The following is a 115,343-nucleotide window of genomic DNA, read 5'->3' as shown; positions in this document are numbered from 1 at the left end:
ATTCGGGTTGGTTAAGCTTGGTTTTTAATGCCTTTTCAACCGCTTGATGGTAAATCGGTAAAAACAGTTCATTGGAGCTTGCGGTCGGGAACGACAGCGTGCCCATCACTATCCCTGTGCGTTCAAGCAATGGCGCCGTTAAATCCACACCCGCATCCAGCAGGGCTTTTTTACTGCAATCTAATGCCCATAAAAAGCTTTCATCGAGTCCCTCAAAGGCCGTCGGCGGCAACTGATAACCCTGTGGGTCAAAATGAAAGTTGCGGATATAGCCGCCCTTATCGCAATAAAAACGGTCGGCTTGGCCTTGAACACCTTGGTAATCTGCTGGATTGGCATTGAGTTTGGCCGCATCGATTTGGCTGCGGGAATCTTTTTTATCCAGCAGATTTTGCCAAAACTGCTCCGGTGTGTCGGCATCGGGATACTGAACGGCAAGGCCGACGATGGCAATCTTTGGCATCGCCTTTGAGCTTTGGCGCTGGTCGTTTGGCACAGCGGTGCTGTCTTGCTGAGTAGGGTGAGCATGCATTTGAGAACTCAAAGGGGTTCTCCTTCTTGGAATACGTTTGAAAAATGGCCTAATGCGCTGGCGCTGGCAGAATGTGGCGCTATCGTTTTCGCTCTAGCCTTATCTGCCGATTGAGGCATAAGCGGCGCAAGGGAGAGTGGCACTCTATGGCTGATAAGTTGAGCTAAGCATTTGAGTAAGCAAGTGATCGTATCGCTGCCCTTGGCATTACATGCCATTGCTAATATCGGTTGCCCCTGTGTTTGAGTGCCATCGGCACCCAACTCAAGTTGGCGGCCGATTTTATCGATAAGTGTGCTGGTTTGCCGATCGGCGCCCACCTCAACAAATAAGCGCGCACCTTGGTTATAGGCGGTGTTAATCAGCGCGGTAAAATTAAGCGGCGCACAAAAGGTATCGGCAATACTCTTGGCAATGCTTTGGCTGTCGATACTGACGGCGCTTTGCTGCGCCGCGCTAATAAAACGCACCTGAGTCTCGCAGGCATTCGCCTTTAAGCCCAAGGTATAAAACCTTTGGATAGCACTGTGCTGTGACTGCGAGGGCGGGGTATGCATGGCGGTGACTTTATTGCTGGCAATGCCACGCTTATTCAGCCTTTTAAGGAGTTGTAAGCAGCTTGTTTCGCAGCCCGCGATAATACAGGTATCACCCTGTTCAATCGCCAGATAAACCCGTGGAAAATCAGGGAGCAGGGCATTAATTTCGGCGCGAGAGGCGCGCACTAAAAAGCTATTCCACACCAGCGGAGCATCTTCACTCAACTGCCAATCGCGGCGCACCGCAAGCAGTGGGCCTGAAATCTCCTGATTGAAGATGGCGCTGTTTTGGGTGGCGTTAATCAGGGCATGTGGCGTTTGCCAGATATCCAAACTTGCCCACATGGCCGCTTCACCCATGGAATAGCCCAGAGCGAGTTGCGGTTGGATATTAAAGATTCGAGTTAACAGCCGACTAAATAGGTAACTGGCGCCAACACCGCTAATCGCAAGCTGGCTTAAGCTCATCTCTGCCGCGTCTTTTGCATCAACAGTACTTTTGGCATAAGCAGCGCTGTGGTAAATCGCCTCGGCCTGCAGCATGGCGGCTAAATCCCCTTCACGTTCAAGCTCGCGATAAAGTTCAGGGAAATAGCCATGTAAGTCACTGAACATATTCGGGTAAACCGTGCCGACGCCGGGGTAGACAAAGGTTAAGCCCGTATCGCCGAGGGGCGTTGGCGTATAATAGCTGCCCGAAGGAGTTTTAAAGGCTAGATTGGCCGATGGCGTTGTCATTGGCGCTGGAGTCTGTTGCGTCTTTTCAATATAAGCGCGCATCGCCTTGGCTTCTTGCATTAACTCCTCAAGGGAGCCTGCCATAAGTACTAATGCCAATGTATCCTTTGCTTGATAGCGCTTAAACCAATCACTGCCTTGGCTGCTGAGCCAATCTGTATCGGGAAGGCTTGCCGATAAATCTAATGAATCAATGAGTTGCGATAGCTTTGCCGTTAACGACTCAAGCGTATTACCGCTAATGGGAATAAAAAGCCTATTGGCATTGAGCAATGGCTGAGGGATAAGCCGAGTGCCTTGGGTCAAGATAAGGCTTTGGGCAGTGCTCGCTTGAGGGGGCTTACCCAAGATATTACCCAAGAGATTTAGGCTTAACACCCTTGCCTGATGGGGCTTGGTAAACCAATAGCCGTTCTGCGCGGTTTTTACGGGCTTTTCAGCGCCCAGTTCAGCGTATTGTTCAGCAAGTTGTGCTGCATCAGTCGCGTCAAGCATTGGTGTCATACCTGCTAGCGTTCGATGACTAAATGCCTCAACCGCTTGAGCTAATACATTCAACTGACTGGCAAGATTGCCTGCCTGCGCGTAGCTATTAACCGCCTGAGCACAATCGCGTTTCGCCAAGGTAAAAGCGCTGTTTAAGCAGCGCTCGACTGTATTTGTATTGATAGTATTTGTATTTGTTTCTTCGGCGGTTTCAGCTTGGATTTGCGCTAATGCTGAAATATAAGCCTCGGCATGCAGATGTAATTGTGCGGCAAGCAGCCCATTGAGCAGATACAGGCAACGGACTTGCTGCTGATATTCAAAGCGAATTTCAACAAGTTGTTTTTGCGCAATATGGGCGAGCTGCTCGCTGAGTAAGCCAACTAAGGTTGGATCATCTGTCGACTCATTGGTTAATGGCTTATCTTCGACATTAAGTCGCACCCGAGAGGCCAGCAAGCGTTGCAGCGCAGTGGCATCAGTTTGAGTATGGCTAAGCACACTCTGCATCCACCCATCACCAAGCCATACGGCAATTCGCAGTGGCTTGGCATTGGGAGGCGGACTGTTTAATGTCGCATTGCTTAATGCGGCATGTGCGCTTGGGTCGAGTGTCACTTAACACTTACCTCGGCCGTGCTTTGGGCGACTGCCTGCACTTGCATTGGTTGCTGAGGTTTATTGGCCAAAAACGCTTGGTTGAGCGTCTTACTGACAGTAACCTTGGCCCGTTTCATCTCGCAGCTTAGTCGGCCATCTTGATGATAGAGGGCAATATTGGCTTCAAGTGTTCGGGACGAATGCTTGATAACATCCAGCACTAATACCGCCTTCTCGCCAAAACCTAAGGGCGAATAGGACACGAACTCGCCAATGGCACTGGGTAAGCTTGCCGCTTGATATTTAAGGCGCGCCCACACGAGCATGGCCTGCAATAACAGATCTTCGGCAAAGGGTTGTGTGCCTTTATCCTCAAGATCTGGCGCAAACTCGCCGCAGTCGTCCAAGGCCAACGCTGGCAGTGCAACCTTAGCGATAAGCTGCTGGTCATCAAAGGCGAGCACTTCGCTTATGCCTTGCAGTCTTGGGCCATGGAACAGCGTGCCATCGCTGTAGAGCGACTCGCGATTCGCGATAGCGGGTTGCTGCGTTATCTCCTCCATCAGAGAATGCAACTCGCCAACCTCGAAACGCTGCGCGTCTGGCATATCATCCGTCTGCGCCACTAATACCGCCTGGTATTGCGGGCGACCTTCAAAGCTGATCAGCGCGGCTAACGCCTCAGTCGATTGTTGTGTAGCGTCAGCAAGCGGCGTGAGCATCAATTCGAGCTCAATAGGCGCATCGCGTGCAAGCAGCGCCTCATCGAAGATGATCCCCTTGAGCAGTCGATAATCGCTGACACTCACCGCCTTACCTAAATGGGCCTTGGCAGCCTCACGCATCCAATCGATGGCGCACACCGTCGGCAATACCGCATGACCATTGATGCAATGATCCTCAATAAAGCTCATGCGTTTAGGGTCGAGGCTGCGCATGACGCGAATACTCTGTGGCACAGTTTGGGCCATAGGCTGCGGATCTAACGCCGTGGTTAGATCCGCTTCAGGCTTTTTTGCTGATGCAGCTTCAACAGCATTGGCGGTATTGCCCTGCATATCGGTTCCGACCAACAGCTGCGCCCCTGTATCACTCAATAATTGGCTGGCAAATAACTCGGCACCGGCTTTGAGTGGAATGACATAAACCCCGCGGTCGATAAACATTTTTTTCAGCGCAGGATTGACCATGCCGCCATCCCAAGGACCCCAGTCAAAGCTCATCACCTTGGCCTGTGGCAATTGCTGCGCAAGTTGTAGCGCAGCCTTATTGAGAATGTCGTTAGACATGGCATAGTCGCTCTGGCCAGTATTGCCGTAAAAACCCGCCGCCGAAGAGAACAGGGCGATGAGCGTTAACTGGCTAAGATCCAGTGCCGACAGCAGATTGTTAAGTCCGGTCACCTTAGTGCCATAAACACGTTCAAGTTCGCTTAAGGTTTTGTCTTGAATATGTTTATCGGCAAGTACACCCGCGCCGTGGATAATCCCCGTGATGGGCGATAGGGCGCTGATTGGCGCAATAGTGCTGGCAATAGCTGCCGGGTCATTCACATCCAAGCTTAAGTATTCGGCGCTGGCGCCAACTGCTTCAAAGGCCTGCAAGGCATGGCTGATTTCAAGGCTGCTTTGTACTGGCCAAACTAAGGCATCCACTTGTTTTGGTGTGGGTTTATCACCCAGGCTTTGCAGATGTGCAATGGCCGCGGCTTTCAGCTCGTTGCGATTTTTACCCTGAGCCCAAGCGGGAATTGCTTGATGGGCGCTGCGACCCGCGAGGATAAAATGGGCCTTGCAGCGTTTCGCTAAACTTAAGGCGCACTCGAAGGTAACGCCCTTAGCGCCGCCTGTGACGAGGATTTTGTCCGCAGACGAGAGAGACGCGCCACTGCGGCGAAGTACGGCATTGCCCGCGACTAAGGTTGCTCGCTCAAGCTCGCTATCAATACCGACTTCGACCGGCGCATCTTGGAGGTAGTATTCCTGCACTACCGCATTGGCGACCGTTTTGGCATCTAAGTTTGGCGCGATATCCAGTGCGCGGCAGACCACTCCCGGCCACTCGTGATTTAAGGTTTTAGTGAGTCCAGAGAGCGCCGCTTGGTTGAGTTCACTCTGGCTAATAAGAGCGCCTGCCGACTCGTCCATACCGATATAGCCAAAGCCGCCGTCGATACGGCTGACGGTGACAAAGCGGCAGTGGTCGCGCTCCGTTAAAAGCGGTTGTAAGTGCTTGGCAAACAAGAAGGCTTGCTCGACCGAAGCTTTGGCTTCGTCTGCCAGCACTAAGCCAGCACCTTTATCGGCAACGGACTTATGCTGTGGCTGCAGATGAATAAAACCGGCGATTTGGCCAAGCGCTTCAATCTGATTGATGACCTCACAAATGCTTTCATCATCAATCGCCTCCAGCGTGAAGCTGGCAATATGGCTATCGAGTGGCGATGCGCTGGTCACAACTGTTTTCGGTGAGCGTACAACCGCGACCTTAACGCCTTGGGCGTGAAGCTTTTCGGCAATCACCCCCGCGTTGTGGCCATCGTCGCCGATAACGACGTAACTGTTTGCCGTCAGTTGAACATCGCTAGTTGCTATGATGCGCGCTAACTCAGCCGCCGCTGGCAACTTTTTTAGCATCACCTCACTATGGGGCGGCAGGTCGATGGTGTCCTCAACTGTTTCTGCAATTGCCTCTTGAATTGGCGCAGCATGGTTTTGCTGTTGCGACTCACTTGACGATTGCGAACCAGCATACAGGGCGACAATTTCACCCAAGGTTCGACACTCGGCTAAATCCTCAGGGCTCAGTTCTGGCATGTTCGGCAGTTGATCTTGTACTGTGCCTAAAATTTCCACGCGCTTGATGGAGTCGATACCAAGGTCGGCTTCCATATCCATGCTCAGTTCGAGCATTTCCACGGGATAGCCAGTCTTATCAGCAACGACCGCCATCATAGTGCGTTCAATCTCGTCATTAGAAACTGCCGCGCTTGAGGCTACGGCACTTTGTGTCGCATAGCTAACTGAGGCAGCAGCTGTTACAGGAGTCGCTTGGCTAAAGAGCGCCACAATTTCGCCTAGGGTGCGGCACTCGGCAAGATCTTCTGGGCTCAGTTCTGGCAGCTTGGGTAATTCGTCTTGTACCGTGCCTAGAATTTCCACGCGCTTAATGGAATCGATCCCAAGGTCGGCTTCCATATCCATGCCAAGTTCCAGCATTTCCACGGGATAGCCCGTTTTGTCGGCCACGACCGCCATCATAGTGCGTTCAATCGCGTCATTCGAAACCGCCGCGCTTGCAGCTACTGCACTTGCGAGTAGTGCATTTTGTGTTGCATGGCTAACTGTGGTCGCAGCTGTTACAGGAGTCGCTTGGCTAAATAGCGCCACAATTTCGCCGAGGGTGCGACACTCGGCGAGATCTTCCGGGCTGAGTTCTGGTAGCTTGGGTAATTCGTCTTGTACTGTGCCTAGAATTTCCACGCGCTTAATAGAATCGATACCAAGGTCGGCCTCCATATCCATGCTCAGTTCCAGCATTTCCACGGGATAACCAGTCTTGTCGGCGACGACCGCCATCATAGTGCGCTCAATTTCATCATTAGAAACCGCCGCATTGGTGGCTACTGCGGTTTGTGTTATTGACTGCGGGCTTGCTGTAATGGCTGTTACAGGAGTCGCTTGGCTAAACAGCGCCACAATTTCCCCTAAGGTGCGGCACTCGGCAAGATCTTCTGGGCTCAGTTCTGGCAGCTTGGGTAATTCGTCCTGCACTGTGCCTAGAATTTCCACGCGTTTAATCGAATCGATCCCAAGGTCGGCTTCCATATCCATGCTCAGTTCCAGCATTTCCACGGGATAGCCGGTCTTATCGGCGACGACCGCCATCATAGTGCGCTCAATTTCATCATTAGAAACCGCCGCACTTGCGGCTACTGCACTTTGTGTAATTGACTGCGGGCTTGCTGTAACGGCTGTTACAGGTAGCGCTTGGCTAAATAGCGCCACAATTTCCCCTAGGGTGCGGCACTCGGCGAGATCTTCTGGACTCAGTTCTGGCAGGTTGGGTAACTCGTCCTGTACCGTGCCTAGAATTTCCACGCGTTTAATAGAATCGATACCAAGGTCGGCTTCCATATCCATGCCAAGTTCTAACATTTCAACGGGATAACCCGTTTTATCGGCAACCACTGCCATCATGGCGGTCTCGATTTGCTGCACGACTGGCTTCTCGGAAAGCGCGCGAGTTGCTGCTGCCACAGTTTGCACTTGTGGTTGTGCTACTTGTTGTGTTACTTGAGGTTGCTGAACTTTGGGCTCACTCACGGGCACAACAGTCGCTTTTGGCTCTGCGGCTAACGCTTGAACCACGGGAGCCTGTGCTGGAGCGACTGGCGTTGCCACCGCTACCGCCACTGGTGCTGCGGTTTGAATGGGGGCTTGAACCTGAGGCGCTGGCTTTTGGCCGAGCAGGGCTAATGCCGCTTGGCTGCTGCTGGTCTGCAATTGCATAAATTCAGCATGGCTCTTTAGGGTTTGTGCCTGATGCTGGTGGAACAGCTCCATAGAGCGTTGCAGGCTCTCCGGAATGGCGATGCCAAGGCTTGCCATTTTGGCTTGCTCTGCCATCAGTGCACTGACGGTATCGCCGTATTGCTGCGGGATCGCTAAAAATTGTTGATGTAATTGTGCGGCCTGGGTTTGGGCTGCAAAAAAGGCGCTCAGGGCATCTTGATTCGCCTGTCCAGCGGTAAAGCTGGCTGGTTGTGCAGGCGTTTGTTGTTGAATAGTATTGCTATTTTGTGCCACTGGCTTTTCCACTTCGACAACCTTTTCTAGAATTTTTTCGACAATCACGGGTTTTTCAACGACTTTCTCAACCACTTTTTCAACGATGCGATCCACATACTGCACTCGGCTGGTAATTTTGCCCGATTGCAGCGAGTCGACCATTTTGTTGCGGGTCGCTGGGCTGATGTAGTTGGTCGCGTTGAGCTTGATATTCATGGCCGAAGGCGTTGCTGGCGCAATCAGCTCGGCTTGATAAGGGTCAATCTCACCCAGTTTTACCCCTGCGACCGCCAGTTGCACCGCCGCGCTGCGCAGTTGGCTGTCGGAGTCGGCTTTAGGATTCGGGTTAATGCTGATAAGGCAAAGCTCGTTTAACTGCGCGGCTAGGGTATTTTCTGCCAACTTTTGCAGAATGTTTTTCGGGCCGAACTCGACAAACACCCGTGCGCCAGCGGCATACATGGCCTCTAGCTGCTTGCTAAAGTGCACCGATTGCAACATATGATCTTTAAAGGCCGCTTTGATGGCGTTGGCATCGGTGGGATGCAGCTCGCCTGTGCCATTGGCATACAGGGCAATCTTTGGCGTGTTGAACTGAGCCTTATCAATAGCTTCGCTAAAGGGCTTTTGCGCATGGGCAACCAATGGCGTGTGGAAGGCGCCAGAAACGGGCAGGGCAATTGCTTTAAAGCCTAACTCGCCGATGGCCTTAGCGGCCTGTTGTGTCGCTGTGGTAGCGCCTGCAATTACCAACTGAGTGGGTGAGTTGTAGTTAGCAATCTTGACGCCGTCAAACTGAGCCAGGGATTCTTTAATAGCCTCAATATCCTGTTTTTGCTTAAGAATAACGGCATACATGACGCCAGCATCACTACTGGAGTCGGCATCCTGAGGTGACTGCGCCATTGCCAGTCCACGTTCGAAGGCAAGCTTGATGTAGTCGTCTACTGAAATCACGCCAGCGGCGCACAGGGCCGAGAGTTCACCAAAACTATGGCCTGCGAGCATATCCGGGGCGAATCCCGCCTGAGTCAACAGGGCATACTGCGCCATAGAGAGCGCGCCGATGGCGCTTTGAGCATAAAGGGTATTGGTTAACGCACTTTCCTGCGCTTTTCTCGACTCATCATCGAAGGCGGGGATTGGGTACAGCACGCTTGAAAGCGTTGCCTCACCACGGTCGCTAAACACTTTATCGCTGGTGTGGATATGGCGGCGAAGCTCGGGGAAGTTGTTGGCAATTTCCAGTCCCATATTCAGGTACTGTGAGCCTTGGCCTGCAAATAAGGCCGCGACCTTGTGGTTATCCTTGACCAGTGCCTGGGCGCGAAAACTTATCCCTGTGGGTAGTTGCCAGCTCTCGGCGCTATTGGATTCTAGCTGCGCTATTGCTTGGGTTAACAGAGCCTGTAATTGGACATAGTCCTTGGCGATAAAGCCAAGACGGGCCGATTGCGGGGGGAGTTCACGCAGGGCGTAGGATTTTGCAAAGGCAACAAAATGCGCCTGAGAAAGCTCAGCCTTGGCGGCGGTTGCTTGCTGCAGCGCGGTTTTTAACTCGCCCAGCAGCGCGGTTTTGTCGGCGGCGGTAAACAGCCAGCTTTGTGCCACGCTGCGTTGGCGATAGGCGTCATCGCGCGCGTGTTCTGGGCGGTATTCTTCGAGCACTAAATGGAAGTTAGTGCCCCCAAAACCGAAGGAGCTGATCCCTGCGCGGCGTGGCGTATCGTCACTGCGTTGGATCCAAGGGCGCGCCTCGGTATTGAGATAAAAAGGCGAGTGGGCAATGTTTAATTTAGGGTTAGGCTGACTCACGTTGATCGTAGGCGGCAAGACTTTATGGTGCAGCGCCAATGCGGCTTTAATCACCCCCGCCGTGCCCGCGGTGGACTTAGTGTGACCGACCTGAGATTTAACTGAGCCTAAGGCGATATGCTGTAACTGCTCATTATCCTTAGAGAATACTGAGGTTAAGCCATTGAATTCGGCCACATCGCCTGCGGCTGTGCCTGTGCCGTGGGCTTCAATCAAGCCAACGGTGTGCGGCGCAAAGCCAGCGTCATCATAGGCGCGCTCTAATGCCTTGGCTTGGCCTTCGGGACGCGGCGCATAAATGCTCTTAAATTTACCGTCCGATGAGGCGCCAACGCCTTTGATTACCGCATAGATACGGTCGCCATCGCGCTCGGCATCGTCGAGGCGTTTTAAGGCGACCATGCCGATCCCTTCGCCAATCATCATGCCCTTAGAGTCGATATCGAAGGGTTGAATCTGCTCGTTGGTGGTAAAAGCCGGCGTCTTTGAGAAACTCATATACATATAGGGCGAGTTGTCGGTACAGACACCGCCGGTGATCATCATGTCGCTGCGACCTTCGGTCAGTTCGGTCAGCGCCATACGCATGGCGGCAAGCGAGCCGGCGCAGGCGGCATCGACGACGCAGTTCATCCCGCCTAAATCGAAACGGTTGGCGATGCGTCCGGCAATCACGTTGCCAAGGGAGCCGGGGAAAGAGTTTTCTTCCCAGTGGACATATTGATCTTGGAATTTTTTGATCAGCAGCTCGCTATCTTCATCGCTCAGGCCACTGCTTTTAAATACTTTTTTCAGCACCGGATATTGCAGGCGCGCGTTGAGGCTATGGCTTAGCTTTTGACCACCGCCAATGCCGAGGGTGATGCCGATACGGTCGCGGTCGTAATCGTCTGGCAGGTTTGCATCCTGTAGGACTTCCTTGGCGACGACCAGTGAGAGTAACTGTGAACTGTCGGTGAGTTCTAAAATATTGGGCGGCAGACCAAACTCCATCGGATTGAAATCGACCTCTGGCATAAATCCGCCGCGCTTGCAGTAGCTCTTATCGGCCTTGGATTTATCCGCATCGTAATAGTCATCAATCGACCAGTGGGACTCGGGCACGTCGGTAATGGCATCAATCTTGTCGCAAATTAAATCCCAAAACTTATTCAAATAGCGGGAGTTAGCAAAGATACTCGCCATGCCTACGATGGCAATCGGCATATCTTTTAAGCGTTTATTCAGTCTCTTATCGGCTTTTTCATCGGTTGATAATTGAGGCTGTGAAGGGGTATGGCTCATAACGAGTCTCCACTGGCAAAGCGTTTGGCCGTTGCCTTATTAAGGGATTTAGCGATGGCTTTTGGGGTTTGTACGCCAGGAAAGCGGGCTAAAAAAGTGTGGTAGTTGCGTACCAGCAATTTACGCAGATGAAACGGCCCATCTTTCAGCACGTAGGCGATGTAGCGATTGGCCGCTTGGGTGTTACTGTCTTGATAAATATCGATATAAATCCAATCTGCCTTGCTATCTATGCCAAGGAGTACCGATTTAGGTTCGGCCTCGGTCAATTGCGGCGGCAGGGTGAGGGACACCACTTGCACTACGGTATCGCCATCGGTACTTGGCAGGGCAAGCGCCTTGGCCAAGGTTTCGGAGTTAACCGTGTAGGTCTGAACATCGCTGCCTTGGCTGATAGGTAATTGATTAAAATATTGTTTTGGCACGAGCTCTTGATCAAACTCATCGAGGCGCGAAACTCCATAACGCTTAAGGCAGCGGGCTAATCCCGAGCGGGACACATTGGGGTTGATAAAGGTTTGAGTGGCCTTGAGCAGCCTATCTAATGGCAGTTTAAGCTGATATCTCAGTCCCACTACCACGTATTCTTCCATCGGCGTGAGGGTGGTATTGAGGTGATGCGGGGTATTCGGGCTGTCGTTTACCGACTCGCGCTTGCGCCATTTACGCACGGTCGCTTCAGTAATATTTAAAATTTTGGCAAGCTGACTCACACTTAATTCAGATTGCTGAATAAAGTGTCGCATCTCCGGCGTGGTTGTGGCATTGCGGTGCCTAGCCGTTTTGGGGGCGGATTTGTGCTCCGAGTTTGGCTTATCAGCCTGAGCATGATCCGCGGCTTGAGTACCCACTTTTCGAGAACTCATCTTGTTAGTGCTGTCCCATCTTTATTATTTTCATCCAACATAATCTATCGGGACTGCTTAAACTTGCCAGCAAAAGCGGAGTGTGGACTCATGCTTAATCTAGGCTTAAAACCCGTGAGCTATGTGTTTTATTACGCACAATGGTGATGCAGATTACCTGAGGTTTCGGCTCGATACAATCATATGGGACTTGAAATGGTTTTTTAATGATCAAATGATCGTGTTCAAGGAAGTAAAACTCTGGTTTAGCACAGGGTTTAAGTTTAAAGAGCCATTTAAATTCATAAGATTAGAAACAAAATTAAGATACTGCTCGTCAGGCGAGCAGAACTGAGTAGAATAGGGCTGCCGTTAAACTCAAGTGTTGTTGGAATAAATTAATGAATATTGAGCTTTTTTTTATTCCATTAACCGAAATGGATGTAGCCAGCACGAATGCGTGTATGGCGCTCTTGACTGAGGACGAGCGCGCTAAAGTAGCGCGTTACCGGGCGCCCAAGGCGCAAATGAACGGTTTATTGGTGCGAGCGGCACTGCGCTGCGTCTTATCTCAAGGACTGCCATCTCGCGGTGGATCTTCACCTTACTCCCCCCAACGACACATAGCGCCCCAAGATTGGTGTTTTGAGTATGGGACAAAGGGCAAGCCGAGCCTCAGCCATGAGCAGTTTCTAAGCACTGGCATTGAGTTTAACTTAAGCCACAGTGGCGACTGGTTGTTGATTGCCTTGGCGCAAGACGATGACTCGGACGCAACCGCTAACACCACGTTGCCCCGTTTAGGCTTGGGTGTGGATATCGAGCGCTCCCGCGCCAGCACTCATATTTACCCGATCCTGAATCATTATTTTTCCCCTATCGAGGCCGAAGGCTTATTAGCCCTTGAAGGTGAAGATGCGCAGCGGCAGCGCTTTTTTGACCTTTGGGCACTTAAGGAATCCTACATCAAGGCAACGGGCTTGGGCCTAGCACAGTCCCTGAAATCCTTTGCCTTTGATTTAGCGTCAAACAGTTTGCTGATGCTTGATGATGGCGTGCAGCAAACTGTCGAAACCCTTAACTGGGTTGAACTTAAGCAGCGAGATAACTTTGTTTCAACGAGCCAAGCTATGTCCTGTTCTTATCTTCAACTCCCATCGCGTATTCCACTTTATTCCAATATTAGGCTGCTGATTGAACCTGAAACTGCACAGAAAGTCACAAGCTCCCATGCCCAACATTGGCAGAGTTATTTTGGCCGACTTGATGAGGAATATCGTTTTGGACTCAGTTTAGTGTTTGGTGACAGCTTAGTGCATAGTGACAGGTTGGCTAAAGCGACTATTTCGATGCAGCTGACCAGTATCACGGCACTACTGGCGGCATGCTCGGTTATCTAGTACGGCCTTCGCACTAAGGCTTGGACAGCCTTCGTTCTTGAATAACTGCTTTGCGCAAACCTTTTAAAAGTACTTTTAATGAGTGCTTTAAATGAGCACTTTTAATAAGTGCTTAGAATTTAGTGCTTTGAATTACTGCTTTTAATTCAGTTTCTTGCCCCTTCACTGACTTTGTTATTCCTCCGTTCATATTTCATTTTGGATTAAACCTAGCTCGCTATAGTCACGCCAGAGAACTCACTGACAAGGTTGTTAATCATGAAATTCAAATGCCTTTTATCGACCACCACTTTGCTACTGCTCGGTGGCTGTGGTTACTTTGGTGGCGATGAAAAACAGCAATTAGAGCAGGCATGGCTTGCTCAAGATCCCCAACTACAACAAGTGGTTGAGCAAATCCGCAGCCGCGGGCTCGATGTGGTCGCCCAAAGTGCGGCGGCGGGCACTGTGTCTGCCTGTGTGGCCGAAAAGCTCAGCCAAGATCCCCTAGGTAAATTAGTGAGTGTCGAAGGCGCCTTAGTGGAGTCAGCCAAGGTGGCGGAATTGCTTGGCGATTTACAGAAGGTGATGGAACAAGAGGTGAGTTTCGATCAAGTCGCAAGCCTGTTACAAAAGGGCGCGGATGCGGCGGCCTATGCCAAAAGCTTGATCGAACAGCAGGGCGTCGAGCAAGCCATGCAAAGCCTTAAGCAAATGGCACTCGCCAGTGAACAATTTGCTCAGCAGGATTTAGGCGCGCATTTCCAGCAATTATTGCTCGAGTGCAAATCTGCGAATTAACTGAATAAACGCTGTATTAGGGCTGCTTATCGGTGCAGCATTAGCAACATAAGGAAATACCATGTTTAAAAAACTGCTGGCCTCCGTCGGTATCGGTGGTGCGACGGTCGATACCCAATTAATTGATAATCGACTGCTGCCAGGTCAAATCTTTCATGCCACTATCGTCGTTAAAGGCGGTAATGTGCCGCAGCAGATCTCCGGCCTCGACTTAGCCCTAATGACTAAGGTGAAAGTGAGCAGCGATAACGGCGACTATTTTAAGAACCATCGCTTGGCGAGCTGGCGCTTAACTGAGTCCTTTGAAATTCAAGCGGGTGAAATTCGCGAGATCCCGTTTTCAGGTAAATTGCACCCCGAAACCCCTTTTACTCAGCTCCCAGTGCGCAATAATCAATCCCAAGTATGGCTACAAACGGGAGTGGACATAGATACCGCGCTCGACCCTAGCGATATCGATGCGCTGGTCATTATGCCAACGGCGATTGCCGAGCATGTGTTAAAGGCGATGGATGCCCTTGGTTTTGTGTTGGTGAAAGCCGATGTGGAGCAAGGTTTCCTCAATACGCGCGCCTTTCGTTCCACTTCGGGTTGTTACCAAGAGCTAGAGTTTAAGCCGCGCAATATGGGCTTTAATCGTTTGCGTGAGATAGAGGTTTCTCTGGTGTGCGATGCCGAGCAAACCCATGTGTTGCTTGAGCTTGACCGCGCATTCCGTGGCGATGGTTACTTGTATTTCAGCCTGCCAAACAATGCCACGTTGAGCCAAGTACAAGAGATTTTTAGGGCGAATTTGGCTTAAGTGCGGGGACAGTTTGTGTTGTGAGCTTGGTAGAATAGCTTACAACAGACAATAAAAAAGCCCTGATTACTCAGGGCTTTTTGCTACAAGTTGATTACTGTCTTGCTAAGCGGTGGCTCTCGCCTGGGTGCTCAAAATCACTGCGGTAAGGGTTAATGTCTAAGCCGCCGCGACGGGTATAGCGGGCGTAAACGGTTAACTTAGTGCAGTGGCAGTAATGTTTTAAATCGACAAAAATCCGCTCTACACACTGCTCATGGAACTCGTTGTGCTGACGGAACGAAATCAAATAGCGCAGTAACTTTTCGCGATCGATTTTAGGCCCTTGATAACGGATCATCACACTGCCCCAGTCCGGCTGAGAGGTGATTAAGCAGTTTGATTTCAACAGATTAGAATTGAGTGTTTCGGCAACAATCTGTTTGTCATCTGTGCTGTTTTCAAGATAATCGGGATTAAAGTCATAGTCGCTGACTTCGATATCCAGATCGTCAATGCAAGTGCCTGGCAGCTCGACGACGCGTTGAATACCAAAACTCTTAGGCTCAATAATCTTCACTGTGACTTGGCCTTGGGCGCATTCACTCAGATCCTGCACTAAGGTTTTTTGCACGGCGTCGATATTGTCGAACTTGGTTTGGTTAAAACTGTTTAAATACAGTTTGAAGGATTTTGACTCGATCAGATTTTGGCTTTCATGGCTTAGCTGAATGTCGGCAATAGCCACCATAGGTTTACCCTTGGCGTTTAGCCATGACAACTCATAGGCCGTCCAGATATCGGCTCCGTGGAAAGGCAAACTTTCCGCCGTGAGGTTGATAGCGTTACGGTTAAGTGAGCGAGGAACCCCTTGCAGCAGCGACGCATCATACTCGGCTTGGTAATCCGTGGCTTTACCTAAGGTTAGGCCGGCAAGCTCTTTTGCATCACTATAGGGATCGTGATTGTGTGTCATCAATACTGTTTCCATGTCAAAATAGGCGCACATTATACCCGAAATTGGATTGTGCTTAAGTGTCTTGTCTGCCTGCTCTCGATAAATTTTTAGATAATTACCATCGATCCTACCTATCAACTTTAGGCGAATTACCACGATATTACCCGCAGGGCGAGCCATCTTTGTGTATTCAAGGTGAGTTTGATGAAGCGTCCGATGAGGCGGTGTCTTGGCTCCCCGTTAAGCGTGAACACCTTGGCAGTTTTGCGAATGTTGAACATGCGCTTGAGCTAACATTATGGCCTGATATCAATCACTTTTATGGTGAATATTTTGCGGCGCCCGTGTTATTTGATTCACCATGGGGCACGGGCGAATTACTGCAGGTATGGAACGAGGCGGATTTTGATGCCCTGCAACAAAATATCATCGGCCACTTAATGATGAAGCAAAAGCTCAAGCAACCAGCAACTTGGTTTATTGGTTTGCTGGATGAGGGCGATAAGATGCTAACTGTCGATAATGCCGATGGCAGTGTCTGGGGTGAAATTCCCGGCGAGCTTCCTTCTGCCCAATTGGCGCCGAGTTTAGCTGAATTTATTGAGGCGTTATCGCCACGTATCGCGCCGCCCGTCAAACATGAAGAATTGCCTATGCCAGCGCTTGAACATCCGGGGATTGTTGCCAGCTTTAAACGTATGTGGCACAACCTGATAGGTAAGCGTTAAGCGCGGGGAAATGTGCAAAGGTCTCTTGAAAAGCCTCTTGCAAACCTGTTTCGCAAACTCGGCTCGGCAATTTTGCCTGCCGAGTTTGCCATTCATCAATGGGTCAGTTATTGATGATCCCAAGACAAGTTAGACACTATGCGGCAAGGTTCGCAGCGAAAGTGGAACATATCTAATAGCGGCTCATTGAGTTTCCAGTCGTGACTGCCACAGCGTGGGCAGGGGCGAGCTAACTCGGATTGCAGATCCTGCCCCCCGACGCGATACAAATAATAGTAAGTGGGGATTTTGGTTAGGTATTCGATTCGGCCGCGTAAGTCCCAACCTCTTCTAAATAAATCACTGTTTGGGCTGGATAATTCTTCCAGCGCGGCAAATTCTGCCTTAGTGGCTGCCGCCATTTGTAACTCATCACAGGCTTGCCACTCGGTTTGCCAGCGGATCACCCGTTTATGATCGCCATTAAAGGTGGCGGGGATTTGGTATAGCGGAATGGGCAGCAAGTTATCGCCACTTCGCAGGGGCGAGCACATATGTACATAGCTAGTGTAGAGCAGTTGCCAACTGGGTGACTCAGTGTTACTCACCTCAGAATTAATATCTTGACCGATAAATTTTTCGCGTGGCGCCAGTAGCTTAGCCTCGGTTAATTCTGCCAGTGCTTTTTTCACCCAAGGGCTGTGATAACGATGAGCCAAACTGTTTTTTTCAGGCGTGAGTAGGCGTACTCGGAATTCGCCCTCATTGAAGGCCACGGCAAATTCGCGGCCAAGGATTTGGCCATTAGCGCGGTAGGCTTCGAGTAATTGATTGATGGCACGTTCTGCCGCACTGATGGTGGTATCGGCAAAGCATTCAAAGCGCAATTCGGTGACAAACATTAAGCGGATTTTCCTTGGGATTCGAGTTGAGTGACACGTTGTTTCAGCTCGATAAGTTCATTTTTGAGTTGCATGATCTCGTTGTTTTTTAACGCGAGTGCCTGTTCAATGCCCTGTTGTAACTGGGCTAACTGTTGCGCCAGTGTGGTGACTGTGAGTGGCGAAGCTTCGGCGGTGCGTGTCTCTTCAACCACGGGCTGTGATTGGGTCGCTAAACGCTCACGCTCGGCTTTGGGTATCGATTTAAACTGCTGTAATCCTTGGATTAACAGCGGCATAGGGATTTTGTTACCGACGCGGCTTTTTATCAGGGCAAGGCTTGGGGTTTTACCACTGGCTTCGAGTGCGCATGCTGCTGCTAACACTTGGTCAATCGGACTCATAATAAGTGAAATTCCTTAATGAATATCGTATTTTTCACTAACTTACTGTGGTGTGGTTATTTTAGTTCTTATAAATCAATGCATTGCTGTTTGGCATTGATTTTGCTTTTTAAGCATTTTTATAACAAGTACACAGGAAGTCATAATATGAACGCAAATATTAATCGCAAACTCATCGCGGTCACGTTTTTAGGGTTAGCAAGCTTAGGTCTTAGCGGTTGTGTGGTCAATGTCGGCGACAGTGAATCTAAGTGGGATAGCAACGAATCTTGGGAAAAAACACAGGACAAAAACCGCAATAATCTGACTAAGCTCAGCCTTGGCATGAGCAAAGACCAAGTGATGACCCTGATGGGCGCCTCGGATTTTAGCGAATCTTATCTGCAGCAGAAAGACGGCCAAGCCGATAAAGAAGTGTTGGTACTCTTCTATCGCACCCAGCATACCCACAGTGACGGTAAAACCACTAAGGATGAATGCACACCAATCGTCTTAAGTAACAGTGTGTTGGTCGGGTGGGGCGACACTGCTTACAGCAAAATTTAACGACTCAACGCAACTCGCTATTAAGTGGTTCAGTGTCAGCCCTAAACTATTAGGGCTTTCTTAATTGCACATCTAGCTGCTCGATAAGTTCGGTCCACTGGGCATCGGCCTCTAATGCCTCGGTCAGAAAACTCTTTTGCGCCTGCGTCCAAAATGGCGCTTCGGTTAAGTGTGTCTCAGGGGGAAGTTGATGGGTCGCAATAAACTGGCTGATGGCTTGAGCTTGATTGGCTAATCCCAACTGTTCAAATAGATGACTCAAATCGACTGGCGTGGTATCCATGCTCGCATCCTCTCTGTGTGCCTTTATCTAGGGTATGCAACTCACTGAAAAATGCAATCTATGATTAAAATTTGCACTTTTTTGTTTCCTTGATACAGTGATTATTACTCCTAAGAGTGTGATCTAAATCAAGGAATTCTAATAATGGACAATAATACCTTGGATGAGTGCCGTGCAGTTTATCTCACCGCCGAAGATTTACGCCTCGCCGCTTCGATTCTCTACAACGCCTATCATGACGACCCTTTCTTTGTGGATGCCTTATCCACTTCAGACAAATTCGCCTACGAACAAAAATTACGCGCCGCAATCCGTGAAGAGTTGAATGCGCTATGGCAGGAAAAGCAAGCCTTAATCGGGCTGTTTGATCAAACGCGCTTAGTCGGTGTTGCCTGTGTGGTTACTCAGGAAGTGCCCCTCGGGGAGGGCCGCTATTGGCACTGGCGACTCAAGATGTTGCTCGGTACGGGCTGGCAATCGACCCAGGCGATGATGAAGAAAGAATCGAGTATCGTCGAGCTGCTACCGAGCGAGCACTGCGGGATCCTACAATTTATTGCCCTTGCGCCCAATGCGCAGGGAAAGGGATTAGGCCATCAACTTGTGCAAGCCGTAGTAAGTTGGTGTGATGAGCAGCCCGAACTTGAGGGGATTGGGGTCTTTACTACTCAAGAAGCCCATAGCCAGTTATTTATGCAACATGATTTTGTCTCCCTCGGAGAATTGAGCATAGGCAATGTGGCCGGACAATTACTCTTTTACACGGTCCAACAAGATGAATGAACCCTACCGCTCCTTCGCTGAGTTTTATCCTTTTTACCTCTCACAGCACCAGGACTTGAGCTGTAGGCGATTGCACTTTATTGGCAGTATTCTGGTGCTCCTGTTATTCGTCGCTGCGCTGCTTACCGCAAATGGTTGGCTTTTACTGCTTATTCCCCTTGTGGGATATGGTTTTGCTTGGGTGGGACACTTTGTGTTTGAGCATAATCGCCCCGCGACATTCCAATATCCCTTGTACAGTTTGATGGGAGATTGGGTGATGTTTGCACAAATTATCACCGGTAAGTTGAAGTGCTAAATGTCCCTCACCAGTGAGAAGCTGGCACCCGTGTGAGAGATCGCTTACAAAGCCTGTAGGATAAAATGTTTTCTTACTGACTGTTTTGTAATCACAGCTTTTAAAGTGTATTTAAAATCATGGTGTTATGTTTGAATAAAGCTTGGCTGTATGAAAAGTGCGCTAGTGTGTGTTCTTTAAGCGAAACAAAAATAGTGAGAACCACGTAGAATTAACTCATCGCCAAAGCAAATGGATAGCAGGGATAGCAATACAGGCGAGAGGGACGCAAGAAGCGACGAATTCAGGTTCTTGGATTTGAACCACTGACGGTAGGAAAACTGTCATCTGCCTAGGATAGGCTAAGGAAAAGCAAGGCTGCTTTCTCATGGATGATAGAGGACGTTGTATCTGCTGGGATAGCAGGTTTCAGGATGAAAAAGGACCAAGCTTAAGGATTAAGCGTTACTGGATGCAGGAAGTATCGAGTAAAAAGATAAGTATAAGGGTGAACAGCTTGTACTAAGGTTAGGAAGGGATTCAGCTGGACGCGATTGGGATGAGTCACTGGATGTGACAGGAGCCGAAATAGGATATTCGGGTCAAAGGATTGAGTGTGTACTACACAGGGAAATAAAGGGATAGAAGGACGCTTGCAGGGAGCAAACGATCGCAAGGAAGGTGCAGGGAGCACAATCAAGCAGGATGGCTTGCAGAGGATAAATGGGGTGCACATAGTGCGCCCCTTTCTTTTTGCTATTCTCCAACGTCATTTTTTACGATACGTCATAATGTCCACTTTTGTGTGCGCTCTGTTTGAAAAACAAATTTAACGGACGATTTTTACTCTTTTATACAGTCGCAATTTCCTTTGCTGTGCTTGAACGTCTCGGGATTAATCAATGTTTGTGCATTCAAATGGCATAACTTGCCCGATTTCTTGTGAGATATATCTCACAAGGCTGTAAGCGATGTGTAAGTTTTTTGACTGACAATGACTACCTAGTTTTAGGTAAGTCGCATCTAATCAATATGTTAAGAATTTTTTTCCATTATGAACTTAATATGGCGGCTTACATTTTTATCTTTTGCGAAAGCCACCCTGCTATGGCTGTCGTAGAATTCATTTGTAGACGGAACTACAGCGAACAGGAAGTTAGCAGTCAGGATGACTGGACAGTGTTTAAGGAATAAACACTTATGGAGTGGTAAGGAGAGACTTTCAGGATGAAAGCGATGCGAACCACGGAAGGAAAGACTATCAGGGATAGATAGCCTAATTGCACAGGATTGCAATGGCACATGGAGTGCAATAGAAAGGATGCTACTGAACCTATTTCACGGATGATGCTGGAACCGCTCAGGAAAGAGCAAGCTTGGTAAAAGGAACGCCAAGAGATAGGGAAGTACGTTGAGTACAGGGAAATATCACGGATTGAACAGGGATGATGCAGGACGCAAGTTGACGCATGGATGGTGCAGGGAGCACGAAAATAGCGGGATAGCTTAACAGAGAACAGAAGGGCGTGGTCTTATGACCACGCCCTTTCTTTTTTATTTTCACACAGATAAAGCTAATTGGATGCGGATGTTTAGCCGAGCTATGGCTGAGTGTTATCTATACGGCTCGGCGTTATCGATTCCGCTTAGCTTTATCAAAAGGTCAACGGCAATAGCTTAATGGCACTTGCCCGAGCTACAGCTACTTTGGCTGCCGCAACCACCAAATTTGCCTTTGGCCATCGGTGCTTCTTGCCATTCTGGCTCAGGGAAAATAGGCCATTCAATCTTTTGCACTTTTTTCCCTAGCATCCAAATATGACCGCGGTATTGGTTGATGCCATCGGTGCTGAATTCGAATAGATACTTTGCCTTCCAACAGATCCCTGTCGTGCCGCCAAGGCTGGGGCGAGCCGTTTCCATTGCGATGGCTAAGAGCTGTACTTTTTGTCGGCAACATTCTTTTTCAGCAAAAATACGGCTCAATTCAGCCATTTGACGTAATTGCCAAAAAAAGGCCGCAACCACAACGAGCGCAATAATTAACAGCAGATCTGACATCATTTACTTGTAGCCTTAAACAAGCCGCCAATGGCCTGTGATAGTTGAACACTCCGATTGGGGTTTCTTAACTCACCCAATAAGTGGTTACGCAAACTGGGAATCGCCACAATATCAGCAAAGATCTGATTAAAAAAGGCTTGGGGTTGTCGCGCCAGTGCTTCGAGGTAAATACTGCGACTCAGCTCTTGCTTTAATACCGTCCAGTTTCGGCCCGCGATGCTGATGAGTTCATTGGCCTCTAAGCGCTCGGTTTGTTGAAGATGGGCGAGGGCTTGCTGACTCAATTCGGTATGAGAGGCGAGTGCGCGCAAGTAATAGGCTTGGTACTCGGGAGAAGCCGTCACAAACTTATCGTAAAGCTTATTCGCAAGCGCTTCAGTTAAATGCAGATGTTCGAGGCATTGGCACAGGGCAATTTGTACTTCAATCGCACTATTGTCAAAACTGGCGAGGATATGCTGCTCGTGATCTAACTCACCAAGGCGAACACACACGTCGCTCAAACCTTGCAGGCCAATATGCTGCCATTCACTCGGTGCAATTTGTCCCGAGAGATATTGCACCGCAAACTCATATTGAATTGAAGCACTTAACCCTAATTGTTTACGTACTAAGGCGTTAAATACCGCCAGTTTTTCTTGGCTGGGCTTAAAGCTAAACGGATTGTTAGCGAGGCGGTCCTGCTGTTCATCGGTTAATGGCTGAGTCGGATCTTGCCCCAGTGCCGTTAATACCATTTCAATAAACTGTGAGCGCGGCGCCGGCGAGAGCAGTCCTTGTTCGTCTAATGGTAGCTTTAGGAACCAAATAAAATGCTGTTGGCTCTCGTTCCAAAACACAATGGCAAATTGGGCATGCCCTTGAATAGGGTAAGGGTAGGGCGTGACTAATGATTCGATTTGATGGAAGGCCAGCATATCGATGTGCTGTACTCTTCGTCCTAATTCATAGACTTGGAATTGGGTTTTGGCTGTCGTTAAAAATTGGCTAAGCGTGGTAATTTCAGTCATTTGGCTGTCATATCAATCAAAAAGGCTCAATAAATTGGCGACATTATAGGGGGAAGTTGTGCGCGATGGTATGATTGCCACACTTTTATCGCCTCAGTCGCAGCGCTTAATTGTCGAATGACTGTGGCTTAATGGACCTTATATCGATGCTTTACAGCCAAACTCAAACCAAACTAGCCCAAATTGCCCACGAGCTACAAAGTGCAGGGCTTTGGTCTACTCGTGCGCCCAGTGATGAAGCTATGGCCAGTACGGCGCCTTTTGCCTGCGATCTGATGTCGTTAGCGCAATGGTTGCAGTTTATCTTTATTCCGCGCATGCAAGCCCTTATCGATGCGGGGCAACCTTTGCCAAGTAAAATTGCGATAGCCCCGATGGCGGAACATGTGTGGTCCGAACAAGCGGCGTTAACACCTTTAATCGGTGTCTTAAATGAATTGGATATGTTGTTAAATGAACCTAGATGATGATTGGCTGGATATGCCAGAGGATAAATTCAACCCAACCGAGAGCGACGAACAGTCAGAGCCTGCGCCTGAACTGCGTGTTTTGTATCAAGACGAGCACTTGGTGGCTATCCATAAACCCGCGGGATTATTGGTTCATCGCAGCTACTTAGCACGGCGTGAACGCTTTTTTGCGATGCAACTGACTCGTGACTTGGTCGGTTGCCATGTGTTTCCGGTACACCGTTTAGATAGACCGACCTCGGGCGTGTTGTTATTTGCCAAAAGCAGTGAGGTGGCCAATGCCCTATGTGAGCAATTTGCCAACCACAGTATTGAAAAACAATATTTGGCACTGGTGCGTGGCAATATGCACGAGAGTGGTGTGTTGGATTATGCGCTCAAAGTCGAATTGGATGAGGTGGCTGACAAGTTTGCCAATCAAGATAAGGCCGCGCAGGACGCTGTGACTCAATATGAGCCGCTATTAAATACCGAAATTCCTTATCCGTCGGGGCGTTACGCTACCAGCCGTTTCGCGTTAGTGAAACTGAGTCCAAAAACGGGGCGTAAGCATCAACTCAGACGCCATATGGCGCATTTACGTCACCCGATTATTGGCGATACCACGCACGGAGATGGTAAGCAAAATGCGTTTTTCCGTACGCATTTCGATATCAATCGATTGTGGCTGATTGCGAAGAAGTTAACCTTCACTCACCCAGTTACCCAAGCGCGACTGAGTATCGAAACCGAGCTTGAGCCAGAATGGGAAACCGTGTTTTCAGGACTGGGCTGGGATGATGCCGCCCTTTGTTGCGAGCCAAGTGTGTTGATTGCAGAGCAAACGACGACCGTTTAAGGCAATGCTTGTTTGGGCATTTAGGGCCTGTGGTCGCTTAAGAGGCGACTACTAACTTAAAGATACTCCTAACCAAAGGAGAGTGCTCACTTAAGCTTGCATCTTGGCTATCTGCCTAATTACATGCAATTCACTGCAACAATCGGCGGTCTTAACTACTGGTTGGTTTGAGGCTGGATATCAAGCTAGCTAAGGTCGAGTATTCCGCCGGAACGGTTAGCGGGAATTGCAGATTTTGCTGGGCGGCGTGAAAGTAATGTTTGCGTCTAATTTGAGTGGTTTTATGTTGGTGCTTGAGGTGTTTTTGCCTATTGCTCTGTCGCATCAGTGTGCTTCCTCATGCTCAATAACTTGATTTATAAAATTTTTACCTTGTTGCTTGCCCTAAAGCCTCACAATAAAGTAACTTCAGCTAAGTTGCGTTTACGCATGTGGCACGGAGTATATCATGAAAAAAGTTAATCTGGTGTTTGGCACTGTGTATGGTAGCGCACAATTTACCGCCGAAACCTTAGAAAAAGCGCTGACAGAACTCGGTTATGACGCCAGATTGTGGCAACCGAATGAAATTAGCCAATTTACGCCGCCACAGGATGAGTTGTTAGTGGTAGTGACTTCGACCACTGGACAAGGGGATTTACCCGACGATATTCAGCCTTGGTATTATCATCTTAAGGAGACTGCGCCTTATCTGCCCGAGCTGAAATACAGCGTAATCGCACTTGGTGATTCGAGTTACGATACCTTTTGCGGTGCGGGTAAATCGGTAGATGAATTGCTCAGCGAGTTAGGCGCTAAACCCGTTGTGGCGCGTCTAGAAATTGATGCCTGTGAAACCATGGAACCCGAGGTCGAAGCGATAAAATGGCTGGAAAGCTGGAATCAAATCGTCAAATCCGAACGCGCCGCTTAGGTCATTTCGTTACTCAGCAGTGGTTTAAATTTGCCCAGCGCTTAAGTCAGGCGCTGTTAATTCCGATTGCGATTTTGCCCGCAGCGGGTGTGATGCTGGGCCTAACCGTGAGTCCAATCCCTTTTATGCCCGAGGTGCTAACCGTATTAATGCTGGCGGTTGGCAAACTGATTTTCGCCATCATGCCCATTTTGTTCGCGGTAGCTGTGGCGATAGGGTTTTGCCGCGATCAAGGCATCGCCGCTTTTACTGCCGTATTTGGTTATGGGGTGATGACGGCCACCTTAGCCGCATTAGCGGATCTCTACCAACTGCCGACCCAATTACTACTCGGCATGGAAACCTTAGACACTGGGATTGCCGGTGGCATGTTGATTGGTGGCGTGACTTGCTTTGCCGTGCGCTGGAGCCAATATATTCGCCTGCCAGCGATTTTCTCCTTTTTCGAAGGGCGACGTAGCGCCTCTTTATTGATCATTCCGTTGGCGATGGGCTTAGGTTATATCCTTGCCCATGTGTGGCCGCCGTTATCTCTGCTCATCGAGCGGGTTTCCGACTGGGCGGTTTACCAAAAGCCGGCCATCGCCTTTGGGGTCTATGGCGCGCTCGAACGTTTACTCATACCCCTCGGTTTACATCATATCTGGAATGCACCTTTCTATTTAGAAGTCGGCCAATACCAGTTACAGAATTCGGAAGTGGTTCGGGGGGAAGTTGCGCGTTATTTAGCTGGCGATCCGCAGGCGGGGAATTTAGCGGGCGGTTATTTGATAAAAATGTGGGGACTCCCCGCAGCGGCGCTAGCCATATGGCGCTGCGCCGAACCCTCGGAGCGTAATCGGGTCGCGGGTATTATGCTTTCCGCGGCGGCGGCCAGTTGGCTGACCGGAGTCACAGAGCCTATCGAGTTCGCCTTTATGTTTGTGGCGCCATTTTTGTTTCTTATCCATGTGCTGCTGTCGGGGCTGGCATATTTTGTCTGCATCATGCTCGATATTCACCACAGTATTGTGTTCTCCCATGGGCTGGTGGATTTCACGCTGCTGTTTTCGCTGTCGCGCAATACGGGTTGGTTCGTATTCTTAGGGCCGCTGACGGCGGTGATTTATTATCTGCTGTTTAGGGGCAGTATTCTGGCATTTAATTTAAAGACGCCAGGACGACTCGAACCCGATGAACCCCATGGTGCCAAAGAGAGCTTAAGGGCCATCATTGCGGCATTGGGCGGTCGTGAGAATATTGTCGAGCTCAATGCTTGTCTCACCCGTTTACGCTTGAGTGTGCACAGCCCAGAACTCGTCAATAAAGTGCGGCTCAGCCAGCTCGGTGCTAAGGGCGTGATTGTGATGGGCAAAGGTGTGCAAGTGGTATATGGCACTAAGGCCGAAACCCTACGCAAAGTCTTGCAGCGTTATTTAGATACTCGGCGCTGATATTGCATCTTGTTGAAATTAATCGCTGCTTTATTGTGTTTAATAAAGTTAACTCACAATAAATTCACTTTTTATCACAAAAAATAAGCTTTTCATGCTGTATGAGTGGATTGGCTATGGCACACTCGAATGAGGGACCATAGAGGAGATCAGATTTTGCAGTCACAGCATGAAGTAGTATCGAACGCGCAACCCGCCTTAGCACGTAAAATCCTGATGACAGATTGCGCCGATGCCCAAGGGCTTATCGCCAAAATCACCAGTGTTTGCTTCAATCATCAGCTTAACATCATTAAAAACAGTGAGTTTGTGGATAATGCTCAGGGGCGATTTTTTATGCGTACTGAGCTCGAAGGGCACTTTAATAGCGAGCAATTACTGCAGGATCTGCGGGAGGTGTTACCCGCGCAAAATCATATGACCTTGGTCAGCGCGGGCAAGAAGCGCATCGTCGTGTTAGTCACCAAAGAGGCCCATTGTTTGGGCGATTTGCTGATGAAGGCCTACTATGGCGGCTTGAATGTTGAGATAGCAGCCGTGGTGGGCAACCATGATGTGTTAAGGGAATTGGTTGAAAAATTTGATATTCCTTTTCACCTCGTGAGTCACGAAGGGCTCGACAGAATTCAGCATGAGCAGGCGTTATTGGCCGCTGTGTCGCAATACGCGCCCGATTATCTGGTGCTCGCCAAGTATATGCGAGTGCTGACGCCGGATTTTGTCGCCGAATATCCAAACCGTATCATCAATATCCATCATTCGTTCTTACCTGCCTTTATCGGTGCCGCACCTTATCGCCAAGCTTGGGAGCGAGGAGTGAAAATCATCGGTGCGACGGCACATTTTGTGAATAATTGCCTCGATGAAGGGCCGATCATTAAGCAGGACGTGATCCCCGTCGATCACAGTTACAGCGCGCTTGAAATGGCCAAAGCGGGGCGTGATGTCGAAAAAAGCGTCCTCAGTAAAGCCTTACAGCTAGTGCTAAATGAGCAAGTAGTGGTTTACGGCAATAAAACCATAGTGTTTTAACGTCAGTTAAAAGTGACAGGCAAGTAGGCTTTAACTGCTTGTCTGTTAAGACTTTAGAATTAAGCCTAGGCACTGCGCTTGCTATCAGTATGTTTAATTGCGATATTTAAGGCATGATCATCTAGTCACATGACACTTTGAATTGTATGCCATTCAAAGTGTATTACTCATGGAAGGGGTGTTTGATGTCTATGAGCCGTAGTCTCATTATTGGAATTAAAGACCTGCCTGAGGATTTACCTCTTTCTTGGGCCCGGCTTGACCGGCAGTTTCGAGTGCAGTGCATGAGCCGGGCATTTTACGAAAGGTGCCAACGTTCGGCTGCGCAAATCATCAATCAACCCATCTGCCAGTTATTCGATGAATTTAATGCCAAACTTTGCGGCGATATTCTTCAACGTACCGATAACTACATCGGGTTGGTGCTGAGGGATAATCAGGGCAGGCGAGTGCATTTTGCCCTATATGTTATTCCTGAGCAGGGGTGGCAACTTATCCTTGCCGATATTAACTATGAAGAATTGCCGATTAAGGGCCTGCATTCCGATTATCGCCGGGCTATCCAAGCGAGTGATGCCTGGTTACAACATATTGACGATGTGATCCAATCGCCGCAGGAAGAGGTGTTTAAAGTGGCGGTCGCCAAGGCGATTGCGTTGATGGACAGTCAGTATGGTTTTATCCTGCTGCATAATGATAAATCCAAGTCCCTCACCTTAGCAGCCCGTTCGGACTATCCTACGCCTAAGGTTAACCAAGCCGAGTTTGTGGAGGAAAACACCCAAGCCTCTGAGCTTGAAAGTCAGCTCTGGCAAGAATGCGTTAAAGACTACAAACCCATTATTCAGAATAAGTTAGAGAGCAATCGCTCCGATAATCTCCTGTTTGACCGCTTACTGCTGGGCGAGCGCTATCTCGCTGTGCCTATGATTTTCCATAATCGCTTAGTGGGGATGGTGTGTGTGGTGGGGCGCGATGAGCCCTATAGCCGTAACGATGCTCGCTCCTTACTGACCTTTGCCAGTATTTTGTGGCACTCGATTGAACTTCCACGAAGTTTAAGGGCGGTGTCTCGCCAGTCCAAAATCATCAAGGCGCAAAAAGAGCAGTTATCCCAATCCTTAACTCAGCTTATCAGCGCGATTTCTGAGGCGTTAGAACTTAAGGATGCCTATACAGCAGGGCACCAAAAGTCGGTGGCACAATTAAGCTACCTGATTGGTGAGAAACTCGGACTTGAGCCGCAGCGTTTAGAGGGGCTAAAAATCGGCGCACTGGTGCATGATATTGGTAAACTGGCGATACCATCACAGATTTTGACTAAGCCTTCAAAACTATCCAAAGAAGAGTACGCATTAATCCAAACCCATCCGTTGCATGGGGCAGAGATTGTTGAGGATGTCGAGTTCCCATGGCCGATTAAACAGATGATTTTGCAGCATCATGAGCGACTCGATGGCTCGGGTTATCCCTTAGGTTTGAAGGATAAAGCGATTCTTTATGAGGCTAAGATCATTGCCGTTGCCGATGTGGCCGACTCAATCCTATCTCACCGTCCTTATCGTCCCTCCTTGGGACTCGCTAAAATGACCGAGGTCTTAAAGGCGGGAAGAGGCACTTTATTCGACTCTGAAATCGTCGATACTTGCCTCGAGATTTTAATCAATCGTGAACTGAGTATTAGTGACCATATTGGTTCAGCGGTATTGGATCCTGTGGTGTCTGTGACCCTAGATCATGAACTTGCCGATATAAAACGCTTATTAACCGCGGCCCATGCCAAAGTGGCCGTGGTGCTCGATGAGCATCATAAGATCATCGGGGTGATCACTCAGCGTTTACTCGATTATTGGCTTAGCCCTCTGATTGGTACGGCGGCGGAGCGGGATCACGACAGGGCATTCCTGCGTAAAAAAGCCCATCAAATTATGGAGCACTCGGTGCCTTTGATTAGCGATGTCGCCACTTCAGAAGATGCATTGCAGCTGCTGAATCAAATGGATACTGAGTTTTTGGTCGTGGTGAATAAAGCGCAGCATGCGATAGGGATTATTGGCTGGCGAACCATTGCTATGGCCAACAAGGAGCGCCAAGAGGTTGAGCGTTTAATTTAACATGCTTAATCTTAAGTACTTATGGTAATAAAAAGGCGTCAGTTAGACGCCCTAATATTGGCAATCGTATTGAGTTAAAAATTAACGGCATAAACCTCATCCACTGGATTTTGTGCAATATCTTTAATCGTCACGGTACCTTGTACATAACGGCCTATGCGTTTGGCGGTTTTGTCGGCGCCTTGGCTAAGGGCGAACTGATGGAAGCTTTCGCCGTTACAGACTAAGCGGGGGAATATTCGGCCTTGGTTGATGCGATATTCCTTCATTGTGTTGCCAAACGAGATCAGGTTGTTACTGGCTCCAGCCTTACAAACCGCCACTAGGGTATTTTCTAACTGAGGGTCCATGGCGGCCAAAGCGTTTGAGCCCATTCCTAAGGTGCAGAGCAAGGCGGCTCCGCCCAATTTTACTAATGTTGATTTCATCTTTAGCTCCTTGTCGGGTGAGTAGACACTTTGAGTAAAGTCTGTTTTTGCGGGCCTTGCAGAGGGATTTGGCCACAGAAGTGTATCTAAATGTGGGGTTGGGAACAGAGTGTTTCTCTGTGTAACTTGATGTGTCTTTGAGCCCCATAGGGCGTGCATTTTCCATAAAAAATGCCAAGCATTTTCCATAAAAAATGCCAAGCATTTTCCATAAAAAATGCCAAGCATTTGCCTGGCATTTTAGGATTGCGTGTAGCGCGAATTTCGCTTAATCGACGATACGTAACAGTTCGTTGATACCCACTTTACCACGGGTTTTCGCATCTACTTTCTTGACGATAATCGCAGCGTATAGGCTGTATTTACCGCAAGCCGATGGCAGGTTACCCGATACTACGACTGAGCCAGCTGGTACACGACCGTAGTGAATTTCGCCAGTTTCACGGTCATAGATACGGGTACTTTGGCCGATATAAACGCCCATGGAAATCACCGAGCCTTCTTCAACCACGACGCCTTCAACGATTTCTGAGCGTGCGCCGATAAAGCAGTTGTCTTCGATAATGGTAGGGCCCGCTTGCAGCGGTTCGAGTACGCCACCGATACCCACACCGCCAGATAAGTGCACGTTCTTACCGATTTGCGCACATGAGCCAACGGTTGCCCAAGTGTCAACCATAGTGCCTTCGTCAACGTAAGCACCAAGGTTTACATAAGATGGCATTAATACGGTGTTTTTACCGATGAATGAACCTTTACGTACGGTTGCCGATGGCACCACACGGATGGCTTCGGCTTTAAAGCGGGCTTCGTCATATTCGGCGAACTTTAACGGTACTTTATCGAAATATTTGGTTTCGGCACCATCGATAACGGCGTTATCGAAAATACGGAATGACAGTAATACCGCCTTCTTCAACCATTGATGTACATGCCATTGGCCATCGATTTTCTCGGCGACGCGTAGTTCACCTTTATCGAGCATATTGATGACATTTTGCACATCGTTACGCACGCTTGCGTCAACAGTGCTTGGTGTGATGTCGGCACGCGCTTCAAATGCGGCCTCAATACGTTGGCGTAAAGCCTCCATTTACTTCTCCCGTTTTGGTTAATTGGTTGACTCTGTGTTGATGGCGCTCAGCGCGCTAATCAAGGCTTCCTTGAGCGTATTCTCTTGGGTTTCATTGAGTTGCAAGCCATCATTGGTTTGCAAAATAAAAAAGTCTTCTGCTCGCTCACCAATGGTGGTGATCTTGGCGGCTAGCAAGGTGGTGTTGCAGCGATAAAAAATATCGCCCACTTTAGCTAATAATCCCGGCGTATCCAAGGCGATGAGTTCCATCATACTTGTACCATGACGGTTACTCTCAAGGAAACTCACCTGAGTGGGAACATTAAAAGGTTTCATCTTACGTGACAGTTTTCTAAAACGCGGCAGTTTAGGATTATCGCTCGCAAGCGCCTTTTCAAGGGCTTTACGGATACTCTGAATGCGTGAGAGCTGGCTCACGGGCGCGCCGTCTTGCTCGAGGATAACGAAGGTGTCGAGGGCGTAATTATCCTTCGATGTCATAATGTTAGCGTCGTGGACGTTGATGTTTTTATTATCGAGCACCGCCATCACGGTGGCAAACAGCTTAGGCCTGTCCTGACAGTAGACAAAGAGTTCGGTGCCGCCGCGCGTCGTGTGTTTAGACACCAGCACTAGCGGCTCGTCCAACTGTTTATGCTTAAGGATGGCTTCGGCATGCCAAGCAACCTGATTCGGCTGGTGGCGTAAAAAGTAGTCGGCCTTAAAGCGTTGCCAGAGAGTATCTAACTCTTTTTCTTTTACGCCACGGCGCAGTAACTCTTTCTTGGCCTTGGCTTGATATTCCCGCACTCGTGCGCGGATATCGACGGGTTTTTCTTTCCCCCGCGCCAGTACCCTTTGGGTGGAAAAATATAAGTCGCGCAGCAGTGAGCCTTTCCAGTTGTTCCAGGTCTTCTCGTTGGTGGCGCAGATATCGGCGACGGTTAAGCAGTATAAATAACTTAAATGCACCGCATCGCGCACCTTGCTGGCAAAGTCGGCCACCACATCGGGATCGGAAATATCGCGGCGCTGGGCAGTTACCGACATCACTAAGTGATTTTCGACCAACCAAGCGACTAAGCGGCCATCGTGGTCGTTCAAGCCATGGAGCTTACAGAAGGCGAGGGCATCGCTTGAGCCAAGCTTGCTGTGGTCGCCGCCGCGGCCCTTAGCGATATCATGGAAAATTGCGCCGAGTACCAACAAACCTTTTTTCGGTAACTGATTGATAAGCACAGAGCCTAAAGGAAACTCTTCTTTCTGCTCTGGCTGAGAGAAACGCTCGATATTGAGCAGCAATCTGTGGGTGTGTTCATCCACCGTATAGGCATGGAACAGGTCAAACTGCATTTGGCCTTCGATATTGCGCCAAGCGGGCAAATAGGCCGACAGCACCCCGTGTTTATGCATCAGCGATAAGGCCGCGATGCCACGAGGATGTTTTAAGATTTCCATAAAAGCTTGGCGGCACTGCGGATTTTCCTGCAAGGGTTGCTGCTGTGCCCGGCGTGCGCGTCTTAGCGATCTCAGTGTCGGCGCATAAATGCCTTTGATATTGGAGTTTTTAGCGACATGGACAAAGAGGCGTACAATTTCTTCGCCGCTATCGAATAAATCGTCCCTTAGGGCCTCGATAAAGGCACCGCGGCGTTGGTAGTTATTGTCAATCGCTTGAATTTCTAAGGCCTTGGTTTGGCCCAGTGTCGCCCGCTTAAACAGCTGCAACAGCATTTCGTTCAGCTCCATCACTCGGCGCACCGTGCGATAGTAGCGTTTCATCATCTGCTCAACGGCAAGTTGGGTGGCGTCCTCATAACCCATGAGCTCAGCCACTTGGCGCTGGACATCGAACAGCAGGCGATTTTCATCGCGCCCGACCGCCATATGCAGGGCAAAGCGCAGCTTCCACAGAAAATGCTGACATTCGAGCAGCTCTTCTAACTCGGCAGGTTCTAAAAATTCGTATTGAACCAATTCTTCTAACCGTGAGGCGCCAAAGTGGCGCATCGCCACCCAGGCGATGGTTTGAATGTCCCGCAGGCCGCCTGGGCAACTTTTGATGTTGGGCTCTAGATCGAAGGCGCTCGCCTTAGCATGGCGGGCCGTTTGTTCATCACGTTTGGCGATAAAGAACTGGCTGGACGTCCAAAAGTCGCTCTGACGGATGGCGTCATAAAGCTGGTCGAACAGGGTTTCTGGGCCTGAGAGCAACCGTGCTTCGAGTAGGTTAGTGGCGATGGTAATGTCTTCTCGACCCAGATTTAAGGTATCGCTGAGGGTGCGAACACTGTGGCCAATCTCAAGGCTGGCGTCCCATAAAAAGGCGATAAATTCGCTTAGCGCGGTTTCAGCCGCCTTTGATAACTCACCTTCGAACAGGAATAATAAATCGACATCCGAGTGTGGATGTAACTCGCCGCGACCATAGCCGCCAACGGCGATCAGGGCGATAGGATATTGGTCCAGACCGTGCTGTTGCCAGGCCTGTTTGACGAGGGAATCGACGAACTGACAGCGCTGCGTCACTAGCTCTTCAATCGGGGTTTTGGCCTTGAATCTTGCTAAAAGCGTTTGATTCTGTTCGATTAATGATTGTTTAGCTAGCAGAGCTGTATTCATCGAGTCCCTTGTTTGGATGAGTTAGGTGTTCAGTAATCCTCTGAATCCTAACGTACTAAGTATGTCGCTTAGTGATTAATGATACGCGGGAAGTCTTCCTCATCACGCAGAGTCAGGACTTCTACACCGGTTTCGGTCACTAATAATGTGTGTTCCCATTGGGCTGAGTTTTTACCATCGGAGGTGGTGACAGTCCACTTATCGTCACGGTCTAACACTGTGGTGTGGCGACCGGCGTTGATCATCGGCTCAATGGTAAAACACATGCCAGGGCGTAAAATGGTGTTATCGCCATTACGGTAGTGCATGACTTGCGGCTCTTCATGGAAACCGGCACCAATACCGTGACCACAATAATCTTGCACGATGGAATATTTCTCAAGGCCTGTTTTGCTGGCTTTGATGAATTTTTCGATAGTATTGCCGATTTCACCCAGTTTTAACCCCGGGCGAACCTTACGAATGGCGAGGTATAAACTCTCCTGCGCGATACGGCACAGGCGCTTGTCCTTAGGGCTGACTTCACCGATTAAGAACATTTTAGAGGTATCACCGTGGTAACCGTCTTTGATGACTGTGATATCGATATTGAGAATATCGCCATCCTCGAGAACGCGGTCGCTCGGAATACCATGGCAAATCACGTTGTTTAGCGAAGTACAAATCGACTTAGGAAAACCATGGTAGTTGAGCGGGGCAGAAATCGCGCCTTGCTCTTCGGTATATTTGGCGCAGATATCGTTGAGTTCATTAGTGCTCACGCCGGCCTTAACATAGGGGGCGATCATTTCTAATACTTGTGCGGCCAGCTTACCTGCTGCGCGCATTTTCTCGATTTCTTCTGCTGTCTTAATGACTATACTCATTGCGTTTTCTCTTGTGTCTTCGATGTCTATTGGCGCCATCCACCCGATGCAAAAATTTGTGCTTTAGGGCTATTTATGGTATAAAGCGCGCCGTTATGTTTAAGTCTTGCAGGTTGTTTAAGGTTAGCTTTTGCTTATCTTAATCCAAGGCAAGACTAAAGATGGCGGCCATTATACATGGCAATTTATCTAAATACTAAATCACACACGTGTCGACACATTCTTCGGGGTGCCCTCAGCTGTTAACTGCGGGGTCGAAGACATGGGATACGTGGAGGTCTAACCCCCTAAATTTTAAGGTAATAGAAATGACTACAGTTTCAATGCGCGATATGCTCCAGGCCGGTGTCCACTTCGGTCACCAAACCCGTTACTGGAACCCAAAAATGAAGCCATTCATTTTCGGTGCTCGCAACGGCGTTCACATCATCAACCTAGAGCATACTGTGCCAATGTTCAATGAAGCACTGGCTTTCATCAGCAACGTTGCTTCAAAGAAAGGTAAAGTATTATTCGTTGGTACTAAACGTGCTGCTGGCGAAGCGATCAAAGAAGCTGCTATTTCTTGCGATCAGTACTACGTTGATCACCGCTGGTTAGGCGGTATGCTGACTAACTGGAAAACCGTTCGTCAGTCAATCAAACGTCTGAAAGAACTGGAAAGCCAATCAGTAGACGGTACTTTCGACAAGCTGACCAAGAAAGAAGCGCTGATGCGTACTCGTGAGCTTGAAAAGCTGGAAAAATCTTTAGGCGGTATTAAGAACATGGGCGGCCTGCCAGACGTATTATTCGTTATCGGCGCTGACCACGAGCATATCGCTATTAAAGAAGCTAACAACCTGGGTATCCCTGTTGTTGCAGTTGTTGATACTAACTCTGCTCCAGACGGTGTTAACTACATCGTTCCTGGTAACGACGACGCAATGCGCGCTATTCGCCTGTACACTACTTCTGTTGCTGCAGCTGCTAACGCTGGCCGTGGTCAAGATTTAGCTGTTCAAGCTGAGCAAGACGGTTTCGTAGAAGCCGAATAATAATAAGGCGGGATGAGTCTCATCACCCTTATTAACCAAGATTTTGATTGGTTAACAGGGGCCATTCGGCCCCTGTTTTATATCTGCAAATTAGTCGAATTTTTAGAGAGGATTTAACAATGGCAATTTCTGCTGCCCAAGTTAAAGAACTGCGCGAGCGTACTGGCGCAGGCATGATGGATTGTAAAAAAGCGTTAGAAGAAACCAACGGCGACATGGAGTTAGCAATTGACAACATGCGTAAGTCTGGTGCTGCTAAAGCTGCTAAGAAAGCAGGTAACATCGCTGCTGACGGTACTATCCTGATCAAAAACGGTGAAGGTTTCGCAGTACTGTTAGAAGTAAACTGCCAAACTGACTTCGTTGCTAAAGATGCGAACTTCTTAGGTTTTGCTAACGCTGTTTTAGACGTTGCTGCAGCGTCTAAAGTGTCTTTAGAAGACTTAAAAGCCCAATTCGAAGAAGCCCGTGTTGCTCTGGTTGCTAAAATCGGTGAAAACATCAACGTTCGTCGCGTTGAGTACATCGACGGCACTCAATTAGCTTCTTACCGTCACGGTGAGCGTATTGGTGTTGTAGTAACTGGTGAAGCGGATGAGGAAACTCTGAAGCACCTAGCAATGCACGTTGCTGCTTCTAAGCCAGAATACGTTAACCCAGAAGACGTTCCAGCTGACGTAGTCGCTCGTGAACAAGCTCTGCAAATCGAAATCTCTATGAATGAAGGCAAGCCTGCTGAAATCGCAGAGAAAATGGTTGTTGGTCGTATGAAGAAGTTCACCGGTGAGATCTCTCTGACTGGTCAAGCTTACATCATGGAACCAAAGAAAACTGTTGGCGAATTCTTGAAAGAGAAAGGCGCTAAAGTCACTAACTTCATTCGTTTAGAAGTGGGTGAAGGTATTGAGAAGAAAGAAGAAGATTTCGCAGCTGAAGTTGCTGCTCAAATCGCCGCTTCTAAAAAGGCTTAATCGCCAACGCTAAATACCCCCAAGACCGCAGCAATGGCTGCGGTCTTGTTATGACCAGGATATAAAAATTATGAGCACCAATCCAAAACCTGCATTTAGACGCATTCTTCTAAAATTAAGTGGCGAGGCACTGATGGGCGACGAAGGCTTCGGCATCGACCCTAAAGTGTTAGATCGCATGGCTCAAGAAGTGAAAGAGCTGGTAGAGTTAGGCATTCAGGTGGGGGTGGTCATTGGTGGTGGTAATCTATTTCGCGGTGAAGGCCTAGCAAAAGCTGGCATGAACCGTGTGGTGGGCGATCACATGGGTATGCTGGCAACGGTTATGAACGGCTTGGCCATGCGTGATGCCCTGCACCGTGCCTATGTTAATGCTCGTCTGATGTCGGCAATCCCGTTAAAAGGGGTGTGTGACGACTACAATTGGGCTGAGGCTATCAGCTTATTAAAATCAGGCCGTGTAGTGATTTTTGCTGCGGGTACTGGTAACCCATTCTGCACTACCGATTCTGCGGCTTGCTTACGCGGCATTGAAATCGAAGCAGAAGTCGTGCTAAAAGGCACTAAAGTTGACGGCGTTTATTCTGACGACCCGATGAAAAATCCAGAAGCAGTGAAGTACGATGAATTATCGTACACTGAAGTACTGGACAAAGAATTAAAAGTAATGGACTTAGCAGCCTTTACGATGGCGCGTGATCATGACATGCCAATCCTAGTATTCAACATGAACAAACCAGGTGCACTGCGCCGCGTGGTCATGGGTGAAGAAGAAGGCACATTGATCAAAGCGAAATAAGTTTTTAATGACCAAGAAGGACATTTAACGTGATTGCAGATATTAAAAAAGATGCTCAAGAGCGCATGGGTAAATGCGTAGAAGCGACTAAGAACCAAATGGCGAAAGTACGTACTGGTCGTGCACACCCAAGCTTACTGGACTCTATCCAAGTGTCTTACTACGGCACTATGACCCCGCTGAACCAAGTGGCTAACGTGGGGATTGAAGATGCGCGCACCCTGTCTGTGACTGTGTTCGACCGTAGTGCAATCCAAGCGGTTGAGAAAGCAATTATGAGCTCTGACCTTGGCTTAAACCCAATGTCAGCGGGCGCAACCTTACGTATTCCATTACCCGCACTGACTGAAGAACGTCGTAAAGACTTCATCAAAGTGGTTCGTGCAGAAGCCGAAGGCGGCCGTGTGGCGATTCGTAACGTACGCCGTGACGCGATTTCTGAAGTGAAGAAGCTCGAAAAAGCCAAAGAATGTACTGAAGACGATGTTCGCCGCTTTGAAGACGAAGTGCAAAAGTTCACCGATGCTCACATTAAGAAGGTCGATGAGATTTTAGCGGCCAAAGAAATTGAGTTGATGGAAGTCTAATCTCAGGCGCTATAAGCTAGAGTTGCTACGCCGTGTAGGGGTATACTACACGGCGTTTGTCTATTTTAAAGGGTTGTAATAGATGTCATCCACAGTGGAATTTGATCCGCAATCTAGGTCGACTGAGCAGGATGCTTGTGCTCAGACAAGCTTACCGGAGGTATTACCCGAACTCGTAAAACAGTCATTACCTAAACATGTTGCGATTATTATGGATGGTAATGGACGTTGGGCCCAAACCCAGGGCAAACCACGAGTGATGGGACATAAAGCCGGCGTAAAGGCGGTGAGACGTGCGGTGAGTGCGGCCAGTCAGTTAGGGATACAATCGCTGACGCTATTTGCGTTTTCCAGCGAGAATTGGCGTAGACCCGATAAAGAAGTCAGCTTGCTGATGGAATTGTTTTTTACCGTGTTACAACGGGAAATTAAGTTACTCGATAAGAACCAAGTCAGATTGAATATCATCGGCGATATCAGCCGTTTTTCTGCACGTTTACAAAAACAAATTCGTGCCGCAGAAGAAAAAACCGCAGGCAACAGTGGATTGATATTGAATGTAGCGGCCAATTACGGTGGCCGTTGGGACATACTGCAAGCTGCGCAAAAGTTAGCTGAAAAGGTGGAAAATGGCGAAATGACCAGCAGTCAGTTCACCGAAGAAGCCTTGAGTGAACATTTGTGCATGCAAAATCAGAGTGAAGTTGATTTAATGATCCGTACGGGTGGGGATTACCGGATCAGCAATTTTGTGCTCTGGCAGGCTGCCTATGCTGAATTGGTGTTTATGGACACCCTTTGGCCTGATTTCGATGAACAGGCTTTTCATGAAGCGATTGCCACTTTTGCCAGTCGCCAGCGCCGTTTTGGTTTGACCGGAAGTCAAATTGATGAGATGCGCGCATTGTAAAACGTCATGAGGGATTTTTTTTGCTAAAACAACGTATAATAACAGCAATTTGGTTAATTCCATTAGTTTTGGGAGCGATCTTTTTACTCCCCGTAGAGTACTTTGCTTGGGCCTTAGTGGCCGTGTTTCTGATCGCCGCTAAGGAGTGGGGCAGGATCATCGATAGTCAATGTGATGTGACTCAATGGAGTTTTACTTGCACCGTCGGTATTTTACTAATCGCGTTGAATTTAATTGTTCCCGCCGACACCATTTGGCTTAGGGGACAAATTCATCCTATCTATCTTGCCGTGATGGCCATCGGTGCACTGTGGTGGATAGCGTCGCTGCTGTTAGTGGTGACTTACCCTAAGAGCGCCAAACTCTGGCAAAAGAACCCGATGCTAAAGTCCATGTTTGGACAACTCACTTTAGTGCCTTGTTTTGTGGCGCTGATTGCACTCAAATCCATTAGCTCGCAAATATCGCCATACTATGGCGCGTCATTGGTATTACTGGTGATGCTGATTGTTTGGGCAGCGGATTCGGGCGCGTATTTTGTCGGTAAAGCGGTTGGCAAGACCAAGCTGATGCCTGCGGTGAGCCCTGCTAAAACCTTAGAAGGGTTACTGGGCGGCCTGATGACGACACTGATTGTGGTCGCGGGTGTTATGTATATTTCGCCTGAGCAGGAATTAGGTTTAGTGGTCGCGGTCACTATTTTCGTGGCGCTGATTTCGGCGCTTGGCGATTTATCCGAGAGTATGTTTAAGCGTGCCGCCTGTATCAAAGACTCGGGCACGATTCTGCCTGGGCATGGTGGCGTGCTCGATCGCATCGACAGCCTCACTGCGGCCCTGCCGGTGTTTACCTTAATCTACATTGCATTTTGGATGTAACGCTATGCAAAATATGGTGATTTTGGGCGCAACCGGGTCGATTGGTGCCAGCACTTTAAGTGTAATTTCGGCTAATCCCGATGCTTATCGTGTTTACGCTTTAGTGGCGAATGCGAGTGTCGATAAGATGCTCGCCCTGTGTGTGACCCATCGCCCCCAAGTCGCCCATATGGTCGATAGTCAGGCCGCATTAGCGCTACAAGCTAAGCTTCCCCCTGAGCTTAATATCCAAGTCACAAGTGGCGAGGATGAACTCATCGCCTTAGTCACAGCCACCGAAGTGGATACTGTGATGGCCGCTATCGTCGGCGCAGCGGGGTTAGTGCCCACCTTAGCCGCTGTCAAAGCGGGTAAGCGAGTATTACTTGCCAATAAAGAGGCCTTGGTGATGTCAGGTGAACTCTTTATTGAGGCCACGAAAGCATCGGGCGCTACTTTGTTGCCGGTCGATAGTGAGCACAATGCAATTTTCCAATGCTTACCCGAAGAGGTGCAGGCTAATTTAGGCCGCTGTGATTTAGCCGCATCGGGCATTTCACATATTTTACTGACAGGCTCTGGCGGCCCCTTTTTAACCGCTGAGCTTGCCAGCCTTGCGTCTATGACGCCAGCGCAGGCCTGTAAACATCCAAACTGGTCGATGGGCCCGAAAATTTCAGTCGACTCCGCCACTATGATGAATAAAGGCTTGGAGTTTATTGAAGCTCGTTGGTTGTTTAATACTCAGAAAGACCAATTAAAGGTGGTTATCCATCCGCAGAGTGTTATCCATTCGATGGTGCAATACCGGGATGGTAGCGTGATCGCGCAAATGGGTAACCCGGATATGCGTACACCGATTGCACATTGTATGTCCTATCCACAAAGAATTCGCTCTGGCGTTGAACCTTTGGATTTTTTCAAAGTCGGACAGTTAAGCTTTTGTGAGCCAGACTTTAATCGCTTCCCCTGTTTGGCGTTAGCGATCGCCGCTTGTGCCCAAGGTCAAGAAGCGACTACGGTACTCAATGCCGCCAATGAAATCGCCGTTGAGGCATTTTTACAGGGGCAGATTGGTTTTACCCATATCGCCAAGGTGAATGAAGCCTGTTTATCCTCTGTGCCTAAACGGGCGATGACCAGCATCGATGATATTATCGCCCTGGATGCACAAACGCGGATTTATGCCCGCGAACAGTTAGCGAAATTTGCTTAATCCCTCATTGGGTTAGGGATAAGCGGATTTGACGATGACATAAGGAGTGGAATGTTAGATTTTTTGTGGAACTTAGGTTCGTTTATCGTTGCGCTTGGGCTGCTTATCACCGCCCACGAATACGGCCATTTCTATGTTGCACGCCGCTGTGGCGTGAAGGTTGAACGTTTCTCTATTGGTTTTGGTAAGGCGATTTGGCGCAAAGTGGGTCAAGATGGCACTGAATACGTCATCGCCATGATCCCGTTAGGCGGCTATGTCAAAATGCTCGATGAGCGAGTAGAAGACGTACCCGATGAGTTAAAGGACCAAGCCTTTAACCGTAAAACGGTATGGCAACGGATTGCGATTGTGGCCGCAGGGCCGATTGCAAACTTTATCTTTGCGATTATCGCGCTGTATTTTATGTACTTAATTGGCGTGCCATCGCTTAAGCCTGTGATTACCTCAACCACACCTGGCACGGCAGCGGCGCAAATCCAAGTGAGTGAGCCGATGCAAGTGACGGCGATTTCAGGCCAGCCAGTACGCAATTGGGAAGAAGTGAATTTAGCGCTTGTGGGCCATATAGGCGATGACAGCTTAACCGTCTCCCTCGCGCCGCTAAATGGCTTGCAGGGTTTAGACACTACGGCTCGCACCTACACCCTTGATACCCGTGAGTGGCGTTTCGACCCAGAAAAAGAGTCGCCGATTACGGCGCTGGGGCTGGGCGTGTATCGCCCTGCGATTGAGCCACAAATTGCGCTCATCAGCGAAGGCAGTGCGGCGGCTAAGAGTGACCTGAAAGTCGGTGATACCTTGGTTGCCATCAATGGCCAAAATTACACCGATTGGCAAGCTTTTGTTGACATTATTCAACATTCTGCCAATGTGCCAGTGGAGTTAACTGTACGCCGTAATGGCGAGCAGTTTGCCATCTCAGTGACACCTGCGAGTGTTAAAAATAGTGATGGTAAAGAGGTAGGCGTGCTTGGGGTGAGCCCCGCTCAGGCACAGTGGCCTGAGAATATGCGCCTGCAACTTGAATATGGCCCAATCGAATCTTTTGCTATCGCAGCCGATAAAACATGGCAACTTGTTGCTGTGAGCTTTAAGATGATTGGCAAATTATTTACTGGCGATGTGTCAGTGAAAAACTTAAGTGGACCTATCTCAATCGCACAGGGTGCGGGCAATAGTGCAAACTATGGCTTGGTTTACTTTCTCGGTTTCCTCGCGCTTATCAGTGTCAATTTAGGCATCATTAACCTGCTGCCATTGCCTGTGCTCGATGGGGGACACCTGCTGTATTACTTCGTTGAGGTAATCACTGGTAAACCTGTGTCTGAAAAGGTACAGGAAATAGGATTCAGATTTGGGGCAGCATTGCTGCTGATGTTGATGAGCATCGCGCTCTTCAATGACTTTGCCCGACTCTGAGCAAGGACAGACTAATAATTAGAAGTGCTCTATGAGATTGAATAAACTTTTTGCCTCGATGTTATTCGTCGGTGCGTCGTTTTCAGGGACTGTGTTGGCGGATACGTTCCAACCCTTTGAAGTGACCGACATCCAAGTTGAAGGTTTGCAGCGAGTCGCACTGGGTGCTGCCTTGTTAAGCTTACCTGTGAAAGTGGGTGACACTGTTGACCAGTTAAAAATTCAACAAGCCATTAAAAGCCTGTATGCATCGACTAACTTTGAGAACATCTCAGTCAGTCATGATGGCGGCGTGTTGATTGTTAAAGTCACTGAGCGACCAACGATCAGCGCCGTGACCTTTGAAGGCAACAAAGACATTAAAGATGAGCAGTTACAGGAAAGTCTGGACGGCTCAGGCGTGAAAGTCGGCGAGTCCTTAGACCGTACTATGCTGACGGGCATCGAGAAGGGGTTACAAGACTTCTACTACGGTGTGGGTAAATACGGTGCGAAAGTCGAAGCGCAGGTGATTAACTTGCCCCGTAACCGCGTCGAACTCAAATTCAAGTTCACCGAAGGTTTAGCGGCTGAAATTCGCCAAATTAACGTGGTTGGCAACAAAGAGTTCACCGATGCTGAGCTTATCGGCATGTTAGAACTCAAAGACTACGTGGCCTGGTGGGATCTGTTTGGTGAGCGTCGCTACCAGAAGCAAAAGCTGCAAGCTGACCTTGAAACCATTAAAACCTATTACCACAACAAGGGTTATATTCGCTTTGAAGTCACCTCGACTCAAGTGGCGATGACGCCTGACCGTAAAGGTTTGTATATCACCATCAACGTCAACGAAGGTGAGAAGTACAAGGTTAAAGACGTTAACCTCACCGGCGACTTAATGGGCCGCGAAGAGTTAATGAAATCGATTCTGCCAATTAAGGCTGGCGATATGTACAACGGCGGTGATGTGACCTTCACCGAAGAGATGTACAGCAAATACTTAGGTCGTTTCGGTTACGCGTATCCTGAAGTGAAAACCTACCCTGAAATTGATGATAAAACTAAGGAAGTGACCTTAAACATCAATATCAAACCGGGTAAACGTGTGTATGTCCGTTCGGTTAACTTCACCGGTAACACAGTGACTAAAGACGAAGTGATGCGCCGCGAGCTGCGTCAGATGGAAGGTGCTTGGTTAAACTCGGCGCAGGTTGAGCAATCAAAAGCCCGTCTAAACCGCTTAGGCTTCTTCGAAACCGTTGATACCGAAACCATTCAAGTGCCGGGTACCGACGATTTAGTCGATGTGGCCGTGAAGGTTAAAGAGCAGCCATCGGGCTCATTTAACGCCGGTGTGGGTTATGGTACTGAATCAGGCTTAAGTCTGCAGTTTGGTGTGCAGCAAAATAACTTCCTCGGTACGGGTAACCAAGCGGGCGTGAGTTTAAGCACCAACAAGTATTCTAAAAACGTTAACTTGTCTTACACCGATCCTTATTGGACCAAAGATGGTGTGAGCTTAGGTGGCAGCGTTTACTGGAACGAGTTTGATGCGAATGAGGCTAACCTTGAGCGTTATAAGAACAGCTCCTACGGTGTGGCATTAAACTCTGGCTTCCCAATTAACGAATACAACCGTATCAACGGTGGTATTGGCTATCGTCATAACACGATTTCAGAAATCTCTGCCTACGAACAGGCGCTGCGTTTCTACAATATCTACCGTGACGATGACCCGAATGCCGATTTAAGCTTCGACAATTTCGAGCTCAGCTTAGGCTGGTACCGCAGCACCTTAAACCGTGGCACCTTCCCAACAGACGGTTCGTCACAGCGTTTAAGCGGTAAGATGACTGTACCTGGCTCGGATCTGCAGTACTTTAAGACTGACTTCGATACTAACTATTATTTCCCTATAACTCGTAGCCACAGTTTTGTGCTGTTAGCGCGTGGTCGTTTAGGTTATGGCAACGGTTACGGTCAATTTAATGATAATGACCAAATCCTGCCATTCTGGGAAAACTATTACTCGGGCGGTAGTACCTCACTACGTGGCTTTAAGTCTAACTCGGTCGGTCCTCGTTCATTCTATCTCTTCCGTGGTAGTGAGCCATGTGCGCCGGATCCATCGGGTGACGGTTGTAGCTTACCGGGCGATCCTAACAGTATTCAGGTCAGTTCTGGTCGTTCAATCGGTGGTAACGCGATTGCAACCGCCAGTATGGAGCTGATTGTGCCAACGCCATTCTTGGATGAGGCCTACACTAACTCTGTTCGTACCAGCTTCTTCGTCGATGCGGGTAACGTATGGGATACTGAGTTTGATTTCGCTAAGTATCAAACGTTGCCAGCGGAAGAGTTTGATAAGTTGCAGGACTACAGTGACCCAGGTCGTATCAGAGCCTCTTGGGGGGTAAGCTTACAGTGGCTGTCTCCTATGGGACCCATGGTATTCAGCTTGGCATGGCCGATTAAAGAATACGAAGGCGATCAAACAGAGATCTTCTCGTTCAATATTGGCAAAACTTTTTAAAAGGCATACACTCGGCAGGTTTTGCTGAATATAACAAAGGTAACAAGGAGTCTATTTTGAACAAGATGGTAAACCGTGCCCTGGTGACGTTGGCTTTATTAGGTGCACCTTTAGCGGCGCAGGCAGAAAATATTGCTGTTGTTGATATGGGCGCTGTGTTTGAGCAGTTACCTCAACGTGAGCAAATCTCCCAATCTCTGAAATCAGAGTTTGGTGATCGCATGGCTGAAGTTCAGAAAATGCAAGAAGAAATGCGTTCTCTGATGGAGAAGCAGCAACGTGACGGCGCGTTAATGAATGACACGCAAAAAACTGAGCTGGTTCGTAAAATGGAAGCGTTAAAATCTGAATATCAGCTAAAAGGTAAAGCGTTGGATGAAGACTTACGTCGTCGCCAAGGTGAAGAGCAAAACAAACTGTTAGTTAAGGTTCAAAAAGCCATTAACACTATCGCTGAAAAAGAAAAATACGATTTAGTTTTACAGCGCGGTGCCGTCATTTATGTTAAGCCAAATGCTGACATCAGTGGCAAAGTGGTTGAAGCCTTAAGCAAAGGCAAGTAATTAATGAAAAGTGTGACTTTAAAAGAGCTAAGCCTGTTATTAGATGGCGTTGTCCAAGGTGATGAAACGTTAGTGATCAACAGCGTTGCGACACTTGAACATGCCCAATCGGGTCAAATCTCTTTTTTAGCCAACAGCAAATACCGTGCTCAGCTTGAGTCAACTCAAGCGAGCGCGGTGTTATTGTCGGCTAAAGACGCGCAGGACTATTCAGGCACTGCGTTAGTCGTTAAAGACCCCTATGTGGGGTTTGCCCGTGTGGCACAGTTTTTAGATACCACGCCCAAGGCGGCCGTGGGTATCCATCCTTCGGCACAAATCGACTCTTCTGCCCAGTTAGGCGAAGGCGTAGCGATTGGTGCCAATGTGGTTATTGGCGCGAATGTGATCCTCGGCGAAAACGTGCAGATTGGTGCGGGCTCTGTGATTGGTCAAGACTCCATCGTAGGCTCTAACACTCGTCTGTGGGCCAATGTGACCCTCTATCATAATGTCCATTTAGGCCAAGATTGTATTATCCATTCCGGCGCCATTATTGGCTCCGACGGTTTCGGTTACGCCAACGAGCGTGGACAATGGATTAAAATTCCACAAACTGGTGGTGTACGTATTGGCGATCGCGTCGAAATCGGTGCGAACTCAACCATCGACCGTGGGGCTTTAGGTCATACCGAGATCCACAACGGTGTGATCATCGACAACCAAGTACAGGTTGCCCATAACGATATTATTGGTGAAAATACCGCGATCGCTGGCAGCACGACCATTGCAGGCAGTGTGACTATTGGTAAACATTGTATTATTGGTGGTAACTGCGCGATTGCAGGCCACTTAACCATTGCCGACGGTGTCCATCTTTCTGGCGCGACAAACGTTACAGGTAACATGCGTGAGCCTGGTTTGTATTCTTCTGCGACAGTGGCAATGGAAAACAGAGTGTGGCGTAAAAATACAGTTCGCTTCCGTCAATTGGATGAACTGTTCCAACGTGTGAAAACGTTGGAAAAGAATGCAAATACACCAGAGTAATTGCCCCAAGGCAATTTTGAGGAACTAGGTTCGTGTCTAATCAAATGAACACTATGGATATTACGGAGATCCTTAAGTATCTACCCCATAGATATCCATTTTTATTAATCGATCGCGTTTTAGATTACACCCCAGGTGAGAGTCTCCATGCGATTAAAAACGTGACGATTAATGAACCCTTTTTCCAGGGACATTTCCCTGTTCAGCCTGTGATGCCCGGCGTGCTGATTTTAGAAGCTATGGCGCAGGCCACTGGTCTGCTCGCGTTTAAGACCATGAGTGACGATGTACCGCCTCCTGGTGTGTTGTACTATTTTGCTGGTATCGATAACGCGCGTTTTAGACGTGTGGTTGAGCCCGGCGATCAAATCCATTTTGAAGTCAAAATGATTAAAGAGCGCCGCGGGATTGGCGTTTTCTATGGTGAGGCCAAAGTGGATGGTGAAGTGGTTTGTTCCGCTGAAATCATGTGTGCCCGCAGAGAGATTAATCAGTGATAGATACATTAGCGTTTGTGCATCCCGATGCAAAAATTGGTAAAAACGTCACCATAGGTCCATGGAGTTATGTGGGCGCGGGTGTCGAGATTGGCGACGATTGTTGGTTAAGCTCCCACGTAGTAGTGAAGGGGCCAACCATTATCGGTAAAGGCAACCGTATTTTCCAATTCGCCTCCGTGGGTGAAGAATGCCAAGACAAGAAATACGCTGGCGAGCCGACTCGACTCATTATTGGCGATAACAACGTTATCCGTGAACATGTGACCATTCACCGTGGTACGGTTCAAGACAATAGCGAAACCCGTATCGGCTCTAACAACCTGTTTATGAACTACGTGCATATTGCCCATGACTGTGTGGTCGGTAATAACGTGATTATGGCTAACAATGCCTCTATCGCAGGCCATGTGCATGTGGGTGACTGGGCAATTCTCGGTGGTATGACTGGGGTTCACCAGTTTGTGCATATCGGTGCCCACGCCTTTACCGCGGGGTGTTCGTTATTGCTACAGGATGTGCCACCCTTTGTGATGGCGGCGGGACAACCTGCTATTCCTCGTGGCTTAAACAGCGAAGGTATGAAGCGCCGTGGTTTCTCTAAGGAGAGCCAATTAGCGGTGCGCCGTGCCTATAAAACCTTATATCGCAGTAGTTTAACTGTTGATGAAGCGATTGAAGCGCTTGCCGAAGATGCGCAGAACGATGAGCAAGTTAAGTCGTTCATTGAGTTTGTTAAATCATCGGGTCGCGGCATTATTCGTTAAGAGTCCTAGACTCTACACTATGCCATTCATAGGCACTGCTCGTAATATTCTGCTTTAGACAATGCCATGGCAGAGATGCGCTGCGGTGCCATTCACTTGTCAGATATGATTGGTTTATGAGCAAAAAATCTCAATTAGTGTTTGCAATGGTCGCCGGAGAACTCTCCGGCGATATTTTAGGTGCAGGTTTAATGGCCGCACTGCAAAAAACACACCCCAACGCTCGTTTTGTCGGTATTGGTGGACCTCGAATGGAAGCCCTAGGCTTCGAATCTCTGTTCGCGATGGAAGAGTTAGCCGTGATGGGGATAGTCGAAGTGCTATCTCGTCTGCCACGCTTACTCCACGTGCGCTCATCCCTAATTAAGTCCATCACCGAACTTAAGCCCGATTGTTTTATCGGTATCGATGCACCGGATTTTAATATCGGTCTTGAGCTTAAGTTAAAGGCGCAGGGGATTAAAACCGTTCACTATGTGAGCCCTTCGGTATGGGCATGGCGCCCTAAGCGGATTTTTAAAATCGCTAAGGCCACCAATATGGTGCTGTCGTTATTGCCCTTTGAGAAGGCCTTTTACGATAAGCATCAGGTACCTTGTACCTTTGTTGGCCATACCTTGGCTGACGATATTCCGTTAGAGAGTGATAAGGCGAGCGCTCGTCAGTTGCTTGAACTCGATCCTGAGGCCGAATACCTCGCGATTTTACCCGGCTCACGCGGTGGCGAATTAAAGCAATTGGCCGAGCCTTTTGTGAAGGCTGCGCTACTTATCAAGCAGCAATTTCCCGATATTCGCTTTGTGACGCCCTTAGTGAATCAAAAGCGCCGTGAGCAGTTTGAGCAAGCATTAAAAGCGCATGCACCGGATCTGGAAATCCACATGGTGGAAGGCAAATCCCGCGAAGTGATGGCCGCTGCCGATGGCATTTTACTGGCGTCGGGCACGGCAACGCTTGAGGCCATGCTGATCAAACGCCCTATGGTGGTGGCGTATCGCGTGAGTCCGCTGACCTATCAGATCGCGAAAACCATGATGCAAGTGAACCGTTTCTCGCTGCCGAATCTGTTAGCGGGGCGAGATGTGGTGCCAGAGCTTATCCAGCACGATTGCACCCCAGAAAAGATTGCCGAAGCGGTTGGCGTTGAGCTGAATCGTGACTTTACGCCAATCAAAGCCGAGTTTGAGCGTTTACACCAAATGTTGCGCTGTGATGCCAGTCAAAAAGCGGCTGAGGCAGTGTTAGCGCTCGTCGATGCTAAGGATGTGAACTAATGGCGGTATTTAAGACGTTGACCGACGCCGATATCGCTACCTTCTCTACAGGTTTAGTGGCGGGCGTGGATGAAGTCGGTCGTGGCCCGCTGGTAGGGGATGTGGTCACGGCTGCGGTAATCCTCGATCCTAATCGCCCCATTGCAGGCTTAAATGATTCTAAAAAGCTCAGCGAGAAGCGCCGCGAGGCCTTGTTCGATGAGATTTGTGAAAAAGCCTTGAGTTATCATGTGGGGAGGGCCAGTCCTTTGGAAATCGATGAGCTGAATATCCTGCATGCCACAATGCTTGCGATGCAGCGTGCGGTAGCTGGGCTTGCTCGTGCGCCCGAGTTAGTTTTAGTCGATGGTAATCGCAGCCCAGCGTTTACGCACCAGGGGCTGACTCTGATCAGTCATAGCATAGTCAAAGGTGATGGCCTGATTGCGAGTATCAGTGCGGCGTCGATTATTGCCAAAGTCACCCGCGATCGGGAGATGGATGCCCTCGATGCCGCTTATCCCCAGTATGGATTTGCTAAGCATAAGGGGTATCCGACTAAGGCGCATTTTGACGCCATCGCCGAGCACGGCGTGTTCGACCAATATCGTAAAAGTTTCAAACCCGTCAAGGCATTACTGGAGCGTTAACACCGATTGGGTGTTTTCACTTCAGCTTGAGAGCAAAGTCACTAGCCCAAGGGCTGTGACTTTGTTAGTCTGCTTTTTTAGTGATTGTTAACCTGCTATTCAAAGATAATTCTAATTATGTCCGATCCTCGTTTTGTGCATCTTCGTGTCCACAGTGACTTTTCTATGTCCGATGGTGTGGCTAAGGTCAAACCCATCCTCGCCCAAGTTGAGGCGAAGGGCATGGCCGCGGTGGCATTAACAGATCAAAACAACCTCTGTGGTCTGGTCAAGTTTTATGGTGGTTGCCATGGGGCGGGGATCAAGCCGATTATCGGCGCAGACTTTTGGATGCAAGTGCCGGGGTTTGATGGCGAGTTTTGTGCCTTAACCATTATTGCGATGAATAATGATGGCTATCAAAACCTCACTCAAATCATCAGCCAAGCCTATTTACGTGGCCATGTTCAAGGGCGCGTGGTGATTGACCAAGAGTGGCTTGTGACCTACAACGAAGGCATTTTGCTGCTGTCTGGTGGCCGAGAAGGGGACGTGGGTAAGGCGCTGCTAAAGGGCAACAATACACAAGTTGAGTCCTTATGCGAGTTTTATCAGCAGCATTTTGAAGGGCGTTATTACCTCGAGTTATTGCGTACGGGACGCACCGATGAGGAGCGTTACCTGCATATGGCGGTGGGACTGGCGCAGGAAAAGGGCATCCCTGTGGTGGCCACCAATCAGGTGGTGTTTTTAAAACCCGAAGACTTTGAATCCCACGAGATCCGTGTGGCGATTCACGATGGTTTTACGCTTGCCGATCCCCGCCGTCCTAAAAAATATAGCGAGCAACAGTACCTTCGCAGCGAAGAGGAAATGTGCGAGCTGTTTGCCGACATTCCGGCCGCGCTCGAAAATACCGTTGAAATTGCCAAGCGCTGCAACGTTACCATTCGCTTATACGAATACTTCTTACCGAACTTCCCCACCGGCGATATGTCGATTGAGGATTATCTGGTTGATTGCTCTAAGAAGGGGCTTGAAGAGCGTTTAGAGTTCTTATTCCCCGATCCACAAGTGCGCGCTGAGCGCCGCGGTGAATATGACGAGCGTCTCGATGTCGAGCTTAAGGTTATCAACCAGATGGGCTTCCCCGGTTACTTCCTGATCGTAATGGAGTTTATCCAGTGGGGTAAGGATAACGGCATTCCCGTGGGGCCAGGCCGTGGTTCGGGCGCAGGCTCGCTTGTGGCCTATGCCCTTAAAATTACCGACTTAGACCCCCTCGAATTCGACCTGCTGTTCGAACGATTCCTCAACCCAGAGCGGGTATCTATGCCCGACTTCGACGTCGACTTCTGTATGGATAGACGCGATGAGGTAATTGACCACGTGGCCGAACTCTACGGCCGTGAGGCGGTATCGCAGATCATTACCTTCGGTACCATGGCGGCCAAGGCGGTTATCCGCGACGTGGGTCGTGTGCTCGGCCATCCCTATGGCTTTGTGGACCGTATTTCTAAGTTGATTCCGCCAGAGCCTGGCATGACGCTCGCCAAGGCCTTTGAGGTGGAGCCTGCGCTGCAGGAGTCCTACGATGCCGATGAGGATGTGAAAGATCTTATCGACATGTGCCGCAAACTCGAGGGTGTGACCCGTAACGCTGGTAAGCACGCGGGGGGCGTGGTGATTGCGCCCACCAAGATCACCGACTTCTCGCCGCTTTACTGCGATGCGGAAGGGAAAAACCCGGTAACCCAGTTCGATAAGAACGACGTGGAAACCGCTGGCTTAGTCAAATTCGACTTCTTGGGATTAAGAACCCTCACCATCGTCGACTGGGCGCTGGAGATGATCAACAAGGTGGAGGTTAAAAACGGCCGTCCACCAGTGCGGATTGAGGCGATTCCCCTAGACGATCCAGCTTCGTTCCGCTTGCTGCAACGCTATGAAACCACTGCGGTATTCCAGCTCGAATCCCGTGGTATGAAGGATTTGATTAAGCGTCTGCAACCCGACTGTTTCGAAGATATGATCGCACTCGTGGCACTGTTCCGCCCGGGGCCCCTGCAATCGGGCATGGTGGATAACTTTATCGAGCGTAAGCATGGTCGTGAAGAGGTGTCTTATCCCGATTCTCAATACCAGCATGAATCCTTGAAGGAGCTGTTGTCGCCCACCTACGGCATTATTTTGTACCAAGAGCAGGTGATGCAGATTGCGCAGGTGCTATCGGGTTATACCTTAGGTGGCGCTGACATGCTGCGCCGTGCTATGGGTAAGAAAAAGCCTGAGGAGATGGCCAAACAGCGCGGTACCTTTAAAGAAGGGGCGATTAAGAACGGCGTCGATGGCGAGTTGGCGATGAAGATCTTCGACTTAGTGGAAAAGTTTGCCGGCTACGGCTTTAACAAATCCCACTCCGCCGCGTACGCGCTCGTGTCCTATCAAACCCTGTGGCTCAAGACTCACTTTCCCTCGCAGTTTATGGCGGCGGTAATGTCCGCCGATATGGATAACACAGACAAAATCGTCACCCTAGTGGATGAATGTGAGCGTATGGGACTCACCATTATTCCGCCGGATGTGAACAAAGGTCTGTTTAAGTTTACCGTCGATGATGATCTGCGTATCGTCTATGGCATCGGCGCCATCAAAGGTGTGGGTGAGGGGCCGGTTGAGTCGATTTTAGAGGCGCGTAAGGACGGCCCCTTTAAAGACTTATTCGACTTTTGTGCCCGTATCGATCTTAAAAAACTTAACAAGCGGGTGATTGAAAAGCTTATCTGCGCTGGCGCCTTAGATGCGCTTGGGCCGCACCGCGCCTCTATGATGGCCACCTTGCCTGAGGCGATAAGCGCCGCCGATCAGCACGCTAAGGCCGAGGCCATCGGTCAGCATGATATGTTTGGTCTGCTCAATAGTGACCCAGAGGACAGCAAGCAGCAGTTTGTCGAATGCACTCCGTGGCCCGATAAAATTTGGCTCGAAGGGGAGCGCGAGACCTTAGGTCTATATTTAACCGGTCACCCGATTAATCAATACCTTAAAGAGCTTAAGCATTACACTTCCGGGCGCTTAAAGGACGTGCATCCAACCGATCGCGGCAAAACCGTTAAGGCGGCAGGCCTTGTGGTGGCTACCCGGGTAATGCTCACTAAGCGTGGCTCAAAAATGGGTCTGCTGACCTTAGATGATAAGAGTGCGCGCCTTGAGGTGATGCTCTTTACCGAAGCTTTTGAGAAGTTTAACCATCTGCTCGAGAAGGACAGGATCCTGATCTGCGAAGGTGAAGTAAGCTTCGATGATTTTGCCGGTGGCAACCGCATGACGGCGCGTAATATTATCGATATCAGCGAGGCGCGTAGCCACTTTGCCAGCGCCTTAGAAATCGATTTAGACGCATCGCAGCTAACGCCTAGCGTGCTCGAAAGTATCGAGCAGTCGATAAGTCCGTGGCGCAATGGCGCCGTGCCTGTAGTGATTAACTACAGTCAAGCGCAGGCTAAAGGCCAATTTAGGTTGGCGGAAAATTGGCGAGTCAACCCCAGTGATGAATTGGTGTTTGCCCTTGAGAGCCTGCTTGGGCCTAATAAGGTGCGGATCCTGTTCCCCTAATCGATAACCTGAAAGAGACTTTGGGGTTGGGGGATTATTGAGCATCAGCGAGTGATGGATTTTATAGGGTGAGTGCAATGGCGGCGGTGGAACTTTGTGCCCATATAGCGCGATTTTTAGCGAGCTTACCACTGCAAGCGGGGAGCAAGTTAGTCCTCGCTTACAGTGGCGGTGTCGATTCCGAAGTGCTCGCCTACGGTTTGAGTGAATTCGCCAAACATCACCCCGAGTTTCATTATCAGCTGATTTATGTGCACCATGGCTTGAGCCCTAATGCCGACGCTTGGGCCGAGCACTGCCAAACTCGCGCCGCCAACTATGGTTTACCAATCACGGTGGAACGAGTACAACTCACCCTCGGGCCGAGAGTGAGTATTGAGGCCGAGGCGCGAAAAATGCGTTATCAGGCGATATTGCAGCACCTTAAGCCTCAGGATGTACTGCTGACCGCCCACCATGAAGACGACCAACTCGAGACGATTCTACTCGCCCTCAAACGCGGTCAGGGCCCCAAAGGGTTAGCCGCCATGGGGCAAATCCAAATGCTCCCACTCGGCGAGAAGGGGGCTTGCCTGCAAGTGCGTCCCTTGCTCGATATTAGCCGTGAGCAGATTGAAGCTTTCGCTCAAACCCGACAGCTAGTGCATATCGAAGATGAAAGTAATCAAGACGATAAATACGATCGTAACTTTTTACGCCTCGAGATTATCCCACGCCTAAAAGCACGTTGGCCCAGTATCGCCACCACTGCAAGCCGTAGCGCTCAGCTTTGCGCGGAACAACAGGCTGTAGTGGATGCCGAGGTGAGTGAGCGTTTACCTAAGCTGTTAACCGAGGCGCACTTTACCCAGCAAACCGTGCTTAAGCTTGATGAGCTGGCTACACAAACCAGTGAATGGCAGGGATTGCTGCTGCGGGGCTTTATCGAATCACAAGGCTTTGGACTGCCTTCCTATGTGCAGTTGCAGCAAATCCTGCAGCAGTTAATGGGGGCTAAAGAGGATGCCAAAGTACAGCTCCAGATTGGTGACTGTGTTCTGCGCCGCTTTGCAGGCATGCTTTATCTGGATACGGTAAACACCGTATCCGCCGCGCCGCGCATCACTACGCGCGAACTGCATCAAGATATTCTGGCTTTACTCACTCAAGCATCAACAAGAGTTGAGGATAAAATTGCGCCATTTACCTTAGCTACAACGGGTCCTCGGCTGTGTTTACCCAAGGCAGGTGAGGTGGTGAGCCTGCGTTATCAGTTACCGGGACAATTTCGCTGTCAGCCGCATTTTCGCGATAAGGGACGCGAGCTTAAAAAACTCTGGCAAGAATGCGCTGTGCCGCCATGGTTACGTGCTGAGGTGGGGTTCTTGTTCTATAACGAGCGTTTAGTGATGGCGCTGGGACTCTGGGTCGAAAAGGCATTTTGTGCCCAAGGGGATGATGTCGGGCTTAAGTTTGATGGGCAAGCAATCGGATAGCAGAGTGTATTTGCCATGCTTTATCGCAAGTGAGCAGCATCCATGCTCGATTAAGATAGTTGGGCTGGACTTAACTTGTAGCAATTACGACCCGAGGCTTTGGCTTGATACAAGGTTTTATCCGCTTGCTCGTAGAGTTGTTCGGCTTCCATTGTATCGCTCGCCTCAGCCGCACCTAAGCTACTGCTTACGCCAAATTGATGGAAACTCGCATGGGCATTGGTCGCTGTGACGATACGTTCGCACAGTAAGCCTGCCGCATGAATATTGCCTTGCACTATCACCACAAACTCGTCGCCTCCGATACGGAAGGCCTGATCTGTACTGCGGATACTGCTACGGATAATGTCTCCAAACTCCTTCAAAATATAATCACCGCATTTGTGACCATACCTATCGTTAAGCTGCTTAAAATTATCCAAATCCAATACGATAAGTGATACCGCGCCTTGTTTTCTGTGGGCTCTGGCCACCGCATTTTTCAAACTTTGAGTGTAATAATGACGATTGCCAAGGCCGGTGAGGGAGTCGAACATCGCCTGCATCGACATCTCTTGATACTGCATGGCATTTAATAATGGTTGCAGCAGCAAGGGCTCAATCTCTTGCAGGATAATGGTCTGCGAAGGTGTGAGCGGCGTCAGCAGTTGATACTGCAGTGTCAGTGGGGTGCCGCCACAGATGATCTGTCGTTTCAGACTGATCCCATAACGTTTGCCCCAGCTTAATTTTTGTTGCTCGGCTTGCAGGCGAACACCTTGGACGGGCAGATGTTGTCCTAGCACTTTGCCGTAGCAGGCAAAGACTGTCCGCGGATCTAGGCTGGCATGCAGTTGCTGGATCACTTGAACTAAATCCAATGACGACGTTGTTGGGCGATACGCCTCTGTTTGATAGTTATAATCGTCTGGATATAAGGTTGTCGCTAAGCCAAAGTCCATTATGTTTACCCCAGCAAATGAAATGGCAATTGGAACTATTGTCCATATTAAGCAATATGTGTGCCGTGTTGTTTGCTAATAAAATTTGTCTTTGTATGTCACTCAGTTAAGCTTAAAGCGCACTCCCATATTTTTGACACGCCAGTTATTTGACAGGAGTTATCGAGCCTATGGAGCATGGTTTCTTGATCCAAGTTCTCCTTATGTTGCTGATCGCCATCGTCGCGATTGCCTTGCTGCGGCGTATCGGCTTGCCGGCGATTTTGGCGTATTTATTAACCGGAGTGGTGAGTGGCCCCAGTGGATTCCACTGGTTTACCCAGCAGCAAATGCAGTCCGTCGCCGAACTTGGGGTTGTGCTCTTGATGTTTACGCTGGGACTCGAGTTTTCGGTGCCAAGATTGTGGGCCATGCGCAGAACCGTATTTGGATTAGGTAGCGCGCAGGTGATTGTCACCACAGTACTCACTATGTTGGTTGCCTTAGCCTGTGGCTTGAATGGCATAGAATCTTTAGTTATAGGCGCAGCGATTGCCCTTTCCTCCACCGCGATTGTACTCAAGCTACTTAATGAGCAGGGCTGGCTTAGGCGCCGTCATGGCGAGCTGTCGGTCAGTGTGTTGTTATTTCAGGATTTAGCCGTCGTTCCTCTGCTTATTTTGCTGCCATTACTCGGGCAGAATGATGAGCCCTTGATGTTAGCGACGATTACCTTGGCGCTACTTAAGGGGATTCTTGCCTTCTTTTTACTGATGGCCTTAGGCAAATGGGCTTTGCCTCGCTTGTTTGATGAGGTGGCAAGATCCCGCTCCAATGAACTCTTTGTACTCTCGACGCTGGTGGTGGCTTTAGTTACGGGAGCTTTTACCCAGTGGTTAGGTTTGTCTATGGCGCTCGGCGCCTTTATGGCGGGAATGCTGCTCGGTGAGAGTCAATACCGCCGCCAGCTAGAGGCGGATATTCGGCCGTTTCGCGATTTACTCATGGGGCTGTTTTTTATCTCCATCGGCATGATGCTCGATTTCGCACTGGTGATGCAATTCTGGTGGCAGATTTTACTGATCTTGCTCGCAGTCGTGGTGGGCAAAGCGCTGATAGTCCATGGTTTATTGCGACTGGTCGGCGAGCCTTTTCGGATTGCTATCAGCACGGCTTTGAGTCTGGCTCAGGTCGGCGAATTCAGTTTTGTGGTGTTAGCCCTTGCCGTAAGTTATGGGTTATTGAGCAATCAGCTCAGTACTATGCTGGTGATGGTTGCGGTATTGTCTATGAGCATTGCCCCTTGGTTGGTGCGCCATAGCGTAGATATTGCCAAGTGGCTGTTAGGGATCCGCCAGTCGGGGCATGTGGATGAAGTGGTGCCGATTATTACCGAGGACCATGATCTGGTGGTGATTTTAGGTTACGGACGTGTTGGTCAAACCATAGCCCGGTTTTTAAAGACAGAAGCCGTGCCCTATTTGGTACTCGATCTTGACCCCACGCGGGTGTCTGAGGCGCGCCGGGCAGGGGAGCCGATTTACTTTGGCGATGTGTGTAAGCGGGCAATCCTTAAGCAGGTAGGGATTAAACACGCCAAAATGATCGTTATTACCTTCTGCGAAACCCGCAGTTTAGAAGAAGCCTTACCCCTGTGTAAGCAATTGGCGCCCGACGCTAAAATTCTGGTCAGAACCCGCGATGACAGTGAGTTAGACATGCTGCAAAAGGCGGGGGCGAATCAGGTGATCCCCGAAACTTTAGAGGGCAGTTTGATGTTGGTCTCGCAGGTGCTGCATCAATGTGGTGTACCGTTGGCGCGGATCCTTAAGCGACTGGAGTCGGAGCGGCGCAACCATTATCAATTTTTACACGGTTTCTTCTCGGGTACCGAAACTGACTTTACCTTAGAGTCGCTCCATGCCGTGCTGTTACACCGCGGCGCGGATGCCGTGGGTAAGCAAGTGGCGGATATTGACTGGGAGCTGCTTCGGGTAGAGTTAAGGGCCATCCGTCGCAGCGGCGCCGAAGTTGAACATCCTGCGCAGGATTGGGTCTTTCGCGCGGGTGATATTTTACTGATTGTGGGTAAGCCCAGAAGGCTTGAAAAAGCCGAGGCTAAGCTATTGCATGGATAGCTGTATGCTTGCTTAGGTAGTGACATCACGGCTTGCAAAAGTAGCCGCAATCCTAACTTATCAATGTGCTCGTTGCGCATTGTGTTAACCGTTCGCTATCTGCTTATTCTTCTGATAGTTTTTGCCGGGCTGAGGCGCTATGCTGGCAAACACTAATTGCAATGATTCGTTACGTTATAAAATTGTTGCTTAACTGTGATGGTGGTATTCTCGCTGCCAAATTATCTTGGGCGCATGGTCCCGACAATGGCAAGGAGCGTGAATATTGAAAACGGTATTAAAACGAATTGGACTGGGCACTCTTGCCTTAGTGCTGTTGCTCGGGGCGCTCGCCGCCCATGAATGGTTTGCGAAAAAGCCTTTTTTCTTCCGCGCATTTTTAGATAGAAGCATGGTCAAAATGGCATTCGAAAGCCCCGAGACCTTAACCTCCTTGGGATTTTTAGAATCCGTTGGCATCACTGGCCACAATGCCTTGCTCGACGATGATAGCCCAGCGGCCATGGATAAAACCTTTACCCAAGTCCGTGCCCTAAGGGATACCTTACTCAGCTACCAAGATACCGATCTGGATGATAATCAGCGCATTTCCAAGGACATCGCACTGTATCTGGCGGATTTTGCCTTAGCATCTGAACCCTATCGTTACCACAATTATCCAGTCAATCAGTTGTTTGGTGTGCAAAATGGTTATCCGAGCTTTATGCAGGCTCAGCATCAGGTGCACTCGGTTGAAGATGCCGAAAACTACCTATCACGCTTAATTGCGGTGAAGACTAAATTTGGCCAAACCTTAGAAGGATTAAAGCTTCGAGAGGCTAAGGGCATTATTCCGCCTAAGTTTGTGATTGAGCGGGTGCTAACCGAGATGAATGACTTCATCAACGCGCCCGTCGAAGACAATATTCTCTATAGCTCCTTTAAGACTAAGCTCGCCGACACGCAAATCAGTGCCGATGAACAGGCGCGTTTGCTCGCGCAGGCAAAAGCCAATATCGAATCCGATGTTAAACCGGCATATCGACTCTTTATCGATTACTTCACGGCGTTACAAGCCAAAGCGGGTACGGACGATGGTTATTGGGCTTTGCCGAATGGGGACGTCGCCTATGAGCAGTTGCTGAAGTTTTTTACCACCACAAATTACAGCGCCGATGAGATCCATGCCAAGGGATTAGCCGAGGTGAGCCGTATTCAGGACGAAATCATGACGATTTTGGCCGCGCAGGGATACGACACCAGCCAAGGATTCTCGGTGGCAATCGAAGCGCTGGCCGCCGATCCTAAGTTCTATTATGAAGACTCAGATGCGGGCCGGGCGCAGATCTTAGTGGATTACCAAAAAATCCTCGACGAGGTGAATGCGGGCTTAGATAACGCCTTCCGTATTCGTCCTAAAGCGGGGATGGAAGTGGTGCGCATTCCTGAATTTAAAGAGAAAACTGCACCGGGCGCTTATTACCAGCAGCCGGCGATTGATGGTAGTCGTCCGGGGCGTTTCTACGCCAACCTGTTCGATATCAAAGCGACCCCTAAATACGGCATGCGTACCTTGGCTTACCATGAGGGCATCCCAGGGCATCACTTCCAAATCGCGGTGGCTATGGAGCTTGAAGGGCAACCGCTGATCCGCAAGATGGCACCTTTTACGGCCTATATCGAAGGTTGGGCGCTCTATTCTGAGCGTTTAGCCTGGGAACTCGGTTTTCAGCAAGATCCCTTCGACAATATTGGTCGATTACAGGCGGAGCTGTTTAGGGCCGTGCGTCTGGTTGTCGATACGGGTATCCACCATAGCCGCTGGACCCGTGAGCAAGCCATTGACTATATGAAACAAAACACCGGTATGTCCGATCGCGACGTGACCGCCGAAATCGAGCGTTATATCGTTATGCCCGGTCAAGCGACGGCCTATAAGGTGGGCATGATGAAAATTCTCGAACTGCGGGAAAAAGCCAAACAAGCCCTAGGGGATAAATTCGATTTACGGGATTTTCACGATGTAGTGCTGAAAAATGGTGCGGTTCCCTTAGATATTCTAGAAAAATTAGTTGACCGTTATATCGCCGAAAAACGCAGCCAAGCCTAAGCTTGCATGAGCTAACGACCCGCAGGCGAGCCCTGCGGGTATGTTATCCGGCTCTCGTATGTGAGTCCTATTCTGGCTTTCCCCATTAGGTTTCAATACAATTCTCCCTTACACGTTGATAAATGCCTTAGACAATCATGGGTTATTGTCCGTCGAGGTATTTTTGAGTTTCAAGGTTTTGCAGATGAATCGCTTGTCCCCCCAAGAGCCAATCCAATTGACTCAAACGGCTATTGAGTCCTTATTCACGCCGCCGACACTGATGCGCGCCCGTGATTATGTGATGCAGGGGAGGGTGTTAAGCGCGAAAGCCAATGCCGATTTTCGCCATATCGAAGGCACAGTCACGGGCACGGAAACCACGCCCTATCGTCAGGATATTCGTCTAGTCAGTGTCAATCATAAACTCGTGATGAATGGCTTCTGTTCCTGCCCTGCCAGCGGCAACTGTAAACATATGGCCGCGGTGCTCTACAGTTTGCTCACGGATAAAACCGTTGAAGATCAACGTATCGCTCAATGGTTACACCTACTCGATGAAGCCGATGACCCCAATATGAATGATGTCGAATCCCTCTACGATGACAGGGTGCTGTATATCCTCTCAAAGGACGATAACGGGGTGTTTATTGAGCTGAGACGCGGCAAGCTTGGCAAGAAGGGCGGTTACAATAAGGGCACTAAGATTGCGCTCTCGGACGTGCAATATTATATGCCCGCTTGGATTGGCGCCGAGGATGTGCTGATCTTAAATCTTATTATGTCGACCAGACGCCACGGTGCATCACGCCTGTATCTTAAGGCGCAATTAGGGGCGGTAGCGATTGAGAAAATGCTCGCTACCGAACGCTGCTTCTGGGAGGAGAGCCGCCTCGCATTAACCGCGGGTGAGGCCATTACACCGCAATTTCTTTGGCAGGATATCGACAGCGAACACAAGCAAATGCGCCTAGTCTTACCCGAGCGGGATAACTGGGAGCTGGTGCCGACAGAGCCGCCTTACTATATCGAGCTGGATTATTTTCACATCGGCCTTATCGATACCGACATTAGCGTCGATAAGCTTCGGCTACTCAGCCAAATGCCGCCCGTGCCGAGCACTCAGGTTGAATTGGTGAGCCATCGACTGATCAAGCATTTTTCGGCGCGTACTGTACCGCCGCCAAGTGCCATCGATTTTGTCGAGCTGAGAGATAAGTTACAGCTTCGTTTGACGCTTAAGGCAATCCCCGCAGGCACAATGCCACTTGGCAGCACGCAGCCGTCTGCACTGGATACTCGCATCGCCCAGCCGTATCTCGCGCTGGAATTTGTCTACGGGGATCTCGTTTTAAGTGGCAATGCCGCCAAAGAAGCATTAACCCTAGTGACTCAAGGCGGAACCACCTATCAAATTAACCGCACGCTTGAAGAAGAGCTGCAAGCCGTGTCAAAGTTGCAAACCCTTGGCTTTAGCCGCTTTAGCTTGGAGGGCGCAGCAAATGGGGCTTCCCTCTGGAGCTTAGGCAACTTGCCCGATGCGATTCGGGAATGGCTAGCGTTTATCGATGAAGAAGTCCCAAAATTACAAACTCAAGGTATAGAGGTGCGATTTGCCCCAGAGTTTAGCCTTAAGGTGGTCGATACGCCGTTAACGGTTGAGCTGGATGACAGTCAAGAAGGCTGGTTCTCTCTGTCGTTACATGCCGATATCAATGGCCAACGCTTACCTATGTTGCCGCTGGTGGCCACTTGGTTAAAACAACATGGTGAGCCGGCTGATGATGCCGAGTTATTGCTACCCAGCCCCTCTGGCGAATGGCTTAAAATTAAGGCCAGTGTTATCAAGCCTTTAATGAGCATTATTCAAGAGTTGTTTGAGCAGCATCGCGGCCAGAGTATCGCCTTACCTAAGTACCGTGCGCATTTACTCAATGAGTTAGCCGAAAGCGAGATTAGCCTGCTCAATGGTGAAAGGGTGCGTCAGCTCGCGACAAAGTTAGCCGAATTTAATGGTGTGGTTGCGGTCAGCGCGCCGACGGGACTGAATGCACAGCTGCGGGCTTATCAGCAGCAGGGCTTAAATTGGCTTTGTTTTTTAAAGGAATATCAACTCGGCGGCATCTTAGCCGACGACATGGGGCTTGGGAAAACCATTCAAACCTTGGCATTTCTGCTAAAGCAGCAGGAGGCTAAATCCGTTGGGCAACCAAGACTGCCGAGTCTGATTATTTGCCCAACCAGTTTAGTGGGGAACTGGGCGAAGGAGGCGGCCAAGTTTGCGCCGTCGTTAACCTTGGCGGTGATTCATGGCGCGCAGCGTGGGCCGCTGTTATCGCGATTAAGCGAGTTTGATGTCGTCGTCACAACTTATCCCCTTATGGTGCGGGATTACGATTATTACCAGGCTCAGCCGTTTGAGCATATCGTGCTTGATGAGGCGCAGCAGATTAAAAACGCCCAAGCCAAAGTGAGCCAGCAAATTAAGGCGTTGCAAGCGCCGTTTAGACTCTGCCTTACCGGCACGCCCCTTGAGAATCATTTAGGTGAACTCAAGTCATTGATGGATTTTTGTTTACCGGGACTCTTGGGAACAACGGCCTATTTCAATAAGGCGTTTCGCTATCGGATTGAGCGTTATGGCGATAGCGAGCAGGCGAAGGTGTTGAGTCAACGTATCGCCCCCTTTGTGCTAAGGCGAACCAAGGCCGAGGTGGTGACTGAGCTGCCGCCTAAAACCGAGATCCTTCAAACCCTAGAGCTTGAGAAAGACCAGCGTAATCTATACGAAAGTATTCGCCTGAGTATGGAGAAAAAAATTCGAGAATTGTTTGCAACCCAAGGCGTGGCGGGCAGCCATATCGAGTTTTTAGATGCCTTGCTCAAATTGCGCCAAGCCTGCTGCGATCCGCGGTTAGTCAAACTAGAGCAAGCGCAAAAGGTTAAAAATAATGCCAAGCTAAATTGGCTAAACCAAAACCTGCCGGAAATGGTGCAGGAAGGTCGCAAGATTTTAATCTTCAGCCAATTTACCAGTATGTTGCTGTTAATTGAGGAATTGCTGCAATCCCTCAACATCGACTACAGCAAACTGACGGGGCAAACTCGGCTGCGTCAGGGGCAAATTGATAAGTTCCAAGAAGGCGATACGCCGGTATTTTTAATCAGCTTAAAGGCGGGCGGCACTGGGCTTAATCTCACCGCGGCGGATACGGTTATCCATTACGATCCTTGGTGGAATCCGGCGGCAGAAAAGCAAGCGACGGACAGGGCGCACCGGATTGGTCAAGAAAACCCAGTGTTCGTCTACAAGCTGATTGCCGAAGGCACGGTCGAAGAGAAAATCCAAGAAATGCAGCAGCATAAGCAAGGTTTAGCGGATAGTATTCTCGAAGGAAAGGGCAAAGGCGCGTGGCAAGGCAGTGCCGATGAATTGCTCTCGCTTTTCCACTAGCTAAGTCTAAGGGACGTTAACCGAATAATGGTTAACACCATACTGAACACAATAGTACAAGACAGAGGTGACCCATGCAGTACCCAGTCGATACCCATACCCATACCTTGGCATCTACCCATGCCTATAGCACTATCCACGATTATTTGGCGGTGGCGAAGCAAAAGGGGATCCGTCTGTTTGCCACCACTGACCATGGCCCGGCGATGGCGGATGCACCGCATTTTTGGCATTTTGTGAATTTACGCGTGCTCCCGCGTATGGTTGATGGCGTGGGGATTTTACGCGGCATCGAGGCCAATATTAAAAACCGCGAAGGTGAAATCGATTACTTTGGCGATTATCTGTCGCAGCTCGATATTGTGTTGGCAGGATTCCATGAACCAGTATTTCCGCCTTCGGATAAGGCCACCCATACCGAGGCGATGATTAACGCCATTAAAAGCGGCAAGGTCGATATTATTACCCATCCGGGTAATCCTGCTTATCCCATTGATATTGAGGCTGTAGCCGCAGCTGCCGCCGAATATGGAGTGGCGCTTGAAATCAATAACTCCTCCTTTGAAGTCTCTCGCAAGGGCAGCGAAGCTAACTGCACCGCGATTGCTAAAGCGGCAAAAGAATTGGGGGCCACCTTAGTGATGGGCTCAGATTCCCATGTGGCTTTTAGTCTCGGCGGGTTTGACCGTGCCTTAAGTATTATTGAAGCAGTTGATTATCCAAAGGATAAGCTGCTTAATCGCTCACCGATGGCACTGCTTAACTTCTTAACTCAGCGGGGGCATCAAAGCGTTGCTGATTTAATGCCGTTGTTTAGCGACGATATCGCTTGAGGCGCCGACGTTAATAATGCGAAAGGATAACAAGGCGATGTATGCGCCTAATGGCGAGCCAGAATCGACAGCAACAGTATTGTTGACTGGCGCAGATAGCCAACTGTCTAAGGCTCTAGTGCGAGTGCTTGCCAGGGCGGCTTATCGATTCGATGGCCGCGCCTTTCGTGTGCACGCGCTTAGCCATGCCCAGTTAGATATTGGTGGTAAACAGAGCGTTGCCGCCGTCTTTGCCCACGTTAAACCTGACTGGGTGATCAACTGCGCCGCCTACAATGCGGTCGATAGGGCAGAAACGGCGGTGGATGAGGCTTATCGTGTCAATAGCCTTGGGCCAGAGTTATTGGCAAGCGAATGTGCGCTCACGGGCGCGCGTTTGGTACATATCTCCAGCGATTATGTGTTTAGCGGCGAGCCAGCGGAGGTTGCTGAACTGGCGTTAAATCAGAACAGCTTAACCGATAGCAGCTTAAGTAATAGTGGTTTAACTGAAAGCGGCTTAATTGAACGCGGGTTAACCGAAAGCGCCACACCAGCGCCCTTATCTGTCTATGGCAAGAGTAAACTCGCGGGGGAGCAAGCGGTGCTGCGCATCTTGGCTGAGCGCGGGATGGTTATTCGCACCGCATGGCTGTACGGTGTCGATGGGCATAATTTTGTGAAAACCATGCTGAGGTTGATGGCTACCATGCCCGATAGACAGCCACTCTCAGTGATAAACGACCAAATAGGTTCGCCGACATGGGCAGATGCACTCGCGCATCTTATTTGGCAGTTAATAGCGAGTCCGTTAAACGCTAGTGGCGAACCCAGACTATTCCATTATGCTGGGCATGGGCAATGCAGTTGGTATGAATTTGCCCTCGAAATCCAGCGCCAAGCCTTGGCACTGAAGTTATTAGATAAAGCGTTGCCGATTAGCGCCATAGATAGCCTAAGTTATGCTGCAAAAGCGCTTGAGAAAGGCAATAAACTGGCACCAAGGCCAAGTTACAGCGCGCTAAATAGCGATAGAGTTCGCCAGTACTTAACTAGGGAGAATTTGGCATTAACCCATAGCCCCGAGCTGTGGCGTGACTGGCGGTGGCAGCTTAAGGCTATGCTTGAAGATTATGCCGAAAAATGCCCTTAGCCATTATCTCTAACCATAAGTGGTTGTGAATGACGTTCAGTTCCTTTGAATACAAGATAAGTTGAATGCCCGAAGTGCTCCACCCAAGCTACTGATTTATTTCTCCAACCTGTTTTATTTTCAAGGCTGTGAATACGAATGCAGCCTAGGTAATGTCTCTTTTCAGCGTATTCAGCTTGGCTTAGACTCGACTTATTTAGCGTTTATGCCCGTGGCGTATGCTTTGCGCCTGAGTGAATTTGTCAGTGCCTTAGTCGATTTTGCTCGATATATGATGAATTTGTTCTTAATTATCAATTGCTGCCAGTGGCATAATGCCGAAAAGCAAATCGAATACAGGTGGCTAAGTGACAGATAATACAGTGATGGCAGCGCATTTTTCGAAGGCCGATTTACTGCGGGTGGTAAAGATTGCCCATGCGGCAGGCGACGCCATCATGGCAATTTATGCCCAAGAGGATTTTGCCGTTACGCAAAAGCGTGATGAGAGCCCGGTAACGGCGGCCGATTTGGTGGCTCACAAAGTTATCTTAGCCCAGCTTACCGAGCAATTTGCGGGCATTCCCGTGATGTCGGAAGAAGCGGCGGATATCGCCTGGGATGAACGTCGGCACTGGCAGACCTATTGGCTGATTGACCCTTTGGATGGCACTAAGGAATTTATTAAGCGAAATGGTGAGTTTACCGTCAATATTGCGCTTATCCATCAAGGTGTGGCTATTGCTGGTGTGGTTTATGCTCCCGTACTCAATACCGTTTATTTTGGCGCCAAACACTTAGGCGCTTGGCGACAGGATGGGCAACAAGAGCTAGTGCTACAGGGCTGTAATACGCCAAGGCAAATACCGATAGTGGTGGGTAGTCGTTCGCACTTAAGCCCTGATGTGGCGGAATATTTAAAGGATTTCGGTCAACACGAGATGTTAAGCGTGGGAAGCTCGCTGAAGTTTTGTATGTTGGCAGAGGGCAAGGCCGATCTCTATCCAAGATTAGGGCCTACGAGCGAATGGGATACGGCAGCCGCGCAGGCCGTGCTGGAAAGCGCAGGCGGCAAAGTTGTGTGTTATGACTCAGGTTTACCCTTAACCTACAATCAAAAACCTGACATATTAAACCCTTATTTTATTGCCACGGCACCAGGCTGGGCAGAATAACGAACAATGCCAAGGGCATCTGTACTGACGCCTTGGTCGAATAACAGTGGAGTAAGTCATTCATGATACGCATGGGCATCGATTTAGGTGGCACAAAAATAGAACTCGTCGCCTTAAGTGAGGAAGGTAATGAACTGTTTCGTAAGCGTATCAATACCCCTAGGGATTATCAGGGCACACTGAATGCCATCGTCGATTTAGTGAATGAGGCCGAAGCGACCTTAGGTGAAAAGGGCACGGTTGGCGTGGGGATCCCGGGAGTCATTTCTCCCTATTCAGGATTAGTCAAAAATGCCAACTCGACTTGGATCAACGGTCATCCCCTCGATGTGAATTTAGGGGAGCTGCTCGGCCGTGAAGTGCGAGTCGCTAACGATGCCAACTGTTTTGCGGTATCCGAGGCCGTCGATGGTGCTGCTGCGGGTAAATCCGTGGTGTTCGGGGTGATCATTGGCACGGGCTGCGGCGCGGGTGTGGCCATTAACGGTAAAGTACACGCTGGCGGCAATGGTATTGGCGGTGAGTGGGGCCATAATCCGCTGCCTTGGATGACCAAGGAGGAGTTTAATACTACCCGTTGTTTCTGCGGGAATCCCGATTGTATCGAAACCTTTATTTCTGGCACGGGCTTTGTTCGCGATTACAACGAGGCCCTCAGCCGTGCGGTGAATGTCCAAGCTGCACCCGCTAAATCTGGCACTGAGATCATGGCCTTAGTCGATGCGGGTGATGAAATGGCGATCGCGGCCTTTGATCGTTACATGGACAGACTGGCGCGCTCACTCGCCCATGTGATTAATATGCTCGACCCCGATGCGATTGTCCTCGGCGGTGGCATGTCTAATATTGAGGCGACCTATCCAAGATTACCTGCATTATTAACTCGTTATGTTGTGGGGCGTGAATGCCGTACTCCAGTGGTGCAGAATCTCTATGGCTGCTCTTCGGGTGTGCGCGGCGCCGCTTGGTTATGGGAAAAATAACCCAGTAACGTTAGGTTTTCACTCGTGACAACGCATCGCCTTGGCGATGCGTTTTGCTTTCTTTTGATGTTATGATTGCGCTCCTTTGAACGATTGGGCTCTAACGCATGTTTTGGGTTAAGAAAGTTGTCTCTCAGGCAATCATGCCTATTCCATTTATTCTGTTGTTATTACTGCTGTCTTTGTTGATTTGGCGCAAACCTAGGTTAGCAAAATGGGCCATTGGCGGTGTATTTACGCTGCTTTTAGTGCTTAGCAGTCAATTAAGTGTCGACTATCTCGTAAAACCGCTCGAGGCTCAATATCCCATTAATTCCACTCCTTTTGCGGGTACCTGTGTGGTGATGGTGCTGGGTTCTGCTCACTCCGATATCCCAGGTGCTACGGCAGTACAATCTTTATCGACGGTCGCCTTAGCGCGGCTAACGGAAGGACTAAGACAACTTAAATTAGGGCAAGACTGCACCTTAGTGGTCAGTGGCTGGGAAGGCGAGCTCACGCAGCATCCCCACGCTGAAGTGATGGCAAAGGCGGCGGTTGAACTCGGCGTTGATGCGACACGTATCGTTCAATTGCCTCTCCCGCGCGACACGATTGAAGAGGCGCACTATTTTAAAGAACACTTTGGTGATCAAGCAGTACGATTAGTTACCTCTGCTTCCCATATGCCAAGGTCGATGGCGATCTTTAGCGGTCAAGGATTAACGGCGAGCGCCGCGCCGACGGATTTTAGGGCAAGAGACGGTTTCTACTGGCGCTTGACTGCGGATAACTTACTCGCCTCGCAACGGGCGATACATGAATACATAGGCCGTTTGTGGCTCTGGATAAAACAGGGATAAAAATATGACGCAAGAGTCCGATGTTGTCTCGATTCGCCCGCTCTCAAAACGTAATGGTGTAACCTTAACGATTGTAGGCGCCAGTGCTTTTGTCTTAGGCTGTGGCCTATTTGTACTATTTCCCGAGCTATTTGCCGTGGGCTTAGTGTTTTTCAGCTTAGGTGCGATTGCCTTGATATTGGGCTTAGCCAAAGTGTACGAGCCTGAGACCACCTTAAGCATGGATGAGCAGGGGCTGACCTATTTTCATCGCCGCGGCAAAGTGGCGGTAAGCTGGAGCAATATTCAACGAGTAGATATTCCACGAGTTACTCAGGGTGTTGATACGATTGAGCTTTCCTATATCGGCATTAAGCTCAAACAGTTGAATCCTATCCTCGATAACATTTCATTGCGTCTTGCGGCGGGTTTATTGACTGAGCAGCGGCCATTACTGGTGACTGCAGCCTCACAGCAGGAAGATTTGGCAACCTTAGAAACCTACCTTGGCGCCGAGTTTAGCCCTTTAGTGGTCGATGGCGATCGCTACCGTGGGGTATTAGCGATGTTTGGTCATCGCTGCGTTATGCTCAATACTCACCTTGGTTATCATCTTTATATTCCCCACGACAGTTTAGACCGTGACCCGAGAGAATTTATTAAGCTGTTAAGGCAACGTATCGCGCAAAGTGCTACTTAAGTAGAACTACACGAATTAATCGCTATACATAAAAAAGGGGCTCCGAAGGAGCCCCAATAAGTTGCAGAGAGGAGACTCGGGTTGTGCAGGGGGCAACCCGAAGGTACTAGTACTAGTGTGCTACCTCTGCGTGTACCTTATCTATGCCATAGGTTTTACCTTCAGCATGGCAGGTCGCGCATGATTCTACTGGTAGGTTAGGATCGGTCACAGCATCAGCTTCGACAATCGCACCGTTACTTCTAAAGTGGGCTACGGCTGCTGCATCTGAGTGAGCGTGACAGGTGCGGCATGATTCAGCAACAGGGCTAATGTAGTTGCTGCCCACTTTGATAGAACGTTTGCCAGAAGTTAAACCACCGTCAGCTGCGAACAGGGTTGCACCATCTTTGTGACAGGCTGAACATGCGGTTTCTGGTGATGGATAACCTTCTAATTCGCCTGCTGCATTGCGGAAGATGCCTTCGACAACACCGAAGTTACCACTGTGGAAACGGTGAGCAACGGTGAATAGGTCTTTGTTGTTAAAGGTAACATCTGGATTCACAACTAACTTGCCATCTTCGCCTTTGTAGCCTGTTGCACCATGGCCAGAAGCACCAGTAGTATCGTTGTGACAGTTCATACATTGATCGAAGGTGTAAACCCCGTGTCTGTAGCCTTTCGCATAGTCTAAGCTACCATGACATGCGTTACATTTCGCTTCTTCAACTGTGATGCGAGCAGGGTCGTTCATACGGGCTACTGCAGGTGTGCCGCCGCTTAAGTTAAAGAATTTCACTGCTGAAGTGTTACCTACAGGGCTAGTTGGACCATATTCAAGTCCTTCAGTATTACAGCTAACCACTTTACCCGCTTTGGCACAGAAGTTGGCTTCAGAACCGACGTAGATAGTGCCAATTGCTTGTGCATCAGGGATATCTTTCACGAAGGTTAATACGCCACCTGACAGGGTACCGTTTTCCAGTTTCAGGCTCACAGCAGTAGGTTTAACGTCACGCCATGAGTATACAGTGCCATCGGTGGCCACATTACCCAGTAGCAAACCGTTAGCAGCAAGTATCGCTGTTGGGTTGCTGGTGGCATTGTAGGTTTTCAGGCTAGTGCCATCGGCAATGGTTGCACCATTTAAGGTCACATTGGCTTTCAGGGTTAGGGTTTGGTAGCCCACGGTTGCTGAAGTGCCTAGTGTTGCGCTGGTAAAATCGACAGTCATTAATGACGCGTATTCAGCACGTTTGCCGACACTGTGGACTGCTTCTGGCGTTAAGCTGCCGCTACCGTGACAGGATTTACATTGAGTGTCATCGGCTTGAGCTAAACCAAACTCAGAGTGGTTTTCACCGGTTGCGAAGTTGACATTGATATGACAACCCACGCAGGCTTGAGCGTAGATATTGGTGTTATAGCTTGGTTCACCATCGTGACAAGACTTACATTCTTTCAAGTCTGATGGGAAACCAATTTCACCGAAGTATTCTTTAGCTTCGCCAGACAGATAGTCCGCATTATGTTCGCCCGCATGGATGCGGTGGATCATAGGTGCAAAGTCGAATACCCAACCTTCAGCAAGTTGTGCATCACTTGGCACTTGGTCTGGGTTGTGGCAGGTTACGCAGTTTTTAACGTCTTGGTAGTTATGGTGAGCTTCAATCTTCGCGATATGGCCATCCACTTCACCGTGACAGTTTTTACAAGCCGCGCTCGATACTGTGTCTTTACCTGATGCCGCTAACTCATCGGTTGCAGGGATAAAGTCAACAGGCACTGAGAGCACCTTATCAGACAAGGCTACGCCTGCTGCGTTGACGATATTATAAGCGCGTAAAAAGACTCTGTGTACCGCATTAGGATTGTCATTTGGATTGATGATTGGCGCCGCACCATCATAGGTCCAAGTGGCAGTGTAAGTGCCTGGATTTGCAGTGTCTTCGGTTAATGTACACGCGTTTTTAGTACCGTTAAGGCCATTGAGTGTACAAGTTAAAGAGGTGCCCGCATTGTTTGCCATGGCATTGTTTTGCCATTCAATGGGAGCGCCCGTGCCCGAGGTGTTTTCATTCGCCGTTAACGAATAGAGGGCAATTTTGTCGAGTCCCATAAAGGGCACATCTTTGCCTGAGCTTTTTCCGGTTAAGCTGAACTTAACGCTAAAGCCTTCGCTACTGGTGACTTTAATGTCTGCTGGGCTGAGGGTGAATTTCAGATCAGTAATGGAGTCAGCGGTTTTAGCAAATGAGCCTGCAGGAAGTCCGGGTGTTCCTGGCGTGCCGGGTGTTCCTGGTGTGCCAGGGGTACCTGGTGCACCATCTTGCCCGTCTTTGCCGTCCCCGCAGGCGGTTAGACACAAGGCGCTGGTGAGCGCCAGTGCCAGTAGAGATTTATTGTAGTTTTTCATCATCGCGTCCCTTTTTCTTCTATAAGACTGCGTGTGCAGTGACTCTACTATAGGTCGATTCACCTACTTATAAAGTGGTATTTATAAGTTTGTATCTGATATGTGAACGATGATTTAACACACCAAAACGGCAATTCTAAAATCTGAAAATCAATATTTTAAAAGTTAAAATTTGCTGGGAAATATATGAGGTATCTCGCAGATTTTTTACTTTGGTTTTAGTGTTTTAAGTGGATTAATTTTCAATTAATTTTATCGGGTGATAGTAGTGGAGCTTGTATGCCATTTGTTTTTTGGCCGTAAAAAGGCATGAAAATGACTCTTGCGTTGAGTCAATTTTTATCCCTCTTTAGGTTGGATTTAACATTCAGAAGCAGATTTGCAACAAAGTAAATGGCGCCTGCATGCCATGGCAATAAGGCTGGATTTAGGCGTAAGTTTGGCTAAGCGCCGTCAGTAAGGAGCTGACGACGAGTTCACATTGGGCAGGGCTGTAACGTCGGTGGCTGCGAGGCTTTTCAACTAAATAATATTGTGGCGGCATAATAGTATCGTGCAGGCGATGCAGTTCGGTGAGCGGTAGCGGTGCTAATTTGAGCCCCGGCATATGTTTGACCGTGTGCATATCGATACCTGAGCAGAAGGCCACACTCTGCATGGTCAGTAGATGAGCGTACCATTCTTCTCTATCGAGTACCTTTTCGAGCGAAGGCAATAAGATCCCTTGGCGCTGACAGAAGAGCTCGAGAGGATCGATTCTGCTGTTAAATCCTTTGAGTTCAATGCACAAGAACGGATGGCGACATATCTGTTCTAGACTGATATGGGTTTGAACTTGCCATATGGGATGCTGCTTAGCGGCGACCACGTAAATCATCGAGATCCCACCCAAGCGACTGACGGTTAACTCTTTGCTCTCTGCATTCTCCAGTGAGATCCCAAAATCTAATTCTCCGGCGTGGATTAATTCGGCACTGTTTTCCTGCCACTTATGTAACCTGACTTGCCCTAACTCATCCACTGCTTCGGGGGAACTGAGCTGCGGCGCTAAAAAACTCAGCAACCCATTACTCACCGCTATTTGTAGCGGCCGCTCAACATGGCTGGTCGCATTTTGAATTTGTAGTGCGGATTGCTCTAAGTGATATACCGAATCGGTAAACTGGCAGATAGCAAAATAGAGGCTCTCGGCTAAAGGGGTGGGTTTGAGCCCCTGTTGACGGCGGTAGAATAGCTCATCGTTAAACGTTAATCGTAGGGCATTCAGGCAACGGCTAATCTTAGGAGCCGATACATTTAATGCTTTAGCCGCACTATTAGCATGGCCTGTATCAAAAATGCTTTTAAAGACGAGCAGGGTAAAGACGTCGAGTTCACAGATTTGTTTTAGTAAGGGATTGCTCATGGGATTGCCTTGCCTGTGCGCCCGATATGCAGACATTATTGATAGGCAAGGTTAGCAGTTGCCATACGGCTTAACTGTGATCCAATCGTTAAATTAACAAATGTGTAACCAATGGCGTGAATATAACAAGAGTAAAGGCAGCCAGCGTCTTTACTTAGTCTTGGCTTTCCGGCACAAGAGATGCTGAGGTTGACAGTAATACATTTGCAGAGCCGGGTGAGGGGAGCGGATGGGCATGGATGGTTTGGTGATCTTCCTTAATCCTTAACCCTATAAACTGGCCGCCTTCGCTGATCTGCATCGAGGTACACGCCACATCGCCATCGACAATACCATGGCCTTGGATGACCAAGCGCTCGCAAATCAATCGACCTTTAAAGTAGCCATCAATAATCAGTTCACGGCATTTAACCTCGCTATGAAGCTTACCTGTCCGCTCTACAATCACATTGGCCTGTGACAGGATTTGTCCTTGCACTTCACCGCCAATCAACACATCACCGGTAAATTCCATATTGCCCGTAAGTTTAGTCCCCTCGGCGATAAAGCTTAGTGCAGGGGAGGCGCTTCGGGTAAAGGTGAACTTTTTGCCAAACATGCTGATGAGAAACCTAGATGATTAGAGGAGATAGTGACCGTGAAATACTAACCTAAATACGCCGTGAAGCCCAGTAACACTCACGCTATAGGGTTATTCTACAGGCTTAATACTGATGGCTTGGCTCGGACAGGGGGCGACACAGGCACCGCAGCCAGTGCAAAGCTCGCTATCAATCTTCGGCATCGGCGCGTTACCCACGCTTAAGGTAAAGCTAATGGCGCGAGGCTCACAGGCATCCTTACAACTTTGGCACCAAATGCCCTGATATGTTAAGCAGTTATCTTGAATAACCGCTTTGTGTTGCCAAGGAGTTTGGGTCAAATCAAACAGCTTTTCTTCCGGGCAGACGCTCGCACATCGGCGACAAAAAGTGCACTCATTGTCCTTAAAGGAGACTTCGGGAAAGCCGCCATCTCCCTTGTAGATAATCTTCGTTTCGCAGGCTGTGATACAGGCCGTGCATCGGGTACAGATGTCAGTAAACTCAATGCCTTCGCGCACCCAAGGCGGTCTAATGGCCGAGGATTTACGGCGGCTAAAGAGATTACGGCGGCTGTGATTGATGCTTTCTGTCATAGGTCTTACGGAGTTTAATTGTGATAAGGGATAATAAAAATGGCTTGGGAGTTACCGCAAGCCATTTAGACGCTTAGCCTTTATAACCATTTGGATTGGTTGATTGCCAATGCCAACTGCTGTTCGCCATATCTTCTAGGCTGTGAGTCGCCTGCCAGCCCAGATCGGTTTTAGCATGATCTGGGTTTGCATAGCAGGCGGCAATGTCGCCTGGACGACGCGGCGCAATTTGATAGGCAATCGACTTACCACAGGCCTTTTCAAAGGCCTTGACCATATCGAGCACACTGTAGCCTTGGCCTGTACCTAGGTTATAGGTGACAAGTCCTGGTTTAGTGGTCAGTTTTTCAATGGCTTTGAGGTGTCCAAGGGCTAAATCCACCACGTGGATATAGTCGCGAACGCCAGTACCATCGTGGGTTGGATAATCATTGCCAAACACACTTAACGCTTCGCGTTTACCGACTGCTACCTGCGCGATAAATGGCATCAAGTTATTTGGAATATCGTTAGGATCTTCGCCAATCAAGCCGCTGGCATGGGCGCCAACAGGGTTGAAGTAACGTAAACGGGCGATATTCCAACTCGGATCGCTATGGTGTAAATCCGCCAGTATATGCTCCACCATCAACTTAGATTGACCGTAGGGGTTAGTGGCGCCCGTGGGAAAATCTTCGGTAATCGGTAGGCTGGCAGGGTCGCCATACACAGTAGCAGAAGAACTAAAGACGAGGTTTTTCACCTTAAACTCTGCCATCACTTGGCAAAGAATTAAGGTGCCAGTCACGTTATTCTCATAGTATTTCAGCGGTTTAGCGACTGACTCACCAACGGCTTTTAATCCTGCAAAATGGATAACAGCATCGATGTTATGGTCGCTAAAGACTTTCTGCAGTAAGGCCTTGTTGAGAATATCGCCTTGGTAAAAAGTGACCGCTTTGCCGGTAATGCGCTCGACACGGTTAAGGGCTTCGATGCTTGAATTAGACAGGTTGTCTAATACAATCACTTCACTCCCCGCATTGAGTAATTCCACTACGGTATGAGTGCCGATATAACCGGCGCCTCCGGTCACTAAAATCGTCATTATTTAATTCCTTTTACGACTGTTTTTAAATATTGCGCAAAATCTTCACCGATTTCGCTGTGGCGCAGGGCGTATTCCACGTTAGCGCGCATATAGCCTTGCTTGTTACCGCAGTCATGACTCTTACCTTGCATGTAGTAAGCGTTTACGGTTTCTTGTTTCATCAACATCGCAATGGCGTCGGTTAACTGGATTTCATCACCCGCGCCTGCAGGGGTTTTAGCCAGCAGTGGCCAAATCGCAGCGGGCAACACGTAACGACCCACCACGGCTAAGTTAGACGGTGCTTCGTCAACCGGTGGCTTTTCAACGAGTTCGACCAATGGCTCTGACTCACCAGGTTGTAGATCGTGGCCATTCACATCCGCAATACCATATTGGTTCACTAAATGATGTGGTACGCCTTCAACCATGATTTGGCCCACTTGGGTTTCATCAAACAGGCTCACCATGGCGGCCAAGTTGTCGGTTTTCAGGTTGCAGCTGGCATCATCGATAATCACATCCGGCAACAACACGGCAAACGGCGCATCACCTACAACGGATTTGGCACATAAAATCGCATGGCCTAAGCCTTTAGCTTGGGATTGACGCACGCTGATCACTGTCACGTCTTTTGGGCAAATGGATTGTACCGCTTCGAGTAATTGACGCTTCACGCGGCGCTCTAATTGCGCTTCTAATTCAAAACTGGTGTCGAAATGGTTTTCGATAGAGTTTTTACTTGCGTGGGTCACGAGGACAATTTCTTTGATACCCGCATCAATGGCTTCACTAACCACATATTGGATCAAGGGTTTATCAACAACGGGTAGCATTTCCTTAGGAATTGCCTTGGTCGCAGGAAGCATACGAGTGCCAAGTCCAGCGACGGGAATAACGGCTTTACGAATTTGATGTTGTTTCATTGCGAACCTTCAGATTAAGGAGAGGCGGTTATTGGGCAATATTGTAAATGACCCACGCAGAAAAGCCATTTGCAAACACCGAAATTTGTCGGTTTTTCTGCATATTATCAGTCTATCGTCGTCATTTTTGAGCGGCAGTGTCAAGGTTTGCTAGCAGTCAGGCTCAGATCCGATTTGGATCCACCAAGGGTTTTAAATGCTTTGTAATATTTGCTTTACGTTTGCGTCACATTATCGCGTAAACAATAAACTGTGAGGGAGTTAACAAAAATCGAGGCTTAGATCACTATGGAGGCATTAGCGTCAGCCATGAAGTGAATTTTATGACTAAAGAGATAGCACACACTGCGCCCTATGTTGCGCGAAGTGCAGATGATTCAGGGTATATCCATTACCCGCAGGAAGAACATGATATTTGGAGCCAATTATATGCTCGCCAAGCGGTGAAGCTACCGGGGCGTGCCTGTAAGGAATATCTTCAAGGGCTTGCTGCCTTGGCGATGCCGAAGGACCGCATTCCACAATTGGCGGAGATAGACAAAGTATTGCAAGCCACTACTGGATGGAAAACCGCTGCCGTGCCGGCCTTGATTTCCTTTGGCCGCTTCTTTGAGTTATTGGCCAACAAGGAATTTCCGGTTGCGACCTTTATCCGCCGTAAGGAAGAGTTTGATTACCTGCAAGAGCCGGATATTTTCCATGAGATCTTTGGCCATTGCCCCTTGCTGACCAATCCTTCTTTCGCCCATTTTTCCCATATCTATGGTCAATTGGGCTTAAATGCCAGCAAAGAAGACCGCGTCTTTTTAGCGCGCCTGTATTGGTTTACCGTCGAATTTGGCTTACTCAAACCTCAAGATGGCGAATTGTGTATCTACGGCGGCGGTATTTTAAGCTCTCCCGGCGAAACCTTGTATGCCATGGAAAGCCAAGTGCCGGAGCGTAAGCCCTTCGATCTCTTAGATGTGCTGCGCACGCCTTACCGTATCGATATTATGCAGCCGATTTATTATGTGATTGAACATATTGATATGCTGGATGAAATCGCCAAGATGGACATCATGGCCTATGTGGCTAAGGCGCGTCAGTTAGGCTTATTTGCCCCTAAGTATCCGCCCAAGACCAAGAAAGCCAGCTAATGGCTGACCGTTAAAAACGAATTGAATAAAGCGTAATAAGGGCAACGGATTGATCTCCCTAATGTTGCCAAGAGGAGTATGTATGACAGCGTTAACCCAAATGAAATGTGAAGCTTGCCAAGCCGATGCGCCGAAAGTGACCGATGCAGAATTGGCCGAACTTATCCGCATGGTCCCCGATTGGGGCGTGCAAGTGCGTGATGGCATCATGCAATTGGAACGGGTTTATAAGTTTAAAAACTTTAAGTTAGCGATGGCGTTTACCAATAAGTTAGCGGATCTGGCCGAAGAGGAATTCCACCACCCAGGCATTTTAACCGAGTGGGGCAAGGTGACAGTGACTTGGTGGTCACACTCAATCAAGGGCCTGCATAAGAATGACTTCATCATGGCAGCCAAGACCGACCAGTTGTTAGATTAAAAAATTCAATTTTAAAATCAGCGCTTTAATTGTGTGTTAGCGCTGATTTTTTCTTCCTGTTACAAATACGCTGTAAACTAGACTTGCCACTTTGAGCGTAACCTTCTAACGTATACACGCCCAGCTATTTATCCTGCCTTTTACGTTTGCGTAAACTATAGAGGCATCATCAAACGAATGTCTTACGAGGCCAAGCCTAAGGGCATTAACCTCGAGATAATAGCTCTGCACGGTTTATCCCAGAATTCGAATCAAAATAGGGAATATCAGTCATTATGCGCTTGGAAGTTAGCTGTCAAGATCGCGTGGGTTTAGCGAAAGACATCTTAGTCGTGTTAGAACGTTATGGCATTAATCTCATCGCTATCGATGCCAGTAACCAGGGCTTTCTCTACCTGCAATTTGCCGAGGTCAGTTTTGATACCTTAAGTGCCTTGATGCCGCAGATCCGCAAAGTGGAGAGTGTTCACGATGTGCGAACTGTGTCGTTTATGCCTTCGGAGCAGGAACACTACGCCTTAAAAACCCTACTCAAAACCCTCCCTGACTCAGTGTTCTCCATCGACGTGAAGGCGCGCATTCGTATCGTCAACGAGTCGGCGCTACTCAATATGGGCATGGGAGAGCACGAAGTGCTCGATGAGTCCTTAAACCATTGGGTGCAAGGATTTAACTTCAGTCGCTGGCTCAGTGAGAGCCAAGTGTTGCCACAGGCGGCGCGGGTCAATATCGGTCAAAACGAATATCTGGCCGAAATGTTACCGATTTACTTACCCGATGAGGATGACAAGACCATCCTCGTGGGCGCAGTCGTATCGCTTAAATCGCCGGCGCGGGTCGGCAAGCAATTCAATGCACTGCAAAATCAAACCGCGGGCTTTGAAAATGTGTTAGCCAGCAGCGACAAGATGAAAGAAGTGCTGAAACAAGCTCGCCGGATGGCGCAGCTCGATGCGCCGCTATTAATCACCGGCGAGACTGGTACGGGCAAAGAGCTTATGGCCAGAGCCAGCCATGATGCCAGCATGCGCCGCGAGAAACCTTTTATCGCTATTAACTGTGCGGCACTGCCCGATAGCGCCGCCGAAGAGGAACTCTTTGGCTACGTTAGCCAAGGCAAAGTCATTAAGCGCGGCTTTTTTGAAGAGGCAAAGGGCGGCACAGTGTTTCTCGATGAAGTAGCTGAAATGTCCAAGGCGGCGCAGGTTAAACTGCTACGGTTATTACAGGATGGCACCTTTAGACGCATTGGTGGCGACGAAGAAGTTCGCGCCGATGTGCGGATCATCTGCTCGACCCAGAAAAACTTAGCCGAGCTGTGCCAAACCGGTGAGTTTAGGGAAGATTTGTATTATCGCATCCATGTTCTTAGCTACCATATTCCGTCACTGCGCGAGCGCAAAGTCGATATCATTCCGCTGACGGAGATGTTCCTCGAGCACTACAGTCAGCAACTCTCGAGCCCTGTGAGACGAATTTCGGCCCAATGTCGCGATCATCTCTTAACCTATGCTTGGCCGGGTAACGTGCGTCAGCTTAAGAATGCAGTCTTTAGGGCGGTATCTATGTGGGACGGTTCGGGCGAGTTGACCGTTGAGCAACTTAAGTTGCCATCCTACGCCGAAGGTTTTGGCTATTTCGATAATGCCTTCGAAGGCAATCTCGATGATGCGATGAAGCAATTTGAGGCCAGCTTGCTGCGCCGCTTATATCCGGCTTACCCCAGTACTCGCCAATTGGCGAAAAAATTAGGGGTGTCCCACACGGCCATCGCCAACAAACTCAGGGAATACAAGATAGCCAAGCCAAAGTAATTTTGCTTTAAGCTTAGGATGTAACAGTATCGTTCCACTTTGTTGCCGACTTTTTCACCATATCGTTCTGCGAAATAGTGACAAGCGGCAGCAGGGTATGAAACGTAATGATTAGTTTACAAAATGTGAAATAATAGGGTGAAATGTGATTTTGCTCACGCTATAGGAATCCGCCGTCGCTTCGGGTATTTCTACGCGCAGCAAACCCTAACGCCGAGTCAAAAAAGGCTAGATTGCCCGCACTCGTTGTCACCCATTCCCGTTAGCTGAGCGTATCGGCTAACCATAAATAGATAAAAAAGCGCAGTCCGCCGAGCCGTAGAAGCACAGGAGCAGATATGAAACTTGCCAGTTATAACAATGGTCGCCGTGATGGCCAGCTGATGTTAGTGAGCCGCGATCTTACTCAAACGGTTGCCGTACCCGCGATTGCCCACACGATGCAACAATTACTCGATGGTTGGGATCTGCTCAAGCCACAATTGCAAGAATTGTATGATGCGCTGAACGAAGGCAAATTACCGAACGCGCAAGCCTTCGATGAAGCCAAATGTTTATCACCTTTGCCACGTGCGTACCAATGGGCTGATGGTAGCGCCTATGTCAACCATGTGGAATTAGTCCGTAAGGCGCGCGGCGCTGAAATGCCTGAAACCTTCTGGACCGATCCGCTGTTTTACCAAGGCGGCTCTGACAGCTTTATCGCGCCAAAGGCGGATATCCCGCTGGCGAGCGAAGACTGGGGCATCGATTTCGAATCGGAAATCGCCGTGATCACCGATGATGTGCCTATGGGGGTGAGCGTTGAAAATGCTACCGCGCACATTAAGCTGTTGATGTTAGTGAACGATGTGTCACTGCGTAACCTGATCCCCGCAGAGCTTGCCAAAGGGTTTGGTTTCTTCCAATCCAAACCTTCGAGCAGCTTCTCTCCTGTCGCCATCACGCCAGATGAATTAGGCCACCGCTGGGAAGATTCAAAGGTGCATTTACCGCTTATCACCCATTTAAATGGCGAGTTATTCGGACGTCCGAATGCGGGTGTGGATATGACCTTTAACTTCAGTCAGTTAGTTTCTCATGTTGCTAAAACCCGTCCATTAGGCGCGGGCGCGATTATCGGTTCTGGTACGATTTCTAACTATGACCGTAGTGCCGGCTCAAGCTGTTTGGCCGAGAAACGTATGCTCGAAGTGATCGCCGACGGCAAAGCAAGCACGCCGTTTATGCGTTTTGGTGACACAGTGCGCATCGAAATGCTTGATGATAATGGCGCCTCTATTTTTGGTTCTATCGATCAAAAAGTGGTTGAGTACAAGGCGTAAGGCTTTTGTGTTTACACAGTGACAGATAATATTGACGGGGCTTTTAGCCCCGTTTTTTTCAGGATGACATAAGGACAGAGTGAGATGAAACTATACGGTTATTGGCGCTCTAGCGCCGCCTATCGTGTGCGTATTGCCCTCAATCTTAAAGGCGTGAGCGCCGAGCAGTTGTCGGTGCATTTAGTGCGTGATGGTGGCGAGCAGCATAAGGCGGATTATATCGCCCTAAATCCGCAGGAGCTGGTGCCGACCTTAGTGGTCGATGATGAGCAGGATGGTGATGCCTTATCCCAATCCCTCGCCATTATCGAGTATTTGGATGAACTTTATCCAAAGACGCCGCTGCTGCCTGCATCGGCGCTTGAACGTGCCCATGTGCGTGCCATGGCGTTAACCATCGCCTGTGAAATTCATCCACTCAATAACCTGCGGGTATTGCAGTATTTAACTCAGAAGCTGAACGTTGACGAAGAAGCCAAAACCGCGTGGTATCACCATTGGGTGGCGAGCGGATTTGCGGCGCTCGAAACTCAACTTGCGCGCCATAGTGGCCGTTATTGCTTTGGTGACAAAGTGACGCTGGCGGATCTGTGCTTAGTACCGCAGGTTTACAACGCGCAGCGTTTTAATGTGGATTTAACGCCGTACCCCAATATCATGCGGGTATGGGCTGAGTGTAATCAGTTGCCGGCCTTTGCGGATGCGGCGCCAGAGCGCCAAGCGGACGCGGTGTAACCCATGATTCACTGTAACTAAGTGCTCTGAAACCGATTACAAAGTGGTGTGAGTCGATATCATTTTTTATGTGTTTGATATTACAGTAGACTTTAGGCATGACTGAAACGGAATTAGCTGCACTATTACGCACCTGGTTAAGCCAAGAGCGGGGGCGGATGAGGGCGCTTGAATTGGTGCAGCAATGCGCCCAAGTGCATACCTTGCCGCAGTGGTGCTTGGCGGCGGGGTTTGTCCGCAATCTGGTGTGGGACAAATTGCATGATATTAAGCAGCGTCCGTTAAACGATATCGATCTGATTTACTATTGCCCCTTGGATACTCGTCCTGAGCGAGATAGGGCGATAGAAGCATACCTACATACACTGGCGCCAGAGTTACCTTGGTCGGTAAAAAACCAAGCGCGTATGCACCTTAATAATCAGGATAATCCCTATCACTCGACACAGGATGCGATGTGTTATTGGCCTGAGCAGGAAACGGCTGTCGCTGTGTATCTTGAACATATGCCTAACACAGAATCTTCCTCCGCCGATAATTTACAACTCATCGCCCCCTTCGGTTTAACCTCATTATTTGCCTTGCAGTTAACCCATAATCCCAAGCGTGCGTTGGCGGTGTTTGAGCAGCGCCTTGCCGCAAAGGGTTGGCTTTCGCAATATCCGCACCTGACTTTGGCCGAGTAAGAGCATCAATCGTTAACGGTAGACTCCTTCACCCGTTAGTGACTCAAACCCATATCAAGCTCACTAGATAAACGAGTTTGAGAGTGATGACTCCTGGCTTGATTGAAGTCTGTGTCGAGTTTATTCCTCCCTATTTTTATGCCCGCTTGTACCTCAATAGGCTGAGTTTTTCTTAAAACCGATGTAAATATTTTGTAAGCGGCGCGATGACGCAATTACTCCTTGTGGAGGTATTTAGCTGTGGCTAATGAATGCGGTAAGTCACAAAAAATGAACTGGTATTATCAATAAATGTTTAGATAGCGTGACACGGATCCCATGGCTTATACCTCAAAATAAGTATCACCACTTAATCTTGATTTGGATCAATAAGGTAAACGAATTTATCTGGCAGTGTAGGCGTCAATTGTTAAGGATGTAATGTAAAACAAAAACCTATGTTGTACATATGGAGTATGATGATGAATAAAACTACTGTTTCTACACTGATCGCCGCCACCCTGTTAGCCGCTGGTTTCTCTGCTTCTGTTTCTGCCCATCAAGCGGGCGATATCATTGTTCGTGCTGGTGCTGTGACTGTTGCGCCAAATGAGTCAAGCGCTAACGTGTTAACTTTAGGTGAATTTTCAGTCGATAATGATACACAGCTAGGTTTGAACTTCGGTTATATGTTGACCGACAACTTCGGTATCGAATTATTAGCGGCAACACCTTTTAGCCACTCTGTTTCATTACCTGCACCTGGCGTTGGTGAAATTGCTGAAACTAAACAGTTACCACCGACCTTAGTGGCTCAATATTATTTTGGTGATGCTCAATCTAAATTGCGTCCATATGTAGGCGTTGGCGTAAACTACACTAACTTTTTCGACAATGATTTTAATGCACATGGTAAATCACTCGGTTTGAGTAATTTAAGTATGAGTACTTCTTGGGGCTTAGCGGCACAAGTGGGTTTAGATTACCAAGTGAATAAAAACTGGTTAGTTAACGCTTCAGTTTGGTATGCACAAATTAGTACCGACGTGAAATTCACCGCGGGCACTGATCAATACGTATTCGATACCGATATTAACCCATGGGTTTATATGGTCAGCGTGGGTTACACTTTCTAATCATCTGATTTTAAAGTAACAAAAAAGGAGCCAGTGGCTCCTTTTTTGTTTTTCGCAGTTTATAAAGCGAAACGCGGCATAACACTACTTTTTAGCCTTTTTCGGCTTCCAGTGGCGCGTGTTGTAGATAAACTCTGGCAGCAATTTCGTTAGCCAAGCCACTAAGCGCCAACGCTTGGTCACATACACGCGGCGTTTACCCTGCTGCATGGCCTTAATGATCTGCGCCGCGACTTGCGGGAGCGGGGCAAGCCATAGCGTACTTTGCTGCATGGCGGCCTTATCCAGTAAACCGAGTTGGATGTCGGTAATGGTAATGGGCAACTTAAGCCGCTGGGCATGCATGCTTAAGCCTTCCAAATAGTTTTGCGCAAAGGCTTTAGAGGCATGGTAAGCGACACTTGGGCCGCCGCGCAGACCGGCAATCGAGTTGATGGCGGCAAGTTGGCCATAACCCTGCTCGCGAAATAATCTAAATGCCGTATTGCAGATAGCGGCAAAGCCCCGCACATTGACATTGATAATGTCCTGCTCAGGTAGCCATGGCAGCTCAGGATCGTAGCTATTGAGTCCGGTATTCACTAAGACTAAGTGGGCGCCGCCTAAGTCGTGCCAAACGCTTTCGAGTTGCTTGATGATGGCGCTTGGCTGTTCAATTTGCAGTGAAAAGACCTGAACTTTAGTGGGCAGGGTCGAGGCAAATTCGCGGAGTGATTCGACATCTTGGGCAAAAAGGGCTAATTCAACCTGCTGATCGGCCAATTGTTTGGCAAGTTCGCGGCTTAAATGTGAGCTAGCGCCCACAATTATCGCAGTTGCTTGGGTCATAAATTTTTCGGCAACGAAATGGTGGCTTATCATAGGAAGATATGCCCAGCATGACAAGATTTATAGCTTGGGCGTATAGACATCCAGAAGTCTTTATGTATGATTAGGAGAAATGAAATGAGACAAGGGTTAAGGATTAGCGGACAGACATCTGCATGGCAAAAATTAGCGGCTATGGTGTTACTCGCCGTCACCACGGTGATTTCAGGTTGTGCCACACCTAATGCGATTGTCGAGATTAAAGGTGAGGCCATGTACCGCGAGCGTATCGCATTGCCCGCCGATGCCAAGTTGATAGTGCAGTTGCTTGATGTCTCTAAGATGGATGTGCCCGCCGTGGTCATGGCAGAGCGCGTTTCCCAAGGGGCGAAAACCCCAACGCCGTTTAGTTTTTCGATGGGGCGTGATCAGTTTGAAGCGGGGCATACCTATGCCATTGGGGCAAGGATAATGCTCGGTGATAAGTTATTGTTTATTAATACTCAAGCCTATCATGTCGACCTCAATTCGACTGAGCCTATGACGATACTGCTTGAGAAAGTCGGTCGCTAATTTGTTTGCTCTTTGATGAGTGGCATACGCGCGCCGGAACCTTTGATTGTTGAATAGAAGAGGCGCGGTATGCCAGTTAAAATTCCAGATCATCTGCCTGCAGCAGGGATTTTAGAATCTGAAAATATTTTCGTAATGTCCGAGACCCGGGCTGCCAATCAAGACATCAGACCGATGAAGGTGCTGATCCTGAATCTGATGCCCAATAAAATCGAGACAGAAACCCAGCTTCTACGCCTATTAGGTAACACGCCTTTGCAGGTGGATGTCGATTTACTGCGTATTCATGATAAAGAGTCGAAGCACACCTCAATTGATCATATGAACACCTTCTACCGTGATTTTGAGGACGTGCGCCATAAAAACTACGACGGCCTGATCATCACGGGCGCGCCCCTTGGGCAAATCGATTTCGAAGAGGTTACTTACTGGGATCATATCCGCGAGATTATCGATTGGTCACAGCAGCATGTTACGTCAGTGCTATTCCTCTGCTGGGCGGCGCACGCTGGGCTTTATCATCTCTACGGCTTAAATCGGAAAATCCTGCAGCAAAAGCGTTCTGGGGTGTTTGTGCATCGCCGCACCTGCCAACATTTCCCGCTGCTGCGCGGATTCGATGATGAGTTCTTTGCGCCGCATTCCCGCTTTGCCGAGATGGATATCGAGGAACTTAAACAGCATTCTGAGCTGCAGGTACTGGCACAATCCGATGAGGCAGGAGCCTACTTAGTCCTCAGTCGTAACAATCGCAACCTGTTTGTGATGGGGCACCCCGAATACCAAAAATCTACCTTAAACGATGAATATCATCGGGATTTAGCGCAGGGATTAAATCCCAATGTGCCGCAAAACTATTATCGTAACGACGATCCCAAGGACGATGCCATTGCCCGTTGGCATAGTCATGGCAGCCTGCTCGTCAGCAACTGGCTCAACTATTACGTTTACCAATTAACGCCCTATGACTTAAGCGATATGTCTGCTGTCACGCCGTGGGAATCGCAGTAGTTTCCTCTACGCATTCGGCTTAGCACTATTTTAGTGTTTGTTCTGGCGTTTATTTTACTGCTCTCTTAAATCGAGTGGCTTTGGCTAACCAAGGTCACTCTGCTTTTCAAACTGTGTTCGCTATATCGTTTTGTAAACCCCTTTTGTCCCGTTTCTTTTACCTCAGTTTAAATTGATTACGGGTTTGGTAACTTCAGCCTCACCGTGTTAACGCGACTTTTCACTTCCTTGACTGTAAATCCTGACTGACAATTTTTGTGGGTTTTTCTCGACACATTAGACCAAGGAATACTTGCTTTACGTTCGCGTAAACGTCAGAGTGGTTTCATTGTCACTATTTATCCGCCGCTGGCGAGTGTTACCGCCAAGGCACATTTAGCTTGGAGTCCCCATGAGTACTGAACAATTTAACCAAGAGATCGTTATTGTTGCCGCTAAACGCACCCCAATGGGTGGCTTTCAAGGCAGTTTGTCTGGCGTAATGTCTCCGAGCTTAGCGGCCACCGCCATCAAAGCCCTGTTAGCCGATACCCAAGTTGCGCCTGACAAGGTCGATGAAGTGTTAATGGGCTGCGTATTACCTGCGGGTCTGGGCCAAGCGCCTGCGCGTCAGGCGACCTTAGGTGCAGGTTTACCCCTGTCTGTAGGTGCTACGACCGTAAACAAAGTCTGTGGCTCTGGGATGAAAACCGTGATGCTTGCCCACGATTTACTTAAAGCGGGCAGTGCTAAGTTGGTGGTTGCGGGCGGTATGGAAAGTATGAGCCAAGCCCCTTACTTGCTGGATAAAGCGCGCGCTGGCATGCGTATGGGCCATGGCAAGGTATTAGATCATATGTTCCTCGACGGTTTAGAAGATGCCTACACTGGCGGCGCCATGGGCACATTCGCCCAGAAAACTGCCGACGAATATGGTTTAACCCGCGAGCAAATGGATGCGTTTGCTTTAAGCTCGCTCGAAAAAGCCAATGCCGCGATTAACTCTGGTGCCTTCAAGGCGGAAATTGTACCTGTGACTGTGAGCGATCGCCGTGGTGATGTGACTGTCGATACCGATGAGCAGCCAGGTAACGCCCGCCCTGAAAAAATCCCCGCACTGCGCCCAGCTTTTGCCAAAGACGGCACTATTACGGCGGCAAACTCAAGCTCTATTTCCGATGGTGCGGCGGCGCTGATGCTAACCACGCGCGCCAATGCCGAGCAGTTAGGCTTAACAGTGCTGGCCACCATCAAGGGGCACACAACCCATGCACAGGAGCCATCACTCTTTACCACGGCACCCGTTGGCGCTATGGCAAAACTGCTGAGCAATGTCGGCTGGTCTAAGGATGAGGTTGACCTGTTCGAAATCAACGAAGCCTTTGCCATGGTGACTATGCTGGCCGTTTCTGAATTAGGTTTAGATATGGCAAAAGTGAACGTGAACGGTGGCGCCTGCGCCTTAGGTCATCCTATCGGTTGCTCGGGTGCACGTTTGCTGGTGACCTTAATCCATGCACTTAAAGCCCGTGGGCTTAAGCGTGGCGTAGCCTCACTCTGTATCGGTGGTGGTGAAGCTACCGCTATGGCTATCGAAGTCTAATCAAAGGCTTAATCGCGAATAAAGGCAAAACAATCAACAAGACCAAGACTGAGCTGGCAAGGGCAAACATCCCGCTGAGGATAAACATAATATCGCACCGTCAGCTCGACCCTAAACAAGGAAAAGGATTGCAACATGACCACACAAGTTAAGCATTACATCGATGGCGAATTCACCACTGGCACAGGTACATCACAAATCGTGGTGACCAATCCCGCCAATAACGAGCCAATCGCCCTTATCAACAGCGCTACGGCCGATGAAGTGCACGCGGCCATTGCCAGTGCCAAGGCGGCTTTTAAGACGTGGAAAGAAGTGCCAGTGTCTGAGCGTGCCCGTGTCATGTTGCGCTACCAACACTTGTTAAAAGAACACCACGACGAACTGGCGACAATCCTTGCCAAAGAAACGGGCAAAACCTTTGAAGATGCCAAGGGCGATGTGTGGCGCGGAATTGAAGTGGCAGAACATGCCTGCAACATTGCTTCATTATTGATGGGTGAAACCGTTGAAAACGTCGCGCGTTCAATCGATACCTACAGCTACACTCAGCCTCTGGGGGTGTGTGCGGGCATCACGCCGTTTAACTTTCCAGCGATGATCCCCCTGTGGATGTTCCCACTGGCGATTGCCTGCGGTAACACTTTTATCCTTAAGCCATCAGAGCAAGACCCAATGACGCCGCAGCGCTTAGTTGAGCTGTTTGTCGAAGCGGGCGCGCCAAAGGGCGTTTTACAGCTGGTACATGGCGATAAAACGGCGGTAGATATCCTGCTGGCAGACCCTGCGGTGAAAGCCATTTCCTTCGTGGGCTCAGTGGCTGTAGGTCAATACATCTACAAAACCGGTACCGATAACTTAAAACGCGTGCAAGCCTTTGCTGGGGCAAAAAACCACTGCGTGATCATGCCTGATGCGAATAAGCAGCAAGTGATCAACAACCTAGTGGGCGCATCGGTTGGCGCTGCTGGTCAACGCTGTATGGCGATTTCGGTCGCGGTATTTGTCGGCGCGGCTAAAGAGTGGATCCCAGAGCTTAAAGAAGCCTTAGCTAAGGTTCGCCCAGGTTTATGGGACGATAAAGAAGCAGGTTACGGCCCACTGATTAGCCCAGCCGCTAAAGCGCGCGTGCTCAAACTTATCGCCCAAGGTAAGGAAGAAGGGGCTGAGTGTTTACTCGATGGCAGCGACTTTAGCGTGGCGGGCTATGAGTCTGGTAACTGGGTCGGACCGACCATGTTCACTAAGGTCACGACCGATATGAGCATCTACAAAGAAGAAATCTTTGGTCCTGTACTTTGCTGTATGGAGTCCGATTCATTAGAAGAGGCCATCGAACTGGTTAACGCCAGTCCCTACGGCAATGGTACCTCTATCTTTACCGCAAGCGGCGCCGCCGCCCGTAAATATCAACACGAAATCGAAGTTGGCCAAGTCGGCATTAACGTGCCAATCCCTGTGCCATTACCTTTCTTCTCATTCACGGGTTGGAAGGGCAGTTTCTACGGCGACCAACACGCTTACGGTAAGCAAGCGGTACGTTTCTACACTGAAACTAAGACCATTACTTCCCGCTGGTTCGAGTCGGACATTGCCGTGGCCGCAGGTCCAAATATGAGCATTAACTTGCGCTAAGCGGTTTAAAAACAGTTTCAACGCATTGTGAAACGGCAGGTGATTCAGTCTAAACGTGGCGCCAGTTGACGCCCATTGATGATAAGCCTGCTGATAAATTCACTGTGTATTACGCAAAAGATATTGACGAAAAGAAATGGCCAAAGAGTCATAGGAGAGCCAAATGGATTTTAATTTCAACGAAGACCAACGCCAATTTGCCGATCTGGCCCGCCAGTTCGCGGCGGATGAACTCGCCCCCTTCGCCGCCAAATGGGACGAAGAACATCATTTCCCTAAGGATGTGATCCAAAAAGCCGGTGAGCTGGGTTTCTGCTCCCTGTATTCCCCCGAATCGGAAGGTGGCATGGGCCTGTCGCGTTTAGATGCCTCGATTATTTTCGAAGAGCTATCGAAAGGCTGTACAGCCACAACAGCCATGCTGACGATTCACAATATGGCCACTTGGATGGTTACCACTTGGGGCACAGATACGCTGCGTCAAGCTTGGTCTGAGCCCTTGACCACGGGCCAAATGCTGGCGTCTTACTGCTTAACTGAACCAGGTGCGGGCTCTGATGCGGCATCACTGCAAACCAAAGCGGTGCGTGAGGGTGATGAATATGTGGTATCTGGCTCTAAGATGTTTATCTCGGGCGCAGGTTCAACTGAGCTTTTAGTCGTAATGTGCCGCACTGGCCAAGCTGGGCCAAAGGGGATTTCGGCGATTGCCATTCCTGCCGACAGTGAAGGTATTATCTATGGCAAGGCCGAAGATAAGATGGGTTGGAACGCGCAGCCGACGCGCTTAGTTACCTTCGATAACGTGCGTGTACCCGTTGCGAACCTGCTCGGTGAAGAAGGCCAAGGTTTTACCTTTGCGATGAAAGGTTTAGACGGTGGTCGTATCAATATCGCCACTTGCTCTGTCGGTACGGCGCAGGCGGCTTTGGAGCGTGCGACTCAGTACATGAATGAACGTCAGCAATTTGGTAAGCCGCTGGCAGCCTTCCAAGCGCTGCAATTTAAGCTCGCCGATATGGCGACCGAATTAGTGGCCGCGCGTCAAATGGTGCGTCTGGCCGCCTTTAAACTCGACAGTGGCGACCCAGAAGCGACCGCCTATTGCGCGATGGCGAAGCGTTTTGCCACCGATGTGGGCTTCCAAGTTTGTGATGCCGCGCTGCAAATTCATGGCGGATATGGTTATATCAGGGAGTACCCCTTAGAGCGTCACTTCCGTGATGTTCGCGTACATCAGATTTTAGAGGGCACTAACGAGATTATGCGCCTCATTATCGCCCGTCGTTTACTCGACGAAAATGCCGGACAAATCCTCTAAGCTGCCCAGATGGGACTATAGGATTTGGCGATAACCGATTGGAAATATAAGGGAGCCGAAACAGATGGAATATTTAGTTGAGCGTATCGAAGGCCACACGGCGATTCTGACGATGAATAATCCGCCGGCCAACACTTGGACCGCCCAGAGTTTGCAGGCGCTCAAGGCCAAAGTGCTGGAGCTTAATGCCAACAAGGACATTTATGCGCTGGTGTTAACTGGCGAGGGTAACAAGTTTTTCTCCGCCGGTGCCGATTTAAAACTCTTTAGCGACGGTGATAAGGGCAATGCGGCGAGCATGGCAAAACACTTTGGCGAAGCATTTGAAACCTTAAGCCAGTTCCGCGGCGTGTCGATTGCCGCCATTAACGGTTATGCCATGGGCGGCGGCTTAGAAGTCGCGCTGGCCTGTGATATTCGTATCGCCGAGACCCAAGCTGTGATGGCACTGCCTGAGGCCACCGTTGGCCTGCTGCCCTGTGCGGGTGGCACCCAAAACCTGACCGCTTTAGTGGGCGAAGGTTGGGCGAAGCGGATGATCCTCTGCGGTGAGCGGGTGAATGCTGCCCAAGCGCTGAATTTGCGTTTAGTCGAGGAAGTGGTCGAAACGGGTGAAGCCTTAAATGCGGCGATTGCACTGGCCGCCAAAGTGGCGAATCAGAGCCCAAGCAGCGTAACTGCCTGTAAGACACTCATCCAAGCAGGGCGTCAAATGCCGCGCAGCCAAGCCTTACCGATAGAGCGTGAACTGTTTGTCGGATTGTTCGATACTGAAGATCAGGCCGAAGGCGTGAACGCGTTTTTGGAAAAACGTAAAGCTGATTGGAAGAACCGCTAATGACAAATTTAGTAGATAAGGCTGCACACACGTCCACCACACAAAATGTGGTTTTTCAAACCTTAGCCACCGCCTCAGGTAAATTAGTTGGGGTGGTGACGCTCAATGTTGAAAAAGCCCTCAACGCCTTGGATCTCGATATGGTTCGAGCCATGACGGTGCAGCTCAATTTGTGGAAAAAAGATCCGTTAATCGCCTGTGTGGTACTCGATGGCAGCGGAGAAAAGGCGTTCTGTGCGGGTGGCGATGTGCGCGCGTTATACCACGCGTCTGTTGCCGCTAAGGGACAAGTGACTGAGGTCGCTAAAGTCTTCTTCGAAGAAGAATATCGTCTCGATTATCTACTGCATACCTATGGCAAACCTGTGCTGGTATGGGGAGATGGCATAGTGATGGGCGGCGGTCTGGGTCTGATGGCAGGCGCGAGTCATAGAGTCGTGACAGAAACCTCCCGTATCGCCATGCCCGAAGTCACCATCGGGCTTTATCCCGATGTGGGCGGCAGTTATTTCCTCAACCGTATGCCGGGTAAAATGGGGCTGTTTTTAGGGCTAACGGCCTATCAAATGAACGCCGCCGATGCCTGTTACGTTGGCCTTGCCGATCATTATCTGAATCGTGACGACAAAGAGCTGATGTTCGATGCCATGGCTACCCTCGATTGGAGCGATACGCCAGCGCTGAACCATCAAAGACTCGATACGATGATCAACGAGCTATCGAACCAAGTGGACATCCCTAAGGGCGATAGTTTACTGGCCGAGAGCCAAGAGATGATCGACCGACTGATGGCGGGCAGCTTGACGGATATCGTCAGCCGTATGTCAACCTTAAGCACCGAAGAAGCCTGGTTAAATAAAGCCTGCGCGACTATGCTCGCGGGCAGCCCTATCAGTTGGCATTTGGCGTATATCCAAACGCAACTCGGCACCAAACTTAGCCTAGCACAATGTTTTAAATGGGAATTAACCGTCAGCGTTAACACCTGTGCTAAGGGCGATTTCTGTGAAGGCGTACGGGCACTGCTGATTGATAAAGACAGACAGCCAAAATGGCAATTTGCCGATGTGCAATCCGTGCCAAACAGCGTTATCGAGGACATTTTGACCTCACCTTGGGGAGAGGAACATCCCTTAAGCCAATTAAGCTAAGCCAATCGATGGCAGGTAAAGCGAGCGCTTTGCCTGCCATTTTTGTCTGGAATAACAACTATCTGGAATTATAAAAACACCAGAACACAGGAGTGATGGCATGAGTACTGTAGCATTTATCGGTTTAGGTAATATGGGCGGCCCAATGGCGGCCAATTTATTAAAAGCGGGCATGACGGTACGTGTCTTCGACTTAGTGCCAGCCGCCATGCAAGCCTTGGCCGACCAAGGCGCCTTAGTGTCGAGCACGGCATGCGGCGCTGCGGCGGGAGCCAATGTGGTGATCACTATGCTGCCTGCGGGTAAGCATGTTAGAAATTTATATTTAGGTAATGGCAGCGAGAAAGGCCTACTCGAGGTAGTCGCTGGCGATACTTTGTTGATTGATTGCTCGACCATTGATGCCCAAAGCGCCCAATTGGTGGCGGCCGAAGCGGCTAAGAGTGGTATCGAATTTATCGATGCGCCAGTATCGGGTGGTACGGCGGGCGCGGCGGCAGGCACCTTGACCTTTATCTGTGGAGGCTCGGACATCGCCTTCGAACGTGCGCAACCTGTACTTAACGCTATGGGCAAGAATATCTTCCATGCGGGCGGCGCTGGTGCCGGTCAGGTCGCTAAAATCTGCAACAACATGCTGCTATCTGTGTTGATGGTCGGTACTTCTGAGGCATTGCAAATGGGGATTGACCATGGTCTCGATCCTAAAGTGCTGTCGGACATTATGAAGGTCAGCAGCGGCGGTAACTGGACCTTAGAGAAGTACAATCCTTGCCCGGGCGTAATGGAGAATGTGCCTTCTTCTAAGGGCTATCAGGGCGGCTTTATGGTAGATTTGATGGTTAAAGATCTCGGCCTCTCTCAAGAAGCAGCATTATTGAGCAATTCGAGTACACCCATGGGCTCACTCGCGCGCAGCTTGTATGTGAATCATGCAAGACAAGGCAATGGTCGTCGAGACTTCTCCAGTATTTTTGAACAATTTGCACCACTTAAAAAATAGATAAACAAGGGATAACCAGATGGATTTAAAAGATAAGGTTGTCGTCATCACTGGCGGCGCGGGTGGTTTAGGCTTAGCAATGGCGCACAATTTTGCGCAGGCGGGCGCTAAGTTAGCGCTGATCGATGTTGATCAAGAAAAACTCGAGCGCGCCTGTGCCGATTTAGGCTCAGCCACTGAAGTCCAAGGTTATGCGTTAGATATTACCGACGAAGAAGATGTGGTCGCAGGTTTTGCTTACATATTGGAAGATTTCGGCAAAATCAACGTATTAGTGAATAACGCCGGCATCCTACGCGATGGCATGTTAGTTAAAGCTAAAGACGGCAAAGTGACTGACCGTATGTCATTCGACCAATTCCAATCGGTGATCAATGTTAACCTCACTGGCACCTTCCTTTGTGGCCGTGAGGCGGCTGCGGCGATGATCGAATCGGGTCAAGCTGGGGTGATTGTCAACATTTCTAGCCTCGCCAAAGCGGGTAACGTAGGCCAATCTAACTACGCGGCCTCTAAAGCGGGTGTGGCGGCCATGTCTGTGGGTTGGGCAAAAGAGTTAGCCCGTTACAATATCCGTAGCGCAGCGGTAGCCCCTGGGGTGATTGCCACTGAAATGACTGCGGCGATGAAGCCAGAAGCGCTTGAGCGTTTAGAGAAGCTTGTGCCCGTTGGTCGTTTAGGCCAAGCGGAGGAGATAGCCTCTACCGTACGCTTTATCATTGAAAACGATTATGTAAATGGTCGTGTCTTTGAAGTGGATGGCGGTATCCGTCTGTAATATAGTATCTTATTGATATTAAAGAAAACCGAGCATTTGCTCGGTTTTTTATTGGGTAAAGATTAGCGTATTAAAAGCGATTTTAGCTCAGGGGATTGGTGGAACGGAGTTGACATTTACTGGCTATCCTTCAACAATCGCACTCCACTTTTTTTACATAACTTTACAAATAGGGTTGACATTATAGTGATGGAGTTGATTATCTGAATGTCATGGCAGGATAAGGCCCTTTGGCTTGAAAAAATCACTAAGCGCATGATGTTAATCGTCGGTGTCTTAGGTGTCATAGTGATCTACGGCGGCTTCTTCTTTCTTCTCTTCACAGGTCGTTCGGTCGAGGTGATCCCGTGGTTTTTTCTGCTATCGCCTTGGATTTGTATTTACTTTGGTCTCACGCAGGTGCAGCAGGCCAATGTCATCAAGTGGTTTATTAAAAAAGTAAAAAAATAAGCCCGCAAAGGGCAGTGGCATATTTCGGTTTGTTTAGTTGGCAAACTTGGGGAATACAATGGGGTTAGGACGCTATTTACCGTATCTGCTGAGTGCAGTTTTGCTGCTGGGCGGGTGTGAGCGTACGGATACACACTATTTACCCGCCAAGGAAAATGGCGATATTAAAGTGGCACCCTATGGCAGCTGGCAATCACCCTTGTCTGCGGCCGAGGTGTTTGAACAGGCCGATGATATTGCCGAGTTGCAAAGCGTTGGCGACGCAATTTATTTTGCCGAGTCCAGTGGCAGCGCACAGGGCAAAGTTGGCATTAAACGCCTCGATGGCCTTGGCAAAGTGACCGAAGTGGTTCCCCCCGATTTTAATGTCAGATCTACCGTGCATGAGTATGGCGGTGCTGCATTCTTAGGCATAGGTCAGAGCTTGTTTGCCACTAAATTGCAGGATCAGCTGTTTTATCGTTTCGCCCCGAATCAACCACCATTGCCGTTAACCCCCAATGGCACTCGCCATGCCGATTGTGTCGCGTATCCCAAGGGTTCGCGGATTATTTGTGTGCGTGAAGACCACCGTCAGGGCGGTGAACCTAAAGCCAGCCTAGTGACCATCAATCTTAACTTTGCTGGTGAAGGCGATACCTTCGTCACTGGCCATGACTTTATTGCTTCCCCCACAATTTCCCCCGATAACACGCAATTGGCGTGGATCACTTGGGAACATCCCTATATGCCTTGGGATAACAGCGTGCTTTGGCTTGGGGATCTTGACCGTAAGGGTCAGTTAAAAAATATTCGTCAGGTGAATACGCCCAAGGATTCTTCGGTGACTCAGCCCTTATTCGGCCCCGACGGCAACTTATATGTGGTGTCCGATCTCAGTAACTGGTGGAACATTTACCGCGTGACGCCACAACAAACCTTAGTGTCAGTGCTAAGTAAAAATGCCGAGTTTGCCGTGCCCGATTGGCGTTTAGGCAACCATAACTACGCCTTCGAAAATGCCTCGACCTTGATAGCCAGCTATGTCGAAGGCAATCGAGCAGCATTGCTGCGTATGCACTTAGATACGGGGTTAACCGAATCCCTTGCCGTTGATTTTGCTGAGATTACTCAGGTGGTGAAGGGCGAAGATGGGGTTTATTTTGTCGGCGCTAAGGCGACGCCAGAGAAGGGCATTTATCGAGTTGTCGGCCGTGGCACTGAGTTAGTCTATGCCCCTGCGCTGCCGAATCTTGACCCGAATTACGTGTCGCGGGCGAAAAATATTGCTTTCGCGACGGGTAAAAATCAGCAGGCCTATGGTTATTTTTATAGTCCGGTGAATCCCAATTACATCGCGCCCCACGACACTAGGCCGCCGCTTATTGTGATGCTTCATGGTGGGCCGACGGCGCGCGCATCACTTGCCTATCGCAGTGAGATCCAATTCTGGACCAGCCGCGGCTTTGCCGTGTTGGATTTAAACTTCCGTGGCAGCAGTGGTTTTGGCCGCGCCTATCGCCAGAGCCTGTATGGCAAATGGGGGGAAAGCGATGTGGAAGATGCAGTCAATGCGGCTAAGTATTTAGTGGCTAAGGGCTGGGTCGATGCCAATAAACTGGCGATTCGCGGGATCAGCGCTGGCGGTTTAACCGTCATGTCCTCCTTGGCGTTTTATGATGTGTTTCAAGCGGGGGTGAGCTACGAGGGGATCAGCGATTTTGAGCAGCTCGCTAAGGGTACGCATAAGTTTGAATCTGGCTATTTAGATCAGCTTATCGGCCCCTATCCCGAGATGAAGCAACGCTATCGCGAGTTATCGCCACTCAATCACTTAGATGGCTTGAATGAACCTTTGCTGATTTTCCAAGGCTTGAGAAACAAGATAGTGCCAACGGCGCAGTCGCGACAAATTTATGAGGCGCTCAAAGCCAAAGGCGTGCCTACGGCCTATATCGACTATGGTGATGATTCCGACGAAGGGCGAACGCCTGAGCATAAAGCCGCCGGCTTAGAAACCGAGTTAGCCTTTTATGGCCAAGTGTTTCATTTTACCCCAGCGGGTAAATTACCCACATTCGGCTTCGATAATGTGATGGCGCTGAAGCATTAAAGTCTTGGTGATAACGCCTCTGAGCTCGCGATAACCCCATAAAAAAGCCTGCATCCAAGCAGGCTTTTTTATAACTGCGTGTTAATGCAGATGATTAAGCATTTAGTGCTGGTGATTAAGGCTATCAATAATGGCGCAGTGAGGCTGCTCGCCACCTTGGCACTCGCTGACCATTTGCTGTAACTGGCTACGAAGATTCTGCAATTTACCAATTTGCTCCTCGACATAGGCCAAATGGTTGCGGGTGAGTTGCTTCACATCTTCGGCATTGCGGCTATCGTTATTGCGAAGGCCAAGCAAGAGTTTGCAATCCTCGAGACTAAAACCTAAGTCGCGGCACTGGTGGACAAATTTCAGCGATTCGATATCCCGATGGCGATAGACCCTGTATCCCGCCTCGTTACGCTCGCCGCAGACAAGGCCGATATCGTGGTAATAGCGTATGCTTTTAACGCTTAATCCTGTGTGTTTCGCGACTTCACCAATTTTCATACTGACCTCGGTTTTATCTGTTCTAAAGACTCATGCAGACAAGTGTGATACTTGCCACAAAAACACCCTTGACTCTCCCGTGATGGGAGACTTTATCTTAACCCTATAGCAGTTAAGTTCAAGTGAGGGATCTTCCATGTCGCAGATAAAACTCTATGTCGCCACCATGAATTGTGCAGGGTGTGTGGCCAAAATTGAAAAGGCCTTTGCGGCCGAGCCGAATGTGAGTGCCCGTATCAATCTCGCCGATAAACAAGTGACTGTCGATGGCAAGATGAGCAGCGATAAGGCACTGGCAGTCATGGATAAGGCGGGTTATCCCGCTCAGTTGATTGTGGACGCAAAGGCGGCCGCAGAGGAAAAACGGGTCGAGGATGCGGCTGAGTATCGCCTGCGGATGCGTCAGGCCATCACCGCGCTCGCTGTCGGTATCCCTATGATGTTATGGGGATTACTGGGCGGTGAAATGATGATTAATAGCCCTAGCATGCAGCTTGGCTGGGGCATCATGGGCTTAGTTACCCTGGCTCTTTTAATCGGTACAGGGCGCCATTTCTATCAGGGAATGTGGCGCGCGCTTAAAGCCAAAACCACCAATATGGATACCTTAATCGTGTTAGGTACCAGTACGGCATGGCTCTATTCTATGCTGGTGGTGCTTATCCCGAGTGCGTTTCCCATGGACACTCGCCACGTGTACTTTGAGGCGAGCGTGATGATCTTAGGCTTAATTAACTTAGGCCACGCTCTCGAGCTGAAAGCTCGGGGCAAGACCAGCGAAGCGGTGCAGCGCTTGCTCGGCCTGAAATCTTCTACCGCGATTCGTATTGGCGACAATGGCGATGAAGAGGTGGAAATCGACCAGCTCAAACTGGGGGATAAACTCAGACTTCGCCCGGGCGACAGGGTCGCACTCGATGGCGTAGTGGAGTCCGGCCAATCATTACTCGATGAGGCTATGCTGACGGGGGAGCCGATCCCCGTGCCTAAGCATGTTGGGGATAATCTCAGTGCGGGGACTGTCAATGGTAACGGCAGTTTAGTCTATCGGGTGACCGCAGGGCAGCAGGATACGCGCCTTGCCAAAATCATCGCACTGGTGCAGGAGGCGCAAACCTCTAAGATGCCGATTGGTCGTCTGGCCGATAAAATTTCGGCGGTGTTTGTGCCTACGGTCGTGGTCATCGCCTTACTCGCGGCAGCGATTTGGTATCTTGTTGGGCCAGAACCTGCGCTCAGTCATGCACTTGTGGTGCTTACCAGCGTGCTGATTATCGCCTGTCCCTGCGCCTTAGGGTTAGCCACACCTATGTCTATCATGGTGTCCGTTGGCCGCGCCGCTCAAATGGGCGTCTTGGTTAAAAATGGTGAAGCACTGCAAAGCGCCAGTAAGGTCGATTGTGTGGTGCTGGATAAAACTGGCACTGTGACTCAGGGTAAACCCCAAGTGACCGATATCCATTGGATTGAGGTTAATGACCAAGCACTCAGTGATGAAGACAAGCGCGTACTACTTGGCGCTATCGCCAGTCTTGAGCAGCATTCAGAGCATCCACTAGCCAGCGCAATGGTCAGCTATGTTAAGCAGGCCTCTATTCCCTTGCCCGTGACCGAGATGTTTACCAATCATCAAGGTAAGGGCATCGAAGGGCGAGTCGATGGCGCCGACTTTTTAGTGGGCAATCAAGCATTAATGGCGGCATTTGATGTGCAGTCAGGGGAGGGCGTGACAGGCAGCCACTCAGGCTTTGCGGTAGAAGCCGCCGCGCAATTTGCCAAACAGGGCAAGACAGCGATTTATGTCGCCAAGGCGGGCAAGTTAGTGGCCACTATCGCCATTGCCGATCCGATCAAGGCCGACGCTAAAGAAGCAATAAGCGCAATACGTTCACAGGGGATTCGCGTAGTGCTGCTGACCGGCGATAATCCGCAAACGGCGCAGGCGGTGGCAGCTCAAGTGGGCATAGAGGAAGTGATTGCGGGCGTATTGCCCGAGCAAAAGCAACAGCATATTAAAGCCTTACAACAGCAAGGCCATGTGGTTGCCATGGTGGGGGACGGTATCAACGATGCGCCCGCCCTGATGAGCGCCGATGTGGGGATCGCCATGGGATCGGGCACTGAGGTGGCGATCGAAAGCGCGGATATGACTCTGCTGTCCCATCAGCTGATAGTGATTGCTAACTTATTGGCACTTTCCCGCGCGACCATTCGCAATATTAAACAGAATCTGTTTGGGGCCTTTATCTACAACAGTTTAGGTATTCCAGTGGCGGCGGGCGTCTTGTATCCGCTCACGGGGATGTTGTTAAGTCCAGTGATTGCTGGGGCGGCGATGGCGCTGTCTTCCCTAACTGTGGTCACCAATGCGAATCGGTTAAGACAGCAAAAGTTATAACGCTTGCGCTCGCATGAGTGATAACACTTTGCCTCGCTAAATCTTAAGGCAGTGAGTAAGTACTCCTGATACAGCCCGCATTTTGCGGGCTGTATTGTTTGAACATAAATCTACACTTCAGCCTACACACCTGTACAAACCTTACATTTCCCTCACATCTAAATAGCTAATCACTTGAGTGGATTCATCCTGCTGTCATCCCATTCCATTAGCTTGAATCATTCGGTAAAAATGTTGCTGAAATAAGCTGTGAGCTTAGATTCATATCAGCATTTAAATAAGCCTTCTAGCTCGTTATTTTGCTTGACGATTCGCGGCTAAGTAGGCCTTTTTAGTTGATAATTTAGCCCAAACTGCTATAGTGCCACGTTTATTTTTACCCCCTCAGGTTAGACAACTTGGCTTTTGCAAATAGGTTTATACTTAGTTGCCTTGCCAGACGTCCGGCCAACCTAACTCGATTTGGAAGTTCATTTTGATCACTACAGCGAATATCACCATGCAGTTTGGCTCTAAGCCACTGTTTGAAAACATCTCAGTTAAATTCGGCGGCGGTAACCGTTACGGTCTTATCGGTGCGAACGGCTGCGGTAAATCAACCTTCATGAAGATCCTTTGCGGTGATCTAGAGCCGAGCAGCGGTAACGTATCCTTAGACGTCAACGAGCGTCTGGGCAAGTTAAGCCAGAACCAATTCGGTTATGAGGAATTCACCCTTATCGACACAGTGATCATGGGCCACCGTGAACTGTGGAAGGTGAAACAAGAGCGTGACCGTATTTATTCGCTGCCAGAAATGAGCGAAGAAGACGGCATTGCCGTGGCAAACCTTGAGATGGAATTTGCCGAAATGGACGGTTACACCGCCGAATCTCGCGCGGGTGAACTCTTGCTCGGTGTCGGTATTGGTATCGAAAGCCATTTCGGTCTGATGTCTGAAATCGCTCCAGGTTTAAAACTGCGGGTGTTATTGGCGCAGGCGCTGTTCTCCGATCCAGACGTACTGCTGCTCGACGAACCTACCAACAACTTGGACATCGACACTATCCGCTGGTTACAGGACGTACTGAACCAACGCGACAGCACCATGATCATCATTTCGCACGACCGTTACTTCTTAAACTCAGTCTGTACCCATATGGCAGACTTAGACTACGGTGAACTGCGCGTTTACCCAGGTAACTACGACGAATACATGCAAGCGGCCTCTCAGGCCCGTGAGCGTCTGCTGGCCGACAATGCCAAGAAGAAAGCGCAAATCTCTGAGCTGCAAACCTTCGTGGCGCGCTTCTCTGCAAACGCTTCTAAGGCAAAACAAGCGACTTCGCGCGCGCGTCAAATCGATAAGATCAAGCTGGAAGAAGTTAAAGCCTCTAGCCGCGTTAACCCATTCATTCGTTTCGATCAGGAAAAGAAACTGTTCCGTAACGCATTAGTGGTTGAAAACTTAGCCAAAGGTTACGACACGCCGCTGTTTAAAGACTTAAACCTTATCGTCGAAGTGGGTGAGCGTATCGCAATCCTCGGTGAGAACGGTGTGGGTAAAACCACACTGCTGCGTACCTTAATCCATGATATTCCTCAGGATGAAGGTCTGATCCAATGGTCTGAAAACAGCAACATCGGTTACTACGCGCAGGACCATGAGTCAGATTTCGAAAACGATATGACCCTGTTCGAGTGGATGAGCCAATGGCGTAAACCAGAAGACGACGACCAAGCGGTACGCGGTATTTTAGGCCGTATGCTGTTTAGCGCCGACGACATCAAAAAGTCAGTCAAAGTGCTGTCGGGTGGTGAAAAGGGTCGTATGTTATTTGGTAAGCTCATCATGCAAAAGCCAAATATCCTGATGCTCGACGAACCAACCAACCACATGGATATGGAATCGATCGAATCATTAAACAACGCGCTGGAAAAATACGAAGGCACATTACTGTTCGTGAGCCACGACCGCGCATTCGTATCGTCACTGGCCAACCGTATCCTTGAAATCACCCCAAACGGCGTGAATGACTTCAAGGGCACCTACGATGAGTTCCTCGTGAGCAAAGGTATCGAAGGCTAATCACTGGTTTTGCCTTAAGTATTCAGATAAAAAACGCCGCTTATTAGCGGCGTTTTTGTTGCTGAGGTTTGAATTGCGCGCTTAACTTTGTGTTTAACTTCACCTTTAACTATGCGCTTAACTGTACGTTTAAGTTGGGCAATCCTTTAAGGTCTTGCTGGCCGTGTGGCGCTGGCTTAAGTAACCCTGTGCTATGCCCGCCAACATAATCAGCATTACCCCCAGCATTTGCTGTGTTGTGAGCGCCTCATCAAATAACCACCAAGCGAGTGCGACCACCACCACAGGTTCGACGTAGGAGAGGGTGCCATAGGTGACCGAAGGCAGCTGCGCGAGGGCTTTTACCGCAAACAGAATGGCTAAAAATCCCGGAAAGAAGCCAATCGCCAACAGCCAAGCAAATTGATTCAGACTCGGCACTAAGGGCGTCGTTAACACTAAGGGCAGTAAGCAGAGGGCGCCGACACTGAGTTGGACTAAGGTGCTTTGATAGGGCGAGGCGGCGCTCGGTTTACGGTTGATTAAGATAAAGCCGCAATAGGTCAGCAATGCGAGCAGGGCATAAAAATATCCCATGATTTCATTGTCGTAGAGTGACTGACTCGAGGTCACGGGCAGCATCAGCATAAAACCCATCAATGCGAGCACCACAGTGGCGATGCTAGAATGCTTAAGCCTCTCGTGAAACACAAAATGGGCAAAGAGTGACGCCAGCACAGGGGCGAGATAGATAATCATGATCACCGTGGCCATTTGGGTGTATTCAATGGCCTCGATATAAAAAGCCATAAATCCCGCCAACATAGCGCCATTGACCAAGGTGCGCTTGCTCGGTTTGTGGCGAATTTGCCGTCCTTTACCTGTTAACAGCATATAGGCCATTAAAAACAGCGCGCCGAGTAGCAGGCGGTAAAAGGTAATATGTTCGGCGGGCAGGGCGGCAAAACGGGCGAATACGCCAATGGTGCCCATTAGGCTCGCGGCCAGCAGGGCAAGCACTATGGCCAGTGCGGGTGGCGGTGTCATGTATCACCTTTAATGCAAATAATTCAACGACGAAGGAAGCTGAGTTTGCCTTAAAAATGCCGCCTAGGCGAGCGCTATTGCGAACGCCGTGTTGGCGTGGTGTTGCAAAGATGCTGACCGCCCCACATCAGCAGAGATTGATGAGTTGACTGCGCTAGCAAGCCATCAATCCTCTGCTACACAATGGATTTGCGTGAGCGAAAATGATTTAAGGGATCTTGACAATAACTGGCTTTAACCTGCTGCAACATTTGGTAATTTTGCCCAAAGTAGCGTGCGGTCGGGATGGTATTGTCCTTAAAGCTGATAAAGGCGCCAGAGCTATTGGCAATGCAGGCATCGCGGCAGGTGTCTATCCAGTCGAGCGCCTTATTCACTCGGGGATACACAGAGTTAACCTGCATTAAGGCTTGCTCTTGGAGTTCGCTATTCCACCATGCTTGATACTGAATAATGTAGGCCTGCTCCTTGTAGGGGAAGGCGCTCTGGCTTTTTTGCACTTCACCAAGTGTGCGATAAAAATCACCGGCAATGGCGCTTAGGGTGACATAGGTAAACAAGCCTAATTGCCGATTGCCATCAATCAGTTGTGATGAGGTGAGGCTGTCGATAAGCGCGATATGCCCCTGTTTTAGCCCCTGTGCATGGGCCAAGCGCGATGTCACCCTATGGGGCGCGGGCTTGAGCAAATCCTGCGAATGTTGGCGCTGATTTTCATACAGCTGTATATCCGTATCATTAATCAATTCGGCCATTCTATGGTTTAAGACGGGTTGTAAATCCCGAATGGCTTCGCGGTTCCAGCTCTCCATCAATTCATCGCCATAGGATTGGCTTAATCCGCCCATGGCCGCCATTTGCACTCTTTTGGGTTTTAAGCCGACCTCACTAAACTGGGTCTTGATAAAGTGCGCAAGGCTCGCAGGATTCCCCTCCCAATAGCCGTACATAATGCAGTTATGTTTGGCCTCTTGAGGATCCTGCACGCCAGTGTTTAATGGCGGTTTTACCCCTGGCAAAACGGTGGGTTTGGCTTGGATTTTAAGATTGGTGCCCAACAAACAAGGCAGATTATCGGCCAGAATAATCTGCTCCCAACGCTCCAATAATCTTAGGGTCGGGGTGGTTTCTCGTAGCTGTTGGCTATCCTGCTGATACGGGTTCCATTCTAGTTCAAATTTCAGCAGGCTTGGGGGCAGAGCAAAAGTTTGAATAAAAAAACGAGTGACAATACCGTAGCTTAAACCGCCTCCCCCTTTGAGCGCCCAGAGGAGTTCGGGCTTATTGGCCGCCGACACCACTTGGGTTTCACCTACGCCCAACACGATTTCTGCCTGCACTAAGCTTTCGCAGCACATGCCGTATTTACGGCACCAAGGTCCCCAACCTCCGCCCATAATAAAACCCGCTAAGGCATGGGAGGCGCTGGTGCTGTGGGGCAGCATTAAGCCCTTTTGCGCCAGATAACTGGTTAAAGCTTGCATAGTGCAACCTGGCCCAACGGCGACAATGCCGCTGATGGGGTCGAGTTCGATGCTGTTCATCAAGGAGAGGTCGATCACTATGCTATTGGTCTCGCCACTTTCCCCTTCGTGATCATGGCCGCTGGAACGCACACTAATGGCTAAGTGATAATCGACCGCCGTCTTGTAGACCAGCTTGACCTCTTGGCTGGTGCGGCATTTGATGATGGCGAGGGGCCTTTTTTGCAGGCGGCGATTAAACAGTTGGCAGGCGTTTTCGTAGGCCAGCATCTGTTGTCCCGTGCTTACCCAAAAATCCTGCTCTGCATAATACTGGCCATCGGTAATGATATTGTCGCTGGCAATGTGGCTGCGCACTTCGTTAATAAAGCGCATAAAATGCTTGGCTTGGCGGGTGACCACATTTTCGCTGATACGGATCTCGGCCGTTAATCGGTTCGAAGTTGATTGGCTGATAAAGCAATCAAATTCCAGCTCATTACTCAGCTGTAAATCAATCTGTGAGCGATGGGGGGTGAGGGATTTTAAAATATCAAAGCTCAGTTTGATATCGGTACTTTCTTTGGCTTGATAGTTCGCCTTATAAATAAAATGTGGCCAGTTATCACTGCTGGATTCAATCATATATGCGCAGCGTTCATGGGCGGGGATAATACTCGGTAGCTGCTTGTTAAAGTTATTGCTGTTTAAGTTCTGCTTACTAAAGTTATATTCGGTATCATTAAAAATAATCAGCATGACTTCCTGTCTTGCTAATTGCGCTGGCATTAAGTTGAGAGTCTGCTTTGAATGTTGTTTGGGATAAATATATAAGTTGCTGTCAATCAGCGCCGCTTGCTGCTGTGGATGTAAATAACAATCTAAAATTTCAGTGTCAGTTAAACAGGCTTCAATCAAATTAATATTAACGATTTCCCCATCGAAAGTCGCAGTAGTCTGTTTTTCGGTTTTTAATTTAGCCTCATCCGTTAAGGGCGTTGTATGTTGCTGTAAATGGATTTGATCGCCATCGATAAAACAGCTTAATTCATGGTATTGATAGGTGATGGATAATAAATGCCAATAACCATCATTTAAGCCGCCTAAGGTGGATATAGTGTCAATCTGTAATAACTGGCTGTTTACTCGAATATCGATATGCCCAAGTGGCGTTATTTGCACCATAAAGCAGGGAGTATTGGCTTGGTCGCAATATTGAAATACCGTCCCGCCCTGTTGAGTGTTAACCCAAGCTTGGAAGGTAAACACATCTAGGGTCTGACTGAGAGAAAATGGCGTTAAGGAAAGTGAATTCATTGAGGCTGCTGTCTCTTGACCCTGTACTTGAGCCACAGAGTTAGTCGAGGTATCCGAAGTGTTATGGGGTGTATTCGGCGTTTTCATGGGCAACATCCTTGTTTAATTTCATTCCCTTACGATTGCTTACGCTGCAATCACCACTGCCTACAGTGAGGCGTTTATCCGGTCACGACCATCGGCCTTGGCGCGGTAAAGCGCGGTATCGGCGGCGCACACCATGGCGAGTGAAGTACGGAACTGGCCATTAACTTCACTGGCAATCCCTTGGCTGGCGCTTATCGAGACATAATCCCTAAGTCCTTGGTCAGTAAAGCGAATATCATTAATCTCTTGCTGAATTTTTTGCGCTATGGTCAGCGCCATTTTGGCATTGTGATTAGGCAGGATCAGCGCAAACTCTTCGCCGCCGTAACGGGCCGCAAGACCGATGTCGATAGGCACAATATTGGCGATCACTTTGGCGATTTTTCTAAGGCATTCATCACCTTGGATATGACCAAACTGGTCATTAAACACCTTAAAATAATCCACATCGATAATGACTACGCTGATGGGACGCAGTTTGGCGGTGCATTCTTCCCATTGCTGTTGCAGCATTTCATCAAAATAGCGACGGTTCGCCAGTTGGGTGAGGGAGTCGGTGGCGGCCAATTTACGCAGCTTGAGGTTTTCCGCCTTATGTTGAGTTAAATCGTGCATCACCATCACAAACACAGGTTCATGGCTAGGAATATAAGAGATAGACAACTCAACATCTTTGGCTTTGCCAGAGGCGCAGATCAGCGTGGTTTCCTGCGCAGGGTGCTGCACGGGGTGACCACAATTGGTGCCTAGTTGCACATCGTGACTCAGGAGATTGTCGTAGCGCGCTTGATGATGTTCGGTCAAAAAATTGCGCCAGTCTTGGCCCTTTAAACTCGCCTGCGGGCAATCGAGCAGCTCGGCACTACGTTGATTGCACGAACGGATAAAGCCGTTGGCATTCACTAGGATCACTGGCTCGGTTAAATGTTGAATAAAGAGTTCAATGGTCTCGAGGGAAGAATGCTCGAAAAAGTTCAGCGGTAGCTCGGCAGCCTTTGCATGCTGAGTTGCGGCCAATGCAGCATCATCGACAATGGATAAGGCGGGTTGTTGGCGTGCCAGTTTCGGTGAGTTTGTCATTGTTATCTTTCTCCGTGAACTTTAATCATCTGCGCTAGGCGCTTTTCTGAGGATGACTTTATTCTGGCGGAAGAAAAGATACCTTCTGCTTATCTTCTGGTTTAACTTGTTGTTTATAAATGAATAAAAAATTATCTTCCGAATGATTTAGGGCAATCTTCACGTCGATTCGCTGCGATTAATGTCGTATGAAGGTGAAATAATGCGCAAATTTGCAAAGAAGGATTGGTTAAAAGTGGAGGGAATTGGCTAGCTAAGACGTTTGGCTGTGGCAAGCAGAGGGGGACAGGAAGGGGAAAAGGGGACTGCTCAGCAGTCCCTTTCAACAAAGATTAGTTTTGTGGGCGGTTAGTAATTTCAGGATCAGGACTTAATACCAACAGAGTATTGGTGGTATTGCTCAGTACAAATTGGAACTTAGTGTTTCCTGGGGTTCTATCGAGGTCAACAAGTTGCACTAACATACCATCGCTGCTAATGGTCACTGCATCGACAATTTCATCAAACGGAGTAACAAAACCCACACCGACAAATTTTAAGCCTTTACCGGTTTGGTCATTGAGTAAATAGGTTACAGTTCCAGCTTGAGTGATGGTGACATCACCTGGGCACTGCTGACCGTTTGCATCGGTATAGATAAATACAGGTTCACCATTTTCTAGGGTGACATTGACTTTAATAAATTGAGCAAGACCTTGTGGTACGAACATGTTTATTTCCTTTCATTGTGTTGTTATAGAATAGCGTCATTGTGCATGTGTACAATTAATAGAACGCTCAAATAAGAGTTTATACTTTGGTTCTTTATTTAATTCCATTAGTTTTTTAATGCGTTCATTTGCTTTGTGGCAAAATGAATTAGTAATTTCAATAGGGTATTCGTTGTTCTCAGAAATTAGTAACTCACTTTCTGCTAAATTGAGTTCGAAAGCCATATTTTGCGAAAAATTCTTTGATAATGTTAGATACGACTCGTATGCTTTTTCTGCGTAAGTTTTTGCATCTTTATATTTTCCAGAGTTCATGAGGAAATAAGATGACGATAAGTAAAAGTTAGCCCATACCTCAGACTTTTTTTGAGTTTCATTAAGATTTTTATCTGCAGACATCGAAGCTTCAAGTACGCTAATTTTGTTCTCTGGAGTTTGCTCAGTTGAAGAGTTACTTAATCTGATTACTTGGAAAACAGAGTAATATCTCAATGTTTTCCATATGTCATTTTGGGGATCTTGCCTTAGTATTTCTTCAACAGTTGATAGGTTTAACTTTGCTTGATTAAGAGCTTCATCTTTATGTTCAGTATAACTAAGCAAATCTGCGAGAGTTTGGTAGCTTCCACTTAGTTTTTCTAGCAAATAAGGACTTTTAATATGATTACCTAGCTCTAATTCTTGTTGCAGCTCTTTATGGATGGATATTGCTGTGTTTATGTCTCCCAAAGACACTGCCGCACTCGCTAACCAAGAACGCGTATTAGCCACATCGGCAATTAGTTGGCTATCTTCGGGGGCTTTGGCCAGTGCCAATAGCTTTAATCGTAATGATTCCTCAAAATCTTGCTGCGCCTTGGCAAAGTCCTGTTGCTTCATCGACACTGAGCCCAAGGTGTTATGGGCATAGGATAGTTCCATCAGCGCATCTTTATCCTCTGGCGCTAGGGTGTACATGGTTTGGCTATAGGCTAAGTACTGCTCGAAGAACGGGCGAGATGCCGCCCAATCTTTCACATCATATTTAAGCTGACCCAACCAAAAGGCGTTGGCGCCTAAGGTTTTTAGCAGGGCTAAGTTTTCGGGCTGCAATTCGAGCAGCGGTAGCATTTTTTCCTGTGCGGCGAGTAGAGCGCTGCGGGCTTCATCGATTTTATTGCGTGAATAGGCGACTTCGCCCATGGCCTCTAAGGTTTGTCCATGCTGGAAGCGGGCGTCGAAGCTTAAGTACTTCTCATCGTCTTGGCTGGAGAAATCCGTGAAATATTCCAATGCCTTATTGCTGATCCCGTCGAGTAAGTCCATCCGGCCGATGCCGCGCATTTTATCGGCGAAGTCACCCACCATAAACCCGAGCAGATCTTCAGCGGCGAGGCGTTTTTGCTGGGCCAGCTTTTCGGCTTCGATACTGCGAACACTCATAATGACTGAGGTTAAGGTGAGTACGCACAGCAGGGCGACGGTAACGCGCCTCGTCCAGCGCAGCATAGTGGCGCGTTTGCTGGAGGCGGCAATAAAGTCTGTTTCCCGCTCGTCTAAGTCAAATAAGGGGTTTTGCCTAAGGCTTTGGGCCTCTTTTAAAGGTTTACCCTCGGCCAGCAAATAGGCGCTGTGTTTGGCTTCGCTGAGCCAGCGCTGGGATAAATGCTGTAGTCGGCTCTTAATGCTAAGGCTGTCGTTATGTTCGCTGATCCACGCCGTCGCCCTTGGCCAGCGGCGCAGCAGGGCTTCGTGGGCGATGCTAAAACAGGGCTCACCATTTTGCAGATGGGACACAAATAAGCGGCTATCGACCATGGCTTGCACTAGGGCTGTTTCGGCCGCGCTTTGCAACTGCGACCAGCGGGCGGTGCGGCTGGTGATGGATTTTTCATCCTCACGCAGGGTGACTAACAGGGATAAAATCCGTGGCAGACTGGCTTTTTCGGCCTCGGTTAAATGGGAGATGGCCTGCTCGGCATTTTTACCGATAGCACCTTCGATACCGCCCAAGGTGCGATATACAGAGACCAATAGTTTGTCATCGTCGCTGCGTTGTAAATACAGCGCCTGCAAGGTGTATTGCAGCATAGGCAGCGCATCTGGGTTGCTGGCGGCATCGCTACAGAGCATTTCATCGAGCGGCATGGCGGTGTCGTTATCGATTTCCCAGGTTAAATTGGCGGCAACGGCCGGCAGGCGGATCATCTGCAACAGCTCGGTGCGAGTGGGCGGCGCTAAGTCGAAATGGGCGCCGCGCGCTTTGCCTGCCATCAGGCTGGGGTAATTGACTAGCAGCGGATAAAAGTCGTTGCGACAGGCACTTAAAATTAACACTGCATGGGAAGTAGCAAGACGCTCTAACAGCTCGATAAAGGCGCTGCGCTCGGTATCGCTAAACAGCGGCGATGATAATAAGACCTCTAATCGGTCGATAAATAAGGCAAAGCGTGGTGTAGCATAGGTCTGATTTTTAAGGCTTTGTTTACATATATCGACAATGCTCTGCGGATTTTGTTCAAGCTTGGCGGCGAGCGTATCGGCGCTCATTCCCTCAAATACTGGGGTGTCATTTAGCTCCCAGTCGAGCATGGCGCTGGCCAAATCGGTGAGCAGTTGTCCCTTGCTGACATCGGCAAAATCGAGGCTGCTGTAGGCCACAACCCCAACGCCATTAAAGCCATTGGCGGCCATAAGGTTAGGCAAAACACCGGCATTAATTAAGGAAGATTTACCGCTACCACTCGGGCCTAAAATTAAGCAGAAGGCGCGGCCAAATTGGATTTGTTGGCTAATGCGATTCAGCAGCGTGCTAATTTGCTCGCTGCGGCCGAAGAATACGTCGGCATAGTTGGCGCTGTAGGCTTGCAGGCCTGGAAACGGCGAGCCGCCTTGCCAAGCCTGTGGTGTTGCGCTGGCTTCATGGCCAACGGGAAAGCGAACCTCGGCTAAGGTGCGATAGCCACGTTTACGAATGGTCTCAATGTAACGGGATTCGGTGGCGCTATCGCCAAGTGCGCGACGTAACTGGTTGATAACCTTGTGCAGTGGATTGTCGCCCGTGTCGACCCCCGGCCAGCAATGGCTAACAATTTCGTCGCTGCTGACCACTTCACCGGCGTTTTGGCAGAGAAACAACAACACATCCATCGCCTTAGGTTCAAGTTGTTTAACTTGTTTACCAAGGAGCAGGCTGTTGGCGCTGGGATTGACTTGCCATTCACCAAAAAAAAATGTGCTGTCACTCATAGGATTTCCATTGCTTGAGCATCGACTAAGGCGGGGGAATCGCGGTGCCATTAGCCATTGTTATTTTTATAGGTAGCGCGTTTTGTACATTGAGTGTCATCAATTTGGATGATGTCAAAACATTGACATTATGCCTAGACACTTTGTTATTTAAAAGGAATAACCTTCGGTAATCAATGTAAATTTTATATCGTCATTGTGACGATATTGCGTCCTGTGGCACCTGCTTTATCACTCATTTGTGATCTCATGCGGCATTTTGAAAACCTTTGTTGGGAATTTGTCTGGTGATTTTCTGTCTGGCTTTAACTGAGGCTGATTGCATCAAGCTAAAAAAAGAGTGCCCGGGTGGGCACTCAAAACGGTTGGGAAGGGAGAAGTGGAAAGAGAAAATATAGTGCGCTTGCTAAATTAGCGGCTAAGCACCAGCGCGTTAGCCTGAAAACTTAACCGTGCCATTTGCCCTTGGTCTTGCAGCTCTAGCTCGTTGAGTTCAAAGGGCGGTTGCAGACCGGATGCTTGGATAAGTGTTGGGTCAAACATCAGCTTGAGTTTGGGGGATTCGGGCGTTAACCAAGTCGCCGCTTGGGTGCGCATAATCGCCACTTTTTGGCCCTCGGTATTGGTGCCCGTGAGCACGCCACTTAAACCAAAGCGTCCCGCCTCGGCGACATTTAGCTCAAAGTTGACTTGATTCGGCACGCCTTTGTCCCAAACGGTCAATACTTCGGGCTTGATGCTGGCCGAATTTACATAGGACTTAAAGGCGGTTTTCACCGTGCGCTGCACTGGGCGGCCATCGACCTGAGTCTGGACTGTGACTTCGATTTCACTCAGCCCCGCATTGCTGCTGGCAAGGGGCAAGTCTGCGGGCACTAAAGCCTGCCATTCATCCCCCTGTTTCACCATGGCCAGCGCTTGCTCTGTGCCATCGGCTTGTTTGAGTTTGGCCTGAGGCGCAAATTGATTATCGCTTTGGCTTAAGGCGAGTTTTACCCCAAGCGTTTGGGCGTCGGCCGCAATTGCGCTGGGCGCCTTGATGCTCAGTTGATAGGGCGAGCCTTTTTCCTTCACGTTGACCAGATAGTTGGCCCTAGCAACCAAGGGCTGGCTGACTTGTAGGCGATATTCTCCGGCCGTGGCTTTTTCAGACATTTGTAGCGCGCTGGAATCATCGGCGAGTCCCGCACTGGCTAAGGCGTCGGCGCTCACCAGCGACTTAACTAAAGATTCCGTTGCTTGCGGGCTGGCGTTTTTCCCCTGCGGCGTGTGGCCTATCCGCTGAATTTGCACTCGCTCAGGCGCTACGGCATCGGCATGCATCAAGGCGCCTGTGCTGACATCGCCGCGGGGCGCAATCCGCACTAAGCTGCCCGCTTGGCTCAAGTTAAGCTGCACGCCAGCATTCAGCTCGGCGCCGGTGACATTAAGCCAATACTCATCGCTCTTGCTTGTCTGCTCAAGCACGGGCTGACTGGCTTGGTATTCGCCATAGAGCGGGGTGATAAAGCTGACATAATCGGTACTGGTGTTAATCGGCGCGAGGGTTGGCGCGGCGATATAGGTATCGACAAGATCGCTATCCGTTGGCGCTGATAAGGTTAAGCCCTTGGCATACATTGGGCTGGCTTCTTTTTGTGGCTCAGGCGTGGTCGATTCATCCTGACAGGCACCGAGCAGGCCAGCTAAGATGACCAAGCTGACCGCTTTGCTTAAGGTGCGGAGTGTGAATGGTTGCATAGTTAGCTCCTTAAATATGGCTTCTGATCAGCGTGTCTAAGTTAAAGCAGGCACGGCGACTCTGCTGATGGCTTAATGGTTCTTGACCTCGGGTCTTTTGTTTATCGGTAAACCAGACTGTGCCTGCGGCTTTTTGCGAGCTGCAATTTAAGAAGCCGTCGGAGCAGCTATCGAGCCAGTTTTGGGTGGTTTCGAGGGCGACCTGATATTGATAGCCAGCGCAGTAGCTGTCGCTATCCCAAATGGCAGAATCCACATCCGAGCCGACAACCACCTCGAAGGGCTTACCTAAACTCGGGCGACCAGCTGTGCCGTAGAGCAAGGTGTTGTTGTAGTTTGCCATCCAGCCGACTTGCTGTTGTTTGACCGCATTGCTGCCATAGCCTAAGAGCCAACCTAGGCTGGTTTCGAACACATTGCCCTGATTGACCGCATCGGCCAGCGGCGTGCCGCCACTCGATGGCGCAAGGGCTATGACTCTGGAGGTGGCGTTGATCACCGCAGGATAGCGGCTGTCCCAGGTTGGGTTGGATAAAATCCAGCGCACCACATTGCCGCCATTGGAGTGGGTGAGCAGGATTAAATCATCAATATTCTTCGCTTGAATAAAGCTATTGAGCTGAGTGGCAAGACAGCCTGCGGCCGTTTCTTCCCACATATATTGGTCGAAGTCACAGTTGATGACAGTGTAATTATTGGGGACGGGGATCCCTTGGCGCACCGAGTTAACAAACTCCGACGTCCAATAGTCGGCTAACGCATTGGTTTGATGCCCAGTTCCGTGGACAAAGGCGATACCCGTTGCAGCAAATACCGCGGGGCTGACAGCTAACAGACCCAAGAGCATTAAGGTGTTTTTTATCTTCATGGGTGTTTCTCATCTTTTAGTGATTGAGCACGGCCTTGCAGTCCATTGCTAACGGCCATTGAGTGTCGGGTGAATGGCGTTAAGTCGCAGCGTTCGGCATGGCAATCGTTTGTCAGGTTTAAATCAATACGGCGAAACCTTGGGAGTGGCAGCTAAAACACATCACCGCTTTGGCTTTTGCATCGGGGCTAAACTGGCCCGACTTCCACTCTGGGTTATTAACGTAGTCGCAACATTTTCTGCTGGCAAGCAAAAATTCACTATACAATTTAATGACATAGCGACAATCTTTTGACTGTGTTTTAATAGGGTGGAGGGGCACGCTAATTACTTGATCAGTAAACGCTAATAAAACGCATGGCGTATTAAGCTGTTTAAATTTGCCTAAAGCTGTGGGAAATTATTTTTTATTAACACTGAACGACTAATCAGTTTATTGTTCTGTATATCAAGATGTTTACACTTTCAGGAGGCACTTTTGGCTATAACACAACAGGAAATGAGCCGCTGTTTAACCGAGCTGCATTGTCGCAGCAATTTTTCGGTGAAGAGCATTACCGAATATATGTTGCCGGAAACCAAGGAAGCTTTTTATCTGCATATGGAGGGCAAAACCGCGCAGCTGATTATCCGCCCAGCCTTTGAGGTGTTTTCCAGCGAGTTAGCCACCTTAGCGGGCGTACATGCTAAGTATGACTATTACCATAATGCGGAAATGACGCGTTTTCCCAAGCGCTTACATAAGAGCCTTAACGAAACCCACTACGGATTGGCGTTTAGTTTCGATACCCTTGAAGCTGTGCAGCAATTTATCGCACGTTTAAGCGCCATCGTGAAAGGGACTTAGGATTTCATTAAAGCTAAATACTAGCCTTAAAAATGGTTTTAACCGTCTGATATCTTAGGCTTAAGCCTTTTAGGTTAAATTCCTCAATTTTAATCAAAATGAGGAATTTAACTGCTGCCTTTTCCAGCAGCTTTTCAGTATATTCATCAGTAGATGAATTCTGCTGGAGTGGCTTATGTCGCTTATTCCCCGTCGCCCAAGAGGTGTGGTTCCCTTTGCCGCCCAACCTGGGCAGTCCATGACTGCGGGTCGCCCGAAAGGCAACTCTGATGCGCGTCAACGGCTGATCGCCGCCGCGGTGACGCTCTTTAGTGAACGCAGTTATCCCACTGTTTCTACCCGTGAAATAGCCCGTGAAGCCGAAGTGGATGCGGCGCTTATCCGCTATTACTTTGACTCTAAAGCTGGCTTATTCGAGCAGATGGTGCGGGAAACCCTCGAGCCTGTGATTGCGCGTTTGCGTGAAATCTCCAGCGCTCAAGCACCCAATGATATAGGTGAACTGATGCAAACCTATTATCGGGTGATGGCACCTAATCTTGGATTACCCCGATTAATAGTACGTGTGTTGCAGGAAGGCGATGGCACAGAGGCCTATCGAATTATGTTGTCGGTGTTTGAGCAAATTCTGTCCCTCTCGCGCCAATGGGTCGAGTCGGCATTAGTGAATGCGGGATTACTCAAAGAAGGGCTCGACCCCAATTTAGTGCGCCTGAGTTTTATCAGTTTGATGGTGTTTCCGCTGATCGCGCCCCCGGTTTTAATGCGTCAGTTTGGCCTGTTTAGTGCCAATACTGCGGATTTACAACGCTTAGCGCTGCACAATATGCAGGTGTTTACCCAGGGTGTATTACGTGAACCTAGGAGTGAATGATGATTTTAACCAATAGGTTAACAGTGATGTCGGTTAAAACGCGGCGACTTTCTCCTCAAAGATGGGGCAAGATGTTGGCGAATCTTTTGGGCGCGGCATTGTTGCTGCAATTGACGGCTTGCGGTGATGAATCCCCCCGCGTGCTGGGCACAGTCGAGCGCGACAGGTTAACCCTCACCGCACCCGTGGGGGAGCTGATCAACCAGATTAATGTGGTCGAAGGCCAGCAAGTGCAGGCGGGGGAGGTGTTACTCGAGCTAGATAGCACAGCCGCTAAGGCGCGCTTAGGTCAACGTCAAGCCGAGCTTAAGCAAGCGCAGGCCAAGCTGGAAGAAGCCGTGACGGGGGCTCGCTCGGAAGATATAGATAAAGCCCGCGCCGCCCTCGACGGCGCCAATGCCAGCGTGAAAGAGGTGCAGCAGAATTTTGAGCGCACGCAGCGGTTATTTAAGACTAAGGTGCTTAGCCAAGCGGACTTAGATGCGGCGCTCGCGGCGCGTGATACCAGCCTTGCCAAGCAGGCCGAAGCCGAGCAGAGCCTAAGACTGCTACAAAACGGTACCCGCAGCGAGCAACTCGAACAGGCCAGAGCCGCAGTCGAGGCGGCCATGGCTGGCGTGGCACAAGAGCAAAAAGCCCTCAAGGATTTAAGCCTAGTGGCAGCAAGATCCGCAGTAGTGGATACCTTACCTTGGCGGGTGGGCGACAGGGTGGCCGCAGGCAGTCAACTTATTGGTTTATTGGCAATTGAGCATCCCTATGTGCGGGTGTATCTGCCTGCGACTTGGCTCGATAGGGTCAAGGCGGGTAGCCAAGTGAAGATCCTTGTCGATGGCCGCGCGCAGCCTATTGCAGGCACAGTGCGTAATATCCGCAGTCAACCGGCTTACACTCCTTTTTATGCCTTAAATGAACGCGATAGGGCGAGATTAATGTATCTCACCGATATTGATATTGCGCCAGAGGGAGAGGATTTACCCACGGGAATGGCCCTTGAGGTACAACTGCCATGAGTGCTCAACAGGCTACAGCAGGGATATCAGTCGCAGGGACATCAG

At 49.3% G+C, this 115,343-nt stretch carries 92 protein-coding genes (1 of these 92 running past the window's edge); 62 read left to right on the top strand and 30 right to left on the bottom strand.

What is annotated here, in order from left to right:
* The 4 genes in view from SHEWANA3_RS14945 to SHEWANA3_RS14930 are tightly spaced (at most 8 nt apart) and all read right to left on the bottom strand, a layout consistent with a single transcriptional unit that may run on beyond the window.
* Positions 1-532, bottom strand: partial view of a beta-ketoacyl synthase N-terminal-like domain-containing protein gene (locus SHEWANA3_RS14945; protein ID WP_011717714.1) — the 5' end (the start) only. It extends 5,438 nt beyond the left edge of the window; 532 of the gene's 5,970 nt are visible here — the first part of the coding sequence; its start codon is at positions 530-532; its stop codon lies beyond the left edge, outside the window.
* Between the two features lie 8 nt (positions 533-540).
* Positions 541-2,913, bottom strand: coding sequence for a PfaB family protein (locus tag SHEWANA3_RS14940; protein WP_086017263.1), 2,373 nt, complete (start codon positions 2,911-2,913; stop codon positions 541-543).
* A complete protein-coding gene (locus SHEWANA3_RS14935) occupies positions 2,910-10,784 on the bottom strand; it encodes a type I polyketide synthase (RefSeq protein ID WP_011717712.1) in 7,875 nt (2,624 codons plus the stop codon). The genes SHEWANA3_RS14940 and SHEWANA3_RS14935 overlap by 4 nt, the downstream gene beginning before the upstream one ends.
* Complete coding sequence (locus tag SHEWANA3_RS14930; RefSeq protein WP_011717711.1) at positions 10,781-11,650, bottom strand: transcriptional regulator; 870 nt, start codon at positions 11,648-11,650, stop codon at positions 10,781-10,783. The genes SHEWANA3_RS14935 and SHEWANA3_RS14930 overlap by 4 nt, the downstream gene beginning before the upstream one ends.
* A gap of 380 nt (positions 11,651-12,030) precedes the next feature.
* On the opposite strand from SHEWANA3_RS14930, the gene SHEWANA3_RS14920 reads away from it, so the two are divergent.
* The 3 genes from SHEWANA3_RS14920 to SHEWANA3_RS14910 all read left to right on the top strand — a co-directional run bounded on the left by SHEWANA3_RS14920 (position 12,031) and on the right by SHEWANA3_RS14910 (position 14,611).
* Positions 12,031-13,029, top strand: coding sequence for a 4'-phosphopantetheinyl transferase superfamily protein (locus SHEWANA3_RS14920; protein ID WP_011717710.1), 999 nt, complete (start codon positions 12,031-12,033; stop codon positions 13,027-13,029).
* A 258-nt stretch (positions 13,030-13,287) separates the two neighbouring features.
* Positions 13,288-13,809, top strand: coding sequence for a hypothetical protein (locus SHEWANA3_RS14915; protein ID WP_011717709.1), 522 nt, complete (start codon positions 13,288-13,290; stop codon positions 13,807-13,809).
* 61 nt (positions 13,810-13,870) lie between these two features.
* Positions 13,871-14,611 (top strand): sporulation protein, encoded by a 741-nt coding sequence (locus SHEWANA3_RS14910; RefSeq protein WP_011717708.1) that lies wholly within the window; start codon positions 13,871-13,873, stop codon positions 14,609-14,611.
* A 94-nt stretch (positions 14,612-14,705) separates the two neighbouring features.
* Here SHEWANA3_RS14910 and queF read toward each other — a convergent pair whose 3' ends face one another.
* Entirely contained in the window at positions 14,706-15,566 is an 861-nt protein-coding gene (gene queF / locus SHEWANA3_RS14905) for an NADPH-dependent 7-cyano-7-deazaguanine reductase QueF (RefSeq protein ID WP_011623412.1), read from the bottom strand.
* 59 nt (positions 15,567-15,625) lie between these two features.
* Between queF and syd the strand changes: the two genes are divergently transcribed.
* Entirely contained in the window at positions 15,626-16,276 is a 651-nt protein-coding gene (gene syd / locus SHEWANA3_RS14900) for a SecY-interacting protein (protein WP_041412693.1), read from the top strand.
* A gap of 107 nt (positions 16,277-16,383) precedes the next feature.
* Here syd and SHEWANA3_RS14895 read toward each other — a convergent pair whose 3' ends face one another.
* Together SHEWANA3_RS14895 and SHEWANA3_RS14890 are read right to left on the bottom strand one after the other, a co-directional pair.
* Positions 16,384-17,157, bottom strand: coding sequence for a Zn-ribbon-containing protein (locus SHEWANA3_RS14895; RefSeq protein WP_011717705.1), 774 nt, complete (start codon positions 17,155-17,157; stop codon positions 16,384-16,386).
* On the bottom strand, positions 17,157-17,540 hold the full coding sequence (locus SHEWANA3_RS14890; protein ID WP_011717704.1) for a hypothetical protein: 384 nt from the start codon (positions 17,538-17,540) through the stop codon (positions 17,157-17,159). Before SHEWANA3_RS14890 ends, SHEWANA3_RS14895 begins: the two co-directional genes overlap by 1 nt.
* A 147-nt stretch (positions 17,541-17,687) precedes the next feature.
* Here SHEWANA3_RS14890 and SHEWANA3_RS14885 point away from each other — a divergent pair, with 147 nt between their 5' ends.
* Complete coding sequence (locus SHEWANA3_RS14885; RefSeq protein ID WP_011623408.1) at positions 17,688-18,086, top strand: DUF3192 domain-containing protein; 399 nt, start codon at positions 17,688-17,690, stop codon at positions 18,084-18,086.
* Positions 18,087-18,135: 49 nt separating this feature from the next.
* On the opposite strand, the gene SHEWANA3_RS14880 is transcribed toward SHEWANA3_RS14885, so the two are convergent.
* Entirely contained in the window at positions 18,136-18,369 is a 234-nt protein-coding gene (locus SHEWANA3_RS14880) for a DUF2789 domain-containing protein (RefSeq protein ID WP_011717703.1), read from the bottom strand.
* A 144-nt stretch (positions 18,370-18,513) separates the two neighbouring features.
* Between SHEWANA3_RS14880 and SHEWANA3_RS14875 the strand changes: the two genes are divergently transcribed.
* Positions 18,514-19,152 carry a GNAT family N-acetyltransferase gene (locus SHEWANA3_RS14875; RefSeq protein ID WP_011717702.1) on the top strand — a complete coding sequence of 213 codons (639 nt, stop codon included), beginning with the start codon at positions 18,514-18,516 and terminating at the stop codon, positions 19,150-19,152.
* The gene (locus SHEWANA3_RS14870; RefSeq protein ID WP_011717701.1) at positions 19,145-19,450 is read left to right on the top strand and encodes a DUF962 domain-containing protein; all 306 of its coding nucleotides are present in this window, start codon (positions 19,145-19,147) and stop codon (positions 19,448-19,450) included. The genes SHEWANA3_RS14875 and SHEWANA3_RS14870 overlap by 8 nt, the downstream gene beginning before the upstream one ends.
* A 1,656-nt stretch (positions 19,451-21,106) precedes the next feature.
* Here SHEWANA3_RS14870 and SHEWANA3_RS14860 read toward each other — a convergent pair.
* Both SHEWANA3_RS14860 and SHEWANA3_RS14855 read right to left on the bottom strand, forming a co-directional pair.
* Positions 21,107-21,493 carry a DUF3301 domain-containing protein gene (locus SHEWANA3_RS14860; protein WP_011623404.1) on the bottom strand — a complete coding sequence of 129 codons (387 nt, stop codon included), beginning with the start codon at positions 21,491-21,493 and terminating at the stop codon, positions 21,107-21,109.
* Positions 21,490-22,503: a DUF3549 family protein gene (locus SHEWANA3_RS14855; protein ID WP_011717700.1), complete on the bottom strand. Its 1,014-nt coding sequence runs from the start codon at positions 22,501-22,503 to the stop codon at positions 21,490-21,492. The genes SHEWANA3_RS14860 and SHEWANA3_RS14855 overlap by 4 nt, the downstream gene beginning before the upstream one ends.
* 146 nt (positions 22,504-22,649) lie before the next feature.
* Here SHEWANA3_RS14855 and SHEWANA3_RS14850 point away from each other — a divergent pair, with 146 nt between their 5' ends.
* The 6 genes from SHEWANA3_RS14850 to SHEWANA3_RS14820 all read left to right on the top strand — a co-directional run bounded on the left by SHEWANA3_RS14850 (position 22,650) and on the right by SHEWANA3_RS14820 (position 29,303).
* On the top strand, positions 22,650-22,970 hold the full coding sequence (locus tag SHEWANA3_RS14850; RefSeq protein ID WP_041412691.1) for a YqcC family protein: 321 nt from the start codon (positions 22,650-22,652) through the stop codon (positions 22,968-22,970).
* Positions 22,957-23,811: a tRNA pseudouridine(65) synthase TruC gene (truC, locus tag SHEWANA3_RS14845; protein ID WP_011717698.1), complete on the top strand. Its 855-nt coding sequence runs from the start codon at positions 22,957-22,959 to the stop codon at positions 23,809-23,811. Before SHEWANA3_RS14850 ends, truC begins: the two co-directional genes overlap by 14 nt.
* Before the next feature lie 448 nt (positions 23,812-24,259).
* Complete coding sequence (locus tag SHEWANA3_RS14835; RefSeq protein ID WP_011717697.1) at positions 24,260-24,724, top strand: flavodoxin; 465 nt, start codon at positions 24,260-24,262, stop codon at positions 24,722-24,724.
* On the top strand, positions 24,676-26,157 hold the full coding sequence (locus tag SHEWANA3_RS14830) for a PTS transporter subunit EIIC (RefSeq protein ID WP_041412690.1): 1,482 nt from the start codon (positions 24,676-24,678) through the stop codon (positions 26,155-26,157). The genes SHEWANA3_RS14835 and SHEWANA3_RS14830 overlap by 49 nt, the downstream gene beginning before the upstream one ends.
* 216 nt (positions 26,158-26,373) lie before the next feature.
* Positions 26,374-27,189 (top strand): formyltetrahydrofolate deformylase, encoded by an 816-nt coding sequence (gene purU / locus SHEWANA3_RS14825; protein ID WP_023267379.1) that lies wholly within the window; start codon positions 26,374-26,376, stop codon positions 27,187-27,189.
* A gap of 185 nt (positions 27,190-27,374) precedes the next feature.
* Positions 27,375-29,303, top strand: coding sequence for an HD domain-containing phosphohydrolase (locus tag SHEWANA3_RS14820; RefSeq protein ID WP_011717694.1), 1,929 nt, complete (start codon positions 27,375-27,377; stop codon positions 29,301-29,303).
* A gap of 74 nt (positions 29,304-29,377) precedes the next feature.
* On the opposite strand, the gene SHEWANA3_RS14815 is transcribed toward SHEWANA3_RS14820, so the two are convergent.
* The 4 genes from SHEWANA3_RS14815 to map form a co-directional block, all read right to left on the bottom strand.
* Positions 29,378-29,731, bottom strand: coding sequence for a DUF3718 domain-containing protein (locus tag SHEWANA3_RS14815; protein WP_011717693.1), 354 nt, complete (start codon positions 29,729-29,731; stop codon positions 29,378-29,380).
* A 268-nt stretch (positions 29,732-29,999) separates the two neighbouring features.
* Positions 30,000-30,824: a 2,3,4,5-tetrahydropyridine-2,6-dicarboxylate N-succinyltransferase gene (dapD, locus tag SHEWANA3_RS14810; RefSeq protein ID WP_011623395.1), complete on the bottom strand. Its 825-nt coding sequence runs from the start codon at positions 30,822-30,824 to the stop codon at positions 30,000-30,002.
* A gap of 18 nt (positions 30,825-30,842) precedes the next feature.
* The gene (glnD, locus tag SHEWANA3_RS14805; protein ID WP_011717692.1) at positions 30,843-33,428 is read right to left on the bottom strand and encodes a bifunctional uridylyltransferase/uridylyl-removing protein GlnD; all 2,586 of its coding nucleotides are present in this window, start codon (positions 33,426-33,428) and stop codon (positions 30,843-30,845) included.
* A 68-nt stretch (positions 33,429-33,496) separates the two neighbouring features.
* Complete coding sequence (map, locus tag SHEWANA3_RS14800; protein WP_041412688.1) at positions 33,497-34,294, bottom strand: type I methionyl aminopeptidase; 798 nt, start codon at positions 34,292-34,294, stop codon at positions 33,497-33,499.
* A gap of 308 nt (positions 34,295-34,602) precedes the next feature.
* On the opposite strand from map, the gene rpsB reads away from it, so the two are divergent.
* From rpsB to tilS, 17 genes are all read left to right on the top strand, one after another.
* Positions 34,603-35,331, top strand: a complete 729-nt coding sequence (rpsB, locus tag SHEWANA3_RS14795) for a 30S ribosomal protein S2 (protein WP_011071784.1) — start codon at positions 34,603-34,605, stop codon at positions 35,329-35,331.
* A 119-nt stretch (positions 35,332-35,450) separates the two neighbouring features.
* Positions 35,451-36,302 carry a translation elongation factor Ts gene (gene tsf / locus SHEWANA3_RS14790; RefSeq protein WP_011623392.1) on the top strand — a complete coding sequence of 284 codons (852 nt, stop codon included), beginning with the start codon at positions 35,451-35,453 and terminating at the stop codon, positions 36,300-36,302.
* 70 nt (positions 36,303-36,372) lie between these two features.
* Positions 36,373-37,101, top strand: a complete 729-nt coding sequence (gene pyrH, locus SHEWANA3_RS14785) for a UMP kinase (RefSeq protein ID WP_011717690.1) — start codon at positions 36,373-36,375, stop codon at positions 37,099-37,101.
* Positions 37,102-37,130: 29 nt separating this feature from the next.
* Entirely contained in the window at positions 37,131-37,688 is a 558-nt protein-coding gene (gene frr, locus SHEWANA3_RS14780) for a ribosome recycling factor (protein ID WP_011717689.1), read from the top strand.
* Positions 37,689-37,770: 82 nt separating this feature from the next.
* Positions 37,771-38,598, top strand: coding sequence for a polyprenyl diphosphate synthase (gene uppS, locus SHEWANA3_RS14775; RefSeq protein ID WP_011623389.1), 828 nt, complete (start codon positions 37,771-37,773; stop codon positions 38,596-38,598).
* 20 nt (positions 38,599-38,618) lie between these two features.
* Entirely contained in the window at positions 38,619-39,476 is an 858-nt protein-coding gene (locus SHEWANA3_RS14770) for a phosphatidate cytidylyltransferase (RefSeq protein WP_011717688.1), read from the top strand.
* Between the two features lie 4 nt (positions 39,477-39,480).
* Positions 39,481-40,671, top strand: coding sequence for a 1-deoxy-D-xylulose-5-phosphate reductoisomerase (ispC, locus tag SHEWANA3_RS14765; RefSeq protein WP_011717687.1), 1,191 nt, complete (start codon positions 39,481-39,483; stop codon positions 40,669-40,671).
* Between the two features lie 51 nt (positions 40,672-40,722).
* A complete protein-coding gene (rseP, locus tag SHEWANA3_RS14760) occupies positions 40,723-42,093 on the top strand; it encodes a sigma E protease regulator RseP (RefSeq protein ID WP_011717686.1) in 1,371 nt (456 codons plus the stop codon).
* Positions 42,094-42,124: 31 nt separating this feature from the next.
* Positions 42,125-44,605, top strand: coding sequence for an outer membrane protein assembly factor BamA (bamA, locus tag SHEWANA3_RS14755; protein WP_011717685.1), 2,481 nt, complete (start codon positions 42,125-42,127; stop codon positions 44,603-44,605).
* Positions 44,606-44,670: 65 nt separating this feature from the next.
* Positions 44,671-45,168, top strand: a complete 498-nt coding sequence (locus tag SHEWANA3_RS14750; protein ID WP_011623384.1) for an OmpH family outer membrane protein — start codon at positions 44,671-44,673, stop codon at positions 45,166-45,168.
* Between the two features lie 3 nt (positions 45,169-45,171).
* Positions 45,172-46,197: a UDP-3-O-(3-hydroxymyristoyl)glucosamine N-acyltransferase gene (gene lpxD, locus SHEWANA3_RS14745; protein ID WP_011717684.1), complete on the top strand. Its 1,026-nt coding sequence runs from the start codon at positions 45,172-45,174 to the stop codon at positions 46,195-46,197.
* A gap of 32 nt (positions 46,198-46,229) precedes the next feature.
* Complete coding sequence (gene fabZ / locus SHEWANA3_RS14740) at positions 46,230-46,694, top strand: 3-hydroxyacyl-ACP dehydratase FabZ (protein ID WP_041412686.1); 465 nt, start codon at positions 46,230-46,232, stop codon at positions 46,692-46,694.
* Complete coding sequence (gene lpxA / locus SHEWANA3_RS14735) at positions 46,691-47,461, top strand: acyl-ACP--UDP-N-acetylglucosamine O-acyltransferase (protein ID WP_011717682.1); 771 nt, start codon at positions 46,691-46,693, stop codon at positions 47,459-47,461. Before fabZ ends, lpxA begins: the two co-directional genes overlap by 4 nt.
* A gap of 116 nt (positions 47,462-47,577) precedes the next feature.
* On the top strand, positions 47,578-48,735 hold the full coding sequence (lpxB, locus tag SHEWANA3_RS14730; protein ID WP_011717681.1) for a lipid-A-disaccharide synthase: 1,158 nt from the start codon (positions 47,578-47,580) through the stop codon (positions 48,733-48,735).
* Positions 48,735-49,364 (top strand): ribonuclease HII, encoded by a 630-nt coding sequence (rnhB, locus tag SHEWANA3_RS14725; protein ID WP_011717680.1) that lies wholly within the window; start codon positions 48,735-48,737, stop codon positions 49,362-49,364. Before lpxB ends, rnhB begins: the two co-directional genes overlap by 1 nt.
* A gap of 117 nt (positions 49,365-49,481) precedes the next feature.
* Positions 49,482-52,958: a DNA polymerase III subunit alpha gene (gene dnaE, locus SHEWANA3_RS14720; RefSeq protein ID WP_011717679.1), complete on the top strand. Its 3,477-nt coding sequence runs from the start codon at positions 49,482-49,484 to the stop codon at positions 52,956-52,958.
* 77 nt (positions 52,959-53,035) lie between these two features.
* Entirely contained in the window at positions 53,036-54,433 is a 1,398-nt protein-coding gene (gene tilS, locus SHEWANA3_RS14715; RefSeq protein ID WP_011717678.1) for a tRNA lysidine(34) synthetase TilS, read from the top strand.
* A 50-nt stretch (positions 54,434-54,483) separates the two neighbouring features.
* Here tilS and SHEWANA3_RS14710 read toward each other — a convergent pair whose 3' ends face one another.
* Entirely contained in the window at positions 54,484-55,374 is an 891-nt protein-coding gene (locus SHEWANA3_RS14710; RefSeq protein ID WP_011717677.1) for a GGDEF domain-containing protein, read from the bottom strand.
* 170 nt (positions 55,375-55,544) lie between these two features.
* Between SHEWANA3_RS14710 and SHEWANA3_RS14705 the strand changes: the two genes are divergently transcribed.
* The 9 genes from SHEWANA3_RS14705 to SHEWANA3_RS14660 all read left to right on the top strand — a co-directional run bounded on the left by SHEWANA3_RS14705 (position 55,545) and on the right by SHEWANA3_RS14660 (position 68,636).
* Entirely contained in the window at positions 55,545-57,491 is a 1,947-nt protein-coding gene (locus tag SHEWANA3_RS14705) for a monovalent cation:proton antiporter family protein (RefSeq protein ID WP_011717676.1), read from the top strand.
* Positions 57,492-57,756: 265 nt separating this feature from the next.
* Entirely contained in the window at positions 57,757-59,580 is a 1,824-nt protein-coding gene (locus tag SHEWANA3_RS14700) for a DUF885 domain-containing protein (RefSeq protein WP_011717675.1), read from the top strand.
* 184 nt (positions 59,581-59,764) lie between these two features.
* Entirely contained in the window at positions 59,765-63,013 is a 3,249-nt protein-coding gene (locus SHEWANA3_RS14695; RefSeq protein ID WP_011717674.1) for a DEAD/DEAH box helicase, read from the top strand.
* A 74-nt stretch (positions 63,014-63,087) separates the two neighbouring features.
* On the top strand, positions 63,088-63,846 hold the full coding sequence (locus SHEWANA3_RS14690; protein ID WP_011717673.1) for a phosphatase: 759 nt from the start codon (positions 63,088-63,090) through the stop codon (positions 63,844-63,846).
* A 16-nt stretch (positions 63,847-63,862) separates the two neighbouring features.
* On the top strand, positions 63,863-64,978 hold the full coding sequence (locus SHEWANA3_RS14685; protein ID WP_244096566.1) for a sugar nucleotide-binding protein: 1,116 nt from the start codon (positions 63,863-63,865) through the stop codon (positions 64,976-64,978).
* 347 nt (positions 64,979-65,325) lie between these two features.
* A complete protein-coding gene (gene cysQ / locus SHEWANA3_RS14675) occupies positions 65,326-66,132 on the top strand; it encodes a 3'(2'),5'-bisphosphate nucleotidase CysQ (RefSeq protein WP_011717670.1) in 807 nt (268 codons plus the stop codon).
* A gap of 62 nt (positions 66,133-66,194) precedes the next feature.
* Positions 66,195-67,115, top strand: coding sequence for a fructokinase (gene mak / locus SHEWANA3_RS14670; RefSeq protein ID WP_011717669.1), 921 nt, complete (start codon positions 66,195-66,197; stop codon positions 67,113-67,115).
* Positions 67,116-67,258: 143 nt separating this feature from the next.
* Positions 67,259-67,957: a YdcF family protein gene (locus tag SHEWANA3_RS14665; protein ID WP_041413098.1), complete on the top strand. Its 699-nt coding sequence runs from the start codon at positions 67,259-67,261 to the stop codon at positions 67,955-67,957.
* 4 nt (positions 67,958-67,961) lie between these two features.
* The gene (locus SHEWANA3_RS14660) at positions 67,962-68,636 is read left to right on the top strand and encodes a DUF2982 domain-containing protein (protein ID WP_011717667.1); all 675 of its coding nucleotides are present in this window, start codon (positions 67,962-67,964) and stop codon (positions 68,634-68,636) included.
* A 112-nt stretch (positions 68,637-68,748) separates the two neighbouring features.
* Here SHEWANA3_RS14660 and SHEWANA3_RS14655 read toward each other — a convergent pair whose 3' ends face one another.
* The 6 genes from SHEWANA3_RS14655 to galU all read right to left on the bottom strand — a co-directional run bounded on the left by SHEWANA3_RS14655 (position 68,749) and on the right by galU (position 75,611).
* Entirely contained in the window at positions 68,749-71,037 is a 2,289-nt protein-coding gene (locus SHEWANA3_RS14655; protein WP_011717666.1) for an OmcA/MtrC family decaheme c-type cytochrome, read from the bottom strand.
* A 424-nt stretch (positions 71,038-71,461) separates the two neighbouring features.
* Positions 71,462-72,439: a LysR family transcriptional regulator gene (locus tag SHEWANA3_RS14650; protein ID WP_041412684.1), complete on the bottom strand. Its 978-nt coding sequence runs from the start codon at positions 72,437-72,439 to the stop codon at positions 71,462-71,464.
* A gap of 154 nt (positions 72,440-72,593) precedes the next feature.
* Positions 72,594-73,037: a polymer-forming cytoskeletal protein gene (locus SHEWANA3_RS14645; protein ID WP_011717664.1), complete on the bottom strand. Its 444-nt coding sequence runs from the start codon at positions 73,035-73,037 to the stop codon at positions 72,594-72,596.
* 93 nt (positions 73,038-73,130) lie between these two features.
* Positions 73,131-73,616 carry a ferredoxin-type protein NapF gene (napF, locus tag SHEWANA3_RS14640; RefSeq protein WP_011717663.1) on the bottom strand — a complete coding sequence of 162 codons (486 nt, stop codon included), beginning with the start codon at positions 73,614-73,616 and terminating at the stop codon, positions 73,131-73,133.
* A 73-nt stretch (positions 73,617-73,689) separates the two neighbouring features.
* Entirely contained in the window at positions 73,690-74,703 is a 1,014-nt protein-coding gene (gene galE / locus SHEWANA3_RS14635; protein ID WP_011717662.1) for a UDP-glucose 4-epimerase GalE, read from the bottom strand.
* Positions 74,703-75,611, bottom strand: coding sequence for a UTP--glucose-1-phosphate uridylyltransferase GalU (gene galU, locus SHEWANA3_RS14630; RefSeq protein WP_011717661.1), 909 nt, complete (start codon positions 75,609-75,611; stop codon positions 74,703-74,705). Before galU ends, galE begins: the two co-directional genes overlap by 1 nt.
* 323 nt (positions 75,612-75,934) lie before the next feature.
* Here galU and phhA point away from each other — a divergent pair, with 323 nt between their 5' ends.
* From phhA to ompW, 7 genes are all read left to right on the top strand, one after another.
* Positions 75,935-76,750 carry a phenylalanine 4-monooxygenase gene (gene phhA / locus SHEWANA3_RS14625; protein WP_011717660.1) on the top strand — a complete coding sequence of 272 codons (816 nt, stop codon included), beginning with the start codon at positions 75,935-75,937 and terminating at the stop codon, positions 76,748-76,750.
* A gap of 82 nt (positions 76,751-76,832) precedes the next feature.
* Positions 76,833-77,171, top strand: coding sequence for a 4a-hydroxytetrahydrobiopterin dehydratase (locus tag SHEWANA3_RS14620; protein ID WP_011717659.1), 339 nt, complete (start codon positions 76,833-76,835; stop codon positions 77,169-77,171).
* A 275-nt stretch (positions 77,172-77,446) separates the two neighbouring features.
* Positions 77,447-78,985: a transcriptional regulator TyrR gene (gene tyrR / locus SHEWANA3_RS14615; protein WP_011717658.1), complete on the top strand. Its 1,539-nt coding sequence runs from the start codon at positions 77,447-77,449 to the stop codon at positions 78,983-78,985.
* A gap of 338 nt (positions 78,986-79,323) precedes the next feature.
* Positions 79,324-80,310 carry a fumarylacetoacetate hydrolase family protein gene (locus SHEWANA3_RS14610; protein ID WP_011717657.1) on the top strand — a complete coding sequence of 329 codons (987 nt, stop codon included), beginning with the start codon at positions 79,324-79,326 and terminating at the stop codon, positions 80,308-80,310.
* Between the two features lie 84 nt (positions 80,311-80,394).
* Complete coding sequence (gene maiA / locus SHEWANA3_RS14605; RefSeq protein WP_011717656.1) at positions 80,395-81,045, top strand: maleylacetoacetate isomerase; 651 nt, start codon at positions 80,395-80,397, stop codon at positions 81,043-81,045.
* Between the two features lie 98 nt (positions 81,046-81,143).
* The gene (locus SHEWANA3_RS14600; RefSeq protein ID WP_011717655.1) at positions 81,144-81,731 is read left to right on the top strand and encodes a nucleotidyltransferase family protein; all 588 of its coding nucleotides are present in this window, start codon (positions 81,144-81,146) and stop codon (positions 81,729-81,731) included.
* 461 nt (positions 81,732-82,192) lie between these two features.
* Positions 82,193-82,846, top strand: a complete 654-nt coding sequence (ompW, locus tag SHEWANA3_RS14595; RefSeq protein WP_086017261.1) for an outer membrane protein OmpW — start codon at positions 82,193-82,195, stop codon at positions 82,844-82,846.
* An 84-nt stretch (positions 82,847-82,930) separates the two neighbouring features.
* Here the strand turns inward: ompW and SHEWANA3_RS14590 are convergent, their stop codons facing one another.
* Positions 82,931-83,674, bottom strand: a complete 744-nt coding sequence (locus SHEWANA3_RS14590; protein ID WP_041413096.1) for an SDR family NAD(P)-dependent oxidoreductase — start codon at positions 83,672-83,674, stop codon at positions 82,931-82,933.
* A 117-nt stretch (positions 83,675-83,791) separates the two neighbouring features.
* Between SHEWANA3_RS14590 and SHEWANA3_RS14585 the strand changes: the two genes are divergently transcribed.
* The 11 genes from SHEWANA3_RS14585 (at position 83,792) to SHEWANA3_RS14535 (ending at position 96,087) form a co-directional block, all read left to right on the top strand.
* Entirely contained in the window at positions 83,792-84,226 is a 435-nt protein-coding gene (locus tag SHEWANA3_RS14585) for a YbaY family lipoprotein (RefSeq protein WP_011717652.1), read from the top strand.
* A gap of 69 nt (positions 84,227-84,295) precedes the next feature.
* Positions 84,296-85,237 carry a homoserine O-succinyltransferase gene (metA, locus tag SHEWANA3_RS14580; protein WP_011717651.1) on the top strand — a complete coding sequence of 314 codons (942 nt, stop codon included), beginning with the start codon at positions 84,296-84,298 and terminating at the stop codon, positions 85,235-85,237.
* Positions 85,238-85,628: 391 nt separating this feature from the next.
* Complete coding sequence (locus SHEWANA3_RS14575; protein WP_011717650.1) at positions 85,629-86,819, top strand: acetyl-CoA C-acyltransferase; 1,191 nt, start codon at positions 85,629-85,631, stop codon at positions 86,817-86,819.
* 135 nt (positions 86,820-86,954) lie between these two features.
* Complete coding sequence (locus tag SHEWANA3_RS14570; RefSeq protein ID WP_011717649.1) at positions 86,955-88,454, top strand: CoA-acylating methylmalonate-semialdehyde dehydrogenase; 1,500 nt, start codon at positions 86,955-86,957, stop codon at positions 88,452-88,454.
* A gap of 163 nt (positions 88,455-88,617) precedes the next feature.
* Entirely contained in the window at positions 88,618-89,775 is a 1,158-nt protein-coding gene (locus SHEWANA3_RS14565; protein ID WP_011717648.1) for an acyl-CoA dehydrogenase family protein, read from the top strand.
* A gap of 64 nt (positions 89,776-89,839) precedes the next feature.
* Positions 89,840-90,613 (top strand): enoyl-CoA hydratase, encoded by a 774-nt coding sequence (locus SHEWANA3_RS14560; RefSeq protein ID WP_011623346.1) that lies wholly within the window; start codon positions 89,840-89,842, stop codon positions 90,611-90,613.
* Positions 90,613-91,764 carry an enoyl-CoA hydratase/isomerase family protein gene (locus tag SHEWANA3_RS14555; protein WP_011717647.1) on the top strand — a complete coding sequence of 384 codons (1,152 nt, stop codon included), beginning with the start codon at positions 90,613-90,615 and terminating at the stop codon, positions 91,762-91,764. Before SHEWANA3_RS14560 ends, SHEWANA3_RS14555 begins: the two co-directional genes overlap by 1 nt.
* Positions 91,765-91,864: 100 nt before the next feature.
* Positions 91,865-92,767 (top strand): 3-hydroxyisobutyrate dehydrogenase, encoded by a 903-nt coding sequence (mmsB, locus tag SHEWANA3_RS14550; protein WP_011717646.1) that lies wholly within the window; start codon positions 91,865-91,867, stop codon positions 92,765-92,767.
* 19 nt (positions 92,768-92,786) lie between these two features.
* Positions 92,787-93,545: an SDR family oxidoreductase gene (locus tag SHEWANA3_RS14545; protein WP_011717645.1), complete on the top strand. Its 759-nt coding sequence runs from the start codon at positions 92,787-92,789 to the stop codon at positions 93,543-93,545.
* A gap of 207 nt (positions 93,546-93,752) precedes the next feature.
* Positions 93,753-93,995: a hypothetical protein gene (locus SHEWANA3_RS14540; RefSeq protein ID WP_011717644.1), complete on the top strand. Its 243-nt coding sequence runs from the start codon at positions 93,753-93,755 to the stop codon at positions 93,993-93,995.
* A gap of 58 nt (positions 93,996-94,053) precedes the next feature.
* Complete coding sequence (locus tag SHEWANA3_RS14535; protein ID WP_011717643.1) at positions 94,054-96,087, top strand: prolyl oligopeptidase family serine peptidase; 2,034 nt, start codon at positions 94,054-94,056, stop codon at positions 96,085-96,087.
* 102 nt (positions 96,088-96,189) lie between these two features.
* On the opposite strand, the gene SHEWANA3_RS14530 is transcribed toward SHEWANA3_RS14535, so the two are convergent.
* Positions 96,190-96,579 (bottom strand): MerR family DNA-binding protein, encoded by a 390-nt coding sequence (locus SHEWANA3_RS14530; protein ID WP_011717642.1) that lies wholly within the window; start codon positions 96,577-96,579, stop codon positions 96,190-96,192.
* 136 nt (positions 96,580-96,715) lie between these two features.
* Here SHEWANA3_RS14530 and SHEWANA3_RS14525 point away from each other — a divergent pair, with 136 nt between their 5' ends.
* Both SHEWANA3_RS14525 and SHEWANA3_RS14520 read left to right on the top strand, forming a co-directional pair.
* Positions 96,716-98,977, top strand: a complete 2,262-nt coding sequence (locus SHEWANA3_RS14525) for a heavy metal translocating P-type ATPase (protein WP_011717641.1) — start codon at positions 96,716-96,718, stop codon at positions 98,975-98,977.
* A gap of 475 nt (positions 98,978-99,452) precedes the next feature.
* On the top strand, positions 99,453-101,045 hold the full coding sequence (locus SHEWANA3_RS14520; protein WP_083757913.1) for an ABC-F family ATPase: 1,593 nt from the start codon (positions 99,453-99,455) through the stop codon (positions 101,043-101,045).
* Positions 101,046-101,174: 129 nt separating this feature from the next.
* On the opposite strand, the gene SHEWANA3_RS14515 is transcribed toward SHEWANA3_RS14520, so the two are convergent.
* From SHEWANA3_RS14515 to SHEWANA3_RS14485, 7 genes are all read right to left on the bottom strand, one after another.
* Positions 101,175-102,071: a DMT family transporter gene (locus SHEWANA3_RS14515; protein WP_011717640.1), complete on the bottom strand. Its 897-nt coding sequence runs from the start codon at positions 102,069-102,071 to the stop codon at positions 101,175-101,177.
* Positions 102,072-102,247: 176 nt separating this feature from the next.
* Entirely contained in the window at positions 102,248-104,938 is a 2,691-nt protein-coding gene (locus SHEWANA3_RS14510) for an FAD-binding protein (protein ID WP_011717639.1), read from the bottom strand.
* 60 nt (positions 104,939-104,998) lie between these two features.
* A complete protein-coding gene (locus SHEWANA3_RS14505; RefSeq protein WP_011717638.1) occupies positions 104,999-106,018 on the bottom strand; it encodes a diguanylate cyclase in 1,020 nt (339 codons plus the stop codon).
* A gap of 332 nt (positions 106,019-106,350) precedes the next feature.
* Positions 106,351-106,728, bottom strand: coding sequence for a DP-EP family protein (locus SHEWANA3_RS14500; RefSeq protein ID WP_011717637.1), 378 nt, complete (start codon positions 106,726-106,728; stop codon positions 106,351-106,353).
* Positions 106,729-106,764: 36 nt separating this feature from the next.
* Positions 106,765-109,956, bottom strand: a complete 3,192-nt coding sequence (locus SHEWANA3_RS14495; protein ID WP_041412683.1) for a winged helix-turn-helix domain-containing protein — start codon at positions 109,954-109,956, stop codon at positions 106,765-106,767.
* Between the two features lie 411 nt (positions 109,957-110,367).
* Positions 110,368-111,696, bottom strand: a complete 1,329-nt coding sequence (locus tag SHEWANA3_RS14490) for a DUF4785 domain-containing protein (protein ID WP_011717635.1) — start codon at positions 111,694-111,696, stop codon at positions 110,368-110,370.
* Positions 111,697-111,706: 10 nt separating this feature from the next.
* Complete coding sequence (locus tag SHEWANA3_RS14485) at positions 111,707-112,564, bottom strand: hypothetical protein (RefSeq protein ID WP_011717634.1); 858 nt, start codon at positions 112,562-112,564, stop codon at positions 111,707-111,709.
* 499 nt (positions 112,565-113,063) lie between these two features.
* Between SHEWANA3_RS14485 and SHEWANA3_RS14475 the strand changes: the two genes are divergently transcribed.
* The 3 genes from SHEWANA3_RS14475 to SHEWANA3_RS14465 all read left to right on the top strand — a co-directional run bounded on the left by SHEWANA3_RS14475 (position 113,064) and on the right by SHEWANA3_RS14465 (position 115,298).
* On the top strand, positions 113,064-113,411 hold the full coding sequence (locus SHEWANA3_RS14475) for a hypothetical protein (RefSeq protein WP_023267442.1): 348 nt from the start codon (positions 113,064-113,066) through the stop codon (positions 113,409-113,411).
* 175 nt (positions 113,412-113,586) lie between these two features.
* On the top strand, positions 113,587-114,285 hold the full coding sequence (locus tag SHEWANA3_RS14470; protein WP_011717632.1) for a TetR/AcrR family transcriptional regulator: 699 nt from the start codon (positions 113,587-113,589) through the stop codon (positions 114,283-114,285).
* Positions 114,286-114,356: 71 nt separating this feature from the next.
* A complete protein-coding gene (locus SHEWANA3_RS14465; RefSeq protein WP_041413095.1) occupies positions 114,357-115,298 on the top strand; it encodes an HlyD family efflux transporter periplasmic adaptor subunit in 942 nt (313 codons plus the stop codon).
* Positions 115,299-115,343 lie beyond the last annotated feature (45 nt).

Source organism: Shewanella sp. ANA-3, from assembly GCF_000203935.1.
Taxonomy (GTDB): Bacteria; Pseudomonadota; Gammaproteobacteria; order Enterobacterales; family Shewanellaceae; genus Shewanella.
The sequence above is the reverse complement of the archived record's forward strand: the minus strand, read 5'-3'. Positions and strand labels throughout refer to the sequence as shown.

What these genes read in the sequence shown, in the direction of transcription:
- SHEWANA3_RS14885 (WP_011623408.1), top strand. Translation starts at nt 17,688, where the DNA reads ATGAACGCAAATATTAATCGCAAACTCATCGCGGTCACGTTTTTAGGG.
- SHEWANA3_RS14485 (WP_011717634.1), bottom strand. Translation starts at nt 112,564, where the DNA reads ATGAAGATAAAAAACACCTTAATGCTCTTGGGTCTGTTAGCTGTCAGC.
- SHEWANA3_RS14590 (WP_041413096.1), bottom strand. Translation starts at nt 83,674, where the DNA reads ATGACCCAAGCAACTGCGATAATTGTGGGCGCTAGCTCACATTTAAGC.
- SHEWANA3_RS14815 (WP_011717693.1), bottom strand. Translation starts at nt 29,731, where the DNA reads ATGAAATCAACATTAGTAAAATTGGGCGGAGCCGCCTTGCTCTGCACC.
- maiA (WP_011717656.1), top strand. Translation starts at nt 80,395, where the DNA reads ATGAAACTATACGGTTATTGGCGCTCTAGCGCCGCCTATCGTGTGCGT.
- SHEWANA3_RS14525 (WP_011717641.1), top strand. Translation starts at nt 96,716, where the DNA reads ATGTCGCAGATAAAACTCTATGTCGCCACCATGAATTGTGCAGGGTGT.
- rseP (WP_011717686.1), top strand. Translation starts at nt 40,723, where the DNA reads ATGTTAGATTTTTTGTGGAACTTAGGTTCGTTTATCGTTGCGCTTGGG.
- SHEWANA3_RS14565 (WP_011717648.1), top strand. Translation starts at nt 88,618, where the DNA reads ATGGATTTTAATTTCAACGAAGACCAACGCCAATTTGCCGATCTGGCC.
- metA (WP_011717651.1), top strand. Translation starts at nt 84,296, where the DNA reads ATGCCAGTTAAAATTCCAGATCATCTGCCTGCAGCAGGGATTTTAGAA.
- SHEWANA3_RS14830 (WP_041412690.1), top strand. Translation starts at nt 24,676, where the DNA reads ATGGCTGGAAAGCTGGAATCAAATCGTCAAATCCGAACGCGCCGCTTA.
- SHEWANA3_RS14690 (WP_011717673.1), top strand. Translation starts at nt 63,088, where the DNA reads ATGCAGTACCCAGTCGATACCCATACCCATACCTTGGCATCTACCCAT.
- SHEWANA3_RS14650 (WP_041412684.1), bottom strand. Translation starts at nt 72,439, where the DNA reads ATGAGCAATCCCTTACTAAAACAAATCTGTGAACTCGACGTCTTTACC.
- SHEWANA3_RS14860 (WP_011623404.1), bottom strand. Translation starts at nt 21,493, where the DNA reads ATGATGTCAGATCTGCTGTTAATTATTGCGCTCGTTGTGGTTGCGGCC.
- mak (WP_011717669.1), top strand. Translation starts at nt 66,195, where the DNA reads ATGATACGCATGGGCATCGATTTAGGTGGCACAAAAATAGAACTCGTC.
- rpsB (WP_011071784.1), top strand. Translation starts at nt 34,603, where the DNA reads ATGACTACAGTTTCAATGCGCGATATGCTCCAGGCCGGTGTCCACTTC.
- SHEWANA3_RS14545 (WP_011717645.1), top strand. Translation starts at nt 92,787, where the DNA reads ATGGATTTAAAAGATAAGGTTGTCGTCATCACTGGCGGCGCGGGTGGT.
- SHEWANA3_RS14535 (WP_011717643.1), top strand. Translation starts at nt 94,054, where the DNA reads ATGGGGTTAGGACGCTATTTACCGTATCTGCTGAGTGCAGTTTTGCTG.
- SHEWANA3_RS14915 (WP_011717709.1), top strand. Translation starts at nt 13,288, where the DNA reads ATGAAATTCAAATGCCTTTTATCGACCACCACTTTGCTACTGCTCGGT.
- SHEWANA3_RS14705 (WP_011717676.1), top strand. Translation starts at nt 55,545, where the DNA reads ATGGAGCATGGTTTCTTGATCCAAGTTCTCCTTATGTTGCTGATCGCC.
- queF (WP_011623412.1), bottom strand. Translation starts at nt 15,566, where the DNA reads ATGACACACAATCACGATCCCTATAGTGATGCAAAAGAGCTTGCCGGC.
- map (WP_041412688.1), bottom strand. Translation starts at nt 34,294, where the DNA reads ATGAGTATAGTCATTAAGACAGCAGAAGAAATCGAGAAAATGCGCGCA.
- SHEWANA3_RS14510 (WP_011717639.1), bottom strand. Translation starts at nt 104,938, where the DNA reads ATGAAAACGCCGAATACACCCCATAACACTTCGGATACCTCGACTAAC.
- SHEWANA3_RS14645 (WP_011717664.1), bottom strand. Translation starts at nt 73,037, where the DNA reads ATGTTTGGCAAAAAGTTCACCTTTACCCGAAGCGCCTCCCCTGCACTA.
- SHEWANA3_RS14920 (WP_011717710.1), top strand. Translation starts at nt 12,031, where the DNA reads ATGAATATTGAGCTTTTTTTTATTCCATTAACCGAAATGGATGTAGCC.
- pyrH (WP_011717690.1), top strand. Translation starts at nt 36,373, where the DNA reads ATGAGCACCAATCCAAAACCTGCATTTAGACGCATTCTTCTAAAATTA.
- phhA (WP_011717660.1), top strand. Translation starts at nt 75,935, where the DNA reads ATGACTAAAGAGATAGCACACACTGCGCCCTATGTTGCGCGAAGTGCA.
- SHEWANA3_RS14660 (WP_011717667.1), top strand. Translation starts at nt 67,962, where the DNA reads ATGACGCAAGAGTCCGATGTTGTCTCGATTCGCCCGCTCTCAAAACGT.
- SHEWANA3_RS14470 (WP_011717632.1), top strand. Translation starts at nt 113,587, where the DNA reads ATGTCGCTTATTCCCCGTCGCCCAAGAGGTGTGGTTCCCTTTGCCGCC.
- SHEWANA3_RS14620 (WP_011717659.1), top strand. Translation starts at nt 76,833, where the DNA reads ATGACAGCGTTAACCCAAATGAAATGTGAAGCTTGCCAAGCCGATGCG.
- SHEWANA3_RS14475 (WP_023267442.1), top strand. Translation starts at nt 113,064, where the DNA reads ATGAGCCGCTGTTTAACCGAGCTGCATTGTCGCAGCAATTTTTCGGTG.
- SHEWANA3_RS14855 (WP_011717700.1), bottom strand. Translation starts at nt 22,503, where the DNA reads ATGACTGAAATTACCACGCTTAGCCAATTTTTAACGACAGCCAAAACC.
- galU (WP_011717661.1), bottom strand. Translation starts at nt 75,611, where the DNA reads ATGAAACAACATCAAATTCGTAAAGCCGTTATTCCCGTCGCTGGACTT.
- napF (WP_011717663.1), bottom strand. Translation starts at nt 73,616, where the DNA reads ATGACAGAAAGCATCAATCACAGCCGCCGTAATCTCTTTAGCCGCCGT.
- SHEWANA3_RS14930 (WP_011717711.1), bottom strand. Translation starts at nt 11,650, where the DNA reads ATGAGTTCTCGAAAAGTGGGTACTCAAGCCGCGGATCATGCTCAGGCT.
- SHEWANA3_RS14600 (WP_011717655.1), top strand. Translation starts at nt 81,144, where the DNA reads ATGACTGAAACGGAATTAGCTGCACTATTACGCACCTGGTTAAGCCAA.
- SHEWANA3_RS14655 (WP_011717666.1), bottom strand. Translation starts at nt 71,037, where the DNA reads ATGATGAAAAACTACAATAAATCTCTACTGGCACTGGCGCTCACCAGC.
- SHEWANA3_RS14710 (WP_011717677.1), bottom strand. Translation starts at nt 55,374, where the DNA reads ATGGACTTTGGCTTAGCGACAACCTTATATCCAGACGATTATAACTAT.
- lpxD (WP_011717684.1), top strand. Translation starts at nt 45,172, where the DNA reads ATGAAAAGTGTGACTTTAAAAGAGCTAAGCCTGTTATTAGATGGCGTT.
- SHEWANA3_RS14685 (WP_244096566.1), top strand. Translation starts at nt 63,863, where the DNA reads ATGCGAAAGGATAACAAGGCGATGTATGCGCCTAATGGCGAGCCAGAA.
- SHEWANA3_RS14540 (WP_011717644.1), top strand. Translation starts at nt 93,753, where the DNA reads ATGTCATGGCAGGATAAGGCCCTTTGGCTTGAAAAAATCACTAAGCGC.
- ompW (WP_086017261.1), top strand. Translation starts at nt 82,193, where the DNA reads ATGAATAAAACTACTGTTTCTACACTGATCGCCGCCACCCTGTTAGCC.
- SHEWANA3_RS14495 (WP_041412683.1), bottom strand. Translation starts at nt 109,956, where the DNA reads ATGAGTGACAGCACATTTTTTTTTGGTGAATGGCAAGTCAATCCCAGC.
- galE (WP_011717662.1), bottom strand. Translation starts at nt 74,703, where the DNA reads ATGACGATTTTAGTGACCGGAGGCGCCGGTTATATCGGCACTCATACC.
- SHEWANA3_RS14505 (WP_011717638.1), bottom strand. Translation starts at nt 106,018, where the DNA reads ATGACAAACTCACCGAAACTGGCACGCCAACAACCCGCCTTATCCATT.
- SHEWANA3_RS14870 (WP_011717701.1), top strand. Translation starts at nt 19,145, where the DNA reads ATGAATGAACCCTACCGCTCCTTCGCTGAGTTTTATCCTTTTTACCTC.
- dapD (WP_011623395.1), bottom strand. Translation starts at nt 30,824, where the DNA reads ATGGAGGCTTTACGCCAACGTATTGAGGCCGCATTTGAAGCGCGTGCC.
- SHEWANA3_RS14560 (WP_011623346.1), top strand. Translation starts at nt 89,840, where the DNA reads ATGGAATATTTAGTTGAGCGTATCGAAGGCCACACGGCGATTCTGACG.
- glnD (WP_011717692.1), bottom strand. Translation starts at nt 33,428, where the DNA reads ATGAATACAGCTCTGCTAGCTAAACAATCATTAATCGAACAGAATCAA.
- SHEWANA3_RS14890 (WP_011717704.1), bottom strand. Translation starts at nt 17,540, where the DNA reads ATGAGTCCGATTGACCAAGTGTTAGCAGCAGCATGCGCACTCGAAGCC.
- SHEWANA3_RS14515 (WP_011717640.1), bottom strand. Translation starts at nt 102,071, where the DNA reads ATGACACCGCCACCCGCACTGGCCATAGTGCTTGCCCTGCTGGCCGCG.
- uppS (WP_011623389.1), top strand. Translation starts at nt 37,771, where the DNA reads ATGTCATCCACAGTGGAATTTGATCCGCAATCTAGGTCGACTGAGCAG.
- bamA (WP_011717685.1), top strand. Translation starts at nt 42,125, where the DNA reads ATGAGATTGAATAAACTTTTTGCCTCGATGTTATTCGTCGGTGCGTCG.
- truC (WP_011717698.1), top strand. Translation starts at nt 22,957, where the DNA reads ATGAACCTAGATGATGATTGGCTGGATATGCCAGAGGATAAATTCAAC.
- SHEWANA3_RS14835 (WP_011717697.1), top strand. Translation starts at nt 24,260, where the DNA reads ATGAAAAAAGTTAATCTGGTGTTTGGCACTGTGTATGGTAGCGCACAA.
- SHEWANA3_RS14910 (WP_011717708.1), top strand. Translation starts at nt 13,871, where the DNA reads ATGTTTAAAAAACTGCTGGCCTCCGTCGGTATCGGTGGTGCGACGGTC.
- SHEWANA3_RS14935 (WP_011717712.1), bottom strand. Translation starts at nt 10,784, where the DNA reads ATGAGCCATACCCCTTCACAGCCTCAATTATCAACCGATGAAAAAGCC.
- SHEWANA3_RS14895 (WP_011717705.1), bottom strand. Translation starts at nt 17,157, where the DNA reads ATGTTTGTCACCGAATTGCGCTTTGAATGCTTTGCCGATACCACCATC.
- rnhB (WP_011717680.1), top strand. Translation starts at nt 48,735, where the DNA reads ATGGCGGTATTTAAGACGTTGACCGACGCCGATATCGCTACCTTCTCT.
- SHEWANA3_RS14490 (WP_011717635.1), bottom strand. Translation starts at nt 111,696, where the DNA reads ATGCAACCATTCACACTCCGCACCTTAAGCAAAGCGGTCAGCTTGGTC.
- SHEWANA3_RS14465 (WP_041413095.1), top strand. Translation starts at nt 114,357, where the DNA reads ATGTTGGCGAATCTTTTGGGCGCGGCATTGTTGCTGCAATTGACGGCT.
- SHEWANA3_RS14850 (WP_041412691.1), top strand. Translation starts at nt 22,650, where the DNA reads ATGCTTTACAGCCAAACTCAAACCAAACTAGCCCAAATTGCCCACGAG.
- dnaE (WP_011717679.1), top strand. Translation starts at nt 49,482, where the DNA reads ATGTCCGATCCTCGTTTTGTGCATCTTCGTGTCCACAGTGACTTTTCT.
- SHEWANA3_RS14875 (WP_011717702.1), top strand. Translation starts at nt 18,514, where the DNA reads ATGGACAATAATACCTTGGATGAGTGCCGTGCAGTTTATCTCACCGCC.
- SHEWANA3_RS14750 (WP_011623384.1), top strand. Translation starts at nt 44,671, where the DNA reads ATGGTAAACCGTGCCCTGGTGACGTTGGCTTTATTAGGTGCACCTTTA.
- SHEWANA3_RS14820 (WP_011717694.1), top strand. Translation starts at nt 27,375, where the DNA reads ATGTCTATGAGCCGTAGTCTCATTATTGGAATTAAAGACCTGCCTGAG.
- SHEWANA3_RS14585 (WP_011717652.1), top strand. Translation starts at nt 83,792, where the DNA reads ATGAGACAAGGGTTAAGGATTAGCGGACAGACATCTGCATGGCAAAAA.
- tilS (WP_011717678.1), top strand. Translation starts at nt 53,036, where the DNA reads ATGGCGGCGGTGGAACTTTGTGCCCATATAGCGCGATTTTTAGCGAGC.
- purU (WP_023267379.1), top strand. Translation starts at nt 26,374, where the DNA reads ATGACAGATTGCGCCGATGCCCAAGGGCTTATCGCCAAAATCACCAGT.
- tyrR (WP_011717658.1), top strand. Translation starts at nt 77,447, where the DNA reads ATGCGCTTGGAAGTTAGCTGTCAAGATCGCGTGGGTTTAGCGAAAGAC.
- mmsB (WP_011717646.1), top strand. Translation starts at nt 91,865, where the DNA reads ATGAGTACTGTAGCATTTATCGGTTTAGGTAATATGGGCGGCCCAATG.
- SHEWANA3_RS14665 (WP_041413098.1), top strand. Translation starts at nt 67,259, where the DNA reads ATGCCTATTCCATTTATTCTGTTGTTATTACTGCTGTCTTTGTTGATT.
- SHEWANA3_RS14695 (WP_011717674.1), top strand. Translation starts at nt 59,765, where the DNA reads ATGAATCGCTTGTCCCCCCAAGAGCCAATCCAATTGACTCAAACGGCT.
- SHEWANA3_RS14555 (WP_011717647.1), top strand. Translation starts at nt 90,613, where the DNA reads ATGACAAATTTAGTAGATAAGGCTGCACACACGTCCACCACACAAAAT.
- tsf (WP_011623392.1), top strand. Translation starts at nt 35,451, where the DNA reads ATGGCAATTTCTGCTGCCCAAGTTAAAGAACTGCGCGAGCGTACTGGC.
- SHEWANA3_RS14530 (WP_011717642.1), bottom strand. Translation starts at nt 96,579, where the DNA reads ATGAAAATTGGTGAAGTCGCGAAACACACAGGATTAAGCGTTAAAAGC.
- lpxB (WP_011717681.1), top strand. Translation starts at nt 47,578, where the DNA reads ATGAGCAAAAAATCTCAATTAGTGTTTGCAATGGTCGCCGGAGAACTC.
- SHEWANA3_RS14575 (WP_011717650.1), top strand. Translation starts at nt 85,629, where the DNA reads ATGAGTACTGAACAATTTAACCAAGAGATCGTTATTGTTGCCGCTAAA.
- SHEWANA3_RS14880 (WP_011717703.1), bottom strand. Translation starts at nt 18,369, where the DNA reads ATGGATACCACGCCAGTCGATTTGAGTCATCTATTTGAACAGTTGGGA.
- SHEWANA3_RS14570 (WP_011717649.1), top strand. Translation starts at nt 86,955, where the DNA reads ATGACCACACAAGTTAAGCATTACATCGATGGCGAATTCACCACTGGC.
- ispC (WP_011717687.1), top strand. Translation starts at nt 39,481, where the DNA reads ATGCAAAATATGGTGATTTTGGGCGCAACCGGGTCGATTGGTGCCAGC.
- SHEWANA3_RS14610 (WP_011717657.1), top strand. Translation starts at nt 79,324, where the DNA reads ATGAAACTTGCCAGTTATAACAATGGTCGCCGTGATGGCCAGCTGATG.
- SHEWANA3_RS14500 (WP_011717637.1), bottom strand. Translation starts at nt 106,728, where the DNA reads ATGTTCGTACCACAAGGTCTTGCTCAATTTATTAAAGTCAATGTCACC.